Genomic DNA, 114,387 nt, shown 5'->3' on the forward strand with positions numbered 1-114,387 from the left:
CTGCGCACCGCGCTCGCCGTGCGCGGGCTGCCGCTCCAGCGGGTCCAGCACCATCTGGCGCACCGGGGCATCAGGGTCGGCGTGACGAGCCTGAGCTACTGGCAGCAGGGGGCCCGGCGGCCGCAGCGGCCGGAGTCCCTGAAGGCCGTGCGCGCGCTGGAGGAGGTACTCCAGCTGCCCGGGAACTCGCTCCTCCGGCTCCTCTCGGAGAACGCGGCCGGCCGGACCGAGGTGGAGCGCCCGGCGGGCCGCTCGTACCGCTCACTGGTGGAGGCGTCCGGCTCGGTCGAGGAGCTGCTCGCGGAGCTGGAGTCCCCCACGGACGGCGGACTGCACACGGTGGGGCACCACGAGCGGGTACGGATCGGGGCGGCGCGGGAGCTGGTGGGGCGCGAGTCGCAGCACGTCGTGCGGGCGCACCGGGACGGGGTCGACCGCTATCTGGCCATCCACCACGGGGATCCGGGGTGCGATCCGTCCCGGGTGGTGGTGCGGGCCGTGGAGAACTGCCGCACCGGGCGGGTGCGGTGGCATGCCGGGACGGGCGTGGTGGTCGCGGAGCTGCTCTTCGACGCGCGGCTGCGGGCCGGGGACACGCACCTGTTCTCGTACGGGTTCGAGGACGGCACGGCGGGTCCGAGCGGGGAGTACGTGCGGGGGTTCAGCTTCGCCGGCGGGCAGTACGTGCTTCAGGTGCACTTCGACGAGGCGGCGCTTCCGGTGCGGTGCCGGAGGTTCGCCCAGACCTCGGCGGGCGCGCCGCGCGGGGGCCGTGCGGAGCTGACGCTGAGCGGCCGGCACCGCACGGTGCACGTCGTGGAGCAGGGGGTGCGCCCGGGGATCCTGGGGATCGACTGGGACTGGTCGTGAGGGGCGGGAGCCCGAGGCTCAGGCCTCGGGTCCGGCGACCAGTTCGCCGTTCTCGACGCGGACCGGGACCTCGGGGAGCGGCACCGTGGCCGGGCCCTTGAGCGCCTTGCCGGTCGTCACGTCGAAGCGGCTGCCGTGGCACGGGCAGTTGCCCTCGTTGTCCTCGATCTTGTCGAGGACGCAGCCGGCGTGGGTGCACTGGGCGCTGAACGCCTTGTACTGGCCCTTGGCCGGGCAGCTCACCAGGACCCGCTGCTCGCGGTAGAGCTTGGCGCCGCCGACCGGGATCTCGTCCGGGGCCCCGAGGGCGACGGGGGCGGTCGGGGTCGGGACCTCGGCGTGGCCGAGCTTCGACTCGGTGGAGCAGGCGGCGACTCCCAGCCCGGCGGCGCCGGCGAGGGCGGCACTCTTCAGTACGGTGCGGCGGCTGGACTGGCCGGACATGAGCGCTCCACGGTGGGATCGGGGCAAGGCGTGACCGAACCGACGATACCGGCGGGGTTCCGCGGGCCGTCGCCCGGGCCTGCCTGTCGTAGGCGGGGCCCCGGGTGGGGCCCCGCCTCCGCGTCAGGCCTTGCGGGCTCGGGTCGTCGCCTTCTTGGCGGCGGCCTTGGTGGCGGTGACCTTCGTGGCGGCGGCCTTGGTCGCCGTCGCCTTGGTGGCCGTCGCCTTGGTCGCCGTCTTCTTCGCCGGGGCGGCGGACTTCTTGGCGGGGGCCTTCTTGGCCGCCGCCTTCTTCGCCCCGCGCGCCGCCGGGACGGTCCCGCCCGCGTCGCTGATCCGGTCCGCGCCGAGGATCTCGCGGAGGAACTTGCCGGTGTGGCTGGTCGAGACCGAGGCGACCTCCTCGGGCGTGCCCTCGGCGACGACCAGACCGCCGCCGTTGCCGCCCTCGGGACCCATGTCGATGAGCCAGTCCGCGGTCTTGATGACGTCGAGGTTGTGCTCGATGACGATCACCGAGTTCCCCTTGTCGACCAGGCCGGAGAGGACCGTGATCAGCTTCGAGATGTCCTCGAAGTGCAGACCCGTCGTCGGCTCGTCCAGGACGTAGACCGTGCGGCCCGTCGAGCGCTTCTGGAGCTCGGAGGCGAGCTTCACGCGCTGCGCCTCGCCACCCGAGAGCGTCGGCGCCGACTGCCCGAGCCGGACGTACCCGAGGCCGACCTCGTTGAGCGTGCGCAGGTGGCGGGCGATCGTCGGGACGGCCTCGAAGAAGCCGAGGGCCTCCTCGATCGGCATGTTCAGGACTTCGGCGATGGACTTGCCCTTGTAGTGGACCTCCAGGGTCTCCCGGTTGTACCGGTCGCCGTGGCAGACCTCGCACGGGACGTAGACGTCCGGCAGGAAGTTCATCTCGATCTTGATCGTGCCGTCGCCGGAGCAGTTCTCGCAGCGGCCGCCCTTGACGTTGAAGGAGAACCGGCCGGGCAGGTAGCCGCGGACCTTGGCCTCCATCGTCTCGGCGAAGAGCTTGCGGACGTGGTCGAAGACGCCGGTGTAGGTCGCCGGGTTCGACCGCGGGGTGCGGCCGATCGGGGACTGGTCGACGTGCACGACCTTGTCGACGAGGTCGTCGCCGTCCACGCGCGTATGACGCCCGGGCACCGACTTGGCGCCGTTCAGCTCGCGCGCCAGGTGGGTGTAGAGGATGTCGTTGACCAGGGTCGACTTGCCGGAGCCGGAGACGCCCGTGACGGCCGTGAGGACACCCAGCGGGAAGGACACGTCGATGTCCTGCAGGTTGTTCTCACGGGCGCCGTGCACGGTGAGCCGTCGGCCCGGGTCCACGGGGCGGCGGATGTCCGGGGTGGGGATCGCCCTGCGGCCGGACAGGTACTGCCCGGTCATCGACTCCTCGTTGGCGAGGAGCTCCTTCAGGGGACCGGAGTGGACGACTTTGCCGCCGTGCTCGCCGGCACCGGGGCCGATGTCGACGACCCAGTCCGCGACCTTGATGGTGTCCTCGTCGTGCTCGACGACGATGAGCGTGTTCCCCATGTCCCGGAGCCGGACCAGGGTCTCGATGAGCCGGTGGTTGTCGCGCTGGTGCAGGCCGATGGACGGCTCGTCGAGCACGTACAGCACGCCGACGAGGCCTGAGCCGATCTGGGTGGCGAGCCGGATGCGCTGGGCCTCGCCGCCGGAGAGCGTGCCGGCCGCCCGGTTGAGGGAGAGGTAGTCGAGGCCGACGTCGACGAGGAAGCGCAGCCGCTCGTTGACCTCCTTGAGGACCCGCTCGGCGATCTTCTTGTCGCGGTCGTTGAGCGTCAGCCGGGAGAGGAACTCGGCGCAGTCGCTGATGGACATCGCGGAGACCTCGGCGATGGACCGGTCCATGACCGTGACCGCGAGGACGATCGGCTTGAGGCGGGTGCCCTCACAGGTGGGGCAGGGCACCTCGCGCATGTAGCCCTCGAAGCGCTCTCGGCTGGAGTCGCTCTCGGCCTCGCTGTGCCGCCGCTTGACGAAGGAGACGGCGCCCTCGAAGGCCGGGGTGGTGTACGCCCGCTCCCGCCCGTACCGGTTGCGGTAGCGGACCTCGACCTGGGTCTTGTGGCCGTGCATCAGGGCCTTCTTGGCGCGCTGCGGCAGCCCCGCGTACGGGAGGTCCGTGCGGAAGCCGAGGGCCTGGGCGAGACCGCCGATGAGCCGGCCGAAGTACTCCTTGGTGTGACCGTGCGACCAGGGGTGGATGGCCCCCTCGTCGAGCGACTTGTCCTCGTCCGGGACGATCAGCTCGGGGTCGACCTCCATGCGCGTGCCGATGCCGGTGCAGTCGGGGCAGGCGCCGAAGGGCGAGTTGAAGGAGAAAGAGCGAGGCTCCAGCTCCTCGAACGACAGGTCGTCGTACGGGCAGTAGAGGTGCTCCGAGTACATCCGCTCGCGCTCGGGGTCGTCCTCGGGGAGGTCGACGAAGTCGAGCACGACCATGCCGCCGGAGAGTCCGAGCGCGGTCTCGACCGAGTCGGTGAGCCGGCGCTTGGCGCTGTCCTTCACGGTGAGGCGGTCGATGACCACCTCGATCGTGTGCTTCTCCTGCTTCTTCAGCGTCGGCGGCTCGCTCAGCTGAATGGTCGCTCCGTCGACCCGGGCGCGGCTGTAGCCCTTGGTCTGGAGGTCGGCGAAGAGGTCGACGAACTCGCCCTTCCGCTCGCGCACGAGCGGCGAGAGGACCTGGAAGCGGCTGCCCTCGGGGAGCTCCAGGACCTTGTCGACGATGGCTTGCGGCGACTGGCGGGAGATCGGCCGGCGGCACTCGGGACAGTGGGGCTTGCCGATGCGGGCGAAGAGCAGGCGGAGGTAGTCGTAGACCTCCGTGATGGTGCCGACCGTCGAGCGCGGGTTGCGCGAGGTCGACTTCTGGTCGATGGAGACGGCGGGCGACAGACCTTCGATGAAGTCGACGTCCGGCTTGTCCATCTGGCCGAGGAACTGCCGGGCGTAGGAGGAGAGCGACTCGACGTACCGGCGCTGCCCCTCGGCGAAGATCGTGTCGAACGCGAGGGAGGACTTGCCCGATCCCGAGAGCCCGGTGAAGACGATGAGGGAGTCACGCGGGAGGTCGAGCGAGACATTCTTGAGATTGTGCTCGCGAGCGCCACGAACGATGAGACGGTCGGTCACGCCGGTCCGCACCTTTCTTGAGAGAGCGGATGTGCCTGACACACCCAACAACCAAGGATGCCGGATGCTTCCGTCGAGCCTATAGCACGCACATTCGATTTCCGGCCTCACGGAGACCGCTTCACCCGATCGAGTGGCGGCGCTAGGGTCGGCGCCATGATCGACCACGAACGTGATCTCGCCTCCGTCAAAGCAGCGACCGACCGGCTCCTGGACGCCGCCGCCTCCTGGGACAACGCGGCGACGGCCGAGCCGTCACGGCTTCCCGGCTGGACGCGTGGCCATGTCCTGGCCCACATCGCCCGGAACGCCGACGCTCTGGTGAACGTCCTCCAGGGCCGTCCCATGTACGCGGACGCCGCGACCCGCGACGCCGACATCGAGCGCGACGCGGGCCGCCCCCTCGCCGTCCAGCTCGCCGACGTGCGCGAGACCGGCGCCGGATTCCAGGCCGCGGGCGCCGAGCCCGCCGACTGGAGCCGCACCGTCGAGCTCCGCAACGGCGTCACGGACAGCGCCTCCCGGATCCCCTTCCGCCGCTGGGTGGAGGTGGCCCTGCACCACGTCGACCTGGGCGTCGGCTACGAGCTGGAGGACCTGCCCGAGGAGTTCGTCCAGCGGGAGATCGACTTCCTCGCGGAGCGCTTCACGGGCAACGCGACCGTGCCGCCGACCCGGATCGTGGCGACGGCGGGCACCGGCACCTGGACCACCGGTTCCACCGAGGGCGCCGAGGTCACCGTGACCGGCCCTGCCCCCGAGCTCCTCGGCTGGCTCGCCGGCCGCCGCGACGGCTCCGCCCTCAAGACCGAGGGCGGCCCGCTCCCGGCGCTCCCGGCGCTGTAGCCACCGCTGTCGGTGGGCGGAGCTAGGCTGAGCCCATGACGTACAGCGGAAGTGTGAAGGTCGGCGGACCTGCGGACGTGCACGAGCTGACGGACCTGATGATCTCGAAGGTCGCGGTCGGCCCGATGGACAACAACGCGTACCTGCTGCGCTGCCGGGCGACCGGCGAGCAGCTGCTGATCGACGCGGCCAACGACGCCGACACGCTGCTCACGCTGATCGGTGACGACGGCATCAGGGCCGTCGTCACCACCCACCGGCACGGCGACCACTGGCAGGCCCTCGCGGAGGTCGTCGCCGCGACCGGCGCCCGGACCTACGCGGGGGCGTACGACACGGAGGGCATCCCGGTCGCCACCGACGTGCCGGTCGAGGACGGCGACACGGTCCGGGTGGGCCGGGTCGAGCTGACCGCCCGCCGGCTGGTCGGGCACACCCCCGGCTCGATCGCCCTCGTCTACGACGACCCGCACGGCCACCCGCACGTCTTCACCGGCGACTGCCTCTTCCCCGGCGGGGTGGGCAACACCTGGAAGGACCCGGAGGCTTTCGCGAGCCTGATCCACGACGTGGAGACCAAGCTCTTCGCTGCCCTGCCGGACGAGTCCTGGGTCTACCCGGGCCATGGCAAGGACACCACGCTCGGTGACGAGCGCCCGCACCTCGCGGAGTGGCGCGAGCGCGGCTGGTGAACCGCCGTCACACCGTCAGCGCGCGGCTCACCGGCCGCGCGCTTCCGTACGCCCCCGTAACCCGGACGGCCGCGGGGTAGTTGGCGCCACATGCGCCCCAGTCACTCTCCGTCGCCGACCGCTCCCCCGGCTCCGCCCGCTCCTCCTTCGATGGTCCGGCTCGCCACCGCCTCGCTCGTCGGCACCGCCATCGAGTTCTTCGACTTCTTCGTCTACGGGACCGCCGCCGCCCTCGTCCTCGGGCCGCTGTTCTTCCCGACCTTCTCCCCGCTCGCCGGGACGCTGGCCGCCTTCGGCACCTTCGCCATCGGCTTCGTCGCCCGCCCGCTGGGCTCGGTCCTCTTCGGGCACGTCGGCGACCGGTACGGCCGTCGGCCGGTCCTCTTCGCCTCGCTGCTCCTGACCGGTTGCGCGACCGTCGCGGTCGGCTGTGTCCCCACGTACGAGACGCTCGGCATCGCCGCGCCGCTGCTCCTGCTGACCCTCCGGTTCCTCCAGGGCCTGGGTCTCGGCGGCGAGTGGGGCGGGGCCGTCCTGCTGACCGCCGAGCACGCCCCGGCGAACCGGCGCGCGCTGTGGGCGAGCTTCCCGCAGATCGGTCCGGCGGTCGGCTTCCTCCTCGCGAACGGGGTGATGCTGGCGCTCACGGCGGGCCTGAGCGACGCGGACTTCCGCTCCTGGGGCTGGCGGGTGCCGTTCTGGGCGGCGGGGGTCCTCGCGGCGGCCGGGCTGCTGCTGCGGTCCTCGCTCGCGGAGACCCCGCAGTTCGAGGAGCTGTCCGCGTCGGGGCAGCGGGCGAGCGCACCGCTGGCCGAGATCGCGCGCGATCACTGGCGGCTCGTGCTGCTGACGGCCGGGGCGCTCGCCGTCGGGTACGCGGTGTTCTACACGGTCTCCACCTGGGCCCTGGCCTACGGCACGGAGCGGCTCGGGGTGAGCAGCACGGTCATGCTGACGTGCGTGATGGCCGCGGTGGCGGTCAAGGGCGCGGCCACGCCCTTCGTGGCCCTCCTCGCCGACCGCTGGGGCCGCCGCCCGCTGTGTCTCGCGGGGTGTGCGGCCTCCGCGCTCTGGATGTTCCCGATGGTGGCCCTGCTGCACACCGCGGAGCCGATCCTGATGTTCCTCGGTTTCCTGGGCTCGCTGCTGGCCTTCATCACGATGTTCGCGGTGATCGCCGCGTACCTCCCGGAGCTCTACGAGCCCCGCGTCCGCTGCACCGGCGCGGCCGTCGGCTACAACCTCGCGGGCGTCCTCGGCGGCGCCCTCACGCCCATCGTCGCCACCACCCTCTCGGACGGCGGCTCGGGCCCGCCCTGGGGCGTCGCGGCCTATCTGACCGTGGTGGCCCTCATCAGCCTGGGCTGCTTCGCGCTCCTCCCGGAGACCCTTCCGGACCGGTCAGAGGCGGCGGAGGCGGCGCCCGCCTGACGACGCGGGCAGGAACGGCGACGGCCGGCCGGGGGCGGGTGCCCCTGGCCGGCCGTCGCCGTGCGTGACGCGTCAGGCGCCGATGCTGTCCTTCTCGACGCCGTCCGCGTCCTCGACACCCTTGGTGTCGGTGACGCTCTCGGCAGCCTCTCGCTCCGCCTGCTTCTTGGAGGCGATCAGGCTGGTGATCGTGGTGATGACCAGGACGCCGCCGATGACCGCCAGCGAGAACCCGATGGAGATCTCCGGGACGTGCACCCCGGACTCGTGCAGGGCGTGCAGGACGAGCTTCACGCCGATGAAGCCGAGGATCACCGACAGGCCGTAGCTGAGGTGGACCAGCTTCTTGAGCAGGCCGCCGATCAGGAAGTACAGCTGCCGCAGGCCCATGAGGGCGAAGGCGTTGGCGGTGAAGACGATGTACGGGTCCTGGGTCAGGCCGAAGATCGCCGGGATGGAGTCGAGGGCGAAGAGGATGTCCGTGGTGCCGATGGCGATCATGACGACCATCAGCGGGGTCAGGACGCGCTTGCCGTTGACGCGGATGAAGAGCTTGGTGCCGTGGTACTTGTCGGCGACGCCGAACTTCTTCTCGACGGACTTGAGGAGACGGTTCTCCTCCCAGTCGTCCTCTTCCTCGTCGGCACGCGCCTCCTGGATGAGCTTCCAGGCGGTGTAGATCAGGAACGCGCCGAAGATGTAGAAGACCCACGAGAAGTTCGCGATGACCGCGGCGCCCGCGACGATGAAGATCGTGCGGAGGACCAGGGCGATCACCACACCCACGAGCAGCACGCGCTGCTGGAGGTGGGAGGGGACCGAGAACTTCGCCATGATCAGGATGAAGACGAAGAGGTTGTCGACACTGAGCGACTTCTCGGTGACGTAGCCGGCGAAGAACTCCCCGGACGCCTGGCTGTTGCCGAACACGAGCAGGCCGACTCCGAAGAGCACGGCGAGCACGACCCAGACGATCGTCCAGATTCCGGCTTCCTTGACCGAGACGTCATGGGGCTTCCGCCCGATGAAGAAGTCGGCTCCGATGAGGGCGACCAGACCGAGAATGGTCAGTACCCACAGGGTCATTGAAACGTCCACTGCGCCTCCGGCGTCGTACGGCTACTTGATCAGCGTCGTCGCTGCCGGAGGTCTCTTCCACCCGAGCGGCTGACACCGCGGTCGGGCCGACGCCCCGGGATCGGATCGATGAGGATCCGTCCGTATTGACGGGTACGCCGCGCATGGGGAGTACTCCCCTCCGCGCCATGAACAGTACCCGAAAACCCAAGAGAAGGTAAAGCGCAGGGTAAAGAGGCGCCAAGAGGCCAGGTCAGGGCCGCCGTGCCGGGCGGGCGTCCGCGACCTGCGCGAGGACCTGCCGGAGGATCCGGCTGCCCGGCGGGAGGAGCGGGGGCTCGTACGACCACGCGTGACCGACCCACGGATCGGCGAGGTGGTCGTCGGGGACGGGGGTGAGCCGCAGCAGTGAGCGCCAGAGGGGGTCGAGCACGGGTCCGTACGCGGCGGCGTCCGCCCGGTCGGCCACCATCAGCAGATGGACGCCGACCCCGGGGCCCTCGTCGGCCAGGTACCGGAGCCGGGTGACCGCCCGGTCGTCGAAGCCGTGGGGGAAGTCGTGCACGATCAGGAGCTGCCGGGCCCCGTCCAGACCGGGCGGCAGCGCGTCGACGGCGCCGTTCCGCAGGGCCATCTGAAGAAGGTCGACCCGCTCGGTGAGCTGCTCCAGCACCGCGGAGACGCCGGCCGCGCCCCGGGCGGGCGGGGCGGCGAGCACACCGGTGTCCACGAGCGGCGCGAGCGCGGCGGCGCCTGCACCGGCCGCGTCGACGACGTGGACCGCGAACCCGCCGGCCGGGTGGACGGCGAGCAGCCGGGCCGCGTGCGCGACCGCGCTGTCGAGGGCGAGCCGTCTCAGCTCGGTCTCGTCGAGGAGGCCGGCCGCCTCCGAGCGGCCGCGCCCGCTGTCCACCCAGAGCCCGCGCTCCAGCGGGAGCCGGACGAGCATGGGGATCCGCAGCTCGGTGCGCTCGGGGAGGTGGAGGTCGCCCAGGCGCACGGCCATCGGCTCCTCCGCCGGCGGGCGGTAGCCGTGCCAGACCGGGTTGTCCCAGCGGGCGTAGGCGGGCGGCAGGGCCGGTTCGACGACCTCGGACTCGACGGCGAGCTGGGCGAGGTCCCGGTCCAGGGCCCCCTGGGCCCGCTCCACGAGCTCGTCGTGGCGGGCGCGGGCGGCCGACCGGGCGGCATCGTTCGCACCCCCGGCGCGGGCCCGGTAGTCGGAGAGCACCTCGTCGAGCTCCCGGTCGAGCCGGGACTCGGCGAAGTCGCAGGCGCTGCGGTAGGCGGCGGCGGTGCGGGCCAGGTCCTCGAACATCCCCCACACCTGGTTGTACAGGCGCTCGTCCATGGACCAGCCGGCCGCGTCCCCGGCGACGGGGACGGACGGACCCTGCGGTGTCTGCGGGGCCGGGGCCGGTGCGGGCTCCGGGGCGGTGGTCCGGCGCCGGGGGTGCGCGTAGCTGATCGGGCCGCCGGCGGTCGAGGCGGTCTGGTGCACGGCCGGGGCGGGCTCGGGGGCAGGGGTCGGCGCCGGGTTCGAGGCCGGGGCGGTCTCAGGGGCAGGGGTCGGTGCCGGGTTCGAGGCCGGGGCGGGGGCGGGCGGCGGTGTGTGGCGGGCCCGCTCCGATTCCAGGATCGACGCGGCCAGGTCGGCGGCGCGCTCCAGGCCCTGGTCGCCGAGGAGGGCGGCGAGTCCGCCCTCGTACCCCTGGCCCATGGCGCGGACCTTCCAGGCGCCCTGGCGGCGGTACAGCTCCAGGGCGACGACGGCGGACTCGCTGTCGAGCCCCGTGATCGTGTAGCTGGCGATCTCGGTGCCGTCGGGTCCCGTGACGGCGACGAAGGGGGCGGCGGCCCTCCCGAAGGAGGTCGGTCCGCCGACGCCTATGGGCAGCGCCAGGAGGACGGAGACGCGGTGGACGGCGTCCGGGACCGCGGCCAGATCGACGGCGAGTCGCTGGTCGGCCGCGGCCTCCCGGGGGACGTCCACACCGGGGAGCGAGGGGGCGACGGGGTGGGCGATCCACTCCACGCCCGGGACCCTGCCCCGCTCGTCGCCGAGGGCGGCTCCGGCGACGACCGGGTGACCGGCCGACACCCTGATCTCCAGTCGGGTGTCGGGCAGGGGGTGGTTCTGCCCCCGGACCAGCTCGGCCGTCATCGGCTCTGTCCCCTCAGCGGTTCCCGGTACGAATGATGGTGCGGTGGTGTGAAGCGGTGGTGCGGGACAGCTCCCGGCGGCCTGCTGCCTCCGGGAGCTGTGGGTGCTTCCTGCGCGGTCCTGCCTACAGGTGCGGCAGGATCGCGGGCATCAGGTCCTGGAACGTACGGCCGTTGGCCGGGTTGCCCAGGGCGGTCATCTGCCAGCCGGAGCCGGCCCGGTGCACCTTCGCCATGATCTGCGCGGTGTAGTTGCCGCCGCCGTCGAGGGTGTAGCGCGCGAGCTCCTGGCCGTTCGTCTCGTCGACGATCCGGCAGAAGGCGTTCTGCACCTCCTGGAACGTCTGACCGGTGAAGGAGTTCACCGTGAAGACGATCGCGTCGATGTGGACCGGGACCCGCTGGAGGTCGACGAGGATCGCCTCGTCGTCCCCGCCCTGGCCCGCGCCGCCGACGAGGTTGTCCCCGGTGTGCTTGACCGAGCCGTCGTCGCTGACCAGGTGACGGAAGAAGACCACGTCGACCGGCTGCTTGTCCGCGAAGAGGACGGCCGAGGCGTCCAGGTCGATCTCCTGCGTGCGCTTGCCGAAGAGACCGCGGCGCGGTGCCGCCTGCCAGCCGAGCCCCATCCGCACCTGGCTGAGGCTGCCTCCACCCTGCTTCTCCAGGCTGATGGCCTGACCCTTGGTCATGTTGACCGTCACGCGCTTGCCCCTCTCGTTGCGTTCCCCGCGCCCGCTGTCCGGTGCGTGCGGTTGTCCAGCACCCTACGCAGAGGTACTGACACCGCAGAGCCGCGGTCCGGATTTGTGTCGGTCTTGCAACACACCGGACCGTCACCGGTCAGGCGAGACCCGCCTCCTTCATCTGGCGCAACTCCTTCTTCAGCTCTCCCACTTCGTCGCGGAGCCGGGCCGCCACCTCGAACTGCAGCTCGGCGGCGGCGGCGCGCATCCGGTCGGTCATCTCCTCGATGATCGCGGCCAGTTCGGTGGCGGGCCGGTCACCGAGCTCGACAGTGGATCCGGACTTGCCGCCCTTGCCCCGGCTCTTGGGGCCGTGCGCGGCGAGCGAGGGGACGGCCGCCTTGACCTTCCCCTCCTTCCCCTGGCGGTAGCCGCTGCCGAGGAGCTCCTCGGTGTCGACCTCCTCGCGGGCGATGGTCGCCACGATGTCGTTGATCTTCTTGCGCAGCGGCTGCGGGTCGATGCCGTGGGCCGTGTTGTACGCGACCTGCTTCTCGCGGCGCCGGTTGGTCTCGTCGATGGCCTGCTCCATCGCCGGGGTGATCCGGTCCGCGTACATGTGGACCTGGCCCGAGACGTTTCGCGCGGCACGGCCGATGGTCTGGATGAGGGAGGTCCCGGAGCGCAGGAAGCCCTGCTTGTCGGCGTCGAGGATGGCGACGAGGGAGACCTCGGGAAGGTCGAGTCCCTCCCGGAGGAGGTTGATGCCGACGAGGACGTCGTACTCGCCGGCGCGCAGCTCGCGCAGCAGCTCGATGCGGCGCAGGGTGTCGACGTCGCTGTGGAGGTAGCGCACCTGGATGCCGAGCTCCAGGAAGTAGTCGGTGAGGTCCTCGGCCATCTTCTTGGTGAGGGTGGTGACGAGGACCCGCTCGTCCTTCTCGGTGCGCAGCCGGATCTCGTGGACGAGGTCGTCGATCTGGCCCTCGGTCGGCTTGACGACGACCTCGGGGTCGATGAGTCCGGTGGGACGGATGATCTGCTCGACGAAGCCGTCGCCCCGGGAGAGTTCGTACGTGCCCGGGGTCGCCGAGAGGTAGACGGTCTGGCCGATCCGCTTCTGGAACTCCTCCCACTTCAGCGGGCGGTTGTCGAGGGCGGACGGGAGCCGGAAGCCGTGGTCGACGAGGGTCCGCTTGCGGGAGGCGTCGCCCTCGTACATGGCGCCGATCTGCGGCACGGTGACGTGCGACTCGTCGATGACGAGCAGGAAGTCCTCGGGGAAGTAGTCGATGAGGGTGTTCGGCGCGGAGCCGGGGTCGCGGCCGTCGAAGTGCATCGAGTAGTTCTCGATGCCGGAGCAGGAGCCGATCTGCCGCATCATCTCGATGTCGTACGTGGTGCGCATGCGCAGGCGCTGGGACTCCAGGTGCTTGCCCTGCTTGTCGAGCTCCGCGAGGCGGACCTCCAGCTCGCGCTCGATGTCGTTGACCGCGCGCTCCATGCGCTCGGGGCCCGCGACGTAGTGGCTGGCGGGGAAGACGTACAGCTCGCGGTCCTCGCTGATGATCTCGCCGGTGAGCGGGTGGAGGGTGGAGAGCGCCTCGATCTCGTCGCCGAACATCTCGATGCGGACGGCCAGCTCCTCGTACACCGGGAAGATCTCGATGGTGTCGCCGCGGACCCGGAAGGTGCCGCGGGTGAACGCCAGGTCGTTGCGGGTGTACTGGATGTCGACGAAGCGGCGGAGCAGCTGGTCGCGGTCCATCTCCTCGCCGACCTTGAGCGGGACCATCCGGTCCACGTACTCCTGGGGCGTGCCGAGGCCGTAGATGCAGGAGACGGAGGCGACCACGATGACGTCCCTGCGGGTGAGCAGGGAGTTCGTCGCGGAGTGGCGGAGCCGCTCCACCTCCTCGTTGATGGAGGAGTCCTTCTCGATGTACGTGTCCGACTGGGGGACGTACGCCTCGGGCTGGTAGTAGTCGTAGTACGAGACGAAGTACTCGACCGCGTTGTTCGGCAGGAGTTCGCGGAACTCGTTCGCCAGCTGGGCGGCCAGGGTCTTGTTCGGCGCCATCACCAGGGTGGGGCGCTGGAGCTTCTCGATCATCCAGGCGGTGGTGGCCGACTTGCCGGTGCCGGTGGCGCCGAGGAGTACGACGTCCTTCTCGCCCGCGCGGATGCGCCGCTCGAGGTCGGCGATGGCCGTCGGCTGGTCGCCGCTGGGCTGGTAGGAGCTGACGACCTCGAAGGGCGCCACCGAACGTTCGATCTTGGAAACGGGCCGCATGGAACCACCGTACGACCCGGCACTGACACTCGGGCGGTGATCGGCGCACCGCCCTCCCCGAAGGCGTCCCGAAGGCGTCCCCCGTCACCAGTCCTGGGAGCGGTGGCCGCCGCGGGGGACGCTTCTGCGGGCGGCGCGGCCGGCGGGGCGGGCCGTCCAGTTGGCGGGCTCGCCGTAGGACGGCACGTGGCGCGGGGCGGGCACGCCGGGGCGGTGCACGCTCTGCGCGGCGGGCCGCTGCCAGTCCGGGTCGCCCATCACGAGCAGCGGGTCGAACATGACGACCACGGCGGCGAGGATGAGGAAGACCGCCGGGCCGATCAGCATCGGCAGGAGGAGCGAGGTCGCGGTGTCGCCGGTGCCGGCGGGGACGTGGCCGCCCTGGAGGTGGACGCTGACGGCCGCCATGGCGGTGTAGTGCATACCACTGACGGCTCCGCCCATCACCAGGCTCGCACCGAGGCTGGCCAGAAACCCGTGTACGGATACGGCCGCCCAGAGGGCCGCGGTGGCGGCCACGACGGCGATGACGACGGACAGGGCGACGGTGACCGTGTCGTACTCGACGCGGCCGTGGAGGCGCATGCCGGCCATGCCGAGGTAGTGCATCGTGGCGACGCCGAGGCCGGTGATCGTGCCCCCGGTGACGAGCGTGAGGGCGGTCGCGCCGCGGTACCCGACGATGAAGATCCCGATGCCGACCATGAGGACGGCGACGCCCAGGCTGGCGAAGGTGAGGGGGCGGTCGTAGGTGATGGGCGCCTGCCGGACCGAGAAGCCCATCATGGCGATGAAGTGCATCGTCCAGATGCCGGTGCCTATGGAGGTGGCGCCGAGGGCGAGCCATCCGGCCTTGAAGGTGTCGCGGTGGCGGAGCGACCTGGTGGTGCACCTCAGACCGAGGGCGCCGCCGAGGCAGGCCATGATGAAAGCGGCCACCGGAGTGACGAGCCCGTAGCTGAATCCGTCGACCGTGCCCTGCATGAGCGTATGTCCTCCACCCCTGGTGCCACGTCGTCCGAAAACAGTCGGTACCGCTGGGTAGTACTACCGGGGCGAGATTATGGCGCGCCGGGGGCCTCACGACCACGTGACCGGGGAATTTCTGCTCGTGAGACCGGAGCGAGACCGGTCCGTGATCTGGACGGCGGTTCGGCGCCCTCTTCGTGACCGTCGCGGGGCTGTTCCGGTCGGGCTGTCAGTGGCGGGTCGTACCGTGGGCGCCATGGACATCGAAGCGGAGCCGACGGGCGGCGAGCCGGCCGTCGCGGTGGAGTGGACGGTCATGGAGAGCGACATCGGCCCGCTCTTCCTCGCCGCGACCGGGCGGGGTCTGGTGCGGGTCGAGTTCCACGCCGACGCGGCGCGGCGGGTGCAGATGCTCGACCGCTTGGGCGGGCGGTTCGGGGCGGAGCCGGTGGAGAGCGCCTCGGGGCTGCTCGCCGAGGCGATACGCCGGCTCGACGCGTACTTCGCGGGCGACCCGCGCGCCTTCGACCTGCCCCTGGACTGGAGCCTGACGTCGGGCTTCAATCGGCAGGTGCTGCGCGAGCTGGCGACCGGCGTCCCGTACGGCACGGTCGTGGGGTACGGGGAGCTGGCGCGGCGCGTGGGGCAGCCGGGCGCGGCCCAGGCGGTCGGAGCGGCGATGGGCGCCAATCCGCTGCCGGTGGTGGTGCCGTGCCACCGTGTGGTGGAGAGCGACGGCGGGCTCGGGGGGTTCGGGGGCGGACTGGAGACCAAGCGGCAGCTGCTGGCCCTGGAGGGTGTGCTGCCGGCGCCGCTGTTCTGAGGGGGGCGTTCCCATCGGATGGGACGGCTGGCACACTCACGTAAGTGACCAACACCCCCGACGCCCCTGACGTCACCTTGCCCGACGGGATACCCGACCCGGTATCCGACGAGACATCCGTCCCTGTCACCGCCGCCGAACTGCCCGCGCTGCGCCGACGGATTCAGGCCGTCCTCATCGCCACCCAGATCCTCGGCGGCCTCGGCATCGCCATCGGCTTCGCGCTCGCCGCCGTGCTGGCCAAGGACGTCAGCGGTACGGAGGCGTTGTCCGGTCTCGCCTCCACGGCGTCGGTGGCCGGTCCCGCGCTGCTCGCCATGCCGCTGGCCGCGCTGATGGCCTCGCGGGGGCGCCGGGCGGGGCTCGTCCTCGCCTACCTGCTCGGGGCGCTGGGAGCTGTGGTGGTGGTGCTCGGCGCGGCCGTCGAGAGCTTCCCGCTGCTCCTCGTCGGACTCGTCGGCTTCGGCGCCGGCTCCTCGGCCAACCTGGCCGCCCGCTTCGCCGCCGCCGACCTCGCCGAGCCCGACCGCAGGGCCCGGGCCATCTCCACCGTGGTGTGGGCGACCACGATCGGGGCGGTACTCGGACCGAACATCGCCGCACCCGCCGGGGAGAGCGTGTCCGGCCTGGGCATACCCGCCACGGCCGGCCCCTTCGTCTGGGCCGCCGGCGTCTTCGTCGTCTCGGCGGCGGTCGTCGCGCTCCTCCTGCGCCCGGACCCCCTCCTCACCGCCCGCGCGCTCGCGGATCCCGGGGCGGGCGAGCAGCCGGAGGGCCGCTCCCTGCGCGCCGGAATGCGGGCGGTACGGGAGTCGCCGCAGGCCCGGCTCGCCCTGGTCACCGTCGCCGCCTCGCACACCGCGATGGTCTCGATCATGTCGATGACCCCGATCGCGCTGACCCACCACGGCGCGGGCATCCAGCTGATCGGCCTCGTGATCAGCGGGCACATCGCGGGCATGTACGCCTTCTCGCCCCTGATGGGCTGGCTGTCCGACCGGCTGGGCCGGCTGTCGGTGATCGGACTCGCCGTCGGGCTGATCGCCGTGGCGTCGCTCATCGCGGGCACGGCGGGGCCGAGCCACGGCCGGACGGCCCTCGGTCTCTTCGTCCTCGGCCTCGGCTGGTCCGCCGGGCTCGTGTCCGGCTCGGCGCTGCTCACCGACTCGGTGCCGCAGGCCGCGCGGGCGGCCGTCCAGGGTCTCTCCGACTTCGTCATGAACACGGCCGCCGGGGTCGGCGGGCTCGCGGCGGGCCTGATCGTCTCGGAGGCGGGCTACGGACCCCTCAACGCGATCGCCGCGTGTCTGTTGCTGCCGATGGCGGCGCTCGCGGTCCGCGGCGCCCTCCGGAAGCCCGAACCGGGCCTGCGCTGAAACCGCGCCGAACCGGTCCCGCCCTGAGCCTGGCCCGGCGGGTGGGCGTGCCCACCGGCGCGGGCCGGTCAGCGCGGTACGGCGGGTGACGTGGCCCCGCGCGCCAGCTGCCGCGGCGCCCCCGTACCGTCGGCCGGTACGGACCAGACCGCTCCCCCGTATCCGTACGCGAGGGTCTCCGGGTCCGTCCACAGGGCCTGGTCGTCGATGCCGCGCCGCTCGGCGACGGGGTGCTCGCGCCCGGAGCGCAGGTCGTACACGTACAGCCGCCACGGCTCGCGCGGGCCTTCGGAGACCCGCTTCTTGAAGGCGATCCGGGTTCCGTCCGGGGAGAGCGACGGGCATTCGACGTTCTCCCGCAGGGTCCGGGCCGACCAGTTCGCCATGTCGCCCTCGACGAGATGGGTGCGCCCGTCCGTCGAGACGGTGGCGTAGAAGCGGTTGTCGTCCGCGGCGAAGGAGACGCCCCAGTAGTTGACGTCGGGGGCGTGGTACCGGCGTCCGCCGAGGGTCAGCGGAATCAGCTCGATGTTCTTCACGAGGTACCCGGTGCGCAGGTCGAGGATGGACGTGCGGGTGGAGAAGGACGAGCGCGCGTAGGAGTCGCCGGTCGCGAACATCGTCCAGGAGAGCATGCGCCCCGAGGCGGAGACGCGGGCCCGGCTGGGGATGCCGGGGAGCGCGATACGGCGCACTTCGCGCAGCCGGCGGTCGAGGACCAGGGCGTACGAGCGGGCCGGGACGCCCGGTCGGCGCACGAGGCAGAGGGCGGTGGGGCCGGCCGCGTGGAAGCGGTCGCAGGCGGGCCCGTCGGCCACCCGGCCGCCGGCCACGGCCGGGTCCACGCGCGCGACGCGCCCGGTCGCGGTGTCCCTGACGTGGAGCGCGCCGGGGCGGCCCCCGTCGAGGGTGAAGCCGGCCACCGGGGCCGCGGTGGCCCCGGCCTGCCGCCCGGACGCCGCCCGCAGGGTGTAGGCGGTCGCGCCGCCGCCCAGCAGGACGAGGGCGAGGACGAGGATCCACACGCGCGCGTGGCGGGACAGGCGGACATCGGTCACGGCGTGCATGGGTCAGTCCTCTCGGAGGGTCTGGGGTGAGGCGGGCGGGAGAGCCGCGGGCGGGGCGCTCGCGCAGGGCAAGGGACTCGCGGGGGGCGGGGCGCTCGCGGCAGGCAGGACTCGGGCGGCGCAGCACAGGGCCGCGGCAAGGGCCAGGAGCGCCACCACGAGGGCCGCCTCCGGCCCGCTCGCCGTCCAGACGGCGCCGAACGCGACGGCGGCGCCGAGCCGGGCCAGTGCCTGCGCGGTCTGGACGAGCGCGAGGCCGCCCGCCTGGCGCCCCTCGGTGAGGAAGGGGCCGGTCAGGGCCATCAGGACGCCGTCGGTGGCCGCGTAGAAGGTGCCTATCAGCACCAGGACGCCCCCGACGAGGAGGACGTCCGGTACGGGGGCGAGGAGCAGTCCGTACGCGAGGAGCAGGGCCCCGTGCCCGTACAGGAACGGTCGGCGGCGGCCGACGCGGTCGGCGAGGCGGCCCACCGGGACGGCGAGCAGCAGATAGACACCGGCGGCGCCGAGCGGCAGGAACGGGAACCAGGTGGCGTCGAGTTCGAGCCGTCGCTGGAGCAGCAGGTACAGGAAGGCGTCGCCGACGGTGGCGGCGCCGAGCAGGCCGGCACAGAGGAGGATCCGCCGGTACGCGGGCGAGCGCAGCGCGGCGAAGACCCCGCCACGCGCGCGTGGCGCCGCTTCGGCGGCCTGCGCCTTCTCAGGCCGTCGTGCCGCCGAGTCGCGACGCCCCGGGACGAGCAGCACCCACAGCAGGACGCCGAACAGTCCGACGCAGAAGCTGACGGCGAAGACCGCCTCGTACGCCTCGGCCGTGGCCCACAGCAGGGCGAAGGCGGCCAGGGGGCCCAGGAGGGCTCCGGTGGTGTCCATGGCGCGGTGTGCGCCGAAGGCACGGCCCAGCTCGTCCGGCGGGCTGTGCAGGGTGATGAGCGCGTCGCGCGGGGCCGTGCGGACGCCCTTCCCGAGCCGGTCGGCGGCGAGCGCGGCGGCGATCCCGCCGGCCGAGCCGCCCGCGAGGAGGAGGCCGAGCCGGGAGCACGCCGAGAGTGCGTAGCCGAGCCCCCCGACCTGTTTGTGGCGCCCTCCGCGGTCGGCGGTGGCGCCGCCGAGGATCCGTACGAGCGCGGTGGCGCCGGTGGAGAGCCCGTCGAGCAGCCCGAACTGGAGCGGGGAGAGGCCGAGTCCGACGACGAGGTAGAGCGGCAGCACGGCGGTCACCATCTCGGAGGAGATGTCGGTGACCAGGCTGACCGCGCCGAGGGCGAGGACGGTGCCGGGGACGCGCCGCCGGACCCCCGAGGGGGCGGGCGGCGCGTCGCGGCGACCGGTGGTCGCGAGGTACATCAGTGGCAGGTGTAGGTCGGGCCGGAGTCCTTCACCTGGTTGTCGGTGCCGACGTACTGCCAGGTGTAGGTGGTGTCGGTGAGGTCCAGCTTCAGGACGCCGTACGGACCGCTGATCCGCTTCTGGCTGTTCGGCTGGACCGTCTCGATGTCGTAGGGGTCGGCGCCGCCCATGCCCCCGACGATCTCGACGATGCCGTCGGCCGTGGCGCGGCCGTTCGGGTCCTGCGGGGCGAACCGCTCGTAGTGGTGGTCGTGTCCGTTGAGCACGAGGTCGGCCTTGGCCCCGTACAGGATCTCCCAGACCGGCCGGGAGACGGGGTCGTTGCCGTGGCCGCCGGAGGAGTACAGGGGGTGGTGGAAGTAGGCGGCGAGGCAGCCCTTGGTGTTGCGGGCGAGGTCGTCCTTCAGCCACTGGATCTGGGCGGGGTCGTCGAAGGAGTTGGAGTCGAGGGCGACGAAGTGCCAGTTGCCCTGGTCGTAGCTGTAGTAGGGCTTGCCCTGGGGGTAGGCGATCGCGCCGAAGTACGCCTTGTAGCCGGCGAGGGAGCCCGCCGGGTCGTAGGTCTCGTGGTTGCCGGGCACCGGCCGCGTCTTCGCCTTGAAGACGCCCCAGGTCTTGTCGTAGTAGGCGCGGAAGTCGGAGAGCAGGGCGTCGTCGTACTGGTTGTCACCCATCGTCAGGTAGAACGACGGGGCGATCCGCTGCGCCAGCGCGGCGGTCTTGGGGTGGGCGCAGGAGCTGCTGGAGGCTGTGCACTGGGCGGCGATGTCCCCGGCCGCGACGACCGTGAAGGCGCCGGTGGGCGGGGGTGTGGTGCCGGTCGTGCCGTAGGCCTCGACCGCGAAGAGGGAGTAGCCGTACGAGGTGCCGCGGGCCGTCCCGTAGACGCGGAGGTGACGGCCCTTGCCGGTGAGTCCCGTCCAGTCGTCCGTCCCGCCGTTTCCGGCGGTCTCGGTGGCGAGGCGGGTCCAGGTGGTGCCGTCCTCGGAGATCTCGACGCGGTAGGCCTTGGCGTAGGCGGCCTCCCAGACGAGGCGGACGCGGGAGACGGTGGCAGAGGCGCCGAGGTCGACCCGGATCCACTGGGGGTCGGAGCCTTCGGCGCTGGCCCAGCGGGTGGTGGAGACGCCGTCGAAGGCCTTCTCCGGGCCGAACGTGCTGTCCTCGACGGACGAGGAGGTGGCCGGCCGGCCCTGGGAGATCAGCGGATCGGCGGCGGCGCCGGCCCGGTCCGGGTGGGCGAGCAGGAGGCCGCCGACAAGCAGCAGGACGGCGGTGAGGACGAGGGTCAGACGGATGGTGGGGAAGGGGGTGGTGGGGGTGCTGCGCGGTGGTGTGGAGGCGTACAGGCGCATACCTGGGCTCCCTGGCCTGAGGGGTCGGCGAGAGCTGGACACCGGTGCGGAGCACGAGGGCCCTGCCGCGTGGCGATTCGGACGCCGCGCGGCGGGGTGGTGCTCGGCGGCCGGGTCAGAGCTCTCGCTGAGCGCGTCACGCCCGTGGGGACGGGCGCCGCGCCAAGCCGCTGGCCGGGATGCTAGCCGATAGGAAGGTTTCCTACCAGACCTTCAACTCCCCATGCCTCCACACGGACTTCAGGTCTGCCACCGCGGGCATCGGAAAGGCCCCGAAGGGGCTAGGGCGGGCCTTGGCGGGCCTCGGGAGGGCCATGGGAGGCATGAGAAAGGCCTCGCGTAACCTCGCGAAACCTCGGGAGGCCTCAGAGGCTGATGTGGTACGCCTTGCGCAGGGTCTCGTGCACGGTCCAGGTCGTCCGGTCGCCCTCGCGCAGCACGCACGCGTCGCCGGGCCCGATCTCCAGCGTCTCCCCGCCCTCGACGGCGACGGTCGCCCGTCCGCTGACCACCACGAAGAGCTCGTCGGCCTCGGTATCGGTGACGACGCCGGGCGTGATCTGCCAGATGCCGCGCACCTGCTTCCCGTCGGCGGACTCCCACAGCACCTTGCCCGTCACCTCGGGCGTGCCGGAGACGATCTGGGCGGGGTCGAGGGGGTCCGCCTCAAGCTCCGCGTCGGGGATGTGCACGGCGAAGGAAGGCACGTCATGTGTCGTCATGGGCGGTGACTGTAGCGGGGGTCCGGAGCGCTTCGAGGACCGGGATCGGGTGGAACAGATCACTCCGCTTCGTCTCCCATCAGGCGACCTACCCGAATGCGACGACGGCGACGGATTCCGCACCACCCTCCCGGCGAAGCGCGGCGGGGCGCCTCGGCCGTCCGCGACGACGGGACCGGAGACGCCGTCACGGAATCCGCAGGAGCGCCCGGGGATGGCGGGTGTGTGGCAGGAGGTCGCCACCGAGGTTTGCGGGGCCCGTGGTCGCGCCAGGAATGGGACATGTCCACACAGGTGTCCGAAGAGGTACGGGAGGCGCTCCACGAGGGCCGTCCCGTCGTCGCGCTGGAATCGACGATCATCGCCCACGGTCTGCCCCGTCCGCGCAACCTCGCCGTGGCCCTGGAGCTGGAGGAGCTCGTACGGGCCGGGGGCGCCGTCCCCGCCACCGTCGCCGTGGTCGACGGCACCGCCCGGGTGGGCCTGGACCGTGCGGCACTGAACCGGATCGCGGAGGACCCGGCGGTACGGAAGCTGGGTCACCGCGATCTGGCCCCGGCCCTGGCGACCGGGGTGACGGGCGCGACGACGGTCTCGGCGACGGCATGGCTCGCGGACGCGGCGGGCATACGGGTGTTCGCGACCGGCGGCCTCGGCGGCGTACACCGCGAGTGGAGCGAGACGCAGGACGAATCGGCCGACCTTCGGCTGCTCGCCGAGGTCGGGATCACGGTGGTGTGTGCCGGGGTGAAGTCGATCCTCGACGTGCCGGCGACGCTGCAACGCCTGGAGACGCTGGGGGTGACGGTCGTCGGATACGGCACGGAGCATTTCCCCGGGTTCTACCTGTCCTCCTCGGGCGAGCCCGTCGACTGGACCCTGCGGAGCCCGGAGGAGGTGGCGGGGGTCATACGGGCCCAGGACGCGCTCGGCGGGCGACAGGCCTCGCTCGTCGTGGCCAACCCGGTGCCGGAGACGGAGCAGTTGGACCCATCGCTCCACGACCGGGTCCTCGCACAGGGGCTCGCGGCGGCGAGGGAGAAGGCGATCACGGGGCAGGCCGTGACGCCGTTCCTGCTCGAATACCTGACGGTGCACACAGCGGGGGCGTCCCTGGAGGCGAACCTCGCGGCGGTACAGGGCAACGTCCGGCTCGCGGCCAAAATCGCGACGGCGTACGGCTCGGGGACGCCCGGCTCGGGGACGCCCGGCACGGGGGCTGCCGGCGCGGGCGGCCGGTGAGGCGGCCGGGGCGCGCGCTGCTGGTCGTCGGGGACGTGGTGACGGATGTCGTCGCCCGGCACCGGACGCCCCTCGCGCCCGCGACGGACACGGCGGCGGAGATCCGGACTCTCCCGGGCGGCGCCGGGGCCAACGCGGCCTGCTGGGCGGTGCGTTCCGGGTGCGGGGACGTGCGGCTGCTCGGCCGGGTCGGGACGGACGCGGCGGACTGGCACGAACGGGCGCTGATCGGGGCGGGGGTGCGCCCACTGCTCGTCCGGGACGCGGAGGCGGCGACGGCCACCGTGATCGCGCTCGTCGACGCCTCGGCCGAGCGGACCTTCCTCACCGACAGCGGCGCCGCGCTGCGCCTCTCCCCCGCCGACTGGAGCGCCGGCCTGCTCGACGGCGTGGCCGCGCTGCACCTCTCCGGCTACCTGTTCTTCGCCCCGGCGAGCCGCGAGACGGTCCGGCGGGCGCTGCGGGACGCGCGGGAGGCGGGCGTTCCGGTGAGCGTGGACCCGGCCTCCGCGGGTTTCCTCGCGGAGCTGGGGAGGGACGGGTTCCTGACGGCGACGGCGGGCGCCGACGTGCTGCTGCCCAACGCCGACGAGGCCCGGCTGCTGGCCGGAGGCCGTGAACCGGAAGCGGCGGCCGCGGAACTGAGTCGGCGCCATCCGCTCGTCGTGGTCACCCTCGGACCGGCGGGTGCGCTGGTCGCCGAGGGCGGCGCGGTCACGGCACGGGTGGCGGCGACTCCGGTGCCCGCGGCGCTCCGGGTGGATTCGACGGGCGCGGGTGACGCCTTCACCGGCGCGTTCCTGGCCGCCCGGCTCGCGGGCGCGGACCCGGTGAAGGCCGCTGAGGCGGGATGCCGCGCGGGCGCGGAGGCGGTCACCGTCGTGGGAGGCAGACCCCAGGACCCCGCGCCCAGGGCGACCGGTTAGCCCTCCGGCGGATCCGGGCCTGGGCCGTGTCCGGAAAGCAGCACCGGCTCAGGCGGGACTTTCCGGACTCGGCCAAGAGGGTGTCTATCCCCCGGACCGCAGCCCGGTCCAGGCCGGGTGGCGCGGGTCGTCGGCGCGTACGACGGCGTCGGCGGTCGCGGCGGGGTCGACCTCCGCCTCGTAGCGGGCGAAGGCGGGCAGCGTCCAGGACTCCTCGGTGCGCCGGGCGAGGGCGGCGGCCGAGAGCCGCAGGTGCACGGTGAGGTCGAAGGGGAACCAGTGGCCGAGGAGGAACGGCCCGTGGAGCAGGAGCACGCCACCTGGCGGCAGCGTCACGTACGGGCTGCGGGTCGCCCGGTCCGTGGCCTGGTCCCACAGATCGGGCAGCACGCGTCCGGTGCCGCCGGGTTCCAGCGGAGCGAAGACCTCGCGCCACAGGGCCTTGATGTCGGTCCACCCGTCGTAGTACGCGTCGGGGTCGCGCTTCCCGTACTCGTACCGGAGTGAAGCGGGACGCAGGAAGCCGCCGGTCCCGGCCACGTGGACGGCGCGGCCGCGCGCCCGGAGCGCCTCGGCGAGGAGTCCGGCGAGCTCGCCGCCGGGTGCGGCGGGCGGCCCGTCGATGCCGACCTTGAGCCATGGTCCGCCGTCGCCGGGCGTGGCCGCGTCAAGGTGCCCGGCGAGCGTGCCGGCCAGCCGTTCCCAGGTGATCGCCTCGTACCGCATCCCACTCATCCTGCCGCCACTTCCCCCGTCACCGCGCGTTCCCGCTTGACCTTGTCACTGGCGTCACCGTTCGACCATCGGATTCATGGACACCATCACACCCACCAGGGTCGTCGTCGTCACCGGCGCGGGCACCGGCATCGGCCGGGCCACCGCGCGCGCCTTCGCCGGACAGGGGGCGACGGTCGTCGCCGTCGGCCGCCGGAAGGAGCCGCTGCGCGAGGCCGCCGAGGGACACCCCGGGATCCACCCGTTCGTCGCGGACGTGACGGCGGAGGGGGCGGCCGCGGGGATCGTCGAGGCGGCCGTGACCGCGCACGGCCGCCTCGACGTCCTCGTCAACAACGCCGGGATCTCCGCCGGCGGCCCGCTCGGCACCCTCGACCGCTCCGTGATCACCCCGCTCCTGGAGACGAACCTCGTCGCCCCCGTCCTCCTCACCCAGGCCGCGGTCCCCGCGCTCAGGAAGTCCCGGGGCGTGGTGGTGAACGTGTCGACGGCGATCGGGCAGCGCGGCTGGCCCGCCAACTCCGTGTATCCGGCGACCAAGAGCGCACTGGAGACCCTGACCCGGTGCTGGGCGCTGGAGCTCGCGCCCGACGGCGTCCGTGTGGTGGCCGTCGCGCCCGGCGCGATCGAGACCCCGATCGCCGACCACATGGGCCTCTCCCCCGAGCGGTTGAGGGCGCTGCGGGCGTGGCAGCTCGCCCACACGCCACTGGGCCGGATCGGCAGGCCCGAGGAGGTCGCGCGGGTGATCACGTCGCTCGCCTCGCCCGACGCCGGCTTCCTCACGGGCACCGTCCTGCCCGTCGACGGGGGCGCGCTGGTCACGTGATACGACTGCGTGAGGAGGTGGCGCCCTTGCGCATCGGTGAACTGGCCCGGCGGACAGGGGTGTCGCCCCGCGCGCTGCGCCACTACGAGCAGGCGGGACTCATCGCGTCGGCCCGGGCGGACAACGGATACCGCGTGTACGAGGAGGGCGCCGTCGCGCGCGTGGCCAACATCCGGTACCTGCTGGACGCCGGGCTCACGCTCGACGACGTGTCCGCGTTCCGCTCGTGCCTCGACGGGGACGTCGCGTCGGCCGCGCCGTCCGCTCGCGGACTGGAGATCGCCCGCGAGCGGCTGGCCGTCCTCGACGCGCGGATCGCGGCGCAGACGGCGGCCCGGGACCGGCTCGCGGCGTCCCTGGCCCGGTCAGCCCCCGGATCGCCGGCCGAGTACCTGGCGGATGCTCAGCCCTGGGCGCAGGCCGGGGCCGGCTCGTCGATCGAGAGCGGCGCCCCCTTGGGCAGCAGGTAGGTCACGTACAGGACGACCGGCTCGGTGCCGAGGTTGCGGCCGACGTGGACGTGCTTCCCGCCCGATGCCTCGACGAACGCCGCACCCGCCGAGGTCACTTCGACCGAGCAGTCGTCGAGGGTACGGGTGAGCGTACCGGCCTGGACGACGGCGACGAGCTGTCCGGGGTGATGGTGCCAACCCGTGGAGCCGCCGGGGGCGATGGTGATGGTCCGGACGACCACGTCGGTGTCGCCCTTGGGCGGTTTGATCCTCAGCTTGCCGTCCGAAGTGCCCTGGGCGAGCACGGTCCCGCTGACGCCGCTGCCGGGCGTGGCCACCGCCGCGGACGGCACGACCGCCACCGCGGCGACCGTGCCCGCGACGAGAAGACTCCTGAGGCGGCTCGCGACGCGCGCCGCCTCACGTATTCCCAGCCCCATGGAAATGCCCTCCGAGTTCGTGGGGCGGCCGTGCGTTCCACGGCCGCCGAAACGGCCATACGCTACCCGGGAGCGGGAGGTCTCGGACGGGAATTCGATCAAGGAACGCGGGTCAACGGGTCTCCGCGACCGGTGCGAAACGTTCGAGGGCGGCGCGCCCCGACTCGATCGCCCCGGCGAGCGTCAACTCCCCCTCGGCGAGCGCCCGGCAGGTCGCCACGTCGGTCCGCAGCCGGGCATCAGGGGCGTCCGCCGCTCCGTCCCCGTACGCCACACTCCCGTCGCCCCCGACCCGTACGTGGAACTCCCCCTCGTCCAGGGTCACCTGGACGACCCCCGCGCCCAGCTCCGCGAGCGGCCCGAGGAGCGGGATCGCGTACCAGTGCGCGCGGACGGCGTCCGTCGGCCGCGGTTCGCCCAGGTCGGACGCCCCCCACGCGGCGAGCGAGCGCAGGACGGGCAGCAGGTCCCGGCCGCGCGGGGTGAGTTCGTACACGGACGCCGAGGCGGGCGGCGGGAGCCGCCGCCGGGTGACGAGTCCGGCGCCCTCCATGTCCTTGAGGCGGCCGGCGAGCATGTCCGTGCTGACGCCGGGCAGGTCGGCGTGGAGGTCGGTGTAGCGGCGCGGCCCGGCGAGGAGTTCGCGGACGACGAGCAGGGTCCAGCGGTCGCCGACGAGGTCGAGGGCGCGCGCGGCGGCACAGTGCTGGTCGTAGCTGCGGCGTGGCTGACGTGGCATGCGACGCAGTCTAGACATGTTGTTGGACTTTCCAAGCTCGAACTTGGTAAAACCAAGTAACACTGATTCCGGGGACCTGGGGAGGTCGGACATGGAGTTCCGGCAGTCGAGCAAGCTGAGCGAGGTCTGCTACGAGATCCGCGGCCCGGTGATCGAGCACGCCAACGCGCTGGAGGAGGCGGGCCACAGCGTCCTGCGCCTCAACACCGGGAACCCGGCCCTGTTCGGCTTCGAGGCGCCCGAGGAGATCGTCCAGGACATGATCCGGATGCTCCCGAAGGCCCATGGCTACACGGACTCCCGCGGCATCCTCTCGGCGCGCCGCGCCGTCGCCCAGCGCTACCAGGCCATGGGCCTGCCCGAGGTGGACGTCGACGACGTCTTCCTCGGCAACGGCGTGTCGGAACTGGTCTCCATGGCCGTCCAGGCACTCCTGGAGGACGGTGACGAAGTCCTGATCCCCGCCCCCGACTTCCCGCTCTGGACGGCGGTCACCACCCTCGCCGGCGGCAAGGCGGTGCACTACCTCTGCGACGAGTCGGCCGACTGGTACCCGGACCTCGACGACATGGCGTCGAAGATCACCGACCGGACCCGGGCCGTCGTCATCATCAACCCCAACAACCCCACCGGGGCCGTCTATCCGAAGGAGATCGTCGAGGGCATCCTCGCTCTCGCCCGCCGCCACGGTCTGATGGTCTTCGCCGACGAGATCTACGACCAGATCGTCTACGACGAGGCCGTCCACTACCCGGCCGCCTCCCTCGCCCCCGACCTCGTCGTCCTCACCTTCGGCGGGCTCTCCAAGACGTACCGGGTGGCGGGCTTCCGCTCCGGCTGGCTGGTCGTCAGCGGGCCGAAGCAGCAGGCCAGGAGCTATCTGGAGGGCCTCACCATGCTGGCCTCCATGCGGCTCTGCCCCAACGCCCCCGCCCAGTACGCCATCCAGGCCGCGCTCGGCGGCCGCCAGTCGATCCACGAGCTCACCGCCCCCGGCGGCCGGCTGCGCGAACAGCGCGACCGGGCCTGGGAGAAGCTCAACGAGATCCCCGGCGTCTCCTGCGTGAAGCCCAAGGGCGCGCTGTACGCCTTCCCGCGCCTCGACCCCGCCGTGCACAAGATCCACGACGACGAGAAGTTCGTCCTCGACCTGCTGCTGCGGGAGAAGATCCAGGTCGTCCAGGGAACGGGCTTCAACTGGCCGCGCCCGGACCACTTCCGCATCCTGACCCTGCCGTACGCCGACGACCTCGACGCCGCGATCAGCCGCATCGGCCGCTTCCTGAGCAGCTACCGCCAGTGACGTCCCGCCCCCCGGCTGTCATGATCTGAGGGTCCGAAGGATCTTCGGGCGCGGACGAGCGCATCGGCCGAGGACTTCGGCCGAGGAAACGGGGAGGGCCGGCCGGTCATGGATGTGGCGCTGATAGCCGTGATGGGAACGCTGTTGGGTGTGGTCGCCACGCACTGGTTCCAGGGCCGGGCCACGGAGCGGACGGCGGCCCTCGCCCGGAACGAGCAGCTCCGCCAGGAGCGGATCGAGACGTACAGCGCCTTCGCGGGCGCGGTCGTCGACTACCGGCACAGCCAGAACGACCGCTGGTTCCGGGCGGCCATGAAGCCCGGCTCGGAAGAGGCGGAGGAATCCCGTCACGCCTCCTACCGGCAGCGCACCGCCGCCCGGCAGGCCCTCTTCCGCGTCCAGTTGGTCTGCGACGACCCGGAGACCCGGCGGCTCGCCGAGGCGGCCTTCGTGGACTCCCACTGCATGCACGACGCGGTCGACGAGGCGGACCGGGCCCGCCGTTCGGAGAAGGCGAAGGAGGCCCTCGCCACGTTCATCGCCGCCGCCGCGCCCGACGTCCGCTGAGGGGAGGCCGGACGTGGACCTCGTCGCGCCCGTCGTCGTGGAGCCGCTGCGGCGGCGCCGCTGCTCGGAGTGCCACCTGGGGCCCCTGGAACGGATGGTCGTCGAGTACAACGCGCCGGTCTGTCTGGACTGCGCCGACCTCGGCCACCTGGTCTTCCTGCGCCGGGGAGACACGGCGCTCACCCGGCGCGCCAGGGAGGGCAGCGCCCTCTGGGCCGTGGTGGTACGTCACAACAAGCGCCGTACGCGGTACGAGCGTCAGGGCCTGCTCGTCGAAGAGGCGGCACTGGCACGGGCGGAGACGGCCTGCCTGGCGGACGCCGAGGCGCGGGCCAGGCGGCGGACCAGGGGACGCGGCGCGGCGCGCGGCGCTCGACGCCGAGATCACCGCGACCCTGCGGGCCGAGATCCTCCGGTTGTTCCCGTCCTGCCCGGCGGACCGGGCCACGGAGATCTCCGAGCACGCGTCGGCGAAGGGCAGCGGGCGCGTAGGGCGGACGGCCGCGGGCCGATCTCTCGACCGGGGCGCCGTCACCGCCGCCGTACGAGCCTCCGTACGGCATGTCGACACGCCGTACGACAGCCTGCTGATGCAGGGGGTTCCCCGGCACCAGGCCCGGACGAGGGTCGCTCCCGCCATCGAGGCGGTGCTCCGGACCTGGCGCCATGGCGCCGTGGATACGCGCGGCCGGCGACGCGGCTGACGGCTCGGGTGTCAGCGCGCGTCCGCCGGGGTGCGAAGGGAAGACCTCGGGGCCGGTTCCCGGCGCGAGGAGGAGACCGTCAGGCCTGGTCCCCGGTGCGGCGCGCGCGGCGGTACATCAGGGCACCGCCGAGCAGCAGCGCGGCGCTCCCCGCGGCGGCGTAGCCGACGGTGTCCGAACCGGTGGCGGCCAGAGCGACCGACTCGGACTCGGCCTGCGGCGCGTGGGCCGGGGCGGGTACGGGCGCGGGGGCGGGCTTCCCGGTCTCCTCGGCGCGCGGAACCGGCACGTTCCTGACGGGGGTCTGCGGGCGCGGCGTCGGCTTCTCGATCGGCTGGGCGGGCTTGCCGGGGCCGTTGACCGCGGTGTTGCCCACGGCCGGGTTGCCGATGCCCACGACGTTGACCGAGTTCCCGCTGACGTTCACGGGGAGGTCGATCGGCAGCTGGAGGCCGTTGCCGGAGAGGATGCCGGGGGAACCCTCGGTGCGGGTCTCGGCCGTGGCGCCACCGCCGTTGGAGGAACCGCCCCCGTGGGATCCGCCGCCCTGCTCGCCACCGCGCGGGGTGCCGGGCAGGTCCTTGTGCGACCGGCCGCCGCCGTCCTCCTCGCCGTAGCCACCGGGCTCGGGCGCGGCCGACTTGTTGGCACAGCTGTTGCCGGCCGCCGGGTTGAGCAGTCCGATGACGTTGACCGTGTTGCCACAGACATTGACCGGCACGTGGACGGGCAGCTGGACCGTATTGCCGGAGATCACTCCCGGCGAACCGACCGCGGCGCCCTGGGCACCGGCGTCGGCGTGCGCGGCGCCTGCCGAGAGCGCGAGCGCCCCACCCGTGACCATCAGTGTGGCCAGACCACTTCGGCGAATCTGCCTCATGGCTTCCTGCCTTCCGGAGGTGTACACGGGCAAGTGCCCGTACCGGAATCAACGCGACAAACGCGGATGCCGGATCCGGCCGTTGGTGGGATTCACTCCTTCGAGTGGGTGCCGTTCGAGTGTCGGCTCCCCTTCCCGTCACCCTCCCAGCAGGTCGGTGAGCGCGCCGACCGGGTCCGGGTCGGGGTCGCCGCGCGGCCACCAGTCCTCGCGGCCCGCGTCCGACTCGTAGCCGTACCAGAGGCCGTCCCGGCCCAGCCGGAGCTGGAGGGATTCCGTCGAGAGCCGATTGCGCCAGGGCCGGAAGGCGGGGAAGTCGGCGGCGAGCAGGGCGGGTCGGGCCCGGTCGAACGGACCGGCCGGCGGGTCCCAGGGTTCCTCCAGGACGGCGAGTCCGGCGGCGCCGCCCTGCCGCCAGGCGGCGACGGCACGGGCGAGGTCCGTGGGCGTGCGGTCCAGCGCGTACGCCAGATCGCGGTAGAGCGCGCGGGTCGAGGCGGTGAGCCCGGAACCGGGGTGCGCGGCGGCCAGCCGGACCGCGTCCTGCCAGGGGTTGAGCGCGGCGACCGGATCGTGTCCGGTGGCGAGGAAGGCGTGGGCGCGGACGGCCGCCTCGCTCGCGAGGAGGTCGAGGGCGAGCGGGTCGGGGGCTTCGGGATCGGGCGGGAAGACGGCCGGACGGCCCGGCCGGTCGGGGACCGCCAACGGCCGGGGCAGCGGCGGAAGTCCCGCCCCGGCCGCCGCCCCGGCCGCCGTCGCGGCGAGCGCGACGCGGGCGGGGACCGTCGGCATCGGCGGCGCGGCGGCGGACGTCTCGGCGGCGGACCGGGCCGCGTTGCGCCGGGTGAGCTCGGCAAGCAGCTCCTGCTCGCCGCGACCGCGCATCAGGAAGAGGACGAACGGGTCCTCGTCGAGGAGTCTCGCCGCCTGGTAGCAGAGGGCGGCGGCGTGCTTGCAGGGGTAACCGTCGTCCGGGCAGGAGCAGTCGGGGACGAGGTCCCCCGGCGCGGGCAGCAGGCCGGTGACGGCCTCCAGGGCGTGCGGCACGTCCTTGTCGAGGAGGGCGGCGATGTGATCGGGGCGGGCGGTGGCCTCGTCGACGAACCGCTCCCAGCCGTCGTCGCCGAGGGTCCGCATCCTGATCTCGGTGCGGTACGGGCGGGGGCGGCTGCCGTGGACGTAGGCGACGACCCGGCCGGGAGTGACGGTGATCGCGTCGACGTGCCCGCGCCCCGCGTACGCCTTCCCGCGTGCGAGGCGCGCCGGGTCGAGGGCCGTGTCCTCCAGCGCCTCGACCCAGGCATTGCCCCACCAGGTGGCGGCGAACCGCCCGTCGGGCGCCTCGCGGGGCGCGACCTGCGGGAAGCTGCGCCGGCGGTCGTCGTGGCGGGGCAGGGCCCCGCGGGCGGAGCGCGGGTGGTTCACGCGTGCCTCCTCAGGGACACCAGGTCGGCCAGCTCGCGGTCGGTCAGTTCGGTCAGGGCGGCCTCGCCCGAGCCGAGGACGGCGTCGGCAAGGGCCCGCTTGGCCCGCAGCATCTCGGCGATGCGGTCCTCGACCGTGCCCTCGGCCACGAGCCGGTGGACCTGCACCGGCTGGGTCTGTCCGATCCGGTAGGCCCGGTCGGTGGCCTGTTCCTCTACCGCCGGGTTCCACCAACGGTCGTAGTGCACGACGTGGCCGGCCCGGGTGAGATTGAGGCCGGTGCCCGCGGCCTTGAGGGAAAGCAGGAAGACGGGGATCTCGCCGGCCTGGAAGCGGTCGACCATCCGCTCGCGCTCGGCCACCGGGGTGCCGCCGTGGAGCAGTTGGGCCTGGATGCCGCGCGCGGCCAGGTGGTCGGCGAGGAGCCTGGCCATCGACACGTACTGGGTGAAGACGAGCACGGACCCGTCCTCGGCGAGGATCGTGTCGAGGAGCTCGTCGAGCAGGGCGAGCTTGCCGGACCGGCCGGCGAGCCGGGCGGTGCCGCTGCCGCGCGGCGCCTGCTCCTTGAGGTACTGCGCGGGGTGGTTGCAGATCTGCTTGAGGGAGGTCAGCAGCTTCATCACGAGCCCGCGACGGGCGATGCCCTCGGCTGCCTCGATCTGCGCCATGGTCTCGCGGACGACGGCCTCGTAGAGCGTGGCCTGTTCCCGCGTGAGGGAGACGGGGTGGTCGGACTCGGTCTTGGGCGGCAGCTCGGGAACGATCCCGGGGTCGGACTTGCGGCGGCGCAGCAGGAAGGGCCGCACGAGCCGGGCGAGCCGCTCGACGGCCTCCGCGTGCTCGATCTCCTCATTGTTCTCCACGGCCCGTGCGTGGCGGGAGCGGAAGGCCTTGAGCGGTCCGAGGAGACCGGGGGTGGTCCAGTCGAGGAGCGCCCACAGTTCGGAGAGGTTGTTCTCCACGGGGGTGCCGGTGAGGGCGACCCGTGCCGGTGCGGGGATCTCGCGCAGGGCCTTCGCGGTGGCGGAGAACGGGTTCTTGACGTGCTGTGCCTCGTCGGCGACGACCATGCCCCATTCCCGCTCGGCGAGTCGGGCGGTGCTGGTGCGCAGGGTGCCGTAGGTGGTGAGGACGAATCCGCCGTCCACTCCGTCCAGTCCCCGGTCGGCGCCGTGGAAGCGGCACACCGGCGCGCCGGGAGCGAACTTCTCGATCTCCCGCTGCCAGTTGCCGAGGAGGGACGCCGGGCAGACGACGAGGGTGGGGGCGCGGCGGGCGCGGCGCAGGTGGAGGGCGATCAGCGTGACGGTCTTGCCGAGGCCCATGTCGTCGGCGAGGCAGCCGCCGAGGCCGAGCGAGGTCATCAGGTCCAGCCAGGCGAGGCCGCGGAGCTGGTAGTCGCGGAGGGTGGCGGTCAGACCGGGCGGGGCCTGCACGGCCTCGGGGCCGGCCATGAGCCGGTCCCGGAGGGCGGCGAGCGCCCCGACGGGGACGGCGGGGACGGTCTCGCCGTCCACCTCGGCGGTACCGGTGAGGGCGACGGCGAGGGCGTCGACCGGTTCCAGGAGGCCCAGTTCGCGCTTGCGGGCCTTACGGACGAGGTCGGGGTCGATGACGACCCACTGGTCGCGGAGGCGCACGACGGGCCGGTGGGCCTCGGCGAGGAAATCCATCTCGCGCTCGGTGAGCGGATCGCCGTCGAGGGCCAGCTGCCAGTTGAACCGCAGGAGCTCCTCGCTGTCGAAGAAGGCCGTGCCGTCGGTCGCGGAGCCGGGTGCGGAGAGGGCGGGGCGGACGACGGCGGAGGCGCTCAGCGAGCGGGCGAGCTCGCGCGGCCAGTGGACGGCGACCCCGGCGTCGGCGAGCCGGGCCGCCGCCGGGCCGAGCAGCTCGTACAGCTCGTCCTCGGTGACGGCGAGGACGTCGGGCACGTCCCGCTCCAGGAGCCGGGCCAGCGGTGGCCAGACGCGGGCAGCCCGGCGCAGGGCGAGGACCGCGTCGATCCGGGCGCGCGGCCCGAAGTGCTCGCCCTCCCCCGCCCACAGGGCGAGGGCGTCGATGACGAGGGTCGGGTCGGCGAGGCTGTGGATCTGGAGGATCGCGGCGGCCGCCTGACGCTCGGCACCGCTCTCTTCTCCGTCCTCTCCGGCAGCGGGGTCGGCGATGTCGAAGAGTTCGTACCCCGACAGGTCGAGGCGAAGGGAGACCCGTACACCCGCGTCCATCCCGGCGGCGGCCTCCGCGGCCCAGGCACGCGCGCGGGGCAGGTGCTGCGGCGCCCGGGCCGCGAACGGCGCCCCGACGGCGTGGGCGGCGGCCGGGGTACGGGGCAGGGTGTCGGCGACCGCGTCGAGGAAGGCGCGCACGAGCGCCTCGGGCTCGGGCAGCCGCAGCGGACCGGGGCCGGGGACGGGCACGGCGTGCGCCTCGTACGGCATGGCCGCGGCCACGGCCCGCAGGTGGGCGATGTCGTCGGCGTCCAGCGGGCCGGCCCGCCAGGCGTCCAGGTCCTCGGCGGTGAGCCCGGGCAGCAGCCGGCCTCGGGCGACCAGCTGCAGGGCGTGCAGGGCGGCGGCTCCCCAGCAGGCGGCCGCGGGGTGCGCGGCCGGGTGGTGGCGGGCCGCGACGAGATGGGGAAGAGCGGCGGCGACGGGGAGGGTGACGGCGGGCACGGCCCGGGTGCGGGCTCCGCTCCCGTGCCGCCGGACGACGGTCAGCTCGACGCGCTCCGGCCCATCGGGGGTGGCCGGACCGGCTTCGGCGGGCGCCGGCCCGCCGCCGGGCGCGGCGAGATCCGGCAGGGCGCTCCCGTCCGGGGCCCAGAAGGCGACACGGCCCTCGCGCGGCAGGGCGGCCGGGAGGAAGACGGCGGCGCCGGCGGTCCAGATGTGTGTCACGGCTCTGCTCTCCTCCCGCTGCGCGGCGGACTCCGACGGGATCTCCGCCCGGCTCTCCTACTGGAACTCCGACCTTACGGGTGGGGTCTGACAACGGCCCCCAGGGCCGTTCCCCCGGGCGGCCCATCAGCGGATGACACGGGGTCCGGCAGGCGGCATGGTGGCCTGGACCGGGGTGGATCCGGGGTGCTGCCGACCGCCGCCTTCGCACGACAGAAGAGGATTCGCCATGTCCGTTCGCCGGCGTCTCACGACGGCCACCGGAGCCGTCCTGCTCACTCTCGCGGTCGCCGGCTGCTCGGGCCTCGGCCGCACCACGGTGGGCCCGATCTCCTACGAGACGGAACGCAAGGTGGCCGTGGCCGTGACCAGCCCCTCGGTGAACGGCTGCCATCGTCTGGCGCCGTCCGGTGCGACCAAGGTCGCGAACGAGAGCCTGACCGACATCGTGTTGTACCCGACCCGCGACTGCCGGGGTCCGGTCTCCACCTACCTCCCCATCAACACCAGCAACGGAATCGTGCCGGGCGACCTGCCCTGGCGCAGCTACAGCGTCGTCCACTAGACACCCCGGCAGCGCCCCTCTCCCCTTCCCCATCCCCCGCCGCAGGTCCATCCTGGAAGGGACGGGGACCCCCATGGGAGGGGTGACGGTCATGCGTTCCGGGAACGAGCCGGCCACCGCGCGCAGTGCCCTGCGGCTGCGGTTCTGGCTGAGTGTGTGGGGGCTGCTCTGGGCCGTCTTCGGCACGACCGTGTTCTCCCTGATGGGCCGCCCTGGCTGGGCCGCCGCCTGCGGAGTGCTGCTCCTGGTGGTCACCGTCGATCTGGCGATGGTCGTGCGCCACCTCCACCAGGGCCCGCACTGGCAGCCGGGCCGGGACATCCCGCCCTACGAGCCCGACCACGGCGCGGGCCGCTGAACCGCGGCCGTCAGTTCCGTGTGTCGAACCCCGCCGCCTGGAGGTACTCCGGCTTCGGGTCGAGAGCGGCGGCGAGCCGGAAGTGCCGGGTGGCCTGGGCGGACTGCCCGGAGCGCTCGTAGGTGCGGGCCAGCGCGAAGTGGGCGAACGCGTTGTCCGGCTCGCGCTCCAGGACCAGCTCGAACTCCAGCTGGGCCGGTCGGAGCTGGGCGGCGGCGAAGAACGCCCGGGCCCGCAGCAGTCGCGCCGCCGTGTTCTCGGGGTGGGCGGCGATCACCGAGTCCAGCAGTTTCACGGCGCCCTGTGGGTCCCGCGCGGCCAGCAGGTGCTCGGCGGCGCGGAAGTCGATGACGTGGGTTTCCGGGTTCCTGTCGGCCACGATGGCATCCTTCCCTCGATGAGGTGAAGGAACACCGAACCCGGCGGCCGCATTCCGCCCGCCGTTCGCCGGGCGCCCGCGGCGCCCGTGCAGGGCCGCGGAGCGTGTCTCAGGCCGGGGCGGCGGCCCGGCGCTCCAGCTCGTCCCAGACCTTCCGCACCTGCGGTTCCAGTGCGTCCAGCGGACCGTCGTTGTCGATCACGAGGTCGGCGATGGCCAGCCGCTGAGCGCGCGTGGCCTGGGCGGCCATCCGGGCCTCGGCCTCGGCCTCGGCCATGCCCCGGAGGCGTACGAGCCGGTCGAGCTGGGTCTCGGGGCTCGCGTCCACGACCACGACCAGGTCGTACAGCGGCGCGAGCCCGTTCTCGGTGAGCAGGGGGACGTCGTGGACGACGACGTCTCCGGCGGCCGCCCGGCTCTCCAGCTCCGCCGACCGGCCCCCGACCAGGGGATGCACGATGGCGTTCAGAGTGGCCAGCCGGTCGGCGTCGGCGAACACGATGGAGCCGAGCTTCGGCCGGTCGAGCGCTCCGCCCTCGGTCAGGACGCCGTCCCCGAAGGCCTCCACGATGGCCGCGAGCCCGGGTGTCCCGGGTTCGACGACCTCGCGGGCGATCCGGTCCGCGTCGATCAGCACGGCTCCGTACGAGACGAGCAGCCGCGACACTTCGCTCTTGCCGGCGCCGATCCCGCCGGTCAGGCCCACCTTCAGCATGAGCGGCAGCTTAGGGCCTGGCCCGAGAGGGCTACGCGTCGCCCTCCCGCTCCGCGAGGAAGCGCTCGAACTCGCGGCCCAGCTCGTCGGCCGACGGCAGGTCGACCGGCTCGGCGACCAGGCTGCCGCGGGTCTCGGCGCCGGCCACCGCGTCGTACTGGTGCTCAAGGCCCTGCACGAGCGCGACCAGCTCGTCGTCGCCCTCGCCGATCTGGCGGTCGATCTCGGTCTGGGTGCGGCGGGCCTCCGTCCGCAGGGCGTGGGCGACGCCGGGGAGCACGAGGCCGGTGGCGGCCGTGACGGCCTCGAGGACGGTCAGGGCCGCGTCCGGGTAGGGCGAGCGGGCCACGTAGTGCGGGACGTGGGCGGCCACGCCGAGGGTGTCGTGGCCGGCCTCCGAGAGCCGGTACTCGACGAGGGACTCGGCGCTGCCGGGTACCTGGGCCTCGTCGAAGGGGCTGTTGTGCCCGGGCATCAGGTCGGTGCGGGTGCCGTGCGGGGTGAGGCCGACGGGGCGGGTGTGCGGAACGCCCATGGGGATGCCGTGGAAGTTGACCGCGAGGCGCACGCCGAGCCGCTCGACGATCTGCCGGACGGCGGCGGCGAACCGCTCCCACTCGACGTCGGGCTCGGGGCCGGAGAGGACCAGGAAGGGTGCTCCGGTGGCGTCCTGGACGAGGCGGACCTCGATGGTCGGCGTCTCGTACGCGGTCCAGCGGTCCCGCCGGAAGGTCAGCAGGGGGCGGCGGGCGCGGTAGTCCACGAGCCGGTCGTGGTCGAAGCGGGCCACCAGCTGGTGCGGCAGGGTGTCGAGCAGTCGCTCGACGATCTGCTCACCCGTCTCGCCCGCGTCGATGTAGCCCTCGAAGTGGTACAGCATGACCAGCCCGGCCGACTCCTGCGCGAGGGCCAGGTCCACGACGGCCAGGCCCTTCGGGTCCCATTCGTACAAATCCTGGGGATCAAGCACGATTACCGCTCCTCCTCGTGTTCTCTCTGGCAACGCCGTGCGCCGCACCACCATTCCCGTGCGGGCCGATCTTCCGGAGGAGGAGTCCGGTGGCCCGGGCAGAGGCGCGGAAACGACCGAGGCCCGCTCCCCCGAAGGGAAGCGGGCCTCGATTCGCTAGCGGCTAGCGCTCAGCGGAGAGCCTGTTCAGCTCTGGCCGCCGGCGAGCTTCTCGCGGAGGGCGGCGAGCGCCTCGTCCGACGCCAGGGCGCCGGAGTTGTCGTCCGACTCCGAGGAGTACGAACCACCCGAGATGCCCGCACCGGCGTTGCCACCGGCGGCCGGGGCGGCAGCGCCCTCGGCAGCGGCGGCCTCGTCGGCCTCACGGGACTTGATGACCTGAGCCTGGTGCTGCTCGAAGCGAGACTGCGCCTCGGCGTACTGGGTCTCCCAGGCCTCGCGCTGGGTCTCGAAGCCCTCGAGCCAGTCGTTGGTCTCGGGGTCGAAGCCCTCGGGGTAGATGTAGTTGCCCTGGTCGTCGTAGGACGCGGCCATGCCGTACAGGGTCGGGTCGAACTCGACCGAGGCCGGGTCGGCACCGAAGGACTCGTTGGCCTGCTTCAGCGAGAGGCTGATGCGACGACGCTCGAGGTCGATGTCGATGACCTTGACGAAGATCTCGTCGTTGACCTGGACGACCTGCTCCGGGATCTCCACGTGGCGCTCGGCCAGCTCGGAGATGTGGACCAGACCCTCGATGCCCTCGTCCACGCGGACGAACGCACCGAACGGGACCAGCTTCGTGACCTTACCCGGGACGACCTGACCGATCTGGTGCGTACGGGCGAACTGCTGCCACGGGTCCTCCTGCGTCGCCTTCAGCGACAGGGAGACACGCTCGCGGTCCATGTCCACGTCGAGAACCTCGACGGTGACTTCCTGGCCGACCTCGACAACCTCGGACGGGTGGTCGATGTGCTTCCAGGAGAGCTCGGAGACGTGCACGAGGCCGTCGACGCCACCCAGGTCCACGAAGGCACCGAAGTTGACGATCGAGGAGACGACGCCGGAGCGGACCTGACCCTTCTGCAGGGTGGTGAGGAACGTCTGGCGAACCTCGGACTGGGTCTGCTCGAGCCAGGCACGGCGGGACAGGACCACGTTGTTGCGGTTCTTGTCCAGCTCGATGATCTTCGCCTCGAGCTCCTTGCCCACGTAGGGCTGGAGGTCGCGGACGCGACGCATCTCGACGAGGGAGGCCGGCAGGAAGCCGCGGAGGCCGATGTCGAGGATGAGACCACCCTTGACGACCTCGATGACGGTACCGGTGACGATGCCGTCTTCTTCCTTGATCTTCTCGATGGTGCCCCAGGCGCGCTCGTACTGGGCGCGCTTCTTCGAGAGGATCAGGCGGCCTTCCTTGTCCTCCTTCTGGAGAACCAGGGCCTCGATCTCGTCGCCGACCTTGACGACCTCGTTCGGGTCGACATCGTGCTTGATCGAGAGCTCACGGCTCGGGATCACGCCTTCGGTCTTGTAACCGATGTCGAGCAGGACCTCGTCCCGGTCGACCTTCACGATGACGCCGTCGACGATGTCGCCGTCGTTGAAGTACTTGATCGTCTCGTCGATCGCGGCGAGGAATGCTTCCTCGTCACCGATGTCGTTGACCGCAACCTGCGGGGTGGTGGCGGTGGTCTCGGTGCTGCTCGTCATGTGGGTAAGGGCTCCGGTTACGGACAGAAAGTCGTAGGTACTGCTACGCCGAGAGCCCGTATCGCACCAAGAAGCCGGACAGCCATGAGGCCCCTTCCCGCGAACGGAAAAGTGCCTCGAAAACCGAGGGGACATACAACAGGTACGAGCGCGGCCTACTCCGTCTGAGGCGCGCAGGCCCGCAGCGCAACCTTTAGCATACGGGGGCGGCCGGACAGGGTCAATGCGCGAAGCGCGCACCAGGGGCAGAACCGCGCAAACCCGGCACAATTTCCTGTCCGCCGCGCCGGATCCGCGCCGGATCCCCGCCCTTCGGCGGGGTCGGTCCGCGGGGCGGCACTGAGCGCAAACTACATCGGCGGGCGAGATGAACCAAGAGTACGAACAGCACGAGGGCCACGACGAGGCCGAGGACGACGCCGAGGCGACCCGGCGTGACGCGGGGGACGCGGAGAGCAGCCGGGCGAGCCGCGGCTGGTGGGACCGGAACGCGGACGAGTACCAGAGCGAGCACGGGGCGTTCCTCGGCGACGACCGGTTCGTCTGGGGCCCTGAGGGGCTGGACGAGGCCGAGGCGGAGCTGCTCGGGCCGGCCGGTTCGCTGAAGGGGCGCGATGTCCTGGAGATCGGCGCGGGCGCGGCGCAGTGCTCACGCTGGCTGGCGGCGCGGGGGGCGCGGCCGGTGGCCCTCGACCTCTCGCACCGGCAGCTCCAGCACGCGCTGCGGATCGGCGGGGGCGTGCCTCTGGTCGAGGCGGACGCAGGCGCGCTGCCCTTCCGGGACGGCTCCTTCGACCTGGTCTGCTCGGCGTACGGCGCGGTGCCGTTCGTCGCCGATCCGGTACGGGTCTTCCGCGAGGTGCGCCGGGTGCTGCGGCCCGGCGGGCGCTGGGTCTTCTCGGTGACGCACCCGATCCGCTGGGCGTTCCCGGACGAGCCGGGGCCGGAGGGCCTCTCGGTGGCGGCCTCGTACTTCGACCGCACGCCCTACGTCGAGCAGGACGAGCAGGGCCGGGCCGTGTACGTGGAGCACCACAGGACGCTCGGGGACCGGGTGCGGGACGTGGTGGCCGGCGGTTTCCGGCTCGTGGACCTGGTCGAGCCGGAGTGGCCGGCCTGGAACAGCCAGGAGTGGGGCGGCTGGTCTCCGCTCCGGGGGAACCTGATCCCTGGCACGGCGATCTTCGTCTGTGAACGCCAGGATTAGTCCTATTAATAGGTGGGGTCTGTGGACAACCGGACCCACCTCTTCTCCTCGCGTATGAAACTGAGTGCGTGATCCGAAACGACGCACTCGACCTGCTTCCCGTCCGCCATGCCGTCCCCGAGCTGCTGACCGCGCTCGCGGAGCGCGGCACGGCGGTGCTCCACGCGCCGCCCGGCACCGGCAAGACGACGCTGGTGCCGCTCGCGCTCGCGGGGCTTATAGGGGACGGACCGAAGCGGCGGGTGCTGGTGGCAGAGCCGCGCAGGATGGCCGTGCGCGCGGCGGCCCGGCGGATGGCCTGGCTGCTCGGCGAGGAGGTCGGCGGGACGATCGGCTTCTCGGTGCGCGGCGAGCGACGGGTGAGTCCCGCGTCCCGGGTCGAGGTGGTGACCACCGGCCTTCTGCTCCAGCGGCTCCAGCGGGATCCCGAGCTGGCCGGCGTGGACGTGGTGCTGCTCGACGAGTGCCACGAGCGTCACCTGGACGCCGATACGGCCCTGGCCTTCCTGGTGGACGTACGCGCCGCCCTGCGGCCGGAGCTGAAGCTGATCGCGGCCTCGGCGACGAGCGACGCGGAGGCGTGGGCGCGGCTGCTCACCGTCGTGGACGGCAGCGGCCCCGCGCCGATCGTGCGGAGCGAGGGCGAGGGACACGGATACGCGGTCCGGTTCGCCGCTCCTCCGGCGGGGATCAGGCCGGCGCACGGCACCTGGGTGGACCCGGCTCTGCTGCGCCATGTGGCGGCGACGGTCCGGCTGGCGCTGGAGCGGCACGAGGGGGACGTCCTCTGTTTCCTTCCCGGTACGGGGGAGATCGCCCGGACGGCGGGGCTGCTCGCCGGTCTGGAAGCGGAGGTGCTCCAGCTGCACGGTCGGGCGCCGGCGGCGGTGCAGGACGCGGTCCTGCGGGGTTCCGAGCCGGGCGGGCGGCGGCGGGTGGTGTTGTCGACCTCGGTGGCGGAGTCGAGCCTGACGGTGCCGGGGGTCCGGATCGTCGTGGACTCGGGGCTCGCGCGGGAGCCCCGGATGGACCATGCGCGGGGGCTGGGGTCGCTGGCGACGGTGCCGGTGTCGATCGCGGCGGCCACCCAGCGGTCCGGGCGGTCGATGCGCGAGGCCTTCGGCACCGTCTACCGGTGCTGGGCGGAGGCCGAGGACGGGAGCCGGGTGCGGTTCCCCTCGCCCGAGATCCGGATCGCCGATCTGGCGGACTTCGCCCTGCGGGTCGCGTGCTGGGGCGATCCGACGGCGGAGGGGCTCGCTCTGCTCGACGCACCGCCCGCCGGGGCGATGGCGGCGGCCCGTTCCGTGCTGGCGGCGGTCGGTGCCGTGGACGAGGACGGCCGGGCCACCGAGCGCGGAGGGCGGCTGTCCCGGCTCGGGCTCCACCCCCGGCTGGGCCGGGCGCTGCTCGACGGAGCCGCCGAGGTCGGTGTCCGGCGGGCGGCGGAAGTGGTGGCGCTGTTGAGCGAGGAGCCTCCCCGGGCGTACGGGGACGATCTGACGGCGGCCTGGCGGTCGGCCCGCCGGGGCGGGGACGGCTACGCGGCCCGCTGGAAGGCGGAGGCACGGCGCCTGGAGCGTTCGGCCGGCGAGGCCGCCGAACCGGGGCGGGACGCGAAGGCGGGGGCTGGTTCGCGGGCGGGCAGTGAGGACGCCGTGGCCGGCCTGGTGACCGCGCTGGCCTTTCCGGAGCGGGTGGCCAGGGCCCGGGAGCAGGGCGGTTATCTGATGGTGTCGGGCAGCGGGGCCCGGATCGCCGAGGGGTCGGGGCTGCGTTCCACGCCCTGGCTGGCGGTGGCGGTGGCGGACCGCACGGCGCGGGACGCCACGGCGCGGGTACGGCTGGCGGCCGTGGTCGACGAGGGCACCGCCCGGTGGGCGGCGGGTCATCTGCGGGCCACGGGCGAGGAGGTCCACTGGGAGGACGGGGATGTGGTCGCGCGCTCGGTGGACCGGCTGGGCGCGGTCGAGCTGACCGTACGGCCCCTCGGTTCCGAGGCCGAGCCCGCCCTCGTACGGGAGGCGCTGCTCGACGGGCTGCGGCGGGAGGGGATCGGCCTGCTGCGGTGGAGCCGGGACGCCTCGGAGCTGCGCGAGCGGCTCGCCTTCCTGTACGGGGAGCTGGGCGACCCGTGGCCGGACGTGGCGGACGGGGCGCTGGTCGACCGGGCCGAGGAGTGGCTGGAGCCGGAGCTGTCCCGGGCCGCGCGCCGGGCCGATCTGGGGCGGATCGACGCCGGGCAGGCGCTGCGGCGGCTGCTGCCCTGGGCGACGGGCGAGGCGGGCCGACTGGACGAGCTCGCACCGGAGCGGATCGAGGTGCCGAGCGGTTCGCGGATACGGGTCGAGTACGGCGGCGGGCGGCCGGTGCTCGCGGTGAAGCTCCAGGAGATGTTCGGCCTGGCCGAGACGCCCCGGGTGGCGGGGGTGCCGGTGCTGGTCCATCTGCTCTCCCCCGCCGGGCGGCCGGCGGCCGTCACCGCCGACCTGGCGTCGTTCTGGCGGGAGGGATACCGCGCCGTGCGGGCGGAGCTCCGGGGCCGGTATCCGAAGCATCCGTGGCCGGAGGACCCTTCCGCGGCGGAGCCGACCCGGCACACCAGCGCGCGGCTCAGACGGGAGCGGTGACGGGCCGCGACGGCTCCGATGGTGCCGCCGGGCGGCGGGAGCGGGCCTCCAGCCAGAAGGCGAGGGCGAGGAGGGCGAAGGCGAGGACGGTGAGGCTCCAGGGCATGTAGGAGACGAGCATCATGACCATCAGACGGTTGGAGCCGACCATCTCGACGATGCTGTCGACGTAGTCCGCGCGCATCTTCACGTGGCCCTCGAAGACGGTGATGGTGTCCTGGCCCATCAGTGCCTTGGCGTTGCGGAGTTCCTCCCGGTGGATCTCCTCGCCGTTGACGGGGGCGCCGGTGACCGGCTCGACCCAGAACATGCGCTTGGTGGTGTACCAGCGCGTGAGGCCGGATTCGGCGAGGACCTCCGGGGGGATCTTGACCGGCATGGTCTTGGGCATGGGGACCTTGGTCCAGGGGATGGTCTGCTCGAAGTAGTAGACCTCCAGGCCGCGGAAGGTCTGGGTGCCCCTGTAGTGGATGGGGGCCGAGGTGCGGGTCTGGGCGTCGAAGTACTGGTAGTCCCGCTTCTCGGTGAGGAAGGGCCACTTGAACTCGATGCCCTCGCGCCGGACCGGGTCGCCGTCGACCGTCTCGCCGGTGGCGTGGACGGGGTCCTGGGTGTGGGCGTCGAAGATGTACCGCTCGGGGACCTTGGAGACCATCTTGCCGTCGGGGCCCGTGACGTAGGCGAGGGCGTCCCAGACGACGACGTCGCGCCCGGCGTCGCGTTCGATCCGCTGCGACTCCTCCACGTTGCCCTTGAGGGTCTGGATGATCGTGAGCTTCTCGACCTTCTCGGCCTTGAGCGTGGCGTAGTTGAGGAGGGTCGCGGGCCGGGCCTCCAGGACGGTCTCCTGGTACTGGTTCGGCGGGATCTTCGCCAGGCGCGGGAAGGCGTACCACCGCAGGGTCGGCGCCATGGCGGCGAAGCAGACGGCGAATGCGAGCAGGACGAGGCTGGCTCGGCGGCGCACGGTCTCCCCCTACTTCTTCGGGCCGGGATCGGCGGTCAGCAGGGGTTTGGGCGAGGTGGGCCCGTCCGGCGGCAGATCGACCAGGGAGACGAGGAGGACGAAGAGAAGGACTGGGGCGAGTCCGATGGCGACGGCGACAAGGGCGCGCATGGTCGGCCTCCCGCTGATCGATCTGATAGGGCGTCAGGGCGGGGGCACCGTAGCAACGCGACCGCGAGATGAGAACACGTTGCACCCGGGTAACGCCGAACGCCGCCCCCGCGTCCGGTGCGGACGAAGGGGCGGCGCTGGAGGACGCGACGCGGGGAGCGGTCCTTCGGTCAGGCCGAGGGCGAGGAGGAGGGAGAGGAGGAGGCCTCGGGCGAGCCGGTCGTGGAGGGCGTCGGTTCCGGGGTCGACGGCTCAGGGGTGGGCTCGGGCGCCGTGACCGTGAGCTCGACGAAGACGCTGCCGCCGCCGGACGTCGTCAGCTTGAGGAAGAACGTGCCCGCCTTTTCGCCCGCGAGGAGGTCGCCGGGGGCGAGGGTGATCAGACCGTCCGCACCGGTCGTGAAGGTCCTGGTCCGGACCGTCGTGCCCGCCTCGCCCTTGAAGTACGGGCCCTCGGCGCTCGGCGCGGTCGCGGTCTTCGAGGTGACGACGAGGCCGGTGACGAGGACGCCGGGGGCGAGCGCGCCCTTCTCGGTGGCCTTCACCCGGAGCTGCTGGGCGAACCCGGTGCCGGTGGTGGCGGGCAGGGCGGCATCGCCGTCGAGCCGCGTGAGGGTGTCCGCCTGGCGCTCGGTGACCGTCGCGGTGAACTCGGCGGCGACCAGGGGGGTGCGGCCCACGACGACGGCCCGGATCGTGAACGAGCCGAGCTTCTCGCCCGCCCGCAGCGCGGGAGAGGCGGCGATGCCGCTGGCGCCGGTGGTGACGGTGGCCTTGGCCGTCCCCCCGGCGAAGCGGGCGTCGGTGGTTCCGACGATCTCGAAGCTGATGCTCACCCCGACGACCGGTGCACCCGAGGCGTCGAGCGCCGCGACCGTGGGGGGCTTGCCGAAGACGTTCCCGGTGGTGGTCGTCAGCGGACCGGTGGTCACGGTCGCGAGCCGCGTGACCTTGACGGCCGGGGGGACGGTGGGCGGCGTCGTCGGCGGGGTGGTGGGCTTCGTGGGCGGGGTCGTGGGCGGGGTCGTGGGCGGTGTGGTCGGGGTGGTCGGGGGCTTGCTCGGGTCCGTCGTCGGCGGGGTGGTCGGCGGCACGCCCGGCTCGGACGGCTTCGGCGACTTCGGCGGGACCGGCTTCGACGCGGGGGGCGTCGGCGCGGGCGTCGTCGGGAGAGGCGAGAGCGGCGGGGTGGTCGTGGGGCGGTTGCCCCGGCCGCGGTCGTCGCTGCGGTCGACCGGCAGCACTCCCGTGCCGTCCGGGACCTGGTGGGTGCCGCGCTTGTAGTACTCGAACCAGGACAGGACCGTGTTCAGGTACTCCGTCGAGCGGTTGTAACTGAGGACGGCGCGGTCGAGGTCGACCTTGAGCGCGAGGTTCCGGTCGTCGGCGCAGAGGTAGAGACCGGCGGCCTGCGCGGCGTCGTAGATGTTGTTCGGGTCCTTCTTGCCGTCACCGTTGGCGTCCTGACCCCAGGTCGCCCAGGTGGACGGGATGAACTGCATCGGCCCGACGGCTCGGTCGTGTGTCTTGTCGCCGTCGTAGGCGCCGCCGTCGGTGTCCGAGATGTTGGCGAAGCCGACGCCGTTGAGGGCGGGGCCCAGGATCGGCGAGAGAGTGGTGCCGTTGGCATCGACACCGCCGCCGCGCGCCTGGCCGGACTCGACCTTGCCGATGCCGGCGAGCAACTGCCACGGCAGGTTGCAGCCGGGGTCGGTCGAGCGGACCGACGCCTCGGCCCGCTTGTAGGCGGAGAGGACGGACGCGGGTATGCCGGCCTCGGCGGGCCCGGTGATCACCGGCAGGTGGGTGGGCGCCCCGGGCTTGATCGGGGTGTTCAGCGGCGGCAGTTCGGTGTAGTACGGGGAATCGCCGGTCGCGGAACCGTCGGTCGGCGGCGTGGCGGTGTCCCCGGCGCCGATGGCCCGGTCGCCGCCGGCGTTGTCCGCGGGCGGCGGGATCATGTCCGGAGCCTGCGAAGCGGCGAGCGCCGCGACCGCCGCGGCCACCACCGCACCGCTGGTGGCCCCCTTGCGCAGCCGGCGGCCCAATTGCGCTGCCATACCTGTGGTCCCCTCCCCATCGACTGAGTCCCACGCTCCCCGCGTGTGACCTCTGGCGACCCTATGCCAACTCCGGACCGCCGGGCACTGGCGCCTGACCGTGTTTCACGCTTTCGCCACCTCTCGGCCTCCTGGCGATCGGACCCGGACCGGTGGCCTCCTCACGTATACGGACGGACCGGCCCAGGGCGGGAACCGACCCACGTGTCCGGCACCTCTTGCACTGCGGCCGTTCCGCCCCGGCGGCCACCACCGGAACCACCTGGGAGCCCCGTTGCCGTTCACGCTGAGCCATGCCGCCGCCGTCCTGCCCGGGCTGCGCCGTGACGGGACGGCGCGCGGACCGCTGGTCGCCTCCGCTCTCGTCGCGGGTTCCTTCGCGCCCGACATGACCTACTTCGCGGCCACGGCGGTGCCCGGGGCAATGGTCTTCGGCGACGTCACCCACTCCCCCGTCGGGATCGTCTCGGTCGACGTGCTGATCACCGCGGTGCTGGTGGCCCTGTGGCTGACCGTGCGCGAGCCGCTCGTCGCCCTGCTGCCGGCCCGGTGGCGGGGGCGGGTGTACGGGCTCGTACGGGGACGTCCCTGGCGGGACCGGCACACGGCGGTGCTCGCCGGCTGGTTCTTCCTCTCCGCGGTGATCGGTTCGACGACCCACGTGGTGTGGGACTCCTTCACCCACATCGACCGTTGGGGCACGCGGGCGATCCCCTTCCTCGGCGAGATCGTGGCCGGGTTCCCCGTCTATCTCTACGCGCAGTACGGGGGTTCCGCGCTGGCCCTGGGGCTCCTCTGCTGGTTCACGTTCCGGGCGCTGCGCTCCACCGCGCCGGGCACGGAGCTGCCCGCCCGGGTGCCGGTCCCGGGCCGGCGGGGGCGGCTCGTCGCGGTCGGCCTCATCGGCGGCTGCGTCCTCGCCGGGGTGGCCCACCGGGTGCTGCGCTGGGCCGCGTACTGGGGCTGGAACCGGATCGAGACGCCCCTGGACGTCATTCCGACGGCCTGCTTCGGGGCCGGCGCGGGGCTCGCCGTCGGGCTCGTGCTGTACGGGACGGGGGCACGGCTCCTGGGTACGTCCCCCACTCCTGCGGCCGGTGCCCCGGCCACGTCCCGCCCGGCGCCGGAGGGTGAGCCCCCGGTTCGCCGCGCGGAGCGCTCCCGTCCGGGGTCTCGCTGATCCTGTCCCCGGGGGTGAAGCCGCGGGCCGCCGTGCTGCCCGCGAGTCCGCGGTGCACGGCGAGGGCGATCCCCTCCAGGGTGCGCACTCCGTACCGCATGGTGGGGTTGTCGTGGCTCAGGAGGGCCAGCCGGTAGTCGACGGAGGCGCTGCCGGTGGTGGTGCCCGTGCCGCGGACGATGCCGATGCTGTGGACGCGCCACTCGTGGGTGGCGCGGGGCAGCCAGCCGTTCTTGAGGTGCACCTTGACCGTGCGGGGCGCGCCCGCGGTGACGCCCCAGGCCTGGCCGCTGACGACCTGCCCCATCAGGGTGAGCGCCTCGGTGCGGCGGGAGACGGCGGCGAGCAGGGCCAGTTGGTCGCGGGCGGTGGTGCGGGTGAGGCCCCAGTAGCGGTCGTGGCCGAGGACGGTGTCCTGGGCGCCTGCCTCGCGCAGCACCCTGTTCAGCCGGGCGCGCGAGAGCCCCTGCCACAGGTCGGTGGCGGCGGTGTTGTCGGATCGGGTGATCATGGCCTTCATCCGCTGGGTCTCCATGCGGCTGGGCGCGCGGCCCAGCTCCTCGGCCCGCCCGAGGACGGCCTGCATGATGAGGACCTTGGCGATGCTGGCCGAGTCGTAGAGCCGGGCGTCCCCGAGCCGGCAGCGCAGCCCGCGCCGGGGGTCGTGGACGGCGACCGAGACCGTGCCGTCGCGGTCCTTGAGCGCGGCGGCGATGTCCCGGGACATGCGGGTGGCGAGGGCGGGTTCCTGGGACGAGGTGCAGAGGGCGGGTGCCTGGTGTCCCGCCCCGTGCGCCTCGGCGGGCCCGGCGGTGCCCGATGCTCCGAGGAGCGCCCCGAGGAGGGCCCAGGTGCGGAGGCGGGAGCGGCGGCGGCTCGTGATCATGCTCCCCAGTGTTGGGAGCCGGGGTGCGGGGGCGCGCCTTGGAGTGGTCCACCTGGCGCACACCTGCCGGGCCGGGCCCGGAGCGGCACCGCACCCGGGTGCCGGTTCAGGCACGGAAGCCTAGGCCCGGCAAGGGGCGCCGTCCCGTTGTGCCCACCCGTCCCGCCCCAGCGGGACGAATGCCCACAACGGGCGGGGCGGGCCCACATGGGCGGCTCGGGCCCACATGGGCGGGCTCGCGTCCGCACGGGCGGGGGCGGGTCCGCACGGGCGGGGGCGGGTCCGCACGGGCGGGGGCGGGTCCGCATGGGCGGGCTCGGGCCGAAACGGGCGGGCTCGGGTCCGCACGGGCAGGGCGCGGGTCCGCACGGACGGGCTCGGGTCCGCACGGACGGGGGCAGGGCGCGGGCCGACACGGCAGGGCGCGGGCACACACACGGCCGGGCGCGCGCCCCCTGCGTCAGTGCGCCGCCGAGTCCCAGTCGCGGCCCACGCCGACGGAGACGTCGAGCGGGGCGCGGAGGTCCGCCGCGGCGGACATCTGCTCGCGGACCAGCGCCTCGACCTGCTCGCGCTCGCCGGGAGCGAGTTCGAGCACGATTTCGTCGTGGACCTGGAGGAGCATCCGGGAGGCGAGGCCCGCCTCCGTCAGTGCCCGGTCGACATTGAGCATGGCGACCTTGACGATGTCGGCGGCCGTGCCCTGGATGGGTGCGTTGAGCGCCATCCGCTCGGCGGACTCGCGGCGCTGCCGGTTGTCGCTGTTGAGGTCGGGCAGGTAGCGGCGGCGGCCGAGAATCGTCTCCGTGTACCCGGTGGCGCGGGCCTCGTCGACGACCCGGCGCAGGTAGTCCCGGACCCCGCCGAAGCGCTCGAAGTAGGTGTCCCTCAGGCCGGCGGCCTCGCCCGGGTCGATGTTCAGCTGCTGCGCGAGGCCGAAGGCGGAGAGGCCGTAGGCCAGGCCGTACGACATGGCCTTGATCTTGCGGCGCATCTCGGCGTCGACGGCGGTCCGCTCGACGCCGAAGACCTGGGAGGCGACCGTGGTGTGCAGGTCCTCGCCGGAGGCGAAGGCCTCGATGAGGCCCTCGTCCTCGGAGAGGTGGGCCATGACCCGCAGCTCGATCTGGCTGTAGTCGGCGGTCATGAGGGCCTCGTAGCCCTCGCCGACGACGAAGCCGTGCCGGATGGCCCGGCCCTCGTCCGTGCGCACCGGCACGTTCTGCAGGTTCGGGTCGGTGGAGGAGAGGCGTCCGGTGGCGGCGACCGTCTGGCTGAAGGTGGTGTGGATCCGGCCGTCGGCGGCGACGGTCTTGATCAGGCCTTCGACGGTGGAGCGGAGCCGGGCCTGCTCGCGGTGGCGGAGCATGATCACGGGCAGGTCGTGCTCGGTCTGTCCGGCCAGCCAGGCGAGCGCGTCGGCGTCCGTCGTGTACCCGGTCTTGGTCTTCTTGGTCTTCGGCAGGTTCAGCTCGCCGAAGAAGACCTCCTGGAGCTGCTTGGGCGAGCCGAGGTTGAACTCGTGGCCGACGGAGGCGTGCGCCTCCTTCACGGCCTGCTGCACGGCGCCGGCGAACTGCTGCTCCATGGCCTCCAGGTGGTCGCGGTCGGCGGCGATGCCGTGCCGCTCCAGGCGGGCGAGGAGGACGGAGGTGGGCAGCTCGACGTCGTGGAGGAGCTCGCGGGCCCCGACCTCGCCGAGCCGCTCGTCGAAGGCGTCGGCGAGGTCGAGGACGGCCCGCGCCTGGGTCATGAGGGCCTCGGCCTCGGCGGTGTCGTCGGCGCCGAAGGCGAGCTGCCCGTCGGCGGCGGCCGCCGGGGCGAGCTCACGGTGGAGGTACTCGACGGAGAGCGCGTCGAGCGCGAAGGAGCGCCGACCGGGCTTGACGAGGTAGGCGGCGAGCGCGGTGTCCATGGTGACGCCCGCGATGCTCCAGCCGTGCTCGGGGAAGACGCGCATGGCGCCCTTGGCGTTGTGCATGACCTTGGGGCGGGCCGGGTCGGCGATCCACGCGGCCCAGGCCCGCTCGTCGGTCTCGTCGAGGTCGCTGGGCGCGAACCAGGCGGCGGCTCCCCCGGCGGCGGCGAGGGCGACCTCGCTCACGTTCCCCGTGCCGAGGGCCCAGCTGTCGACGGTGGCGATGCCGAGGGGCTCGGCGCCGTGCTCGGCGAGCCAGGGGGCGAGCTCGCCGGAGCCGATGACGGTGCCGTCGAGCTCGACGCCCGCGGCGGGCGCCGGGGCGGCCTCCTCGGTGGCGCCGGGGTCCACGGCGAGGAGCCGCTCGCGCAGCGAGGGGTTGCGGATCTCCAGGGTGTCGAGCACGAGGGCGACGGCCCCGCGGTCGTACGGCTCGCGCGCGAGGTCCGTGACGGCCTTGGGCAGCTCCACGTCCTTGGACATCTCGGTGAGGCGGCGGTTGAGCTTGACGGCCTCCAGGTGGTCCCGGAAGTTCTGCCCGGCCTTGCCCTTGACCTCCTCGGCGCGCTCGACGAGCTCGGCGAAGGAGCCGAACTGGTTGATCCACTTGGCGGCGGTCTTCTCACCGACGCCGGGGATGCCGGGCAGGTTGTCCGACGGGTCGCCGCGCAGGGCCGCGAAGTCGGGGTACTGCGAGGGCGTGAGGCCGTACTTCTCCTGGACCTTCTCCGGAGTGAAGTGGGTGACCTCGGAGACACCCTTGGTGGGGTAGATCACGGTGGTGCGGTCGGAGACCAGCTGGAAGGAGTCCCGGTCGCCGGTGAAGATCCGGACGTCGAAGCCCTCGGCCTCGGCCTGGACGGTGAGGGTCGCGATGACGTCGTCGGCCTCGAAGCCGTCGACGGCGAAACGCGGCACGTTCATCGCGTCGAGGAGCTCGCCGATCAGCTCGACCTGGCCCTTGAACTCGTCGGGTGTCTTCGAGCGGTTCGCCTTGTACTCGGGGAACTCCTCGGACCGCCAGGTCTTGCGGGACACGTCGAACGCCACCGCGAAGTGCGTGGGCGCCTCGTCGCGGAGGGTGTTCGCCAGCATCGAGGCGAAACCATAGATCGCGTTCGTCGGCTGGCCCGTCGCGGTGGTGAAGTTCTCCGCGGGCAGCGCGAAGAACGCGCGGTACGCCAGGGAGTGCCCGTCCATGAGGAGGAGTCGCGGGCGGTCCGCTTCGGTCTTCTCGGTCTTCTTCGATGCTGTCTCGGCCACGGAACGATCCTCCCACGCCCCACTGACATTCCCGGTCGCCGATACCCCGGCCCCGCCCCGTCGCGCTGGCCGGCCCGCCGCTCCGTCAGTGGTCCGTGACAGGATCGGAGACGTACGCCACAGGATTACCGCTCAAGGGAGAGCGCGATGGTCAGCAAGCCGCCGGCCGGTGACCCGGTACAGGACGCACCGCAGGTCACACCGCCGCAGCACGCCGCGGCGGGCCTGCCCGCCATCGGGCACACCCTGCGGATCGCGCAGGAACAGATGGGACTGCGGCGCACCGCGCGCACCCTGCTCAAGGTCAACCAGAAGGACGGCTTCGACTGCCCCGGCTGCGCGTGGCCGGAGGAGGACAAGAGGCACGTCGCCGAGTTCTGCGAGAACGGGGCGAAGGCGGTCGCCGAGGAGGCGACGCTGCGCCGGGTGACCCCGGAGTTCTTCGCCGCGCATCCGGTGGCGGACCTGGCGACCCGCAGCGGCTACTGGCTGGGCCAGCAGGGCCGGATCACCCAGCCCATGCTCCTGCCGGAGGGCGGCGAGCGGTACGAGCCGGTGACCTGGGAGCGGGCCTTCGCGATCATCGCCGAGGAGCTCCGGGCCCTGGGGTCCCCCGACGAGGCGCTGTTCTACACCTCGGGCCGGACCAGCAACGAGGCCGCGTTCCTGCTCCAGCTCTTCGCGCGTGAGTTCGGCACGAACAACCTGCCGGACTGCTCCAACATGTGCCACGAGTCCTCGGGTTCGGCGCTGACCGAGACGATCGGGATCGGCAAGGGCAGCGTCTCCCTGGAGGACCTGCACCGGGCGGACCTGATCGTCGTGGCGGGGCAGAACCCGGGCACGAACCACCCCCGGATGCTCTCCGCCCTGGAGAAGGCGAAGGCCGCGGGCGCGAGGATCATCTCGGTCAATCCGCTGCCCGAGGCCGGTCTGGAGAAGTTCAAGAACCCGCAGACCCCGCTGGGCATGCTCAAGGGCGCCGCGCTCACCGACCTCTTCCTCCAGATCCGGATCGGCGGCGACCAGGCCCTCTTCCGGCTCCTCAACAAGCTGGTCCTGGAGACGCCCGGGGCGGTCGACGAGGAGTTCGTACAGGAGCACACCCACGGGTACGAGGAGTTCACGGCGGCGGCGCGGGCGGCCGACTGGGACGAGACGCTCGCCGCGACCGGTCTCGAGCGCGCCGAGATCGAGCGGGCCCTTGAGATGGTGCTCGCGTCGGAGCGGACGATCGTCTGCTGGGCGATGGGGCTCACGCAGCACAAGCACTCCGTGCCGACCATCCGCGAGGTGGTCAACTTCCTTCTGCTGCGCGGGAACATCGGGCGGCCGGGCGCGGGCGTGTGCCCGGTGCGCGGCCATTCGAACGTGCAGGGCGACCGGACGATGGGGATCTTCGAGCGCCCCGCCCCGGCCTTCCTCGACGCCCTGGACAAGGAGTTCGGGATCGTCTCGCCGCGCCACCACGGTTACGACGTGGTCCGCTCGATCCAGGCGCTGCGCGACGGCGAGGCGAAGGTGTTCTTCGCGATGGGCGGCAACTTCGTGGGGGCGACGCCCGACACGGAGGTGACGGAGGCGGCGATGCGGCAGGCCCGGCTCACCGTCCACGTCTCGACGAAACTGAACCGCTCGCACGCGGTCACGGGCACGCGCGCGCTGATCCTGCCCACGCTCGGGCGCACGGACAAGGACGTGCAGAAGAGCGGCCGGCAGATCGTGACGGTCGAGGACTCGATGAGCCTGGTGCACGCCTCGCGCGGCAATCTGCCGCCGGCGAGCCCGCACCTGCTGTCCGAGCCGGCGATCGTGGCCCGCATGGCGAGGGCCGCCCTCGGGGACGGATCCGCCACGCCCTGGGAGGAGTTCGAGGCCGACTACGCCACGATCCGGGACCGCATCGCGCGCGTGGTCCCCGGCTTCGAGGACTTCAACGCCCGTCTCGCGGCGAACGCGGGCGGCTTCGCGCTGCCGCACGGCCCGCGCGACGAGCGCCGCTTCCCCACGAAGACCGGCAAGGCCAACTTCACGGCCGCGCCCGTCGAGTACCCGAAGGTGCCGGAGGGCCGGCTGCTGCTCCAGACGCTCCGCTCGCACGACCAGTACAACACCACGATCTACGGTCTCGACGACCGGTACCGGGGCATCAAGGGCGGCCGCCGGGTCGTTCTCGTCCACCCCGAGGACGCGGCGGCGCTCGGGCTCGCCGACGGGGCGTACACGGATCTGGTGAGCGAGTGGACGGACGGGACCGAGCGGCGGGCGCCCGGCTTCCGGGTGGTGCACTACCCGACGTCCCGGGGCTGCGCGGCGGCCTACTACCCGGAGACGAACGTCCTGGTGCCGCTGGAGTCCACGGCGGACGTCAGCAACACACCCGCCAGCAAGTCCGTGATCGTCCGTCTGGAACAATCGCACTCCGCCTAAGCGTTTGCTCAGGCGGGTCGGAACGCGACACGCAGCCGTACAAAGACGAACGGAGCCGCTCCATGGGTGAACAGCAGCACGTGAAGTTCCCGCCGGAGGTCATCGACGAGTACGCGGCACTCGGAGTCGACCTGCCCGCGCTCTTCTCCGCCGGGCACCTCGGCAACCGGATGGGCGTGCAGATCCTCGAGGCCTCGGCCGAGCGGGTCGTCGGCACGATGCCGGTGGAGGGCAACACGCAGCCGTACGGTCTGCTGCACGGCGGCGCCTCCGCGGTGCTCGCCGAGACGCTGGGCTCCATCGGCTCGATGCTGCACGGCGGGGTGTCCAGGATCGCGGTCGGCGTCGACCTCAACTGCACCCACCACCGCGGGGTGCGCAGCGGCCTCGTGACCGGCGTGGCGACGCCCGTGCACCGCGGGCGGTCCACCGCCACGTACGAGATCGTGATCAGCGACGAGGACGGCAAGCGGGTCTGCTCGGCGCGGCTGACCTGCCTGCTGCGCGAGGTCACCGCGAAGGACGCGGGGATCGTCGCGGGCGGCTGACGCGCACGGACCGACGATCAAGGGGCGGCACCTGCCAGGGTGCCGCCCCTTCGTCATTCCCTCTTCGATTCCGTCGACTGTCACTCTCCGTGATCTTCGTTCGGGAGGCGAACGGGGAGAATCCGAGAGGAACGGAAGGGCTGATTCGTCCGCTGAGGTTTCTGCCACTGTCCGGTATCCGGAGAGTCCGCTGAGCGGACCGTCAGTACCAAGAATCGCTCAAGCCCCTTAGCGGAACTGCATGTTCTCACTATGTGAACACCGCGATACCAACCCCTATGCCCCGGTATTCCCTGTCGCCGCGCACACTCTTTCCCCGTCGGCATAACAAGACAGTCACATCATGTCCTCGGCGCTCCCCGACCCTCCCCACCTGCGCTTAGAGTCACCGCCAGTCACCGCGCCGCCGGGCGCGTCCTAACGGCACGGCCCTGTACCACCCCAGTACGGCCCGGCGCTCGACAACGGCACCCCTCGCTCCGCAGCTTCACGGCACCGCCTCATCCGAGGGGGCCGCGCCAGGGAAAGGACCCTTCGTGCGAAACCGTTCGTTGCTCATACTCACCACCGCGGTCACCGCGGGTGCACTCACCCTCACCGCCTGCGGATCGCGCGACGACAAGGGCGGCGCCGAAAAGGGCGGCGACGGCGGCAACGTCACCGTGACCATCGGTCTCGACGCGCCCCTCACGGGTGAGCTGTCCGCCCTCGGCCTCGGCATCAAGAACTCGGCCGACCTCGCGGTCAAAACGGCCAACGAGAAGGCCCACGTCAAGGGCGTGACCTTCAAGCTGGAGTCCCTGGACGACCAGGCGCAGCCCTCCGCCGGCCAGCAGAACGCGACCAAGTTCGTCGCCGACAAGGGCGTCCTCGGCGTCGTCGGCCCGCTGAACTCCTCCGTCGCCGAGTCGATGCAGAAGGTCTTCGACGACGCCAAGCTGGTGCAGGTCTCCCCGGCCAACACCAACCCGTCCCTGAGCCAGGGCGCCAACTGGAGCAGCGGCGACAAGAAGCGCGGCTACAAGTCGTACTTCCGCACCGCGACCACCGACGCCATCCAGGGTCCGTTCGCCGCCCAGTACGTCTTCAACGAGGCCAAGAAGACCAAGGCCTTCATCATCGACGACAAGAAGACCTACGGCGCCGGCCTCGCGGGCACCTTCAAGGGCGAGTTCGAGAAGCTCGGCGGCAAGGTCCTCGGCACCGAGCACATCAACCCCGACACCAAGGACTTCTCCGCGGTCGCGACCAAGGTGAAGAGCTCCGGCGCCGACGTCGTCTACTACGGTGGCGAGTACCCGGCCGCCGGCCCGCTGGCCAAGCAGATCAAGGAAGCCGGCGCGAAGGTCACCGTCGTCGGTGGCGACGCGATCTTCAGCCCCGAGTACGTGAAGCTCGCCGGTGCGGCCGCGGCCAACGGCGACATCGCCACCTCGGTCGGCGCGCCGATCGAGAAGCTCGCCTCCGCCAAGGACTTCCTGACCAACTACAAGGCCAAGGGCTACAAGGAGGCCTACGAGGCCTACGGCGGTTACGCCTACGACTCGACCTGGGCCGTCATCGAGGCCGTCAAGAAGGTCGTCGACGGCAACAGCGGCAAGCTCCCGGACGACGCCCGCGCCAAGGTCGTCGAGGCCATGCAGGGTGTCTCCTTCGAGGGTGTGACCGGCAAGGTCTCCTTCGACGAGTTCGGTGACACCACCAACAAGCAGCTGACGGTCTACAAGGTCGAGGGCGGCGCCTTCAAGGACGTCAAGTCCGACACCTTCGGCGGCTGATCCCGCACCCCACTCAGCACCACCTTCATCGCGCGGGGGGCCGCACAAGGCGCCCCGCGCGGTGTCACATCCGTCGAAAGTCTCGGAGGACAATGCGGTGAACGAACTGCCGCAGCAGCTGGTCAACGGCCTGCTACTGGGATCCATGTACGGGCTCGTCGCCGTCGGCTACACGATGGTCTACGGCATCGTCCAGCTCATCAACTTCGCCCATGGCGAGATCTTCATGACCGGCGGCTTCGGGGCCCTGACGGTCTGGCTCATCCTGCCCGGCGGCACCAGCATGTGGGTCGCTCTGCCCCTCATGATCGTCGGCGCCGTACTGATCGCGACCACGATAGCCATCGGGGCGGAACGCTTCGCCTACCGTCCGCTGCGCGGTGGCCCCCGCCTCGCCCCGCTCATCACGGCCATCGGCCTCTCGCTCGCCCTCCAGCAGGCCGTCTGGGCCTGGTACCCGGAGGCGAAGTCCGCCCGGACCTTCCCGCAGATCTCCGGCGGCCCGATCGAGCTCGGCCCGGTCACCATCCAGACCGGCGACGTCTTCCTCCTGATCGCCGCCCCGGTCTGCATGGCCTTCCTCGCCTTCTTCGTCATGCGCACCCGCACCGGTCGCGGCATGCAGGCCACGGCGCAGGACCCGGACACCGCGAAGCTCATGGGTGTCAACACCGACCGGATCATCGTGATCGCGTTCGCCCTCGGCGCCGCGATGGCCGCCGTCGGCGCCGTCGCGTACGGCCTCAAGTACGGCGTCGTCGACTACAAGATGGGCTTCCTCCTCGGGCTCAAGGCCTTCACGGCCGCGGTCCTCGGCGGTATCGGCAACATCTACGGAGCCATGATCGGCGGAGTCGTCCTCGGTATCGCCGAGACCATGGCGACGGCGTACATCAGCCACATCCCCGGTATGGAGCAGCTCGGCGGCCAGTCCTGGGCCGACGTCTGGGCCTTCGTACTCCTCATCGTCGTACTCCTCGCCCGGCCACAAGGCCTTCTCGGCGAGCGCGTCGCGGACAGGGCGTGAGCACCATGACCACCATCTCCGAGAACACGACGGCGGCCACGCCTTCGAAGTCGGCCGCGGCGACCGGTCTCATCGGCTTCCTGCCGGAAAAGACCGCCCGCGCCCTCGTCCTGGGCGGCGGCCTCCTCACGGTGGCCGGCTGCTTCCTCTCCTGGACCTGGACGGCCACCTTCCCGGGTGACCTCACGTACTACGGCTCCCCCGCCGGCCTCCAGCTCCAGGTCCTGGTCCTGGGTCTGCTCACCACCGTCTTCGCCCTCTCGTCGTACGGCGTCAAGGGCACGCGCTGGCTGACCCCGGCCGGCGCCGACGCGGCGGTCAAGCTCGCCGCGCTCGCCGCCTTCTGCACCACCTGGTACACCGTCGCCGCGATCAGCGTCACGCTCGGCGGCCCGGTCAACCTGGAGCCGGGCGGCGCGATCGTCGCGATCGCCTCCCTGGTCGCCCTCATCGGCGCCCTCGCCCTCCCCTTCGAGCGGCCGAAGACGCTGCCCGTGGACCCGGAGGACACCGGCTGGGACCAGTTCAAGCACCGGGCCGGCAACGGCTGGACCGTCTTCAAGGGCGCCTTCGCCACCACGGGCACCGCCCGCAAGCTGCCCCCGATGCACTCCGCCGTCGAGATCCTGATCATCACGGGCGTCCTCGCCGTGGCGCTCGGCGTCTTCACCTACGGTGTCGGCACGGAGTACGACGAGCTGTTCATCGGCTTCCTGATCACGGCCGGTCTCGGCTTCGCCGCGGTCAACAAGTCGGGCCTCATGCAGCAGGCCACGCAGCTCACCGGCAAGCACCAGAACCTCACCATCGCGGGCGCGTTCACCGCCGCGGCGCTGTTCCCCTTCACCCAGACCGACGACCAGTACGCGACGCTCGGCGTCTACATCCTGATCTTCGCCACGGTCGCCCTGGGCCTGAACATCGTCGTCGGCCTCGCCGGTCTCCTCGACCTCGGCTACGTCGCCTTCCTCGGCGTCGGCGCCTACGCGGCCGCCCTCGTCTCGGGCGCTCCGACCTCCCCGTTCGGTGTGGAGTTCCCCTTCTGGGCCGCCATCCTGGTCGGCGCGGGAGCCTCGCTCGTCTTCGGTGTCCTCATCGGCGCCCCGACCCTGCGGCTGCGCGGCGACTACCTCGCCATCGTCACGCTCGGTTTCGGTGAGATCTTCCGCATCGCGGTGATGAACACGGACGGCACCTCCGGTCCCGACATCACCAACGGCTCCAACGGCATCGCGTCCATCCCGAACCTCAACATCTTCGGGTTCGACTTCGGCGCCGAGCACGTGATCGCCGGCTTCACCATCGGCCGCTTCGCGAACTACTTCTTCCTGATGCTGCTGATCATGGCGGTCGTCGTGCTGGTCTTCCGGCGCAGCGGCGACTCCCGCATCGGCCGCGCCTGGGTCGCCATCCGCGAGGACGAGACCGCGGCGCTCGCCATGGGAATCAACGGCTTCCGGGTCAAGCTCATCGCCTTCGCGCTCGGTGCCTCGCTCGCCGGTCTCGCCGGCACGGTGCAGGCCCACGTCACCTACACGGTGACGCCGGAGCAGTACCTCTTCGCCGGTCCCATCCCGCCCAACTCCGCCTTCCTGCTCGCGGCCGTCGTCCTCGGCGGCATGGGCACCATGAGCGGTCCCCTGGTCGGCGCGGCGCTGCTCTTCCTCATCCCCAACAAGCTCCAGTTCATGGGCAGCTACCAGCTCTTCGCCTTCGGTGTCGCGCTGATCCTGCTCATGCGCTTCCGTCCGGAGGGCATGATCGCCAACCGGCGTCAGAAGCTGGAGTTCCACGAGGACGCCGAGTCGCCCGCCACGCTGTCCAAGGCAGGTGCCTGAACCATGACGACCACCACGAACACGGCCGACGCCACCACCGAGCCGGCGGCCCGCGAGACCGTCCTCGACGCGCGCGGTGTCACGATGCGCTTCGGCGGCCTCACCGCCGTGCGCGACGTGAACCTGACCGTGAACGCCGGGGAGATCGTCGGTCTCATCGGCCCCAACGGCGCCGGCAAGACCACCTTCTTCAACTGCCTCACCGGTCTCTACATCCCGACCGAGGGCGAGGTCCGGTACAAGGGCACGGTCCTGCCGCCGAAGTCCTTCAAGGTCACCGCGGCCGGCATCGCCCGTACCTTCCAGAACATCCGCCTCTTCGGCAACATGACGGTTCTGGAGAACGTCCTCGTCGGACGCCACACCCGGACCAAGGAGGGCCTCTGGTCGGCCCTGCTCCGCGGCCCCGGCTTCAAGAGGGCCGAAGCGGCCTCCGAGAAGCGGGCCATGGAGCTCCTGGAGTTCATCGGACTCCAGGACAAGGCCCAGCACCTCTCCAAGAACCTGCCGTACGGAGAGCAGCGCAAGCTGGAGATCGCCCGCGCCCTCGCGAGCGACCCCGGTCTGATCCTGCTCGACGAGCCCACGGCCGGCATGAACCCGCAGGAGACGCGGGCGGCGGAGGAACTCATCTTCGCCATCCGGGACATGGGCATCGCCGTGCTCGTCATCGAGCACGACATGCGGTTCATCTTCAACCTCTGCGACCGGGTCGCCGTGCTCGTCCAGGGACAGAAGCTGATCGAGGGCGACAGCGCGACCGTCCAGGGTGACGAGCGGGTCATCGCCGCGTACCTGGGCGAGCCGGTCGAGGCCGACGCGCCCGTGGCCGCGGACGACGCCCCCGAGGCTCCCGAGGCCCCCGCCTCGGACGAGGCTCCGGAGACCCCGGTGGCCCCGGCCGCCGAGGCCCCGGAGACCGACGAGGCCCCGGAGACCGACGAGGCTCCGAACGCCGAGGACGCCCCGGACACCGAGGACGCCCCGGACGCCGAGGAGACCTCGGAGGACACCCCGCAAGCCCCCGGTTCGGGCAAGGAGAACGACGCATGACCGCACTGCTCGAAGTCGAGGACCTGCGCGTCGCCTACGGGAAGATCGAGGCCGTCAAGGGCATCTCCTTCTCCGTCGACGCCGGTGAGGTCGTCACCCTCATCGGCACCAACGGCGCCGGGAAGACCACCACCCTGCGGACCCTCTCCGGGCTCCTCAAGCCGGTCGGCGGCCAGATCAAGTTCGAGGGCAAGTCCCTCCGCAAGATCCCCGCGCACAAGATCGTCTCTCTGGGTCTGGCCCACTCCCCCGAGGGCCGGCACATCTTCCCCCGCATGACGATCGAGGAGAACCTCCTCCTCGGCGCCTTCCTCCGGAAGGACACCGCGGGCATCGCCAAGGACGTCCAGCGCGCCTACGACCTCTTCCCGATCCTGGGCGAGCGTCGCAAGCAGGCGGCCGGCACGCTCTCCGGCGGTGAGCAGCAGATGCTCGCCATGGGCCGGGCGCTGATGTCCCAGCCGAAGCTGCTCATGCTCGACGAGCCCTCCATGGGTCTCTCCCCGATCATGATGCAGAAGATCATGGCGACGATCTCGGAGCTGAAGGCCCAGGGCACCACCATCCTGCTCGTCGAGCAGAACGCCCAAGCCGCGCTCGCCCTGGCGGACCACGGTCACGTCATGGAGATCGGCAAGGTCGTGCTCTCGGGCACGGGCCAGAACCTGCTCCACGACGAGTCCGTCCGCAAGGCGTACCTCGGCGAGGACTGATCGGCCCGGTCCGCACCACGGACGGAAGGCCCGCCCCACAGTGACGTGGGGCGGGCCTTCCTCCGTACGGAACGGCTCCCGCTACTGGCCCTTGGCCGCCTTCTTCTCCTCGGCGTCCTCGATGACCGCCTCGGCGACCTGCTGCATCGACATGCGGCGGTCCATGGAGGTCTTCTGGATCCAGCGGAACGCGGCCGGCTCCGTCAGACCGTACTGGGTCTGCAGGATCGACTTGGCGCGGTCCACCAGCTTGCGGGTCTCCAGCCGGAGGGAGAGGTCGGCGACCTCCTTCTCCAGGGCGCGCAGCTCGGCGAACCGGGAGACGGCCATCTCGATGGCGGGCACCACGTCGCTCTTGCTGAAGGGCTTCACCAGGTACGCCATGGCGCCGGCGTCCCGGGCCCGCTCGACGAGCTCGCGCTGCGAGAAGGCGGTCAGCATGAGGACCGGGGCGATGGACTCGCCCGCGATCTTCTCGGCGGCCGAGATGCCGTCGAGGACGGGCATCTTGACGTCGAGGATGACGAGGTCGGGGCGGTGCTCGCGGGCGAGCTCGACGGCGGTGGCGCCGTCTCCGGCCTCACCGACGACCGTGTAGCCCTCTTCCTCGAGCATTTCCTTGAGGTCGAGGCGGATGAGCGCCTCGTCTTCGGCGATGACGACGCGGGTCGTCAGCGGCGGGACGTGCGACGGCTCGGCGTCGTCGGCGGGCTGGGGCGACTCGGGGGCGGTCACGCGGGCTCCTCGTTCCATGGCCTCGTTTCGGAGGCGGATACAGCTCCCCATGAGCCTACCCACCTCCTGTAAGGTAGGGACACGGCGGGTGATCACCGACCTTCGTTTTGAAGGATGCCCCGGTAGCCCAGCGGAAGAGGCAGTGGTCTCAAACACCATACAGCGTGGGTTCGAATCCCACCCGGGGCACTTTACCTTTGATTCCAAGGTTCGAGTTGAGCGTCGCACGCTCCGCCGAACGGCCTAGGTCAAGGGCTCGCCGATGTGATGGACCCGGACCAGGTTCGTCGAGCCGGCGACACCCGGCGGGGACCCGGCCGTGATGACCACGATGTCGCCCTTCTTGCAGCGTCCGATCCGCAGCAGCTCCTCGTCCACCTGGGCCACCATCGCGTCCGTGGAGTCCACGTGCGGACCGAGGAAGGTCTCCACGCCCCAGGTGAGGTTGAGCTGCGAGCGCGTCGCCGGGTCCGGCGTGAAGGCGAGCAGCGGGATCGGCGAGCGATAGCGGGAGAGCCGCTTGACCGTGTCGCCGGACTGGGTGAAGGCCACGAGGAACTTGGCCCCGAGGAAGTCGCCCATCTCGGCGGCGGCGCGGGCGACGGCCCCGCCCTGCGTGCGGGGCTTGTTGCGCTCGGTCAGCGGCGGCAGTCCCTGCGCGAGGACGTCCTCCTCCGCGGCCTCGACGATCCGGCTCATGGTGCGGACCGTCTCGATCGGGTAGCGGCCGACGCTCGTCTCACCGGAGAGCATGACGGCGTCGGTGCCGTCGATGACCGCGTTCGCCACGTCGCTCGCCTCGGCGCGCGTGGGGCGGGAGTTGTCGATCATCGAGTCGAGCATCTGGGTGGCGACGATGACCGGCTTGGCGTTGCGCTTCGCCAGCTTGACCGCCCGCTTCTGAACGATCGGCACCTGCTCCAGGGGCATTTCGACGCCCAGGTCGCCGCGGGCGACCATGATGCCGTCGAAGGCGGCGACGATCTCCTCGATGTTCTCGACGGCCTGCGGCTTCTCGATCTTGGCGATGACGGGCAGCCGGCGACCCTCCTCGTCCATGATCCGGTGGACGTCCACGATGTCCCGGGCGCTCCGGACGAAGGAGAGGGCGATGACGTCGGCGCCGATGCGCAGGGCCCAGCGGAGGTCCTCGATGTCCTTCTCGGACAGGGCGGGTACGGAGACGGCGACGCCGGGCAGGTTGAGGCCCTTGTGGTCGGAGACCATGCCGCCCTCGATGACCAGGGTGTTCACCCGGGGTCCTTCGACGGAGGTGACCTCCAGGGTGACGCGGCCGTCGTCGACGAGGATGCGCTCGCCTGCGGTCACGTCCCCGGCGAGGCCGGAGTAGGTCGTCCCGCAGCAGTGGCGGTCGCCTTCCATCGGCTCGACGGTGATGGTGAACTCGTCGCCGCGTTCAAGGAGTACGGGACCTTCACGGAAGCGGCCGAGACGGATCTTCGGGCCTTGAAGGTCGGCGAGGACACCGACGCTGCGGCCGGTCTCGTCGGAGGCTTTGCGTACGCGCTGGTAGCGCTCCTCGTGGTCGGCGTACGTGCCGTGACTGAGGTTGAAGCGGGCCACGTCCATTCCGGCCTCGATCAACGCCTTGATCTGGTCGTATGTTTCGGTGGCGGGCCCAAGGGTACAAACGATTTTCGCTCGGCGCATGGGTCGAGCCTAGGCCTTACCCATCAGTAGGAAATTGGCGCGGCATGACTACTCAACAACCTTTCCGTGAAAGGTTGTTGACAAGTCTTGAATCTGTGCACGGGGGTGCTCCGATGAGCGATTTTCGCGCCCCCGCGCCCCTTGTCTCAGAGTGCGGGCGGCACCATCGTGAAGCGTGCGACGACCTCGGCCGTGACCGTCTGCCGCTGCGGTTCGAGGTCCAGCGGAGGCGCCTCGCCGGCCCGCTCCGCCGCGAAGCCCGCCGGCGCCGCGGCGAAGACCGGGGGCGCCCCCGACAGGCCGGGCCCCGCGAGACCGGCGTCCGCGAGTTCGAGGAGTGAGGAGAGCGAGGTGCCGAGGGCCGACGCGTACGCCCGCGCCCGCTGCACCGCCTCCGTCACGGCGAGACGCCGCGCCTCCGCGTACGCCGGGGAGTCCGGCCTCAGCTCCCACCACGGCCCGTCGACAGCCGTCATCTCCAGATCGGCGAGCCGGGTCACCAGCTCCCCGAGGGCCGTGAAATCGGTCAGCTCGGCCGTCAGCCGGACCCGGCCCACGAAGGCGTGCACCCGCTCGCCGCGCCCGCGCCTGCCGAGCTCCGGCGAGATCGAGAACCGGCCCGTCTCCAGCTTCTGGACCGTGTCCCCCTGCGCCTTGACGAGGTCGAGCACGCCCGCGTTCCGCCGGGTCAGCTCCGCGAGCGTCGCCGAGCGGTCCGTGCCGCGCGCGGAGACCGTCACCCAGATCCGGGCGAACTCGGGGTCGACCTCCAGCCGGCCCTCGCCACGCACCGTCACCTGCGGCGCCCCGGGGGTCGCGTGTTCCTGCGTCACGTCCTGACTCCTCCATGTTCGGCAACGATCGTCCACCGAACACTTTCCCACTCCGTAACCCGAAAGGGCTGTTGCCGACGTGCCGCCTGAGCCAGAATCTACGCGCGTTGTGCGCTTGATCCTGTGTCCGATCGCGCGCCGCGAACAACGCCATCGAACCAAGGAGAAGCACATGCCGTTGAACCGCCGGACGTTCCTGGAGAGCTCCGTGGCCGTCGGGGCCGGAGCCGCCCTCACCGCGGGCGCCGCCGCCCCCGCCGAGGCCCACGGGCGCCGCCCCAAGCCGGCGAAGCGGTACTCGTTCACCGTGATGGGGACGACCGACCTGCACGGCAACGTCTTCAACTGGGACTACTTCACGGACAAGGAGTTCGACGACAAGGCGCACAACGACATCGGTCTCGCCAAGATCTCCACCCTCGTCGACCAGGTCCGCGCGGCGAAGGGCCGCCGCAACACCCTCCTCATCGACGCCGGCGACACCATCCAGGGCACCCAGCTGTCCTACTACTACGCCAAGGTCGACCCCATCACCCAGGCCGGCGGCCCGGTCCACCCGATGGCCCAGGCGATGAACGCCATCGGCTACGACGCCGCCGCGCTCGGCAACCACGAGTTCAACTACGGCATTCCGGTGCTGCGGAAGTTCGAGGAGCAGTGCGACTTCCCGCTGCTCGGCGCCAACGCGCTCGACGCGAAGACCCTGCGCCCGGCCTTCCCCCCGTACAGCATGCACCGGATGCGCACCCCGCACGGCAAGGACGTCAAGGTCGCGATACTCGGCCTGACCAATCCGGGCATCGCCATCTGGGACAAGGCGAACGTCTCCGGGAAGATGGTCTTCCCCGGTCTTGAGGAGCAGGCCGCGAAGTGGGTGCCGAAGCTGCGCTCGATGGGCGCGGACGTGGTCGTCGTCTCGGCGCACTCCGGCTCCAGCGGCACGTCCTCGTACGGTGACCAGCTCCCCCACATCGAGAACGCGGCCGGGCTCGTCGCCGAGCAGGTGCCGGGCATCGACGCGATCCTCGTCGGTCACGCGCACACCGAGATCCCCGAGTACCGGGTGAAGAACAAGGAGACCGGCAAGGACGTCGTCCTGTCCGAGCCGCTCAAGTGGGGCCAGCGCCTCACCCTCATCGACTTCGACCTGGTGTGGGAGAAGGGCCGCTGGGTCGTCGAGAAGGTCGGCGCGCAGGTCCTCAACTCCAACACGGTGGCGGAGGACCCGGAGATCACCGGGCTGCTCGCGGACGAGCACGAGAAGGTCGTCGCGTACGTCAATCAGGTCATCGGCACCTCCACCGCGGCCATGGCCACGACCGACGCGCCGTGGAAGGACGAGCCGATCATCGACCTGATCAACGCGGTCCAGGCGGAGACGGTGAAGGCGGCCCTCGCGGGCGGCGCGCACGCGGCCCTGCCGGTGCTCTCGCAGGCGTCCTGCTTCTCGCGCACGGCCCGGATCCCGGCCGGCCAGGTCACCATCAAGGACGCCGCCGGCCTGTACCCGTTCGAGAACACCCTGGAAGCCCGGCTGATGACGGGCGCCCAGCTGAAGGAGTACCTGGAGTACTCGGCGAGGTACTACGTCCAGACCGCGGCGGGGGCGCCGGTGGACACCGCGCTCCTGACCAACGCGGGCGGGACTCCGGACTACAACTACGACGCCGTGTCGGGTCTGACGTACGAGATCGACATCGCGAAGCCGGCCGGTTCGCGGATCGTGAACCTGTCCTTCGAGGGCAAGCCGCTCGACCCGGCCGCGAAGTTCGTCCTCGCGGTCAACAACTACCGGGCGAGCGGCGGCGGCGCGTTCCCGCACGTCGCGAACGCGCAGCAGCTGTGGGCGAACTCGGACGAGATCCGCAACACCATCATCCAGTGGGTGAAGGCGAAGGGGACGGTCGACCCGGGTCTGTTCGCGTCGGTGGACTGGAAGCTGACCCGGGACGGCGTGCCGGTCTTCTAGGCGTTCTTCTGATCCTTCAGTGCTGTACGAGAGGCGTCAGCTTCCGGTCCTGGGCCGGGATGCTCGGCGCCTCTCGCGTCTCCAGGCCGAAGCTGGTGAAGGCGGTGCGGCGCGGCAGCGGGTAGGGCTCCTTGCCGGTGACCGCGTTGAGGATGGTCGCGCTGCGCCAGGCGGCGAGGCCGAGGTCGGGGGCGCCGACGCCGTGGGTGTGCTTCTCGGCGTTCTGGACGTAGACGGAGCCGGTGACGGAGGGGTCGAGGACCAGCCGGTACCGCTCGTCGATCCGGGCGCGGCCGGCCGCGTCGTGGCGCAGGTACGGGTCGAGTCCGGCGAGCATCCGGTCCACGGGTCGCTCGCGGTAGCCGGTCGCGAGGACGACGGCGTCGGTGGTGAGCCGGGAGCGGGTGCCCTGCTGGAGGTGTTCCAGGTGCAGTTCGACCTGGGTGGTGGCGACGCGGCCCGCGGTGCGGACGCGGACACCGGGGGTGAGGACGGCGTCGGGCCAGCCGCCGTGCAGGGTGCGGCGGTAGAGCTCGTCGTGGATGGCGGCGATGGTGTCGGCGTCGATGCCCTTGTGCAGCTGCCACTGGCGGGGCACGAGTTCGCCGCGTACGGGCTCGGGCAGGGAGTGGAAGTAGCGGGTGTAGTCGGGGGTGAAGTGCTCCAGGCCGAGCTTGGAGTACTCCATGGGGGCGAAGGCCTCGGTGCGGGCCAGCCAGTGGATCTTCTCGGCTCCGGCGGGGCGGGCGCGGAGCAGGTCGAGGAAGATCTCGGCGCCGGACTGGCCGGAGCCGATGACGGTGACGTGACCGGCGGCGAGGAGCGTCTCGCGGTGGGCGAGGTAGTCCGCGGAGTGGATCACGGGGACGCCGGGGGCCTCGGCGAGCGGCCTGAGGGGCTCGGGGACGTACGGCTCGGTGCCGACGCCGAGGACGACGTTCCGGGTGTAGGCGCGGCCGAGGGCCTCGGCCTCGCCGTCCGGGTCGATCTGGGTGAAGTCGACCTCGAAGAGGCGGCGCTCCGGGTTCCAGCGGACGGAGTCGACCTGGTGGCCGAAGTGGAGCCCGGGGAGCCGTTCGCTGACCCAGCGGCAGTACGCGTCGTACTCGGCGCGCTGGATGTGGAACTTCTCGGCGAAGTAGAAGGGGAAGAGGCGCTCGCGGCTCTTCAGGTAGTTGAGGAAGGTCCAGGGGCTGGCGGGGTCCGCGAGGGTCACCAGGTCGGCGAGGAAGGGGACCTGGAGGGTGGCGCCCTCGATGAGGAGGCCGGGGTGCCAGTGGAAGGCGGGCCGCTGCTCGTAGAAGGTGGCGGAGAGGCCGCCGGGGACGCCGTGCGCGAGGGCGGCGAGCGAGAGGTTGAAGGGGCCGATGCCGACACCCACCAGGTCGTGGGGCTGGTCGAGGTCGTCGTCCTTGGGGGTGCTGCCGGTCATCGGTGCGTGCCGCCTTCCACGAGGGTGAGGAGCTGTGCCAGGTCGCCGGGGGTGGCGTGGGGGTTGAGCAGGGTGGCCTTGAGCCAGAGGCGGCCGTCCGCCTCGGCCCGGCCGAGGACCGCGCGGCCCTCGGCGAGGAGGGTGCGGCGGATCGCGGCGACGGTCTCGTCGGTGGCTTCCGACGGCCGGAAGAGGACGGTCGTGAGGGTGGGCCGGGTGCGCAGGTCGAGGCCGGGGGTCTTCTCCACGAGGTCGGCGAGGTCCTGGGCGAGGGCCATGCACGCGTCGACGAGGGCGCCGAGGCCCGAGCGGCCGAGGGCGCGGAGGGTGACGGCCGTCTTGAGGACGTCCGGGCGGCGGGTGGTGCGCAGGGAGCGGCCGAGGAGGTCGGGGAGGCCGGCCTCGGTGTCGTCGTCGGCGTTGAGGTAGTCGGCGGTGTGGCCGAGGACGGCGAGGTCGGCGGCGTCCCGTACGGCGAGGAGTCCGGCGGCGGCCGGCTGCCAGCCGAGCTTGTGCAGGTCGACGGTGACGGTACGGGCCCGGTCGAGGCCGTCGAGGAGCCGGCGGTGGGCGGTGCTGAGGAGGACGGGGCCTCCGTAGGCGGCGTCGACGTGGAGTTCGGCGCCGTGGGCCGCGCACAGGTCGGCGATCTCCGGGAGCGGGTCGATCAGGCCCTCGTCGGTGGTTCCGGCGGTGGCGACGACGAGGACGGGGCCGTGCGTCGTGGTCAGGGCCTCGGCCAGGGCGGCCGGTTCGAGGACGCCGTGCGGGGTGGGGACGGTGACCGGGGCGGGGAGCCCGAGGAGCCAGGCGGCGCGGTGGAAGGAGTGGTGGGCGTTGGCGCCGACGACGGTCCGCACCGCCCCGTGTGCGGCGTGGCGCTCGCGCGCGAGGAGCAGGGCGAGCTGGTTGGACTCCGTACCGCCGGTGGTGACGAGGGCGTCGGGGGCTCCCGCCGCGGGGAAGACCTCGGCGGCGAGGGCGGCGGTGACCAGGGCTTCGAGGGCGGAGGCGGCGGGGGCCTGGTCCCAGGAGTCCATGGACGGGTTGAGCGCGGAGGCGGCGAGGTCGGCGGCGGCGGCGAGCGCGAGGGGCGGGGTGTGGAGGTGGGCGGCGCAGTGCGGGTGGGCGGGGTCGGCGGCTCCGGCGGCGAGGGCCGTGACGAGGGCGCGGAGGGCCTCGTCGGCGCCGGTCCCGGTCTCGGGGAGTAAGGCTCCGAGGGCCGCCACCCTGGCCGCCACGGCGTCGGGTCCGCCCGCCGGAAGGGGCCCGCCCCTCTCCTCCGCGCCGGTACGGAGCGCGTCGAGGACGGTGTCCAGGAGGGGGCGGAGGGCGTCGGCGCCGGGGGCGCCTCCGGCGAGGGGTGGGGGTGCGGCACGCATGGACGACAGCGTGCCGGGGGTTGTCGGGGTATGTCCGGAGAGTCGGACCTTGTGACCCGAACGGGGGACACCGGCCTTGCCTCCGTGCGGGCAATCGTCCCGCTGGGCTGGGGACCCCCGGCCCCAGCGGAACGAACGCCCGCGACGGGGGTCACGCGGTGCGGACCGCCAGTGCCCTGCGGAGGTCGTCGAGTTGGTCGACGACCTTGCGGTGGAGCGCCGGGATCATGGCGCCGTCGGTCAGGTGGGACTCGCCGAGGGCGAGGGACTCGGCGTCGATCGCGTACGCCGGGAAGGCGTACCGGCCCGCGGCCTCGCCCATCGCCGCGCCGCGCCGGTCGCCGAGGGCGGTGGCGTCGGCGTAGAAGCGGGGCACGTACTCCCGTACGAGCTCGGCGTGTTCGGGCTGCCAGAAGCCCCGGGCGGTGGCGGTGAAGAGGTAGTTGGAGAGGTCGTCCGTGTCGAAGAGGGCCGACCAGGCGGCCTCCTTCGCCGCCGGGTCGGGGAGGGCGGCCCGGCAGAGCGCGGCGCCCTCCTGGCCGGTGGCGCTCGGGTCGCGCGCCAGCTCGGCGGCGATCACCGTCTCGTCGGTGGCGCCGAGGACGGCGAGGCGGGCGATGATCCGCCAGCGCAGCTCGGGGTCGAGCTCGGGGCCGCCGTGGACGGTGCCCTCCTCCAGCCAGGAGGCGATCTTCGCGGGCGAGGTGGCGCTGTCGATGTACGTGCGCACGGCGGTGAGGCGCAGGCCCGGGGCCTCGCCGTCCTCGGTGCGGCGGAGCAGCGCGCGGGCGATCTCGCCGATCGTCGCGAGGGCGGCGGGGCGCTCGTCCTCGGTGACGTACCGGTCGGCGATCTGGGTGCGGGCGAAGCTCAGGACGCCCTGGACGAGGGAGAGTTCGGTCTCCTCGGTCAGGTGCGCGACGGCGAACTCCAGGTAGTCGGCGGGGGCGAGGTCGCCGTCCCTGACCATGTCCCGCATCGCGTTCCAGACGACGGCGCGGGTCAGCGCGTCGGGGATGCGGGAGAGGCCGCGGAGGGCGGACTCCTCGGAGACCTCGTCGAAGCGGAGCTTGGCGTAGGTGAGGTCCTCGTCGTTGAGGACGACGAGGGCGGGGCGCGGACCGGTCAGCTCGGTGGGCGCCTCCTGCGGTACGTCGACGGCGCGCCGCTCGCGCAGGACGAGGTCGCCGGAGGCGCCCCGGTCGTACACGCCGACGTCGACGCGGTGCGGGCGGCTGCCCTCGCGGTCGACGGTGAGCCGCCAGCGGTTGCCCTCGCCGTCGAGGCGCGGGGTGAGCGTGTCGACGCCCGTGGTGCGCAGCCACTGCTCGGCCCAGCCGTGGACGTCGCGGTCGGTGGCGGCGGCGAGGTTGTCGATGAAGTCGGCGAGGGTCGCGTTGCCGAACTTGTGCCGCTTGAAGTGGATGTTGATGCCGGCGAGGAAGGCCTTCTCGCCGAGCCAGGCGACGAGCTGGCGGAGGGCGGAGGCGCCCTTGGCGTAGGAGATGCCGTCGAAGTTGAGGAGCGCGGACGCGGTGTCGGGGACGGCTTCGGGGTCCGGGGCGACGGGGTGGGTGGAGGGCCGCTGGTCTGCCTCGTACCCCCAGGCCTTGCGGGTGACGCCGAAGTCGACCCAGGTGTCGGGGAAGAGGTCGGCGCAGGCCTCGTTGACGGTCTGGTAGCCCATGTACTCGGCGAAGGACTCGTTCAGCCAGATGTCGTCCCACCAGCGCAGGGTGACGAGGTCGCCGAACCACATGTGGGCCATCTCGTGGGCGATGACCATGGCGCGGGTCTGGCGCTCGGTGACGGTGACGGCGGAGCGGAAGACGAACTCGTCGCGGAAGGTGACGAGTCCGGGGTTCTCCATGGCGCCGGAGTTGAACTCGGGGACGAAGGCCTGGTCGTACGAGTCGAAGGGGTACGGCTCGTCGAACTTCTCGTGGTACCGGTCGTAGCAGGCCTTGGTGACGGCGAAGATCTCGTCGGCGTCGGCGTCGAGGTGGGGGGCGAGGGAGCGGCGGCAGTGGATGCCGAAGGGGAGCCCGGCGTGCTCGGTGCGGACCGAGTGCCAGGGGCCGGCGGCGACGCAGACGAAGTAGGTGGAGAGCAGCTGGGTGGGGGCGGCCTTCCACCGCCCGTCGGACTGCCGCTCGGTGATGCCGTTGGCGAGGACCGTCCAGCCCTCGGGGGCGGTGACGGTCAGCTCGAAGACGGCCTTCAGGTCGGGCTGGTCGAAGGCGGCGAAGACCCGCTGGACGTCCTCCATGAAGAGCTGCGTGTAGACGTACGACTCGCCGTCGGTGGGGTCCGTGAAGCGGTGCATGCCCTCGCCCGTGCGGGAGTACCGCATGGTCGTGGTGACGATCAGCTCGTGCTCGCCCTCCGTGAGGCTCAGCGGGAGCCGGTTGCCGGTGAGGGCTGCGGTGTCGAGGGCCACTCCGTCGAGGGTCGCTGAGTGGAGGGTCTCGGGCTTGAGCTCGACGAAGGTGTCCCCGGCGGCGCGGGCGGCGAATCGGACGGTGCTGGTGGACCCGAAGGTCTCGGCGCCGGTGGTGAGGTCGAGGTCCACCAGATAGCGGTGGACGTCGAGGAGCTGGGCACGGGTCTGCGCTTCGTCGCGCGTCAGTACGGACATGGGGCCCATGCTGCCTGATGCCTCCGGCCCGTGGCAGGGGGCGGTGGGGGGAACGCGGCTCAGGCGAGTCCGGAGCCGTTCAGGTGGGCGAAGGCGGCCGTGATGCGGGGGCGGTCGTAGCCGGAGGGGCCGGCCACGCCGCTGGAGAGCAGGGCGTGGAGGAGGATCCGGGCCTTGGCGGGGTCGAGGGGGCCGGCGGGGATCAGTCCGTGGTGCAGCAGGTCGTACTCGGAGCCGGGGCCGCGGTAGGTGTGCGAGAGGGTCGTTCCGCCGCCCGTACGGGAGGCGAGGACGACCGGGACGCGGCGGGCGAGCTCGGCGAGCGGCTCGACGAACCAGGCGGGGACGTGGCCGGCGCCGAAGGCGGCGACGACGAGGCCCTGGAAGCGGTGGTCGACGGCTTCGAGGAATTCGCCCCGGTCGCCCTGGGAGAGGGTGAGGAGGGCGACCCTGACCTCGGGGTCGAACGTCAGCGGGCAGAGCGCGGCGCGGGCGGCGGGGCGGAGCAGGATCCGGGGCTCGCCCTCGACGACGGTGCCGATCGGGCCGGCCCCGGGCGAGGCGAAGGTGGCGACCGAGGTCGTGTGGGTCTTGCGGGCGAGGCGGGCGGCGTGGATCTCGTCGGCGAGGACGACGAGGACGCCGAGGTTCCGGCAGGCGGGGTCGGCGGCGACGGCGAGCGCGGCGGCGAGGTTGGCGGGGCCGTCGGCGCCGGGCAGGTCGGGGCGGCGCATGGCGCCGGTGACGGCGATGGGCTGCTCGGTGGTGCAGAGCAGGTCGAGGAGGAAAGCGGTCTCCTCCAGGGTGTCGGTGCCCTGGACGACGACCACGCCGGAGCCGGCGGCGACGGTGGCGCGGACCTCGGCGGCGAGGTCCGCGAGGTCCTCGTGGGTGAGGGAGGAGCTGGGGACGCGCCGGAAGTCGCGGAGGACGGCGCCCTCGGGCGCGCCGAGTCCGGCCAGGACCTCCTGGCCGGTCATGCGGGCCGCGTCACCGCCTCGCGCGGAGATGGTCCCTCCGAGGGTGAAGACCGTGACGCGGGCCATCAGCGTGCTCCGTCCGCAATCGTCTCGTGGTGGCGGATGACCTCGGCGATGATGAAGTTCAGGAGCTTCTCCGCGAAGGCCGGGTCCAGTCTCGCGCTCTCGGCCAGCTCGCGCAGCCGGGCGATCTGGCGGGCCTCACGGGCGGGGTCGGCGGGCGGCAGCTTGTGCTCGGCCTTGAGGACGCCGACCTGCTGGGTGCACTTGAAGCGCTCGGCGAGCATGTACACGACCGCGGCGTCGATGTTGTCGATGCTCTCGCGGAGCCGGGTCAGTTCGGCCCGTACGGAGTCGTCGACCGGGCGGGGCGGGGTGGAGTCACTCATGATCCGCGAGCTTAGACGGATCTCGGCTGGATCGTGGGCGGGTGTTCGGGATCCGGAACGCGGTTGCTCCAGCCGCCGTGGACGGACCGCCCCTGCTGCTCGCGGAAGCGGATGGGCGCGGTGCCGACCCGGCGGGTGAAGAGCCGGGAGAAGTAGGCGGGGTCGTCGTAGCCGACGCGGCGGGCGACGGCCGCGACGGGGAGCTCGGTGGCGGCGAGGAGTTCCTTGGCGCGGCCGAGGCGGACGGTGAGCAGGTAGTCCTTGGGGCTGCAGCCGGCGGCGCGGCGGACGGCGGTGCGCAGTTCGGCGGCGGTCATGCCGTGCCGGGCCGCGTGTTCGGCGACGGAGAGCGGCTGGAAGGCGTCGCGGGCGAGGGCGGCGAGGACGGGGTCGCCGTCGGCGTTGGTGTCGGCGCGGGCGCGGCGCAGGGCGACGAGCAGCTCGTGGACGGCGGCTCCGGTCTCGACCTCCAGGAGGGGGTTGCCGGGGCGGGCGGCGCGGGCTATGCGGCTGATGGCGGCGCGGGCGGGGGCGGCGTCGGAGAGGGGCACGACGGGCCGGTCGGGCTCGATGTAGCCGAGCTCGGTGTACGTGGCGGTGGCGGGTCCCGAGAAGTCGACGAAGGCCTCGTCCCAGCCGGTTCCGGGGTCGGCGGCGTAGTGGTGGGGGGTGCCGGGGGTGAGCCAGATCAGGGCGGGGGCGGTGACGGCGGTGCGGCGTCCGTCGGCGCCCAGGTACCAGCCGCTGCCCGCGGACACGACGACGGCGACGTGGTGGTCGAGGGTGCGGGGTCCGACCGTGGGCAGGGTGCCGTGCTGGAGCCCGACGCCGAGGCAGACGAGGCCGAGGCGGTGGTGGACCGGGCCGGGCGTGAAGTAGCGCATCCAGGTGTGGTACATGCCGGGTGGGCCTCCCTGACGTCCGCTGCGACGTCTCTAACGTCCAAACTGCGACGATCTTTGTCCATGGACCGGTCCGCCGCCAGAGGGCGAGGGTGAGGCCATGAGCACGTTCGCTGTGGGTGACGAGGACTTTCTGCTCGACGGGCGGCCGGTGCGCCTCCTCTCGGGGGCGTTGCACTACTTCCGGGTGCACGAGGCGCACTGGGAGCACCGGCTCGGGATGCTGCGCGCGATGGGCCTCGACTGCGTCGAGACGTACGTCCCCTGGAACCTGTACGCGCCGGAGCCCGGCCGGTACGGGGACGTGGAGGCGCTCGGCCGGTTCCTGGACGCGGTGGAGCGGGCCGGGATGCACGCGATCGTGCGCCCGGGTCCGTACATCTGCGCCGAGTGGGAGAACGGCGGGCTTCCGCACTGGCTGACGGGACCGCTCGGGCGGCGTGTGCGGACCCTCGACCCGGAGTTCCTGGCGGCGGTGGAGGCCTGGTTCCGGCGGCTGCTTCCGCAGGTGGTGGAGCGGCAGGTCGACCGGGGCGGCCCGGTGGTCCTGGTGCAGGTGGAGAACGAGTACGGGAGTTACGGCAGCGACCGGGCGTATCTGGAGTGGGTGGCGGAGCTGTTGCGCGCGTGCGGGGTGAGCGTGCCGCTCTTCACGTCGGACGGTCCTGAGGACCACATGCTGACGGGTGGTTCGGTGCCGGGGGTGCTCGCGACGGCGAACTTCGGCTCGGGGGCGCGGGAGGGCTTCGCGACGCTGCGGCGGCACCAGCCGAAGGGGCCGTTGATGTGCATGGAGTTCTGGTGCGGCTGGTTCGACCACTGGGGCACGGAGCACGCGGTGCGGGACGCGGCGGACGCGGCGGCGGCGCTGCGGGAGATCCTGGAGTGCGGGGCGTCGGTCAACGTGTACATGGCGCACGGCGGGACCAACTTCGGCGGCTGGGCGGGGGCGAACCGGACGGGCGAGCTGCACGACGGGGTGCTGCGGCCGACGGTGACCTCGTACGACTACGACGCGCCGGTGGACGAGGCGGGGCGGCCGACGGAGAAGTTCCGGCGCTTGCGCGAGGTGCTCGCGGAGTTCGCGGAGGGACCGCTGCCCGAGGTGCCCGAACCGCCGGCGCGGCTCGCGGCCCCGGTGCGGGGCGGCCTCGTGGCGTGGGCGCCGCTCGACGAGGTCCTGGAGGTGCTCGGCGACGAGGAGTCGCGGGCGCCGGTGCCGCCGTCCTTCGAGGAGCTGGGCGTGGACCGTGGCCTGGTTCGCTACCGGGTGGCGGTCCCGGGGCCGCGGCAGCCGTACGCGCTGGGGGTGACGGGGCTGCGGGACCGGGCGACGGTGTACGTCGACGGGGTCCTGGCGGGGGTGCTCGACGCCGAGGACGCGACGCTCGTGGAGCCGGTGGCGGGTCCCGCCCTGGTGGACCTGTGGGTGGAGTCGCTGGGCCGGGTCAACTACGGGCCGCGGCTCGCGGAGCCCAAGGGGATCACGGGCGGGGTGCGGCACGAGCGGCAGTACCTGCACGGGTTCCGGGCTCAGGGCCTGCGTCTGGGCGCCTTCGAGGCGGCGGCGGTGGCGAAGGTGCCGTTCCGGCCGGCGGCCGGGGAGACGGGGCCGGGGCTGTACCGGGCCGAGGTGGAGGTGGCCGGGCCCGGAGACGCGACGCTCTCCCTCCCGGACGCGACGCGCGGCTTCGTCTGGGTGAACGGCTTCTGCCTGGGCCGGTACTGGAACGTCGGCCCGCAGGAGTCGCTGTTCGTGCCGGGGCCGGTGCTGCGGGAGGGCGCCAACGAGGTGTGGGTGCTCGAACTGGAGGGCGGGGCGGGGGCGGACGTCGCCCTCGACGTCCTTTCCCACTGAATCAGGGGATCACGCGCGTGAAGGCGCCCCGGAGCCGAGGCCGCTCCGGGGCGCCCGTTCACGGTTCGCCGTTACAGCGTGGCCGCGGCCGACTTGATCGCGGAGGCGAAGGTCGAGACCTCCGTGTAGACGCCGGGGTAGCCGGCCCGGGCGCAGCCCTCGCCCCAGCTCACGATGCCGACCTGGATCCAGGCGCCGGCGTTGTCCTTGCGGAACATCGGGCCGCCGGAGTCACCCTGGCAGGTGTCGACGCCGCCCTGGCTGTATCCGGCGCAGATCTCCTCGCTGGGGACGAGGTCACTGCCGTACGAGGCCTGGCAGGAGGCGTCGGAGACGAACGGGACGTTCGCCTTGAGCATGTAGCGCTGCTGCGATCCGCCCTCGCGAGCGGCGCCCCAGCCGGCCACGGTGAAGGTGCCGCTGTTGTACGCGGTGGTCTCGGCGATCTTCAGGGTGGGCAGCGAGGTGATCGGGCTCGCGAGCTTGATCAGCGCCCAGTCCTTGCCCTTGCCGTTGTAGCCCGGGGCCTGGAGGACCTTGGTGGACCTGACCTTGATCGCGCTGCTGCTCTGCAGGTCCACGACACCGGCGGTGGCGGTGATGCTGGTGTTGTTGCCGGAGCCGCTCACACAGTGGGCCGCGGTGAGGACGACCTGCGGGGTGATCAGCGAACCGCCGCAGCCCATCGAGAGCCTGACCATCCAGGGGAACTCGCCCTGGGCGGCGCGCACGCCGCCGACGACGGGCGCCGGGGCGGCGGAGGCGGTGGTGGGCTGGAGGCTGACGGCGGCGAGGACGACGGCGCCGGCGGCGGCGAGCTTCTGGAGGGCGCCGACCAGTCGGTTCTTCTTCACGCGTGCTCCTTCTTCCATGGGGGGTTGAGCCCGACGGGGATGACATGAGCCCGTCAAGCCATGTCCGGATTATGGACAGCGCTCAACTGCCGCCACAAGAAAGCCTTTTCGGCCAGAACCCGTGGAGGGACCGTACAGTGGAAGGGAGGGGGGATCCGGCATGCCGAACCGTCAGGGGGCCTTTCGTGTCGGCCGCGGCTTCCCGCACCGCGCGGAGGTCCGGGCCTCGCTCACCGCGCTCTACCGGCGCCTCTCCCCCGACGGTGTGCAGCGGTTTCCGGCGAGCGTGCCACCCGCCGACACGGCCATCGGCGACGACGAGGACCTCCATCTGGGCACCCAGCGGGTGGCCCGCGCGCTCGTCCACCACCTCCGGCTCCCCGACGCCCGCATCGTGGCGAGTTTCCGCCCCATGGAGCACGCGGCCACCGTCGAGCTCGCCGCCGGACCCGAGTACTTCGTCGAACTCAACGACCGCTTCCGGACCCGTCGCCGGGACATCGGCGCGGCCCTCGCCCACGAGATCACCCACGTCCTGCTGCACCGGCTCGGACTCGGCTTCCCCGGCACCGCGGAGAACGAGATCCTCACCGACGTCGTGACCACCTACCTGGGCGCGGGCTGGCTGCTCCTCGACGCGTACCGACAGGACGGGGTCGAGAGCCAGAGGCTCGGCTATCTGACCCCGGACGAGTTCGGCTACGTCCTCGCCAAGCGGGCCGAGGTCTTCGGGGAGGACCCCTCGCCGTGGTTCACCAGCGCGGTGGCGTACGAGGCGTGGGTACGGGGCCGGGCCGAGGCGGAGCGGGAGCGGCGGCAGCCGCCGCTCGCCGGGGCGGGCTGGGCGGAGCGGCGGCGGTACGGCAGGGAGCGGCGCCAGGGCCGGGCGGCGGCGGGAGCCCCGTACTCCTTCGACGGCGGGACCCCCGCGACCGGCGTCTCCTTCGCCTGCCCGGTCTGCCTCCAGCGGCTGCGGGTCCCCGCGGGGCGGTCCCTGCGGGCACGGTGCGGGGTCTGCGGCTCGGTCCTGGAGTGCGCCGCCTGACCCGGGTACGGGGCTGCGGGGACGGGCCGTCCGGGGATTCGGCGGCGCGTGCCCCGGCCCCCGTACGGGGAATGGATTTGCGCCATGTGCGGACGGCGCGTCAGGGTCGGCGCATGAGTACGCTGTTCGACGCCATCCGGGCCGGGGACGAGGACGGGGCCGTACGCGCCCTGCGGAGCGGGGCGGACCCCGAAGACCGGGAGGACGGGGAGACCGCGCTGTACCGGGCCGCCGTCGGCAACGAGCCCGGGATCGTCCGGGTGCTGCTCGCCGCCGGGGCCGATCCGGGGCGGCGCAGCGGCGAGGAGGACAGCGACCTGCCCCTGTGCGGGGCGGCCTGCGGCGGGCACGCCGAGGTCGTCCGGGCGCTGCTCGCGGGCGGCGCGCCGGCCGACCAGGAGGAGGAGTTCGGCTTCACCGCGCTCGCCTGGGCGCTCCGGCTCGGCCACGCCGACACGGCGCGGGTGCTCCTGGAGCACGGCGCCGACCCGGGCCGCCCGGGACCCGACGGATTCCTCCCGCTCGTCGCCGCCGCCCGGCGCGGCTCCACCGCCTGCGTACGGGCGCTGCTCGACCACGGGGCTGCCGCCCCGGAGGCCGCGCTGCGGGAGGCACGTCGGTGGATCGGCGCCGACATCGCGGCCGAGCTCCGGCGCGGGCTCGTCGCGGGGAACGACGGCGGGCAGACGTACGAGGCGGTCGTCCGCCGGGTCCGGGAGGACGGCGGGGTGACGGTCGTCGTCGAGCTGCTGCGGGAGGACGGCGCGCCCACGCGCGGCGACGAGCGGCAGACCGGTCACGCGGCGATCGCCACGCTCCTGGAGGCGGCGATCGGGCTGCGCACCCCGCACGAGGAACTCGCGGCGCGGGCGCTGCGCTGCGGGGACCCGGAGCTCGACGCCTGGACGACGGCGGTGGCCGAACTGGCCGGCCGTGCCGACGAGGAGACCTTCGTCGCGGCGGCGGGCTGGTGCGCCTACCGCGATCCGCTGCGGCGGGCGCTCGGCGCGCGGGTGCTCGGCGCGCTGCCGGGCTTCGCGGCGAGCGCGCTGCCGGTGCTGCGCCCGCTCGCCGCCGAGGCCGTGCCCACGGCGCGGGAGCCCCTGCTGTCGGCGGTGCTGGCGCTCGGGGAGTGCGGGGACCCGGCGGCGGTGCCCGAGCTGCTCGCCGCGGCCGGGCATCCCGAGGCGGCGGTGCGGCGGGCGGTCGCGGGGGCGTTGGCCGGGATCGTGCCGGCGGGGCACGCCGAGGCCCTCGGGGTGCTCCTCGCGCTGAGCCGGGACGGCGACGCCCGGGTGCGGGACTGGGCGACGCTCGCCCTCGCCGAGCTGCCCGACGACACCCCTCTCGTCCGGGAGGGGCTCGCCGAGCGGCTCGGCGACGACGATCCGGAGACGGCGGCGGAGGCGGCGCGGGGCCTTGCGATCCGTCAGGATCCCCGGGCCGTGGACGCGTTGGCGACGATCCTCGCGGACGGCGACCCGGACGGCGCGGCGCGCGAGACGGCGCTCGCCGCCCTCGAACACGTCCGGGACGCCCGGGTCAGGACCCGCCTGGAGTGGACGGCCCCGCGCCGCGGCTGACCGGGGCGGGGTCGGCCGGCGGTCGTCTCAGCAGCCGTGGTCGATCAGGTCGAACGAGGCGTAGTGGTCGGCCGTGTAGTAGTCCTCCTGGAACGAGTTCCCGGTCACGATCCGGCGGGCACCGCGGGTGGAGACGCCCGGGGTCTCGACCGTGTACTCGTGGTAGTAGCCCAGCGAGTGGGACGGGAGGATCCCTTCCCGGTTCTGGAAGACGGCGCCGTCCTGGCGGTACGGGTAGGGGCCGCCCGCGTCGATCAGCCGCAGGGTGGTGTGGGCCTGGGAGGGCAGGTCGGAGTAACAGATGTCCCCGACGGCCGCGGTCGCCGCGAGCGAGGACGCGACGGTGGCGGGGGCGGGGGCCGGCGCGGCGGTGGCGGGGGCGCCGAGGAGGAGGGAGGAGAGCAGGGCGGCGGCGACACCGCCGGCGAGGGTGAATCGAGGGGGGATTCGCATGGCTGGATGATGACGCGCGTAGAGCGGCGCCCGGAAGGCCAACCCTCTTCAATTCCCCGGACGTTCACCGCTCGTCACCACTCGTGCGGATGTCGTGCACGACGTTTCGCCCATCGCGAGCACACCTCTCCCGCCCGGCCCCGGCGACTGCTACCTTCCTCCCCAGTCGCCTAACAAACGTTTGGTGGGCCCGTCCGCCCGTCAGCCCGTATGTCCATGAGGGAGTCCGGCCATGCCCCTGTCCCGACGCGCGCTGCTCACCACCACCGGCGCCACCGCCCTGTTCGCGGCCCTGCCGGCGAACGCGCAGGCGCACCCGAAACCGCGAGCACCCCGGAACACGATCCGCCAGATCCCGCTCCAGGGCGCGGTCAACGTCCGCGATCTCGGTGGGTACCGCACCTATGACGGCGGCCGGGTCCGCCAGGGCCTCGCCTACCGGGGCGACCACCTCGGCAAGCTCACCGCCGCCGACCTCACCACCCTCGCCGGGCTCGGCCTCGGCACCGTGGTCGACCTGCGGATCCCGCTGGAGGTGCGGTACGACGGCGCCGACCGGCTGCCGGCCGGTACGGTCCCGGTCGCCCGGCCCGTCACCGACAACGGTCTGTTCGGGCAGCTGACGGCCGCGATCGGCTCCCGCGATCCGGTGCGGCAGGAGGAGATGCTCGGCGGCGGGCGGGCGGCCGCCTTCATGAGCGACGTGTACCGGACCTTCGTCACCGACGCCGCGAACCGGGCCGCGTTCGCCGCGAACCTGCGGGACCTGGCCGACCCCGCCCGGGGGCCGCTGCTCTTCCACTGCACCTCGGGCAAGGACCGCACCGGCTGGACCGGCTATCTCCTGCTCACCCTGCTGGGCGTGCCGACGACGGCGGCCCGCGCCGACTACCTGGCCTCCAACACCCTCCGCGCCGCCTACGACGCCAAGGTGCGCGAGGGACTCAAGCAGGGCGGGTTCATGCAGAACCCGGACCTGATCGTGCCGCTCCAGGAGGTGCGTCCGGAGTATCTCGACACCGCCCTCGACCAGGTCCGGGCCTCATACGGAAGCCTTCTCCGTTACTACTCCGTCGGCCTCGGCCTGGAGTTCCGCGACGTGCTGGCACTGCGGGAACGGCTCGTGCTCGGCGCCTGACGTCCGCCGCGGGCGGCGCCCGCCCCGGCACCGCGCCCGGCACCCGCGCCGGAGCCGGCACCCCGGCCGCCGCCGGAGCCGCGACCCGCACCGGCCGCGGCGCGGCCCGTGCCGCCCGCGGAGCGCCCGGAGCCGCTCGCGGAGCCGGATCCACGGCCCGTGGACGTACCGGAGCCGGAGGCGCGCCCCGAGCCCATCGACGTGGTCGTGGTCGTACCGCTTCCGCCACCGGCGGGCGCGGGACGGCGACGACGGCCTCGGCCGCCACCGGCGCCGCTGCCGCCGGCGCCCGCCGCCTTGCGCGGCGGGGTCGGCTGCGGCGTCTCGATGACGATCGCGACGCCGGAGGGCTCCTTGGCGCCGGTCAGATCGGTCAGGTGCTGGTCGCTGGACTTGATCTGCGCCGTGCGCGGGCTGATCCCGGCGTTCGACATCAGCCGGCCCATGTCCCGCTTCTGCTCGGGCAGGACCAGGGTGAAGACGCTGCCGGACTCACCGGCGCGGGCGGTCCGGCCGCCGCGGTGCAGGTAGTCCTTGTGGTCCATCGGCGGGTCGACGTTCACGACCATGTCGAGGTCGTCGACGTGGATGCCGCGGGCCGCCACGTTCGTCGCGACGAGCGCGGTGACCTGGCCGGTCTTGAACTGGTCCAGGGTCCGGTTCCGCTGCGGCTGCGAGCGGCCGCCGTGCAGGCCCGAGGCCCGTACGCCGTTGGCGAGGAGCCGCTTGACCAGCCGGTCCACCGCCCGCTTGGTGTCGAGGAAGAGGATCGTCCGGCCGTCGCGGGCCGCGATCTTCAGCGTGACGGCCTTCTTGTCGGTCTCGTCCATGACGTACAGGACGTGGTGCTCCATGGTGGTCACCGCACCGGCCGACGGGTCGACCGAGTGCACGACCGGGTCGTCCAGGAACATCTTGACCAGCTTGTCGATGTTCCGGTCGAGCGTGGCCGAGAAGAGCAGCCGCTGGCCGCCCGGCTCGACCTGCTTGAGCAGCTTGGTGACCTGCGGCAGGAAGCCCATGTCGGCCATCTGGTCGGCCTCGTCGAGGACGGTGACGGCGACCCGGTCGAGACGGCAGTCGCCGCGCTCGATGAGGTCCATGAGCCGGCCGGGCGTGGCGATGAGGACCTCGGCGCCGCGCCGCAGCGCGGAGGACTGCCGGGAGATCGACATGCCGCCGACGACCGTGGTGATCCGCAGGCGCAGGGCGCCGGCGTACGGGGTGAGGGCGTCGGTGACCTGCTGGGCGAGCTCGCGGGTGGGCACCAGGACCAGCGCGAGGGGCGCGGTGGGCTCGGCACGGCGGCCGGCGGTGCGGGCGAGCAGCGCGAGGCCGAAGGCGAGGGTCTTGCCGGAGCCGGTGCGCCCCCGGCCGAGGACGTCGCGCCCGGCGAGGGAGTTCGGCAGGGTCGCGGCCTGGATCGGGAACGGCTCCGTCACACCTTGCTCGCCCAGAATCCGCAGGAGGCCCTCGGGCATGTCCAGGTCGGCGAAGGAGGCCACCGCGGGGAGCGCGGGCGTCACCGTCTCCGGCGGGGTGAACTCGCTCGGCGGCGGGGGCGCGGTGGGACGACGGCCACCGCGGGCGGCCTTCGGCTGTGACGTGGACTTCGGGGCGGTGCGGGGGCTGCGCTTGAAGGGGCGTTCGGAGCGGGTCATGCGTGCCTTCCTGGCCGGTGCTCGCGGCACAGCCGGGGCCCGCACCTGCACGATGCGGGCCCCGGCTGTTCTACCCGGAACACGCGAACGGGCCCCGGCTGTGTCTCCCGGAGCACGTGAACGAACCCCGGCTGCTTCTCCCGGAACACGCGATACGCACTCCGGATGTCTCTACAGGAACAATAGTGCGCCTCAGGACCTTCCCGCCCCGCCCGACCGATGCCCGGACGGATCAGACCAGGCCCGGGCGCCGCGACGTGGGCGACTTCACAGCCGTTCCGTGATCGTCGGAGGTGACCGGCCTGTCGGTCACCCGCGTACGGCGACTCCGTCCAGGACCATCGACAGGTACTGGCGGGCGATCTCCTCCGGGCTGTGCTGTCCACCGGGCCGGTACCAGGACGCGGCGACCCAGACGGTGTCGCGCACGAACCGGTAGGTCAGCCGGACGTCCAGGTCGGCGCGGAACACCCCGGCCGCGACGCCGCGCTCCAGCGTGCCCAGCCACGCCTTCTCGAACCGCTCCTGCGAGTCCACGAGGTAGTGGAAGCGGGGCAGGTCGGTGAGGTGCCGGGACTCCTTCTGGTAGATGGCGACGGCCGCGCGATGCCGGTCGATCTCCCGGAAGGACTCGGTGACCAGCGCCTCGATGGTCTCGCGGGGCCCGAGTCCGGCGCCGAGGACGGCGTCGTACCCCTCCCACAGCTCGTTCAGGAAGCTGGAGAGGATCTCGTCGAGCATCGACTCCTTGGAGTCGAAGTGGTAGTAGAGGCTGCCGGCGAGCATGCCGGCGGCGTCCGCGATCTTGCGGACGGTGGTGGCGTTGTACCCCTGGGCGGCGAACACCTCGGCCGCCGTGTCGAGGAGCTCACGACGCCGCTCGGGCCCGGCGCTCACCTGGGTCTTCTTCTTGCTGGCAGTGTTCGGCACCCGCCCATTCTCGCCCCGGCCCGCGGCTCAGGACTCCTCTCGCGGCGGGCTGTCGTCGTTGCCGCGCCGGATCGTCCGCACGGGACGCCCGGGGGCCCAGGTCCGCAGGACCATCTCGTCGCCTTCCACCCGGATCCGTACGACCTCGGTGGGTTCCACCCGGAAGAGGTGGAAGGGCAGCGGCGCGCCCACGTCGGCCGCGTACCGCTCGACGGTCCCGGGGTCGGTGATCTCGACCGCCCGGCCTGAGACGCGGACGTCCCCGCCGCCCATGCCGGTGCCGGAGCCGGGGTTGGCGAGCAGCGCGAAGCGCGGGTCGCGGCGCAGGTCGAGCGCCTTGCGGGAGTGCGGCATCATGCCGAGCCAGAGCTCGCCGAAGCGGAAGTCCGCCTCGATGCCGCTGAGCCGGGGCGAGCCGTCCTTCCGCACGGTGGCGAGCGCGTGGTGCGTGTACTGCCCGAAGCGCTCGCGCACGGCCGCGGCGAGCTCGGGTTCGGCGGCCGCGAAGGCCGACCAGGTGTCTGCGGTGTCTGCGGTGTCTGCGGTGTCTGCGGTGGGTCCCTTGTCTCCCATGGCTCCAGCAAACACCGGATACCCGACATCCTCTGTCCGGATTACTCCGAACGTTTCCGAGGAGGCTCGGCGTGCCTCATGAGGTCGCGGCGCGCTCCTGTGCGCTGCGCTCGACGCAGAACTCGTTGCCCTCCGGGTCGCCGAGGGTCGCCCAGCCGGTGCCGTCGGCGTTCCGCCGGTCGTCGAGCAGGGTGGCGCCGAGGGCGAGCAGCCGCTCGATCTCCTCGTCGCGGGTGCGGTCCTGCGGCTGGAGGTCGAGGTGGACGCGGTTCTTCACCGACTTCGCCTCGGGGACCTGGATGAAGAGGAGGCTCACGCCGGGCGACTCGACGGTGGCCTCGGGGTCGCCGGGAAAGTCGTCGACGGCGAGCTTCGCGTCCAGCGCCGCCGCCCAGAAACCTGCCAGGGCGTAGGCGTCGACGCAGTCGATGGTCACGTGTCGTACGAGAGAGGTCATGGCGTCATGATCCCCCGGACGTCGCGGAGTCGGCCACCGGAATACCCATCGCCCGTTCGGCGGCGGCGAGTTGCCTGTTCTCGGTGACCGCGACAAGCGCCGCGAGGGAGGAACGGGTGTCCTGGAGGCCGTGGATCTCCTCGTCGATGGCGTCGAGCCGGGCGACGAGCATCGGGCTGAGGCAGGGCTCGATCTCCGTCTCGCTGCCGCACACGCAGTCCAGGACCTCGGCGATGACCCTCGTCGGCAGCCCGGCGCCGAGGAGGGCCCGGATGCGGCGGACGACGGCGGGGGCGTCGGAGCCGTACACCCGCTGCCCGCCCGGGGTCCGCTCCGAGGCGAGGAGACCCTGCTCCTCGTAGTAGCGGAGCAGCCGGACGCCGACGCCGGTCTCGCGCGACAGCTCACCGATCTTCACTGTGACCCCCCTCACATCGGCCCGTTCCCGCTTGAACCTCACACCGGTGTGAGCTCCTACGGTTCCGGACATGACGAACAACACGATCGACACGAACACCACGAACACCCACGCCCGTACCGGCGAGGCGTCCGGCGTCGACCCGACGATATTCCAGCTCGGGGGCGACCTCCCGGTCCGGCGCATCGGATACGGCACGATGCGCCTCGCCGACGGCCCCGGCGACCCGACGGGCCCCGAGGCCCGCATCTGGTCGGCCCCTGCCGACCGGGCGGCCGCGCTGGCCCTGCTGCGGACGGCCGCCGATGCGGGGGTCACCCTCTTCGACACGGCCGACGCGTACGCGCTGGGAGCGGGCGAGGAGCTCCTCGCCGAGGCGCTCCGCCCCTACGGCGACACCGTCGCGGTGGCCACCAAGGTCGGTGTGGTCAGGCCCTCCGCCACCGAGTGGGTACCGCTCGGCCACCCCGCCTATCTGCGCCAGCAGGCCGAACTGAGCCTGCGTCGGCTGCGTACGGAGCGGATCGACCTGCTGTACCTGCACCGTCTCGACGAGAACTACCCGGTCGCCGAGCAGGTGGGGGCGTTGCGCCGGCTCCAGGAGGAGGGCAAGGTCCGGCACGTCGGACTGTCGGAGGTCACGGTCGCCCAGCTGGAGGAGGCCGAGTCGGTCACCCCGATCGCGGCGGTGCAGAACCTCTACAACCTGGCGGCCCGCGACCACGAGGCCGTGGTCGAGCACACGGCGGGGCGCGGCATCGCCTTCGTCCCCTTCTTCCCGATCGCCATGGGCGGGCACGCGGGGCCGGACGGGCCGGTGGCCCGCGTCGCCCGCGAGGTCGGCGCCACCCCGTCCCAGACGGCCCTGGCCTGGCTCCTGCACCGGGCCCCGCACATCGTCCCCATCCCCGGTACGTCCTCGGCGGCGCACCTCCTGGAGAACCTGGGCGCACTCGACCTCGCGCTCACCGAGGAGCAGTTCGCGCGGCTGGAGGAGGAAGGCTGAGGCCGACGGACCCGGCCGGGCGAAGGCAGGGGCGGGGGCAGGGGCGAGGGCGAGGGCGGGGGCGGGGGCGGGGGCGGTTCAGGAGCGGACGATGCCCTGAGCGCGGGCCGCGGCGAGCCAGGCGGGGAAGTCGGCGACGAGCCGGTCGTACAGCTCCGCGTCGGGGACCCGGTTCGGATCCTGGCCCGCGTGGAAGAAGCCGGCGTTGTCGATCGGCCGCTTGGCCGGTACGTCCAGCTCGTCCAGCTTGCGCAGGAACTCGAACTGCCGGCTGCCGGGGTCGCCGAAGCCGATGAACTGCCAGAAGATCGGCAGCCGGGCCGCCTTGCACACGTACCGCTCGGCGGCCGGCTTGTTGATCGGCCCTCCGTCGGTCTGGAAGACGACCAGCGCGGGGGCGGTGGAGCCGCTGTCCAGGTAGTGGTCGATGACGGCGTCCATGGCCAGGTGGTAGCTGGTCTTGCCCATGTGGCCGAGTCCGGCGACGATCCGTTCGATGCTGCCGGCGTGGTCGTCGAGCCGGATCTCGGTCTCGGCGTCGATGTCGGTGGAGAAGAAGACGACCGGTACGCGGCCGTCGTCGTCGAAGTGCGCGGAGAGCCCCAACACCCGGTCGGCGAGCGCCTGGACGCTGCCGTCGGCGTAGTACGGCTTCATCGACCCCGAGTAGTCGACGACCAGGTAGACGGCGACCCGCTGCCCGCCCATGCCGTGCCGCCGGAGCGACTCCCCCGCCGACGTGTAGAGGCCGGCCAGCGCGGGCGCCGTCTCCTCGACCTTCCGCAGGCTCATGGCCATGGGCTCTCCTCCTCCTCGTTCGCCTTCTCCAGCCGCTCGATGTCCGCGAGCATGGCGTCGGCCAGGTCGCGCTCGGCCGCGTAGTACCGCTCGGCCCAGGTGAGGGTGAGCCGGGGGTACGCCCACGCCTCGTCGGCCCCCGCGTCCGCGACGTCGGCCTCGGCGCGCAGCCGCATGCCCTCGGCGTACTCCCGGTGTCCGGCCAGGATCTCGCGCGTCCGGTCGGGTTCGAGGAGATGGCCCAGCCAGAGCCGCAGCATCGGCCCGTGCTTGAGGACGGGCGGGTCGAGGGGGGCCGTGCGGGCCCAGGTGCGGACGGCGGCGAGGCCTTCGTCGGTGATCCGGTAGACGCGCTTGTCACGCGTACCGGTCTCCGGTGCGACCAGGCGCGAGGTGGCGTAGCCGGTCTTCTCCAGCCGTTTGAGCTCGCTGTAGATCTGACTGAACGACGGGCTCCAGTAGAAGAGGCGCAGGGACCGGTCGGACCACTTCTTGAGGTCGTAGCCGGACAACTCCCGCCCGAAGGAGAGCAGTCCGAGCACGGCCCAGCCGGTCGCCGGAAGCCCGGGCAGTGCCTCCGGGGCCCCCTCCGTCGTCTCGTCCACGGACGGAAGTGTACGGCGCTTCCCTCCTCCACCTATGCCTGCTAGAAGTATTTCGATTAGGCATAGGCGCCGCAGCACAGGTTCGGGAGGAGCTCACCGTGAAGTTCTCCATGATCTTCGAAGCACAGCTCGTCGACCCCACCCCCGCACGCGAGCGCGCGGTCATCCACGACTGCGTCGAACAGGCCGTCCTCGCCGAGGAGATGGGATTCGACCGCGTCTGGGCGGTCGAGCACCACTCCCTCACCCAGTACGCCCACATGAGCGCGTCCGAGATCTTCCTGACCTGGGTCGCCGCCCGCACGCGGACCATCCGCGTCGGGCACGGGGTGGTCACCATGCCCTTCGGGTACCAGCACCCCGTCCGGGTCGCCGAACGCGCCGCCATGCTCGACGTGCTCTCCGGCGGCCGACTCGACGTCGGCGCCGGCCGGGGCGCGACCCGCCAGGAGATGCGGATGTTCGGGGTCGACCCCGAGGACACCCGGCCGCAGACGGAGGAGGCCCTGCGGATCTTCGCCGCGGCGTGGCGCGAGCCGGAGTTCGAGTGGCACGGCTCCCTCGACATCGGCCCCGGCGCGGTCCTGCCGCGCCCCGTGCAGCACCCGCACCCGCCCCTCTTCATGGCCTGCTCGCAGCACGACTCGCTCCGGCAGGCGGCCGAACTCGGCATCGGCGCCCTGGTGATGGGGTTCGCGGGCGCCGACGACGTCCGCGCGATGCGCACGGTGTACGACGAGGCCATCGCCGTACGGGACGGGTCTCGGTTCGTCTCCACCGAGGTCAACGACCACTTCTCCGCCCTCTGCCCGACGATCGTCCTGGACGACGCCGACCGCGCCCTGCGGCTCGGCACGCGCGGTCAGCGATTCTTCGCCGAGTCGATCGCCCACTGGTACGGCGGCGCCCCGGCGCCCACCGGCTACGCGGAGGACGAGGACCACGCGGGCGCCCTCGAAGAGGAGCGGCGGAAGCTGGTGGCCCGGCTGCACGAGGCGAGCATCCCGGCCCGGCCGGTCGACACCGGCACGTACAACACCGACCACGCGTACGGGGACTCCGCGACCGCGATCGCCTACGTGGAGCGGCTGCGGGAGATCGGCGTGGACGAGGTGATGTGCCTGATCCAGATGGGCACGGTGCCGCAGGAGGTCTGCCTGGAGACGATCCGCCAGTGGGGCACGAAGGTCATCCCGCACTTCCGCGCGCCGACGACGCCCGGCTGACGGATTCACCGGAGCCACCCCGGACCACGAACACGGGGTAGCGCCCACCGGCGGGCACAGAACCACGACGAGCAGCCGGACGCGCCGCCGAGCCCACGACCTCGCCCACGACGGACAGCCGAGGACGTGTAACGGGAGCACCGCGGCGCCCACCCAGTCGTCCGGTCGGGGACATTCGGGGGGCGCCGCGCTCAGTTCCGTACGTCGTTGTACGGGACGTTCAGGGGGTGATCCGGCGGGATCAGACCGTCAGCGAACGGTCCGTCGGGCGGATCGGGGCCGGCAGCGAGCTGGCTCCGGTCAGGTAGCGGTCCACGCCACGGGCGGCGGAGCGGCCCTCGGCGATGGCCCACACGATGAGGGACTGGCCGCGACCCGCGTCACCGGCGACGTACACGCCATCGACGTTGGTGGCGAAGTCCGCGTCACGGGCGATGTTACCCCGCTCATCCAGGTCCAGACCAAACTGCGCGACCAGACCGTTCTCCACGTCCGTGCCGGTGAAGCCCATCGCGAGCGTGACCAGCTGGGCGGGGATCTTGCGCTCCGTGCCCGGCTTCTGGGTCAGCTTGCCCGCGACGAACTCGACCTCGACGAGGTGGAGGAACTGGACGTTGCCGTCCTCGTCGCCCTCGAAGTGGGTGGTGGAAACGGAGTAGACCCGCTCGCCGCCCTCCTCGTGCGCCGAGGTGACCTTGTACAGCATGGGGAAGGTCGGCCAGGGCTGGCCGGCGTTCCGGTCCTCGCCCGGCCTGGGCATGATCTCCAGCTGCGTGACCGAGGCCGCGCCCTGGCGGTGCGCCGTACCGACGCAGTCCGCGCCGGTGTCGCCGCCGCCGATGACGACGACGTGCTTGCCCTCGGCGGTGATCGGCGGGGCCACGAAGTCGCCCTCGACGACCTTGTTGGCCAGCGGCAGGTACTCCATGGCCTGGTGGATGCCGTTGAGCTCGCGGCCCGGGACGGGCAGGTCACGCGCGGTGGTGGCACCCGCGGCGATGACGACCGCGTCGAACCGCTTGCGCAGGTCCGTCGACGTCAGGTCGCGGCCGATCTCGATGCCGGTGCGGAACTTGGTGCCCTCCGCGCGCATCTGTTCGATGCGGCGGTTGATGTGCCGCTTCTCCATCTTGAACTCGGGGATGCCGTAGCGCAGCAGGCCGCCGATGCGGTCGGCGCGCTCGTACACGACCACGGTGTGGCCGGCCCGGGTCAGTTGCTGGGCGGCGGCGAGACCCGCCGGGCCCGAGCCGATGACGGCGGCCGTCTTGCCGGACAGGCGCTCGGGCACCTGCGGCTTGACGTCGTTGGCGTCCCAGGCGTTGTCGATGATGGAGACTTCGACGTTCTTGATGGTGACGGCCGGCTGGTTGATGCCGAGCACGCACGCCGACTCGCACGGAGCCGGGCACAGGCGGCCGGTGAACTCCGGGAAGTTGTTGGTGGCGTGCAGACGCTCCTGCGCCGCCGACCAGTCCTCGCGGTAGGCGAAGTCGTTCCACTCGGGGATCAGGTTCCCGAGGGGGCAGCCGTTGTGGCAGAACGGGATGCCGCAGTCCATGCAGCGGCCGGCCTGCTTGCTGATGATCGGCAGCAGGGAGCCGGGAACGTAGACCTCGTTCCAGTCTCTGACTCGCTCGCCCACCGGCCGGGTCTTGGCGACCTCGCGCCCGGTGGTCAGGAAGCCCTTGGGGTCAGCCATTGGTCGCCGCCTCCATCATCTTCTCGGTGGTCTCGGTCTCGGAGAGACCGGCGAGCTCAGCGGCGTCCTTGGCGGCGAGCACTGCCTTGTACGTGGTGGGGATGATCTTGCTGAACCGGGCCGCCGCGGCGTCCCAGTCGGCGAGGAGCTTCTCCGCGACCGTCGAGCCGGTCTCCTCCTGGTGGCGGCGCACGACGTCGTGCAGCCACGCCTTGTCGGAGTCCGACGGGGTCTCGACCGCTCCCAGGTTGCCGGAGTTGACGTTGTCCGGGTCGAGGTCGATGACGTAGGCGACACCGCCCGACATGCCCGCCGCGAAGTTGCGGCCGGTCTCGCCGAGGACGACCGCCGTACCGCCGGTCATGTACTCGCAGCCGTGGTCGCCCACGCCCTCCGAGACGACCAGCGCGCCGGAGTTGCGGACGCAGAAGCGCTCGCCGGTGCGGCCGCGCAGGAACAGCTCGCCGCCGGTCGCGCCGTAGCCGATGGTGTTGCCCGCGATGGTCGAGTACTCGGCCAGGTGGTCGGCGCCCCGGTCCGGGCGGACGACGACGCGGCCGCCGGAGAGGCCCTTGCCGACGTAGTCGTTCGCGTCGCCCTCCAGGCGGAGGGTGACACCGCTCGGCAGGAAGGCGCCGAAGGACTGGCCGGCGGAGCCGGTGAAGGTGATGTCGATGGTGTCGGCCGGGAGGCCGGCGCCACCGAACTTCTTCGTCACCTGGTGGCCCAGCATCGTGCCCACGGTCCGGTTGATGTTGCGGATCGCGACCTGGGCGCGGACCGGCTGCGCCTCCTCGGCGGAGGCGGCGTTGAGGGCCTCGGCGGCGAGCTGGATCAGCTCGTTGTCGAGGGCCTTCTCCAGACCGTGGTCCTGCTCGATCAGGGCGTGGCGGACCGCGCCCTCGGGCAGCTCGGGCACGTAGAAGAGCGGCTCCAGGTCGAGACCCTGCGCCTTCCAGTGCGTGACGGCACGGCTGGTGTCGAGCAGCTCGGCGTGGCCGACGGCCTCTTCGATGGTGCGGAAGCCCAGCTCGGCGAGGATCTCGCGGACCTCCTCGGCGATGAACTCGAAGAAGTTCACGACGTACTCGGCCTTGCCGGAGAACCGGTCGCGCAGCGCCGGGTTCTGGGTGGCGATGCCCACCGGGCAGGTGTCGAGGTGGCAGACGCGCATCATGACGCAGCCGGAGACGACGAGCGGCGCGGTCGCGAAACCGAACTCCTCGGCGCCGAGCAGCGCGGCGATGACGACGTCACGGCCGGTCTTGAGCTGACCGTCGGTCTGGACGACGATGCGGTCGCGCAGGCCGTTGAGCAGCAGGGTCTGCTGGGTCTCGGCGAGGCCGAGCTCCCAGGGGCCGCCCGCGTGCTTCAGGGAGGTCAGCGGGGAGGCGCCCGTTCCGCCGTCGTGGCCGGAGATGAGGACGACGTCCGCGTGGGCCTTGGAGACACCGGCGGCGACCGTGCCGACGCCGACCTCGGAGACCAGCTTCACGTGGATGCGGGCGACCGGGTTGGCGTTCTTGAGGTCGTGGATCAGCTGGGCCAGGTCCTCGATGGAGTAGATGTCGTGGTGCGGCGGCGGCGAGATCAGGCCGACGCCGGGCGTCGAGTGACGCGTCTTGGCGACCCACGGGTAGACCTTGTGGCCGGGCAGCTGGCCGCCCTCGCCGGGCTTGGCGCCCTGGGCCATCTTGATCTGGATGTCGTCGGCGTTGACCAGGTACTCGCTGGTGACGCCGAAGCGGCCGGAGGCGACCTGCTTGATGGAGGAGCGACGCTCCGGGTCGTACAGGCGGTCCGGGTCCTCGCCGCCCTCACCGGTGTTGGACTTGGCGCCCAGCTGGTTCATGGCGATGGCGAGGGTCTCGTGCGCCTCGCGGGAGATGGAGCCGTACGACATGGCACCCGTCGAGAACCGCTTGACGATCTCGCTGACCGGCTCGACCTCGTCGACGGAGATCGACGGGCGGTCGGCGGTGATGCCGAAGAGGCCGCGGAGCGTCATGAGGCGCTCGGACTGCTCGTTCACCCGCTCCGTGTACTGCTTGAAGATGTCGTACCGCTTGTTGCGCGTGGCGTGCTGGAGGCGGAAGACGGTCTCCGGGTCGAACAGGTGCGGCTCGCCCTCACGGCGCCACTGGTACTCGCCGCCGATCTCCAGGGCGCGGTGCGCCGAGGGGACGCCGGAGACGGGGTACGCCTTGACGTGGCGGGCGGCGACCTCCTTGGCGACGACGTCGAGGCCGGCGCCGCCGATCTTGGTGGCCGTGCCGTTGAAGTACGTGGCGACGAAGCCGGCGTCGAGGCCGACGGCCTCGAAGACCTGGGCGCCGCGGTAGGAGGCGACGGTCGAGATGCCCATCTTCGACATGACCTTGAGGACGCCCTTGCCGAGGGCGTAGATCAGGTTCCGGATGGCCTGCTCGGGCTCCATGTCCTCGATGAAGGTGCCGGCGCGGACCAGGTCCTCGACGGACTCCATGGCGAGGTACGGGTTGACCGCCGCGGCGCCGTAGCCGATGAGCAGGGCGACGTGGTGGACCTCGCGGACGTCACCGGCCTCGACGAGCAGGCCCACCTTGGTGCGCTGCTTGGTGCGGATGAGGTGGTGGTGGACGGCCGAGGTGAGCAGCAGCGACGGGATCGGCGCGTGCTCGGCGTCGGAGTGCCGGTCGGAGAGCACGATCAGGCGGGCGCCGCCCTCGATCGCGGTGTCGGCCTCGGCGCAGATCGCCTCGATGCGGGCCGCGAGGGCCTCGCCGCCGCCGGAGACCCGGTAGAGACCGGAGAGGGTCACGGCCTTCATGCCGGGCATGTCGCCGTCGGCGTTGATGTGGATGAGCTTGGCCAGCTCGTCGTTGTCGATCACCGGGAAGGGCAGGGTGACGCTGCGACACGCCACGGGGGTCGGGTCGAGCAGGTTGCCCTGGGGGCCGAGCGAGGAGCGGAGGCTCGTCACGAGCTCCTCGCGGATGGCGTCGAGGGGAGGGTTGGTGACCTGCGCGAAGAGCTGGGTGAAGTAGTCGAAGAGCAGCCGCGGGCGGGCGGACAGGGCCGCGATCGGCGAGTCCGTGCCCATGGAGCCGAGGGGCTCGCCGGCGGTGCGGGCCATCGGGGCGAGGATGACGCGGAGCTCTTCCTCGGTGTAACCGAAGGTCTGCTGGCGGCGGGTGACCGAGGCGTGGGTGTGCACGATGTGCTCGCGCTCGGGGAGGTCGGAGAGCTCGATCTCGCCGGTCTCCAGCCACTCCGCGTACGGGTGCTCGGCGGCGAGACCGGCCTTGATCTCGTCGTCCTCGATGATCCGGTGCTCGGCGGTGTCGACGAGGAACATCTTGCCGGGCTGGAGGCGGCCCTTGCGGACGACCTTGGCGGGGTCGATGTCGAGGACGCCGACCTCGGAGGAGAGGACGACGAGGCCCTCGTCGGTGACCCAGTAGCGGCCGGGGCGCAGACCGTTGCGGTCGAGGACCGCGCCGACCTGGACGCCGTCGGTGAAGGTGACGCAGGCCGGTCCGTCCCAGGGCTCCATCATCGTGGAGTGGTACTGGTAGAAGGCGCGGCGGGCCGGGTCCATGGAGTCGTGGTTCTCCCACGCCTCGGGGACCATCATCAGGACCGCGTGCGGCAGGGAACGGCCGCCGAGGTGGAGCAGCTCCAGGACCTCGTCGAAGGAGGCCGAGTCGGAGGCGTCCGGGGTGCAGATCGGGAAGATCCGGTCCAGCGAGCCCTCTCCGAGGATGTCGGAGTCGAGCTGCGCCTCGCGGGCGGTCATCCAGTTCCGGTTGCCCTTGACGGTGTTGATCTCACCGTTGTGGGCGACGAAGCGGTACGGGTGGGCCAGCGGCCAGCTCGGGAAGGTGTTGGTGGAGAACCGGGAGTGGACCAGGGCCACGGCGGAGGCGCAGCGGCGGTCCGACAGGTCCGGGAAGAAGGGCTCCAGCTGGCCGGTGGTCAGCATGCCCTTGTAGACGATCGTGCGGGCGGAGAGCGACGGGAAGTAGGTCCCGGCCTCACGCTCGGCGCGCTTGCGCAGCACGAACGCCTTGCGGTCCAGCGCGATGCCCGTGCTCTCCCCGTCGGCCACGAAGACCTGGCGGAAGACCGGCATGGTGGAGCGGGCGGAGGCGCCGAGCAGCTCGGGGGCGACGGGGACCTCGCGCCAGCCGAGGACGGTGAGGCCCTCTTCGGCGGCGATCGTCTCGATCTTCGAGACGATCTCGTCCGTGCCGTCCTCGGGGAGGAAGGCGATGCCGACGGCGTACGCGCCGGCCTCGGGGAGCTCGAATCCGGTGACCTCACGGAGGAAGGCGTCCGGGACCTGGAAAAGGATGCCGGCACCGTCGCCGGAGTCGGGCTCGGAGCCGGTGGCGCCGCGGTGCTCGAGGTTGCGCAGTACGGTCAGCGCCTGCTCGACCAGCGCGTGGCTGGCTACACCGGTGAGGGTGGCCACGAACCCGACACCACAGGCGTCGTGTTCGTTACGGGGGTCGTACATCCCCTGCGGAGCGGGGCGACCGTCCATGGGCGACCAGGCGTCGGAACGCATCGGCTCTCCCGTCGTCGTATTGGCATATGCAGATGCCGAGGGACGACGTTGGCCCTCCGCGAAATTTCGTGCAGGTTACATGATGGCTGGCTTCTCGCGAAGTGGATAGCTCATTCCAGCATGCGGACACCACCGACACGCGGTGATGGTGCGTTCTCACCTATGGGATGCGGAAACAGGGGGCGTTCCCGCAGGGGACGGACCGGGGGGAGCCGGAGGATCTCCGGGCTTCCGGCGGTCCGTCACTGAGTGGGCCTCATTGCCCAACGACGCTCATGCCTCATTCCCGTTGGTCACAGGTTCGAAACCGCCGAGTAACCGGCTACTTATGTGGCGTCGTGCATAGTGTCTCATCGCGACGGCGGATCGAGCCAGGGATATACGTCACAGCCGATACGGGCCGTACGCCCCGAAAAGGTGCCCCGATATGCCGGAAAGGCCCCTTGCGGGGCCCTCCGGGTCTTCTCTACGGCTACGGAATCCGTTCCGATATCCGGAGCTACAACGCCGCTCCGAAGAGCATCCCGAGCCCGTACGTGACGGCGGCCGCGGCCCCGCCCAGGACGAGCTGGCGCATCCCGCTGAAGAGCCAGCCGCGGGCGGTCACCCGGGCCACCAGCGCGCCGCAGGCGAAGAGCCCGAGGAGCGCGAGCAGCACGGCGGGCCAGAGCGCGGTCGCCCCGAGCAGGAACGGCAGGACGGGCAGCAGGGCGCCGAGCGCGAAGGAGCCGAAGGACGACACGGCGGCGACCATCGGCGACGGCAGGTCGTCCGGGTCGATGCCGAGCTCCTCGCGGGCGTGGATCTCCAGGGCCTGCTCGGGATCCCGGGAGAGCTGCATGGCGACCTCGCGGGCGAGCGCGGGCTCGACACCCCGGGACACGTACAGCGCGGCGAGCTCCTCCATCTCGTCGACGGGGTGCTTGCGCAACTGGCGGCGCTCGACATCCAGTTCCGCCTGGACGAGCTCGCGCTGCGAGGCCACGGAGGTGTACTCGCCGGCCGCCATGGAGAAGGCGCCGGCGGCGAGTCCCGCGACACCGGTGATGACGACGGTCTGCGTGGACACCGCGCCGCCGGCGACTCCGGTCATCAGGGCGAGGTTGGAGACCAGGCCGTCCATCGCACCGAACACCGCGGGCCGCAGCCAACCGCCGTTCACGTCACGGTGCGTGTGGTTGTCGCGGTGGGCCTCGTGCAGTGGCGCCTGAGCTTCGATGATGGACATGGCTCTCCCCTCGTTCCGGCGGGCCGGGTTGCACCCGCCGCCCCCAACACCTCGAAAATACGCGCGATGTAAGGGGTCCGCTAGCAAGGCAGGCCGTACTTACTAAGGCTCACCTGAGAAGTTGCGTGCCGGGTGAACCTGGTTCTGGCGAGGTGTCAGCCGGGTGACAGAGACGTTTCTTCGGCGAGTTCACGGCCCGCGGTGGCACAGATCCAGGCATCGGGGCGCCGAACTGCGCGCCCCCACCGAGGAAGGGGCCGCGAGAATGACGACCACGGCATGCGACACGCGTGAACGGGCGAGAGGGGCGCTCCTCGGCCTCGCCGTCGGCGACGCCCTCGGAGCCCCCGCGGAGAACATGCGCCCTTCGGAGATCCGCCGCCGATGGGGCCGCATCGAGGGTTTCGTGACGGACCGCCCGGCGGGCACCGACGACACCGAGTACGCGATCTTCTCGGCCCTGCTCCTCGCCCGACACGGCTCGGCGCTCACCGTCCACCACGTCGAACGTGCCTGGCACCACTGGATCGCCGACCTCGACGAAGGCCCCTTCCGCGGCGCGGGCTTCTCGGAGCGCGGCACGCTGGAGAACCTTCGCCGGGGCCTCGCCGCGCCCATCTCCGCCCAGCACCGCCACGCCTGGAGCGACGGGCTCGCGATGCGCGCCGCGCCGTTCGGGGTCTTCGCCGCCGGACGCCCGGCGGAGGCGGCGCGCCTCGTCGCGATCGACGGCAGCGTCAGCCACGAGGGAGAGGGCATCTACGGAGGCCAGGCCGTCGCGGCGGGCGTCGCGGCGGCGATGGCGGGCGCGGGGGTGACCTCGATCATCGCGGCGGCCCTCTCCGTCGTCCCGATGGACTCCTGGACGGCCCGCTCCCTGCGCCGCGCGGTCGTCGCCGCCCAGCGCGTCCAGCCGGACCCGCTCACCCGCGAGCGCCAGGTCCGCTCGGCGGTCGTCATCGGCGGCTACCCGTGGACGGACCTGGCGCCGGAGGCGGTGGGCCTGGCCTTCGGCGCCTTCGCGGCGGCCCGCGGGGACTTCCGTACGGCGGTCCTGACCGCGGTCAACATGGGCCGCGACGCCGACACGACGGCAGCGGTCGCCGGCGCCCTGGCCGGAGCGATGTCGGGCGCCCCGGCGATCCCGGAGGAATGGGCGACGGCCATCGCCCCGGTCACCGGCAGCTGCCTGCCCTCCATGCGCGGCTACCACGTCCTGGACGTCGCGGACCTTCTGACCCCGGAGGAAACCCTGTCATGAGCGCCGACATCACGAGGGAACCCGTGGCCACGATCACTGCCACGACCGCCACGACCGCCGGGGGCGCTCCCGCCACGGCCACCTCCGCCGCCACCGCTGTGGGCACCGCCGCCACCCCCGCCACAGCTGTGGGCGCCACCGCCACCCCCGCCACAGCTGTGGGCGCCACCGCCACCCCCGCCACGGCTGTGGGCGCCACCGCCACCGCCACCGCCACCCCCACCGCCGACACAGCTGTGGGCCATCGTCCCGCCGGGCTGGGGGAACCTCCCGTGCCAAGCTCTGGGGGAGGGTGGGCGCAGCCCCCGATGCCGGGTTCCGGCTCCCTGCTCGTTGACCCGCAGGACCCCGCCCCGGTACGGGGCACCGGTTCATGGGGCGGCACCCAGGAGGCCCCCCGGCCCGAGGCCCTGCCCAGGGCCGGCCGCGACGCCGTAGAGGGCCTCCTCCTCGGGCTCGCGGCGGGCGACGCCGCCGGCTGGCCCGCCGCCCGCCACCGCGCCGCCCGCATGCCGGAGTGGACCCGCCGCCTCACCCGCGAGCTCGACACCTTCGCCGAGCAGAACGCGACGACCACCCTCCCCGTCCCCATCGCCCTCAACCAGCCCCCCGAGCCGCTCCGCCTCGGCCCCTCCGACGACGCCGAGTGGGCGGCCTTCACCGCCGAGGCGGTCCTCGCCGCCGCCGGCCCCGTCTTCGCCGGCCTCCCCCCGGAGCGCCGGCTCCGCGCCGCCGTCGACCTCGCCTGGAACGCCCTCGCCGACCAGGTCGCCGCCGCCGCCGACCGCGCCCCCGAGGTCGAGTCCGCCATCCTCCCGCTCCGCGCCCGGATCTCCGTACGCGCCGGGCTCGGCAACCTCGCCACCGGCCTGCGCCCGCCCGCGACCGGCCATGACAACCCGCACTACTTCGACGACGCCGCCTGCGTCCGCGCCGTCGTCCTCGCCGTCGTCCACCCCGGCGACCCGCGCGCCGCCGCCGAACTCGCCGAGTTCGACGCCCGGTACACCCAGGACGGCGACGGCGTCCACGGCGCCCGCGCGATGGCGGCGGCCATCGCCGCGGCCCTCGGCGGGGCGACGGTCGACGAGGCGGTCGAGGCGGCGCTCGCCGAACTCCCGCCCGTCACCGAGATCGGCCGCAACGCCCGGTACGCGGTGAAGCTGGCCCTGACGGCCGGTTCGGCCTTCGAACTGGTCCCGCTCCTGGAGCACCAGATCGTGGACCACGTCTACAGCTACGGGATCGCCGCGGCCGAGACCGTCCCGGTCGCCCTCGCCCTCGCCACCGCCGCCCGGGGCGAGATGACGGCCGCGGTACCGGCCGCCGTCTGCCTCTCCCGGGTCGCGGACTCCGCCCCCGCGCTCGCGGGCGCGCTCACCGGCGCGCTGGGCGGCGGCCGTTCGGTGCCGGCGACCTGGCGCGAGGCCTGCCGGACGCTCGCGGGGTGCGCGCTGCCGCGGTTCGCGGGGACGGATCTGGTCGAACTCGCCGGGCTCCTGGGAGCCACGGAACCGGCCTCCCCAGGTGGACAATTCCGACATGACACCCACACTGGATGTGCCCACCCTGGATGACCGGATCACCGGCAGTCTCCTCGGGGCCGCCGTCGGCGACGCGCTGGGCGGCCCCGTCGAGGGCTACACCCCCCAGCAGATCCTGGAGCGTCACGGCGGCCGCGTGACCGGCATCGTCGGCCCCTGGAACGGCGACGCCTGGCGCACCGCCCGCCCCATCGCGCCGTACCACAAGGGCGACGGGCACGTCACCGACGACACCTTGATGACCCACGCCCTGGTCCGGGTGTACGAGAAGGTCCGCGGCCACCTCGACGCGTACGCGGTCGCGGACTTCCTCGTCCCCGAACTGATGGGCGCCCCCTTCTGGATCCCGGAGCTGGAGGCCGAGGCGCTCCCCCTCCAGCGGATCTTCCTCGCCGAGAAGTGGCTCGTGGCGCGGCTCCACTACGGCCACGTGGACCCGCGCGAGGCCGGCGACGGCAACATCGTCAACTGCGGCGCCGCGATGTACATGGCGCCGGTCGGACTCGTCAACGCCGCCCATCCGGCGGCCGCCTACGCCGAGGCCCTCGACGTCGCGGGCGCGCACCAGTCCTCGTACGGCCGGGAGGCGGCGGGCGTGTTCGCGGCGGCGGTGGCGGCGGCCTGCGTGCCGGGCGCGACGCCCTCCTCGATCGTCGACACCACCCTCACCCTCGCGAAGGACGGCACCAGGTCGGCGATCGAAGCGGTCGCCGAAGCAGCTTCCCGGCACACGGACTTCGAGTCCGCCCTCGCCCCCCTCCGCGCGGCGGTGGCGCCCTTCGACACCGTCGGCCCCGACTACCGCTCCCCCTCCCTCGGCGCCCGCCGCCCGTCCCGCCTGCACGCGATCGAGGAACTCCCCATCGCCCTCGGCATGCTCCTCGTCGGCGAGGGCGATTACCGCCGTACCGTCCTGGGCTCGGTCAACTACGGCCGCGACTGCGACTCGATCGCCACGATGGCGGGCGCGATCGTGGGCGCCCTGCACGGCGAGTCCGCCGTCCCCGCCGACTGGGCGAAGCGCGTCGCGGAGGCGAGCCGGCTCGACCTGCACGCTCCGGCGGCGGCACTGGCCCGGGTGACGCGCGAGGTCTTCGCCCAGGACGAGGAGGCGCGCCGGGCGCACGAGTCGGCCTTCACGACACTGACGAGCGCGGACCGGTGAACCTCCGGCTGACCTGGGTGCAGCCGGAGGACCTGGTGGGCCACGAGCTCCGCCAGGCAGGGGAGGACGGCCGCGACGCGCACGCCCTCGCGGCCCGCTGGGCGGCGGCGGGCGGCCCCCCGGCCCCGGAGACGGCCGGCGCCTCCGACACACCCCGCCCGGACCTCCGCGACCTGGCGGAGGAACTCCTGGACGCCCTGGAGTCCCTCCCCACCCCCTTCTCGACCCACGAACCGACGTCACTACCCAGCATCCAGGCACTGACCACCCCCCTCACCACCGATGGCTCCACCCCCGAACCGTCCACCCCCACCACCCCCGGTCCTGCCCCCGACGAAGCCAGGGGCAGGACCGCAAGGGCACACACCCCCGCACCGGGCACCCCCCACCACCCCCCGCGCGAAGCGCCGGGGTCCCCGGAGTCCGGGGGCGAAGCCCCCCGGCACCACCCGCGCGAAGCGCCGGGACCCCGGGGGGTCGGGGGCGGAGCCCCCCGGCTCCCCCTGCGCGAAGCGCCAGGATCCCCAGGCTCCGGAAACGGATCCCCCCCACTCCACCCGCGCGAAGCGCCGGGACCCCGGGGGCCCGGGGGCGAAGCCCCCCACCGCCTGCGAGCAGAGCCGGGAATCCCGCCGGACGAAGATCGCGCACACCCGCACCGCCTGCGCGAAGCGCCAGGGTCCCCGGAGTCCGGGGGCGAAGCCCTCCGGATCCCCCCGCGCGAAGCGCCGGTACCCCGGGGGGTCGGGGGCGGAGCCCCCGGTCTCGTCAGGGTTTCGGGGAGGGGCGGGGTGGGGGAAGGCAACGGACTGCGCGACCGGCTGCACGCCGCCTGGCTCGGGCGGGCCGCCGGGTGTCTGCTCGGCAAGCCCGTCGAGAAGCTGCCCCTCCCCGCCATCCGCGCACTCGCCCGCGCCGCCGGCAACTGGCCCCTCTCCACCTGGTTCACCGCCCGCGGCGTACCGCCGGAGCTGCTCGCCGCCCACCCCTGGAACCGGCGTTCCGCCACCACCTCCCTCGCCGAGAACATCGACGGGATGCCCGAGGACGACGACCTCAACTACCCCCTCCTCAACCTGCTGCTCCTCCAGCGGTACGGCCGTGACTTCACCACCGCCGACGTCGCCCGCCTCTGGCTCGACGAACTCCCCGCCGGCCGCACCTTCACGGCCGAGCGCGTCGCCTACCGCAACCTCCTCGACGGCGTCGAGCCCCCGCTCACCGCCGTCCGCCGCAACCCCTTCCGCGAGTGGATCGGCGCCCAGATCCGGGCGGACGTCCACGGCTGGACCCACCCGGGCGACCCGGTCGCCGCCGCCGCGCAGGCGTACCGGGACGCGGCGCTCACCCACACCGCGAACGGCGTCTACGGCGCCATGTTCGTCGCCGCCACCCTCGCCACCGCCGCGACCGGCACCGCCGACGTCCACCGGTCGCTCGCCGCGGGACTCGGGGTGGTTCCGCCCCGCTCCCGCCTCGCCGAGGCCGTCCGCCTGGGCATCGCGGCCGCCCGCGACGAGAGCGACTTCGACACCGTCGTCGACCGTCTGCACGCCGAGCTCGGCGGGTACCACTGGGTCCATGCCGTCCCCAACGCCGCCCTCCTCGCGGCCGCCCTCACCCACGGCGACGGTGACTTCTCCCGCTCCGTCTGCGCGGCGGTGTCGGGCGGCTGGGACACCGACTCCAACGGCGCCACCGCCGGTTCGGTCGCCGGGCTGCTCGCCGGTCACCCCGACCGGCTGCCCGCACACTGGACCACCCCTCTCAAGAACCGTCTCGCGACCTCGGTCCCGTCCTTCGACGGCATCGGCTTCGACACCCTGGCCGAACTGACACATCTGGAGGCAGTACGCCCATGACCAGCATCGTCGTACTCGGCAGCACGAACATGGACCTCGTCGCCTACGTACCGAGGGCCCCGGCCCGCGGCGAGACGGTCACCGGCCGCGCGTTCCGCACGGTCCCCGGCGGCAAGGGCGCCAACCAGGCCGTGGCCGCCGCCCGCGCCGGCGCCGAGGTGTCGATGATCGGCGCGGTCGGCGCGGACGACTTCGGCGCACGCCTCCGGGCCAACCTGGAGCACTGCGCGGTCGACACCGATCTCCTGCGGACCGCCGAGGGCCCCTCCGGCACCGCCCACATCGTCGTCGACGACGATGGCGGCAACGCGATCGTCGTCGTCCCCGGCGCCAACGCCGCCGTCACCTCCCTCAGCCACGGCGACGAAGCCCTCATCGGCACCGCCGACACCCTGCTCCTCCAGCTCGAACTCCCCCTCTCCGTCGTCACCGAGGGCGCCGCGACCGCCCGCCGCCTCGGCGTCCGCACCGTCCTCACACCCGCCCCCGCCCAGCCGCTCCCTCCCGGACTCCTCGCCGTCACCGACCTGCTGGTCCCCAACGAGCACGAGGCCGCCGCGCTCACCGGACTCACCGACCCGCGCGCCGCCGCCCAGGCCCTGCTGCGGGACGTCCCCGAGGTGGTCGTCACGCTGGGCGCGGCCGGCAGCCTGTACGCGGCACGCGGCGCCGAGCCGGTCACCGTGCCCGCCCCCCGCGTCAGGGCCGTGGACACCACCGCCGCCGGCGACACCTTCGTCGGCGCCCTCGCGGTCGCCCTCGGCGAGGGCCGACCCGTCCCGGAGGCGCTCGCCTGGGCGCAGACCGCCGCCGCGCTGTCCGTCCAGCGCGAGGGCGCGTCGACCTCGATGCCGTACCGGACCGAGATCGAGGCGGCCTTCGGCTCCCTCGACGACCTGGAGGCCGACCCCGTATGACGACCACTCCGCACACCGCCCCGCACACCACCCCGCACCCCGCCGCTCCCCCCGCGCCTCCCCTCCACGGACTGCGCGTCCTCGACCTGGCGACCCTCTTCGCCGGCCCGATCGCCGCCACGATGCTCGGCGACTTCGGCGCCGACGTCGTCAAGGTCGAGCACCCCCGCAAGCCCGATCCGTCCCGCGGCCACGGACCCGCCAAGAACGGCGTCGGCCTGTGGTGGAAGGTCCTCGGCCGGAACAAGCGGACGATGACCCTCGATCTCTCCACGCCGGGCGGCCGCGACACCCTCCTCGGACTCGCCGCCGAAACCGACGTGATCGTGGAGAACTTCCGCCCCGGCACCCTGGAACGCTGGGGCCTGGGCTGGGAGGAGCTCTCCACCGTCAACCCGCGTCTCGTCCTCGCCCGCGTCACCGGCTTCGGCCAGTTCGGCCCGTACGCCCACCGCCCCGGCTTCGGCACCCTCGCCGAGGCGATGAGCGGTTTCGCCGCCATCACCGGCGAGCCCGACGGCCCGCCCACCCTGCCCCCCTTCGGCCTGGCCGACTCGATCGCCGCCCTCGCCACCGCGTACGCGGTGATGACCGCGCTCACCGCCAGGAACACGACCGGCCGCGGCCAGGTCGTCGACATGGCGATCATCGAACCGATGCTCTCCGTCATCGGACCCCACCCCCTCTGGTACGACCAGCTCGGCTACGTCCAGCCCCGCACCGGCAACCGCTCCCGCAACAACGCCCCGCGCAACACCTACCGGACCGCCGACGGCTCCTGGGTGGCCGTCTCCACCTCGGCCCAGTCGATCGCCGAGCGCGTCCTGCGTCTCGTCGGGCGTCCGGAGCTCATCGACGAGCCGTGGTTCGCCGACGGCTCGGGCCGCGCCGAGCACGCGGACGTCCTGGACGAGGCGGTCGGCACCTGGATCGCGCGCCACACCCGCGACGAGGCCATGGCCTGCTTCGAGAAGGCCGAGGCCGCCATCGCCCCGGTCTACGACATCCGGGACGTCCTCGACGATCCGCAGTACCAGGCGCTCGGCACCGTCACCGAGGTGCAGGACCCGGAGCTCGGCCCGATCCGGATGCAGAACGTGCTCTTCCGGCTCTCCGAGACCCCCGGGGCGATCCGCTGGCCCGGCCGCCCCCACGGCGCCGACACCGACGGCGTCCTCACCGAACTCGGCCTCACCCCCGCCGAGATCGACGTCCTCCGCGCCCAGGGAGCGGTATGAACGATATGGAGCGCCTGCGCACCCCCCTCACCTGGCTGTACGTCCCCGGCGACCGCCCCGAGGTCGTGCGCAAGGCCCTGTCCTCCGGCGCCGACGTCGTCATCGTCGACCTGGAGGACGCGGTCGCCCCGCACCGCAAGGCGTACGCCCTCGACGCCACGGTCGATCTGCTCGCCGACGCCCACCCCGTCCCGGTGCACGTCCGCGTCCACTCCCCGCACGACATCCCCACCCTGGCCCCCCTCCCCGGCCTCTGCGGTCTCCGTGTACCCAAGGTGACACACGCCACTGACATCCACCGGATCGCCGGCCTCGCCCCCGGCCTCCCCCTCTACCCGCTCCTGGAGAACGCCCTCGCCGTGGAGCACGCGTACGCCATCGCCACCGCCCACCCCGCCGTGCGCGGCATCGCGCTCGGCGAGGCCGACCTCCGTGCCGACCTCGGGGTACGGGACGACCGCGGGCTCGACTGGCCGCGCAGCCGCGTGGTGGTCGCGGCCCGCGCGGCCGCCCTGCCGCCGCCTGCCCAGTCGGTCCACCCCGACATCGGCGACCTGGACGCCCTGGCCGCCGGCTGCGCCCGGGGCCGGGCGATGGGCTTCCTCGGCCGGGCCGCGATCCATCCCCGTCAGCTCCCCGTCATCGAGCGGGCCTACCTCCCCACCCCGGAGGAGGTCGACGCGGCGCGGGAGGTCGTCGCGGCGGCCGAGACCGACCGGGGCGCTCTGGCCCTCCCCGACGGCCGCTTCGTCGACGCGGCGGTCGTGGAGGGCGCCCACCGGGTCCTCGCCCTCGCCTCCCGCACGGCCTGACCCCCGGCATGCGAAAGGGCCGCCGGAACCTCTCGGTCCCGACGGCCCTTCGACGAAGGAGGATCAGCCCTTGGCGGCCGACCCGGCGCCGTTGTCGGCACCGTGTTCCACGTCCGTATCCGTATCCGTATCTGCATCCGCGTCCGGAGCGGCGTCCGCCGGCTCACCGTCCGCGACCTCGTCGTCGTCGGCCTTCTCGGCCCCGTCGTCGTCCCTGTCGTCGATCCCGGCCTTCTCGGCCTTGGGCTCGACGATCTCCTCGCGGCCCGGCCGGATCCGCGCCGAGATCACGATGTAGGTCACCGCGAGCACGAAGACGATGATCGCCGTCCACACGTTCAGCCGCAGGCCGAGGATGTGGTGCGCCTCGTCGACGCGCATGTACTCGATCCAGGCGCGGCCCGCGCAGTACGCGGCGACGTAGAGCGCGAAGGCGCGCCCGTGGCCGAGCTTGAAGCGGCGGTCGGCCCAGACGACCAGGACGGCGACGCCGACGCACCAGAGCGACTCGTACAGGAAGGTCGGGTGGTAAAGCCCGGCTTCGCGGTTCGCGCTCTCGGTGATCTTCAGGGCCCAGGGGAGATCGGTCGGCTTGCCGTAGAGCTCCTGGTTGAACCAGTTGCCCCAGCGGCCGATGGCCTGGGCGAGGGCGATACCGGGCGCGATCGCGTCCGCGTACGCCGGAAGCGGGATACCCCGTCGACGGCAGCCGATCCAGGCACCCACCGCGCCGAGCGCGATGGCGCCCCAGATACCGAGGCCGCCCTCCCAGATCTTGAAGGCGTCGACCCAGTTCTCACCCTCGCTGAAGTACAGCTGGTAGTCGGTGATCACGTGGTAAAGGCGTCCGCCGACGAGGCCGAAGGGCACCGCCCAGACGGCGATGTCGGCCACGGTGCCGGCGGTGCCGCCCCGGGCGATCCAGCGCTTGTTGCCGTACCAGACGGCGACGAAGACACCGATGATGATGCAGAAGGCATAGCCGCGCAGCGGGATCGGTCCGAGGTTGATCACGCCGGTCGACGGGCTGGGAATATAGGCAAGGTCCATGGCAGGACCGACGCTACCTTGCCGGGCGGGCGCGACGGCAGCCCACCCGGCAACGTATGGGTAACTAACCCGCCGGACTCACCCGCCGGACTATCCCGCCGAGGGAGCCGACGGAGAAGCCGGAGCCGACGGAGAAGCCGGAGCCGACGGAGAGGCCGTCCCGGGCTTCTTGCCCTTGTTGGCCTCGGCGACCCACTTCTTCAGGTTCTCCGGGGAGATCTGCTCGTTCCCCTTCGTCGGGAAGATCGACTCGCCGTTGAGGAGGACGGACGGGGTGCCGCGGAAGCCGCCGTTCTGGAAGGCCTCGTTCGACTTCGCCACCCAGCTGTCGTGCGTGCCGTCCTCGACACAGCTGCGGAAGGCGGGCGTGTCGAGCCCGGGCACCTTCGCCGCCAGTTCGAACAGCTTGGCGTTGTTCCCGAAGGCGTCGTCCGTCTCCGGCGGCTGGTTGATGTAGAGCGTGTCGTGGTACGCGGTGAACTTCCCCGCGTCCTGGGCGCACGCGGCCGCGTTCGCCGCGCGCAGCGAGCCGCTGCCGCCCATGTTCCCGTCGATGAGGGTGGCGAGGTGGTACTCCGTCTTGAGCGCCCCGGAGGCCTCCAGCTCGTGGATGGCGTCCCGCATGACGTTCTCGAACTGGGCGCACGCCGGGCAGCGGAAGTCCTCCCAGATCGCGAGCGTCGACGGGGCGTCCGCCTTGCCCGTGGGGATGGCGGGCTTGTCGCCCTCGACGGACCCCGTCGGCGCCACCACCGGGCCCGCCTTGTCCGATCCGCCGTCGTCGCCGCTGTTCGCCGCGATCACCCCGACGACCGCGGCCAGGCCGAGGACGCCGACCACCGCCGCCGACACGATGAGGACGCGCCGCTGCTTCTCGCGGGCCTTGTCGCGCTCGCGCTGCTGCTGGAGGCGCTCCCGCGCGCTCCGGTTACCGTCACCACGGTTCTTCTCGCTCACGCCCACAGCAACGAACCGGGGAGGCACGTACGTGCCTCCCCGGTCTCAGATCCACCCAAATGGGTTACGAAACGCGACGCACGCCGGCCGCGAGTTCGCCCGCCAGTTCCCTTACGGCGGCGAGCCCGGCGGCCTCGTCGCCGTCGGCGTCGAGGATCCGCTGCACGAAGGCGGAGCCGACGATGACGCCGTCGGCGAAGACGGCGACCTCCTTCGCCTGGGTGGCGTTGGAGACGCCGAGCCCGACGCACACCGGCAGTTCGGAGGTGGCGCGGGTGCGGCGGACGAGGTCGGCGGCCTGCTCACCGACCGACTCGCGGGTGCCCGTGACGCCCATGAGCGAGGCGGCGTAGACGAAGCCGGAGCCGGCCGCGGTGATGGTGGCGAGGCGCGCGTCCTTGCTGCTGGGCGCGACGACGAAGACGGTGGCGAGACCGTGCTTGTCGGCGTTCTCGCGCCAGACGGCGGACTCCTGGACCGGCAGGTCGGGCAGGATGCAGCCCGCGCCGCCGGCCGCGGCGAGCTCCTCGGTGAAGCGCTCGATGCCGTACCGGTCGATCGGATTCCAGTACGTCATGACGAGGACGGGCTTGCCGGTGGCCGCGTGGGCCTCCTTGACCGTCCGCATGACGTCGGCGATCTTGACGCCGCCGCGCAGGGCGATGTCGTCGGCCGTCTGGATGACCGGGCCGTCGAGGACCGGGTCGCTGTGGGGCAGACCGACCTCGACGACGTCCGCGCCGCCGTCGAAGACGGCCTTGATCGCCGCGATGCCGCCGTCGACGGTCGGAAAGCCGGCCGGCAGGTAGGCGATGAGCGCCGCCCGGTTCTCGGCCTTGGCCTTGGCGAGGGTCTCGCTCAGCAGCTGGATGTTCCCGGTCGTCACTTGGAGCCCTCCCCGTCGTACAGGCCGAAGTAGCGCGCGGCCGTGTCCATGTCCTTGTCGCCGCGCCCGGAGAGGTTGACGAGGAGCAGCGCGTCCTTGCCGAGCTCCTTGCCCACCTCCAGGGCCCCGGCGAGGGCGTGCGCCGACTCGATGGCCGGGATGATGCCCTCCGTGCGGGAGAGCAGCCGCAGCGCCTGCATGGCCGCGTCGTCGGTGACGGCGCGGTACTCGCCGCGCCCGCTGTCCTTGAGGTACGCGTGCTCGGGGCCGATGCCCGGGTAGTCGAGGCCGGCCGAGATCGAGTACGGCTCGGTGATCTGGCCCTCCTCGTCCTGGAGGACGTACGAGCGCGAACCGTGCAGGATGCCGGGCTCGCCGGCGGTCAGGGTGGCCGCGTGCTCACCGGTCTCGACGCCGTGGCCGGCCGGCTCGCAGCCGATCAGGCGGACGCCCGCGTCCGGGACGAAGGCGTGGAAGAGGCCGATGGCGTTGGAGCCACCGCCGACGCAGGCGATCGCCGCGTCGGGGAGGCGTCCGGCGCGCTCCAGGATCTGGCGGCGGGCCTCGACGCCGATGACCCGGTGGAAGTCGCGGACCATGGCGGGGAAGGGGTGCGGGCCGGCGACGGTGCCGAACAGGTAGTGCGTCCTGTCGACGTTGGCGACCCAGTCGCGGAAGGCCTCGTTGATGGCGTCCTTGAGGGTGCGGCTGCCGGACTTCACGGCGATGACCTCGGCGCCGAGCATCCGCATCCGGGCCACGTTGAGGGCCTGGCGCTGGGTGTCGATCTCGCCCATGTAGATGGTGCAGTCGAGGCCGAAGAGGGCGCAGGCGGTGGCGGTGGCCACGCCGTGCTGGCCGGCGCCGGTCTCGGCGATGACCCGCGTCTTGCCCATGCGCTTGGTCAGCAGGGCCTGACCGAGCACGTTGTTGATCTTGTGGGAGCCGGTGTGGTTGAGGTCCTCGCGCTTGAGGAAGATCCGGGCACCGCCGGCGTGCTCGGCGAACCGGCGGACCTCGGTGAGGGCGCTCGGGCGGCCGGTGTAGTCGACCATCAGGTCGTTGAGCTCGCGGGCGAACTCGGGGTCGGCCTTGGCCTTGTCGTACTCGACGGCGACCTCGTCCACGGCGGCGACGAGGGCCTCCGGGATGAACTTGCCGCCGTAGGCACCGAAGTACCCCTCGGCGGTGGGGACCTGGCCTTCCAGGTCCGGAATGAAGAACTCGCTGGACATGCGGATGCTCCTCGCGGGGCGGGGCGCCCCGGGTGACGTGCTGACGGTGGTCACGATATGCGCGCGACCTCCTCACGAACGGCGACACCGCGGCCGGTCAGGACCGCGCCCGATTCCCATGTGAGGGCGCCCCCGCCACAACGGGGTGGCAGAGGGAGGGGCCGGCCTTGTCAGGCGGGGGTGGTGTTCGTGGTGGTGCGCGCGGGGCGCGCGCGCCATCGCATGCCGTTGACCTGGCCGGGCTCGTCGCCGATCACGTACCGGACCCGGCGGCCGTGGACACGGCGGGCGGGTGCGCGGCAGCCGCGCGGTCGGCAGCCCCTGGCCAGCGGGGCGTGCGGTGCCGGTACGAACGCGGCGGCGGTTCGCAGCCTGCCGCCGCGTCCGGTGACCGCCGACGACACGCCGACGATCCCCCGGGCGGTGCCCGGAGGGGTCGGCGTGGCGTGGACGACGGTCATGACGGGGTCAGCTCCGGCCGTGGCGGAGGGCCGGGTGGGCGCCGGCGGCGACCAGATCGGCGACAGCGGCCTTCGGGTCGCGGCCGGTGACGAGGGACTCGCCGACCAGGACCGCGTCGGCGCCGGCGTTGGCGTACGCGATGAGGTCGTGCGGGCCGCGGACGCCGGACTCGGCGATCTTGACGATGTGCGCCGGGATCTCGGGGGCGACGCGCTCGAAGGTGGTGCGGTCGACCTTGAGGGTCTTGAGGTCGCGTGCGTTGACGCCGATGATCCGGGCGCCCGCGTCGACGGCGCGCTCGACCTCCTCCTCGTCGTGGACCTCGACCAGCGGGGTCAGCCCGATGGACTCGGCACGCTCGATGAGGGAGACCAGCGCCTCCTGCTCCAGGGCGGAGACGATGAGGAGCGCGAGATCCGCTCCGTACGCCCGGGCTTCCCAGAGCTGGTACGCGGTGACGATGAAGTCCTTGCGCAGGACGGGGATGTCGACCCGGGCGCGCACGGCCTCCAGGTCGGCGAGGGAGCCGCCGAAGCGGCGTTCTTCCGTGAGGACGGAGATGACGGCCGCGCCGCCCGCTTCGTAGTCCGCGGCGAGTGCGGCGGGGTCGGCGATAGCGGCGAGCGCACCCTTGGACGGGCTGGAGCGCTTGACCTCGCAGATCACCTTGACGCCGTCGCCGCGCAGTGCGGCGACGCCGTCCTTGGCCTGCGGCGCCTTGGCGGCGCGCTCCTTGAGCTCGTCGAGGGTGACCCGCGCCTGCCGCTCTGCGAGGTCGGCGCGTACGCCTTCGATGATCTCGTCGAGCACACTCACGCGAGGGGCCCCCTTCCGGGACGGTGATGGTGATGAGGAACCAGGTTCAGCCACATCGATCCTATCCGCAGGACGGCCCCGGACCCGCATCGGCCGGAGTGGCGTCCCACCTGCTGGGACTCCCGTAGGGGTTTGCCCGGGAGCGCGCGGACCCTCACGGGGCCAGCGCGGAGCCGAAGGGGAGGTTCCGGACCAGGGTGAAGACGGCGACGACGGCCCCGATCCCCCACCACCAGGCCGGGGAGATCACGAGGCGCATCGGCACCTCGCGCACGGCGCGAACCAGCCATAGGGCCATGACGACGGCGAAGAGTCCGTAGCCGAGGACGGCGAGGGCGTTCGCGCCCAGGGCGGCCGGGAGGTCGCCGTGGGCGAAGGCGTGGGCGCTGCGGAGTCCGCCGCACCCGGGGCAGAGGATGCCGGTGAAGCGGAGCAGGGGGCAGACGGGGTAGTGCCCGGGTTCGTTGGGGTCGACGGTCCCGACGTAGGCGAAGGCGGCGACGGCCCCGGCGAGGGTCGCGACCGGCGCGAGCAGCCGCCGGGCGAGCGGTCGCGGCCCCGGTGGGACGGGGTGTACGCCGGTGAACACCCCGGGTCCCGCGGGTGCGGCCGGGCCCGGAGCATCCGCCCGGGCGGATTCACCCGGTCGGGCGAGGGGTGCTGGGTCGGTCTTGGCTTCGGCTTCGGCTTCGGCCGTCGGCTGCGGGTCCACCCGGTGATTCTCGCCCCTGACGCGCGAAGGCGCAGCCCGGCACGGCCGGACTGCGCCTTCGGGTGCGTCGTGTCGCGTCAGGAACGGGCCTGCGCGGTCGCGGTCGCGGCCTCGCGGGCGGCGGTGACGGCCGCCGACTCCTTCGGCATGCCGAGGCCTGCGGCCTTCATCGCGCCGCCGACGATGCCGCCGAGGACGATGACACCCATGCCCGCCCAGAATCCGGGCTGGTTGGCGGCCACCATGAAGACGCCGGCGATGCAGAAGCCGATGAAGGAGATGATGACACCGGTCCAGGCGGCCGGGGTGTGTCCGTGGGCGCTGCCCGCCATGAGTTGCTCCTCGTTGCTGTTGCTCGGTGGTGAGGTCTCGCGTGCGCGGACACTCCGTGCTCATTGTCCCGCACGCGGGCGCGCGAGGATGAATCGGGGGTGCCCGGACGATCACGCGTCGCGGTGAGCCCTCCGCGTCGCCTTCGCCGGTTCACTCGCCGCGGGTGGGGTCCTCGCCGCGGTCCAGGGCCTTCCAGAGGTCCTCGGGCCGGTCCGGGTCGACCGCGGGGGCGGTGCGCACGGTGCGCGGGGTCCCGGACCGCTCGTAGCGGCCGCCCATCGCCGGCCAGGTCGTGCCGAAGCGCAGCGCGAGGAGGCCGGCGAGCAGGATGAGGGCGGCGCCGGCGGCCGTGACGTACGGCCAGGCGGTGTGGGTCAGGCCGCTCACGACGGCGGCGGTGTCGCCGCTGATCCGGGCGGCCTCCGCGTTGAGGGCGGAGCTGTCGGAGGCGCCGAGGACCGCGGCGAGCGCGGCGCCCGCGCCGCTCAGCGCGAGGAGCGCGGCGACGAGGGTGCGGCCGGTGCGGCGCACGGCGAAGACGGCGAAGAGCGCGGCGAGTCCGACGATCGCGAGGGCGGTCGGCACACCGGTGACGGCGCCGCCGTCGGCTTCGACGGGAACGGTGCCGCCGCCGACGGACGCGACGCCCTCCGCCCAGATCTGGCCGGCCGAGAGCAGGACGACGGTGGCACCGAGGGCGCCGAGGAAGAGGGCCGCGGCCAGGCTGCGGCGGCCTCCGCCGGTGGGGACGGCCACGCGGGCTGCCCGGGGCTGGGGTACGGGTACGGCACTCACGTACCCCACTATCCCCTACGTCCTCAGGAGCCGTTCATCCGGTTGGCGGTGTGCACGGCGCGGAGCACGGCCGCGGCCTTGTTGCGGCACTCGTTGTCCTCGGCGACCGGATCGGAATCGGCGACGACACCCGCTCCGGCCTGCACGTACGCGGTGCCGTCGCGCAGCAGGGCGGTGCGGATGGCGATGGCCGTGTCCGCGTCGCCGGCGAAATCGAGATAACCGACACATCCGCCGTACAGGCCGCGCCGGGAGGGTTCGAGCTCCTCGATGATCTGCATGGCGCGGGGCTTGGGCGCGCCGGAGAGCGTGCCGGCCGGGAAGCAGGCGGTGAGGACGTCGAAGGCGGTCCGTCCCTCGGCGACCTTGCCGGTCACGGTGGAGACGATGTGCATGACGTGCGAGTAGCGCTCGACGGACATGAAGTCGACGACCTCCACCGAGCCGGGCGCGCACACCCGGCCGAGGTCGTTGCGGCCGAGGTCGACGAGCATGAGGTGCTCGGCGCGCTCCTTGGGGTCGGCGAGCAGTTCCTCGGCGAGGTCGTGGTCCTCCTGCGGGGTGGCGCCGCGGTGCCGGGTGCCGGCGATGGGGTGGAGCAGCGCGTGGCCGTCCTCGACCTTGACGAGGGCCTCGGGGCTGGATCCGACGACGTCGAAGCCGTTCTCGAAGCGGAAGAGGTACATGTACGGGGACGGGTTGGTGGCCCGCAGGACCCGGTAGACGTCGAGCGCGGAGGCGGCGCACGGGGTCTCGAAGCGCTGGGAGGGGACGACCTGGAAGGCCTCACCGGCGCGGATGCGCTCCTTGATGTCCTCGACGGCGTCCTGGTAGGCCGGGCCGCCCCAGAGGGCCGAGAACTCCGGCAGCTCGGAGGGCGGGAGCGCGGCGGGGACGGTGGCGACCGGGCGGGCCAGGTCGGCCTCCATGGCGTCGAGGCGGGCGACGGCGTGCGCGTACGCCTCGTCGACGCCGGTCTCCAGGTCGTTGTGGTTGATCGCGTTGGCGATCAGCAGGACCGTGCCGTCCCAGTGGTCGAGGACCGCGAGGTCACTGGTGAGGAGCATGGTGAGCTCGGGGAGCTTCAGGTCGTCGCGGGTGGAGTCCCCGATCTTCTCCAGGCGGCGGACGATGTCGTAACCGAGGTAGCCGACCATGCCGCCGGTGAACGGGGGCATCCCGGGCTCGGGGCTCCGGGGGGTGTGGAGGGTCTCGACCGTGGCGCGCAGGGCCTGGAGGGGGTCGCCGTCCGTGGGGACGCCGACGGGCGGGGTGCCGAGCCAGTGGGCCTCGCCGTCCCGGACGGTGAGGGTGGCGTCGCTGCGGACTCCGACGAAGGAGTAGCGGGACCAGCTGCGGCCGTTCTCCGCGGATTCGAGGAGGAAGGTGCCGGCGCGTTCGGCGGCTAGCTTGCGGTAGAGCCCGACCGGGGTGTCGCCGTCCGCGAGGAGCCTGCGGCTGACGGGGATGACGCGGCGGTCGGCCGCCAGCTTGCGGAAGGTCTCGAGATCCATGGCGCCAGACCTTACTGGGAGAGCGGGAGCACGTCGGCGTCGAAGCAGGTGCGGTCGCCGGTGTGGCAGGCGGCTCCGACCTGGTCGACCTTGACGAGGACGGTGTCGGCGTCGCAGTCGAGGGCGACGGACTTGACGTGCTGGACGTGCCCGGAGGTGTCGCCCTTGACCCAGTACTCGCGACGGCTGCGGGACCAGTAGGTGCAGCGGCCGGTGGTGAGGGTGCGGTGGAGGGCTTCGTCGTCCATCCAGCCCAGCATCAGCACCTCGCCGGTGTCGTACTGCTGGGCGATGGCGGGCACGAGCCCGTCGGGGCCGCGCTTGAGGCGGGCGGCGATGGCCGGGTCGAGATTGCTGCTCATGGCGCCATTGTGCCGCGCTCGGGCGGGGTGTCCGGCGGGACGTCCACTGGGCGGACCGGCGGCCCCGGTCGTACGCTGGCGGGCATGTCGACTCATGCGAAACGTGAACGGCTTCTGCTCGCCGATCTGTTGGAGGCGGCAGGCCCGGACGCCCCGACGCTCTGCGAGGGCTGGCGGACCCGGGACCTCGCGGCCCATGTGGTGGTCCGCGAGCGGCGCCCGGACGCCGCGGTGGGCTCGCTCGTGCCGGCGCTGAAGGAGCGGCAGGACCGGGTGCAGGCGGAATTCGCCGACAAGCCGTACGAGGAACTGATCCAGCTCATCCGTACGGGGCCGCCGCGGTTCTCCCCGTTCACCATCAAGCAGGTGGACGAGGGGGCGAACGTCGTCGAGTTCTACGTCCACGCGGAGGACGTGCGGCGGGCCCAGCCGGACTGGTCGGCGCGCGAGCTCGATCCGGTCTTCGCGGACGTCCTCTGGTCCCGTCTGGAGCGCATGGCCCGGCTTCTCGGCCGGAAGGCCCCGGTGGGCCTGGTGCTGCGCCGTCCGAACGGCCAGACGGCGGTGGCGCACCGCGGCACCCCGGTGGTGACGGCCTCCGGGGAGCCTGGCGAGCTCGTGATGTACCT

Annotated in this window: 96 protein-coding genes, 1 tRNA gene and 2 pseudogenes (2 of these 99 cut by a window edge); 41 read left to right on the plus strand and 58 right to left on the minus strand. The window is 72.5% G+C overall.

Annotated elements, in window-relative coordinates; translation table 11 throughout:
* Positions 1-870, plus strand: the 3' portion of a protein-coding gene (locus ACFWWU_RS13015; RefSeq protein ID WP_384143322.1) for a hypothetical protein. The gene continues 60 nt to the left of window position 1, outside the view; 870 of the gene's 930 nt are visible here — the last part of the coding sequence; the start codon falls outside the window, past its left edge; it ends in the stop codon at positions 868-870.
* Between the two features lie 18 nt (positions 871-888).
* Here ACFWWU_RS13015 and ACFWWU_RS13020 read toward each other — a convergent pair whose 3' ends face one another.
* Both ACFWWU_RS13020 and uvrA read right to left on the minus strand, forming a co-directional pair.
* A complete protein-coding gene (locus ACFWWU_RS13020; RefSeq protein WP_384143325.1) occupies positions 889-1,314 on the minus strand; it encodes a Rieske (2Fe-2S) protein in 426 nt (141 codons plus the stop codon).
* Between the two features lie 123 nt (positions 1,315-1,437).
* Entirely contained in the window at positions 1,438-4,497 is a 3,060-nt protein-coding gene (gene uvrA / locus ACFWWU_RS13025; protein ID WP_384143328.1) for an excinuclease ABC subunit UvrA, read from the minus strand.
* 156 nt (positions 4,498-4,653) lie between these two features.
* Between uvrA and ACFWWU_RS13030 the strand changes: the two genes are divergently transcribed.
* From ACFWWU_RS13030 to ACFWWU_RS13040, 3 genes are all read left to right on the plus strand, one after another.
* Positions 4,654-5,343: a maleylpyruvate isomerase family mycothiol-dependent enzyme gene (locus tag ACFWWU_RS13030; RefSeq protein ID WP_384143331.1), complete on the plus strand. Its 690-nt coding sequence runs from the start codon at positions 4,654-4,656 to the stop codon at positions 5,341-5,343.
* Positions 5,344-5,378: 35 nt separating this feature from the next.
* Entirely contained in the window at positions 5,379-6,035 is a 657-nt protein-coding gene (locus tag ACFWWU_RS13035) for an MBL fold metallo-hydrolase (protein WP_384143334.1), read from the plus strand.
* A 150-nt stretch (positions 6,036-6,185) separates the two neighbouring features.
* Positions 6,186-7,466: an MFS transporter gene (locus ACFWWU_RS13040; RefSeq protein ID WP_384143337.1), complete on the plus strand. Its 1,281-nt coding sequence runs from the start codon at positions 6,186-6,188 to the stop codon at positions 7,464-7,466.
* A gap of 72 nt (positions 7,467-7,538) precedes the next feature.
* Here ACFWWU_RS13040 and ACFWWU_RS13045 read toward each other — a convergent pair whose 3' ends face one another.
* From ACFWWU_RS13045 to ACFWWU_RS13065, 5 genes are all read right to left on the minus strand, one after another.
* Positions 7,539-8,564, minus strand: coding sequence for a TerC family protein (locus ACFWWU_RS13045; protein WP_384143340.1), 1,026 nt, complete (start codon positions 8,562-8,564; stop codon positions 7,539-7,541).
* 232 nt (positions 8,565-8,796) lie between these two features.
* Entirely contained in the window at positions 8,797-10,707 is a 1,911-nt protein-coding gene (locus tag ACFWWU_RS13050; protein WP_384143343.1) for a TerD family protein, read from the minus strand.
* Positions 10,708-10,831: 124 nt separating this feature from the next.
* Positions 10,832-11,410, minus strand: coding sequence for a TerD family protein (locus ACFWWU_RS13055; protein ID WP_384143349.1), 579 nt, complete (start codon positions 11,408-11,410; stop codon positions 10,832-10,834).
* 139 nt (positions 11,411-11,549) lie between these two features.
* Entirely contained in the window at positions 11,550-13,685 is a 2,136-nt protein-coding gene (uvrB, locus tag ACFWWU_RS13060) for an excinuclease ABC subunit UvrB (RefSeq protein ID WP_384143352.1), read from the minus strand.
* An 84-nt stretch (positions 13,686-13,769) separates the two neighbouring features.
* Positions 13,770-14,669 carry an MHYT domain-containing protein gene (locus ACFWWU_RS13065; RefSeq protein ID WP_384143355.1) on the minus strand — a complete coding sequence of 300 codons (900 nt, stop codon included), beginning with the start codon at positions 14,667-14,669 and terminating at the stop codon, positions 13,770-13,772.
* A 241-nt stretch (positions 14,670-14,910) separates the two neighbouring features.
* On the opposite strand from ACFWWU_RS13065, the gene ACFWWU_RS13070 reads away from it, so the two are divergent.
* Positions 14,911-15,477 carry a methylated-DNA--[protein]-cysteine S-methyltransferase gene (locus ACFWWU_RS13070; RefSeq protein ID WP_384143358.1) on the plus strand — a complete coding sequence of 189 codons (567 nt, stop codon included), beginning with the start codon at positions 14,911-14,913 and terminating at the stop codon, positions 15,475-15,477.
* Positions 15,478-15,521: 44 nt separating this feature from the next.
* Positions 15,522-16,853 carry an MFS transporter gene (locus ACFWWU_RS13075; protein ID WP_384143361.1) on the plus strand — a complete coding sequence of 444 codons (1,332 nt, stop codon included), beginning with the start codon at positions 15,522-15,524 and terminating at the stop codon, positions 16,851-16,853.
* A 68-nt stretch (positions 16,854-16,921) separates the two neighbouring features.
* On the opposite strand, the gene ACFWWU_RS13080 is transcribed toward ACFWWU_RS13075, so the two are convergent.
* The 4 genes from ACFWWU_RS13080 to ACFWWU_RS13095 all read right to left on the minus strand — a co-directional run bounded on the left by ACFWWU_RS13080 (position 16,922) and on the right by ACFWWU_RS13095 (position 21,347).
* Complete coding sequence (locus ACFWWU_RS13080; protein ID WP_384143364.1) at positions 16,922-17,920, minus strand: TolB family protein; 999 nt, start codon at positions 17,918-17,920, stop codon at positions 16,922-16,924.
* A 3-nt stretch (positions 17,921-17,923) separates the two neighbouring features.
* Positions 17,924-19,267, minus strand: coding sequence for an MFS transporter (locus ACFWWU_RS13085; protein ID WP_384143367.1), 1,344 nt, complete (start codon positions 19,265-19,267; stop codon positions 17,924-17,926).
* The gene (locus tag ACFWWU_RS13090) at positions 19,267-20,625 is read right to left on the minus strand and encodes a discoidin domain-containing protein (RefSeq protein ID WP_384143370.1); all 1,359 of its coding nucleotides are present in this window, start codon (positions 20,623-20,625) and stop codon (positions 19,267-19,269) included. The genes ACFWWU_RS13085 and ACFWWU_RS13090 overlap by 1 nt, the downstream gene beginning before the upstream one ends.
* A gap of 365 nt (positions 20,626-20,990) precedes the next feature.
* Complete coding sequence (locus tag ACFWWU_RS13095) at positions 20,991-21,347, minus strand: cupin domain-containing protein (protein WP_384143373.1); 357 nt, start codon at positions 21,345-21,347, stop codon at positions 20,991-20,993.
* Between the two features lie 282 nt (positions 21,348-21,629).
* Between ACFWWU_RS13095 and ACFWWU_RS13100 the strand changes: the two genes are divergently transcribed.
* Complete coding sequence (locus ACFWWU_RS13100) at positions 21,630-22,589, plus strand: pseudouridine-5'-phosphate glycosidase (protein ID WP_384143376.1); 960 nt, start codon at positions 21,630-21,632, stop codon at positions 22,587-22,589.
* Positions 22,586-23,515 (plus strand): carbohydrate kinase family protein, encoded by a 930-nt coding sequence (locus ACFWWU_RS13105; RefSeq protein WP_384143379.1) that lies wholly within the window; start codon positions 22,586-22,588, stop codon positions 23,513-23,515. Before ACFWWU_RS13100 ends, ACFWWU_RS13105 begins: the two co-directional genes overlap by 4 nt.
* 84 nt (positions 23,516-23,599) lie before the next feature.
* Here the strand turns inward: ACFWWU_RS13105 and ACFWWU_RS13110 are convergent, their stop codons facing one another.
* A complete protein-coding gene (locus tag ACFWWU_RS13110) occupies positions 23,600-24,241 on the minus strand; it encodes a uridine kinase (protein ID WP_384143382.1) in 642 nt (213 codons plus the stop codon).
* 85 nt (positions 24,242-24,326) lie between these two features.
* Here ACFWWU_RS13110 and ACFWWU_RS13115 point away from each other — a divergent pair, with 85 nt between their 5' ends.
* Entirely contained in the window at positions 24,327-25,079 is a 753-nt protein-coding gene (locus tag ACFWWU_RS13115) for an SDR family NAD(P)-dependent oxidoreductase (protein ID WP_384143385.1), read from the plus strand.
* Between the two features lie 26 nt (positions 25,080-25,105).
* Positions 25,106-25,549, plus strand: coding sequence for a MerR family transcriptional regulator (locus tag ACFWWU_RS13120; protein ID WP_384143388.1), 444 nt, complete (start codon positions 25,106-25,108; stop codon positions 25,547-25,549).
* On the opposite strand, the gene ACFWWU_RS13125 is transcribed toward ACFWWU_RS13120, so the two are convergent.
* Positions 25,483-25,971, minus strand: coding sequence for a cupin domain-containing protein (locus ACFWWU_RS13125; protein WP_384143391.1), 489 nt, complete (start codon positions 25,969-25,971; stop codon positions 25,483-25,485). The two genes, ACFWWU_RS13120 and ACFWWU_RS13125, sit on opposite strands and share 67 nt — an antisense overlap.
* A gap of 112 nt (positions 25,972-26,083) precedes the next feature.
* Positions 26,084-26,710 carry a winged helix-turn-helix transcriptional regulator gene (locus ACFWWU_RS13130; RefSeq protein WP_384143394.1) on the minus strand — a complete coding sequence of 209 codons (627 nt, stop codon included), beginning with the start codon at positions 26,708-26,710 and terminating at the stop codon, positions 26,084-26,086.
* Positions 26,711-26,801: 91 nt separating this feature from the next.
* Between ACFWWU_RS13130 and ACFWWU_RS13135 the strand changes: the two genes are divergently transcribed.
* The 3 genes and pseudogenes from ACFWWU_RS13135 (at position 26,802) to ACFWWU_RS13145 (ending at position 29,284) form a co-directional block, all read left to right on the plus strand.
* Positions 26,802-28,013 carry a pyridoxal phosphate-dependent aminotransferase gene (locus ACFWWU_RS13135; RefSeq protein WP_384143397.1) on the plus strand — a complete coding sequence of 404 codons (1,212 nt, stop codon included), beginning with the start codon at positions 26,802-26,804 and terminating at the stop codon, positions 28,011-28,013.
* 108 nt (positions 28,014-28,121) lie between these two features.
* Positions 28,122-28,580 (plus strand): hypothetical protein, encoded by a 459-nt coding sequence (locus ACFWWU_RS13140; protein WP_384143400.1) that lies wholly within the window; start codon positions 28,122-28,124, stop codon positions 28,578-28,580.
* A gap of 13 nt (positions 28,581-28,593) precedes the next feature.
* Positions 28,594-29,284 (plus strand): annotated as a pseudogene (locus tag ACFWWU_RS13145) (DUF2293 domain-containing protein).
* A 79-nt stretch (positions 29,285-29,363) separates the two neighbouring features.
* Here ACFWWU_RS13145 and ACFWWU_RS13150 read toward each other — a convergent pair.
* From ACFWWU_RS13150 to ACFWWU_RS13160, 3 genes are all read right to left on the minus strand, one after another.
* On the minus strand, positions 29,364-30,164 hold the full coding sequence (locus ACFWWU_RS13150; RefSeq protein ID WP_384143403.1) for a chaplin: 801 nt from the start codon (positions 30,162-30,164) through the stop codon (positions 29,364-29,366).
* Between the two features lie 138 nt (positions 30,165-30,302).
* On the minus strand, positions 30,303-31,589 hold the full coding sequence (locus tag ACFWWU_RS13155; RefSeq protein ID WP_384143406.1) for an SWIM zinc finger family protein: 1,287 nt from the start codon (positions 31,587-31,589) through the stop codon (positions 30,303-30,305).
* Positions 31,586-34,489 carry a DEAD/DEAH box helicase gene (locus tag ACFWWU_RS13160; RefSeq protein WP_384143409.1) on the minus strand — a complete coding sequence of 968 codons (2,904 nt, stop codon included), beginning with the start codon at positions 34,487-34,489 and terminating at the stop codon, positions 31,586-31,588. The genes ACFWWU_RS13155 and ACFWWU_RS13160 overlap by 4 nt, the downstream gene beginning before the upstream one ends.
* 229 nt (positions 34,490-34,718) lie before the next feature.
* Here ACFWWU_RS13160 and ACFWWU_RS13165 point away from each other — a divergent pair, with 229 nt between their 5' ends.
* Together ACFWWU_RS13165 and ACFWWU_RS13170 are read left to right on the plus strand one after the other, a co-directional pair.
* The gene (locus ACFWWU_RS13165; RefSeq protein WP_384143413.1) at positions 34,719-35,054 is read left to right on the plus strand and encodes a hypothetical protein; all 336 of its coding nucleotides are present in this window, start codon (positions 34,719-34,721) and stop codon (positions 35,052-35,054) included.
* Positions 35,055-35,145: 91 nt separating this feature from the next.
* The gene (locus tag ACFWWU_RS13170; RefSeq protein WP_384143416.1) at positions 35,146-35,412 is read left to right on the plus strand and encodes a DUF6343 family protein; all 267 of its coding nucleotides are present in this window, start codon (positions 35,146-35,148) and stop codon (positions 35,410-35,412) included.
* A 10-nt stretch (positions 35,413-35,422) separates the two neighbouring features.
* Here ACFWWU_RS13170 and ACFWWU_RS13175 read toward each other — a convergent pair whose 3' ends face one another.
* The 4 genes from ACFWWU_RS13175 to rpsA form a co-directional block, all read right to left on the minus strand.
* Positions 35,423-35,791: a tetratricopeptide repeat protein gene (locus tag ACFWWU_RS13175; protein WP_384143419.1), complete on the minus strand. Its 369-nt coding sequence runs from the start codon at positions 35,789-35,791 to the stop codon at positions 35,423-35,425.
* 109 nt (positions 35,792-35,900) lie between these two features.
* Complete coding sequence (coaE, locus tag ACFWWU_RS13180; protein ID WP_384143422.1) at positions 35,901-36,506, minus strand: dephospho-CoA kinase; 606 nt, start codon at positions 36,504-36,506, stop codon at positions 35,901-35,903.
* Between the two features lie 31 nt (positions 36,507-36,537).
* Positions 36,538-37,476 (minus strand): PAC2 family protein, encoded by a 939-nt coding sequence (locus tag ACFWWU_RS13185; RefSeq protein WP_329624076.1) that lies wholly within the window; start codon positions 37,474-37,476, stop codon positions 36,538-36,540.
* Between the two features lie 186 nt (positions 37,477-37,662).
* On the minus strand, positions 37,663-39,171 hold the full coding sequence (gene rpsA / locus ACFWWU_RS13190) for a 30S ribosomal protein S1 (RefSeq protein ID WP_024757309.1): 1,509 nt from the start codon (positions 39,169-39,171) through the stop codon (positions 37,663-37,665).
* Positions 39,172-39,538: 367 nt separating this feature from the next.
* Between rpsA and ACFWWU_RS13195 the strand changes: the two genes are divergently transcribed.
* Entirely contained in the window at positions 39,539-40,378 is an 840-nt protein-coding gene (locus tag ACFWWU_RS13195) for a class I SAM-dependent methyltransferase (RefSeq protein WP_384143425.1), read from the plus strand.
* Between the two features lie 68 nt (positions 40,379-40,446).
* Positions 40,447-43,008, plus strand: a complete 2,562-nt coding sequence (gene hrpB / locus ACFWWU_RS13200) for an ATP-dependent helicase HrpB (protein WP_384143428.1) — start codon at positions 40,447-40,449, stop codon at positions 43,006-43,008.
* Here hrpB and ACFWWU_RS13205 read toward each other — a convergent pair.
* The 3 genes from ACFWWU_RS13205 to ACFWWU_RS13215 all read right to left on the minus strand — a co-directional run bounded on the left by ACFWWU_RS13205 (position 42,992) and on the right by ACFWWU_RS13215 (position 46,185).
* The gene (locus ACFWWU_RS13205; protein WP_384143431.1) at positions 42,992-43,975 is read right to left on the minus strand and encodes a DUF3068 domain-containing protein; all 984 of its coding nucleotides are present in this window, start codon (positions 43,973-43,975) and stop codon (positions 42,992-42,994) included. The genes hrpB and ACFWWU_RS13205 overlap by 17 nt on opposite strands.
* 9 nt (positions 43,976-43,984) lie before the next feature.
* Positions 43,985-44,125 (minus strand): SPW_0924 family protein, encoded by a 141-nt coding sequence (locus ACFWWU_RS13210; RefSeq protein ID WP_107105423.1) that lies wholly within the window; start codon positions 44,123-44,125, stop codon positions 43,985-43,987.
* 170 nt (positions 44,126-44,295) lie between these two features.
* Entirely contained in the window at positions 44,296-46,185 is a 1,890-nt protein-coding gene (locus ACFWWU_RS13215; protein WP_384143434.1) for a lytic transglycosylase domain-containing protein, read from the minus strand.
* A gap of 274 nt (positions 46,186-46,459) precedes the next feature.
* On the opposite strand from ACFWWU_RS13215, the gene ACFWWU_RS13220 reads away from it, so the two are divergent.
* Positions 46,460-47,365: a DUF4184 family protein gene (locus ACFWWU_RS13220; protein WP_384143437.1), complete on the plus strand. Its 906-nt coding sequence runs from the start codon at positions 46,460-46,462 to the stop codon at positions 47,363-47,365.
* A 214-nt stretch (positions 47,366-47,579) separates the two neighbouring features.
* On the opposite strand, the pseudogene ACFWWU_RS13225 reads toward ACFWWU_RS13220, so the two are convergent.
* Positions 47,580-48,251, minus strand: a pseudogene (locus tag ACFWWU_RS13225) (serine hydrolase); the annotation flags it as partial.
* A gap of 460 nt (positions 48,252-48,711) precedes the next feature.
* The gene (polA, locus tag ACFWWU_RS13230; protein WP_384143440.1) at positions 48,712-51,432 is read right to left on the minus strand and encodes a DNA polymerase I; all 2,721 of its coding nucleotides are present in this window, start codon (positions 51,430-51,432) and stop codon (positions 48,712-48,714) included.
* Positions 51,433-51,579: 147 nt separating this feature from the next.
* Here polA and ACFWWU_RS13235 point away from each other — a divergent pair, with 147 nt between their 5' ends.
* The 7 genes from ACFWWU_RS13235 (at position 51,580) to ACFWWU_RS13265 (ending at position 60,819) form a co-directional block, all read left to right on the plus strand.
* Positions 51,580-53,862 carry an FdhF/YdeP family oxidoreductase gene (locus ACFWWU_RS13235; protein WP_384143443.1) on the plus strand — a complete coding sequence of 761 codons (2,283 nt, stop codon included), beginning with the start codon at positions 51,580-51,582 and terminating at the stop codon, positions 53,860-53,862.
* Positions 53,863-53,924: 62 nt separating this feature from the next.
* Positions 53,925-54,410 carry a PaaI family thioesterase gene (locus ACFWWU_RS13240; RefSeq protein WP_384143446.1) on the plus strand — a complete coding sequence of 162 codons (486 nt, stop codon included), beginning with the start codon at positions 53,925-53,927 and terminating at the stop codon, positions 54,408-54,410.
* 536 nt (positions 54,411-54,946) lie between these two features.
* A complete protein-coding gene (locus ACFWWU_RS13245) occupies positions 54,947-56,188 on the plus strand; it encodes a branched-chain amino acid ABC transporter substrate-binding protein (RefSeq protein ID WP_384143449.1) in 1,242 nt (413 codons plus the stop codon).
* A 97-nt stretch (positions 56,189-56,285) separates the two neighbouring features.
* Entirely contained in the window at positions 56,286-57,215 is a 930-nt protein-coding gene (locus tag ACFWWU_RS13250; protein WP_384143452.1) for a branched-chain amino acid ABC transporter permease, read from the plus strand.
* A gap of 5 nt (positions 57,216-57,220) precedes the next feature.
* Positions 57,221-59,053 (plus strand): branched-chain amino acid ABC transporter permease, encoded by a 1,833-nt coding sequence (locus ACFWWU_RS13255; RefSeq protein WP_384143454.1) that lies wholly within the window; start codon positions 57,221-57,223, stop codon positions 59,051-59,053.
* Between the two features lie 3 nt (positions 59,054-59,056).
* The gene (locus ACFWWU_RS13260; protein WP_384143457.1) at positions 59,057-60,106 is read left to right on the plus strand and encodes an ATP-binding cassette domain-containing protein; all 1,050 of its coding nucleotides are present in this window, start codon (positions 59,057-59,059) and stop codon (positions 60,104-60,106) included.
* The gene (locus tag ACFWWU_RS13265) at positions 60,103-60,819 is read left to right on the plus strand and encodes an ABC transporter ATP-binding protein (protein ID WP_384143460.1); all 717 of its coding nucleotides are present in this window, start codon (positions 60,103-60,105) and stop codon (positions 60,817-60,819) included. The genes ACFWWU_RS13260 and ACFWWU_RS13265 overlap by 4 nt, the downstream gene beginning before the upstream one ends.
* A gap of 81 nt (positions 60,820-60,900) precedes the next feature.
* Here ACFWWU_RS13265 and ACFWWU_RS13270 read toward each other — a convergent pair whose 3' ends face one another.
* Positions 60,901-61,554, minus strand: a complete 654-nt coding sequence (locus tag ACFWWU_RS13270) for an ANTAR domain-containing response regulator (protein ID WP_056645833.1) — start codon at positions 61,552-61,554, stop codon at positions 60,901-60,903.
* A 116-nt stretch (positions 61,555-61,670) separates the two neighbouring features.
* Here ACFWWU_RS13270 and ACFWWU_RS13275 point away from each other — a divergent pair.
* Positions 61,671-61,743: transfer RNA gene (locus tag ACFWWU_RS13275), tRNA-Leu, on the plus strand.
* Between the two features lie 54 nt (positions 61,744-61,797).
* On the opposite strand, the gene pyk is transcribed toward ACFWWU_RS13275, so the two are convergent.
* A complete protein-coding gene (pyk, locus tag ACFWWU_RS13280) occupies positions 61,798-63,225 on the minus strand; it encodes a pyruvate kinase (RefSeq protein ID WP_384143463.1) in 1,428 nt (475 codons plus the stop codon).
* 146 nt (positions 63,226-63,371) lie between these two features.
* A complete protein-coding gene (locus tag ACFWWU_RS13285) occupies positions 63,372-64,058 on the minus strand; it encodes an SIMPL domain-containing protein (protein WP_384143465.1) in 687 nt (228 codons plus the stop codon).
* A 172-nt stretch (positions 64,059-64,230) separates the two neighbouring features.
* Between ACFWWU_RS13285 and ACFWWU_RS13290 the strand changes: the two genes are divergently transcribed.
* A complete protein-coding gene (locus tag ACFWWU_RS13290) occupies positions 64,231-66,027 on the plus strand; it encodes a bifunctional metallophosphatase/5'-nucleotidase (RefSeq protein WP_384143468.1) in 1,797 nt (598 codons plus the stop codon).
* Between the two features lie 16 nt (positions 66,028-66,043).
* Here the strand turns inward: ACFWWU_RS13290 and ACFWWU_RS13295 are convergent, their stop codons facing one another.
* The 6 genes from ACFWWU_RS13295 to ACFWWU_RS13320 all read right to left on the minus strand — a co-directional run bounded on the left by ACFWWU_RS13295 (position 66,044) and on the right by ACFWWU_RS13320 (position 73,747).
* Complete coding sequence (locus ACFWWU_RS13295) at positions 66,044-67,459, minus strand: lysine N(6)-hydroxylase/L-ornithine N(5)-oxygenase family protein (RefSeq protein ID WP_384143471.1); 1,416 nt, start codon at positions 67,457-67,459, stop codon at positions 66,044-66,046.
* The gene (locus ACFWWU_RS13300) at positions 67,456-68,841 is read right to left on the minus strand and encodes a pyridoxal phosphate-dependent decarboxylase family protein (protein ID WP_384143474.1); all 1,386 of its coding nucleotides are present in this window, start codon (positions 68,839-68,841) and stop codon (positions 67,456-67,458) included. Before ACFWWU_RS13300 ends, ACFWWU_RS13295 begins: the two co-directional genes overlap by 4 nt.
* Positions 68,842-68,992: 151 nt before the next feature.
* Positions 68,993-71,479, minus strand: coding sequence for an aminopeptidase N (pepN, locus tag ACFWWU_RS13305; RefSeq protein WP_384143477.1), 2,487 nt, complete (start codon positions 71,477-71,479; stop codon positions 68,993-68,995).
* Positions 71,480-71,538: 59 nt separating this feature from the next.
* Positions 71,539-72,525 (minus strand): asparaginase, encoded by a 987-nt coding sequence (locus ACFWWU_RS13310; protein WP_384143480.1) that lies wholly within the window; start codon positions 72,523-72,525, stop codon positions 71,539-71,541.
* Positions 72,525-72,848, minus strand: coding sequence for a chorismate mutase (locus ACFWWU_RS13315; protein WP_384143483.1), 324 nt, complete (start codon positions 72,846-72,848; stop codon positions 72,525-72,527). The genes ACFWWU_RS13310 and ACFWWU_RS13315 overlap by 1 nt, the downstream gene beginning before the upstream one ends.
* A gap of 11 nt (positions 72,849-72,859) precedes the next feature.
* Positions 72,860-73,747 (minus strand): AraC family transcriptional regulator, encoded by an 888-nt coding sequence (locus ACFWWU_RS13320; protein WP_384143486.1) that lies wholly within the window; start codon positions 73,745-73,747, stop codon positions 72,860-72,862.
* 103 nt (positions 73,748-73,850) lie between these two features.
* Between ACFWWU_RS13320 and ACFWWU_RS13325 the strand changes: the two genes are divergently transcribed.
* On the plus strand, positions 73,851-75,608 hold the full coding sequence (locus tag ACFWWU_RS13325) for a beta-galactosidase family protein (RefSeq protein WP_384143489.1): 1,758 nt from the start codon (positions 73,851-73,853) through the stop codon (positions 75,606-75,608).
* A 71-nt stretch (positions 75,609-75,679) separates the two neighbouring features.
* Here ACFWWU_RS13325 and ACFWWU_RS13330 read toward each other — a convergent pair whose 3' ends face one another.
* Positions 75,680-76,480 carry a S1 family peptidase gene (locus ACFWWU_RS13330; RefSeq protein ID WP_384143492.1) on the minus strand — a complete coding sequence of 267 codons (801 nt, stop codon included), beginning with the start codon at positions 76,478-76,480 and terminating at the stop codon, positions 75,680-75,682.
* Positions 76,481-76,622: 142 nt separating this feature from the next.
* Here ACFWWU_RS13330 and ACFWWU_RS13335 point away from each other — a divergent pair, with 142 nt between their 5' ends.
* Together ACFWWU_RS13335 and ACFWWU_RS13340 are read left to right on the plus strand one after the other, a co-directional pair.
* Complete coding sequence (locus ACFWWU_RS13335; RefSeq protein ID WP_384143495.1) at positions 76,623-77,507, plus strand: hypothetical protein; 885 nt, start codon at positions 76,623-76,625, stop codon at positions 77,505-77,507.
* 113 nt (positions 77,508-77,620) lie between these two features.
* A complete protein-coding gene (locus tag ACFWWU_RS13340; protein WP_384143497.1) occupies positions 77,621-79,090 on the plus strand; it encodes an ankyrin repeat domain-containing protein in 1,470 nt (489 codons plus the stop codon).
* Positions 79,091-79,117: 27 nt separating this feature from the next.
* Here ACFWWU_RS13340 and ACFWWU_RS13345 read toward each other — a convergent pair whose 3' ends face one another.
* Complete coding sequence (locus ACFWWU_RS13345) at positions 79,118-79,543, minus strand: ribonuclease domain-containing protein (protein WP_384143500.1); 426 nt, start codon at positions 79,541-79,543, stop codon at positions 79,118-79,120.
* A gap of 232 nt (positions 79,544-79,775) precedes the next feature.
* Between ACFWWU_RS13345 and ACFWWU_RS13350 the strand changes: the two genes are divergently transcribed.
* On the plus strand, positions 79,776-80,681 hold the full coding sequence (locus ACFWWU_RS13350; protein ID WP_384143503.1) for a tyrosine-protein phosphatase: 906 nt from the start codon (positions 79,776-79,778) through the stop codon (positions 80,679-80,681).
* Here ACFWWU_RS13350 and ACFWWU_RS13355 read toward each other — a convergent pair.
* From ACFWWU_RS13355 to ACFWWU_RS13375, 5 genes are all read right to left on the minus strand, one after another.
* The gene (locus tag ACFWWU_RS13355; protein ID WP_384143506.1) at positions 80,609-82,342 is read right to left on the minus strand and encodes a DEAD/DEAH box helicase; all 1,734 of its coding nucleotides are present in this window, start codon (positions 82,340-82,342) and stop codon (positions 80,609-80,611) included. The genes ACFWWU_RS13350 and ACFWWU_RS13355 overlap by 73 nt on opposite strands.
* A gap of 309 nt (positions 82,343-82,651) precedes the next feature.
* Positions 82,652-83,272 (minus strand): TetR/AcrR family transcriptional regulator, encoded by a 621-nt coding sequence (locus ACFWWU_RS13360; RefSeq protein WP_384143509.1) that lies wholly within the window; start codon positions 83,270-83,272, stop codon positions 82,652-82,654.
* Positions 83,273-83,299: 27 nt separating this feature from the next.
* Complete coding sequence (locus ACFWWU_RS13365; protein WP_384143512.1) at positions 83,300-83,845, minus strand: pyridoxamine 5'-phosphate oxidase family protein; 546 nt, start codon at positions 83,843-83,845, stop codon at positions 83,300-83,302.
* 76 nt (positions 83,846-83,921) lie between these two features.
* Entirely contained in the window at positions 83,922-84,302 is a 381-nt protein-coding gene (locus ACFWWU_RS13370) for a VOC family protein (RefSeq protein ID WP_384143515.1), read from the minus strand.
* Positions 84,303-84,306: 4 nt separating this feature from the next.
* The gene (locus ACFWWU_RS13375; RefSeq protein WP_384143518.1) at positions 84,307-84,720 is read right to left on the minus strand and encodes a MerR family transcriptional regulator; all 414 of its coding nucleotides are present in this window, start codon (positions 84,718-84,720) and stop codon (positions 84,307-84,309) included.
* Between the two features lie 70 nt (positions 84,721-84,790).
* Between ACFWWU_RS13375 and ACFWWU_RS13380 the strand changes: the two genes are divergently transcribed.
* Positions 84,791-85,726 carry an aldo/keto reductase gene (locus ACFWWU_RS13380; protein WP_384143521.1) on the plus strand — a complete coding sequence of 312 codons (936 nt, stop codon included), beginning with the start codon at positions 84,791-84,793 and terminating at the stop codon, positions 85,724-85,726.
* Between the two features lie 78 nt (positions 85,727-85,804).
* Here ACFWWU_RS13380 and ACFWWU_RS13385 read toward each other — a convergent pair whose 3' ends face one another.
* Both ACFWWU_RS13385 and ACFWWU_RS13390 read right to left on the minus strand, forming a co-directional pair.
* Complete coding sequence (locus ACFWWU_RS13385; protein ID WP_384143523.1) at positions 85,805-86,524, minus strand: VWA domain-containing protein; 720 nt, start codon at positions 86,522-86,524, stop codon at positions 85,805-85,807.
* Positions 86,515-87,129, minus strand: a complete 615-nt coding sequence (locus ACFWWU_RS13390; RefSeq protein WP_384143526.1) for a PadR family transcriptional regulator — start codon at positions 87,127-87,129, stop codon at positions 86,515-86,517. Before ACFWWU_RS13390 ends, ACFWWU_RS13385 begins: the two co-directional genes overlap by 10 nt.
* A gap of 98 nt (positions 87,130-87,227) precedes the next feature.
* Here ACFWWU_RS13390 and ACFWWU_RS13395 point away from each other — a divergent pair, with 98 nt between their 5' ends.
* Complete coding sequence (locus ACFWWU_RS13395; protein WP_384143528.1) at positions 87,228-88,355, plus strand: LLM class flavin-dependent oxidoreductase; 1,128 nt, start codon at positions 87,228-87,230, stop codon at positions 88,353-88,355.
* 241 nt (positions 88,356-88,596) lie between these two features.
* On the opposite strand, the gene ACFWWU_RS13400 is transcribed toward ACFWWU_RS13395, so the two are convergent.
* From ACFWWU_RS13400 to ACFWWU_RS13410, 3 genes are all read right to left on the minus strand, one after another.
* Positions 88,597-90,057, minus strand: coding sequence for a glutamate synthase subunit beta (locus tag ACFWWU_RS13400; RefSeq protein ID WP_384143531.1), 1,461 nt, complete (start codon positions 90,055-90,057; stop codon positions 88,597-88,599).
* Positions 90,050-94,609, minus strand: a complete 4,560-nt coding sequence (gltB, locus tag ACFWWU_RS13405) for a glutamate synthase large subunit (RefSeq protein WP_384143534.1) — start codon at positions 94,607-94,609, stop codon at positions 90,050-90,052. Before gltB ends, ACFWWU_RS13400 begins: the two co-directional genes overlap by 8 nt.
* Positions 94,610-95,108: 499 nt before the next feature.
* Positions 95,109-95,837 (minus strand): VIT1/CCC1 transporter family protein, encoded by a 729-nt coding sequence (locus ACFWWU_RS13410; RefSeq protein WP_384143537.1) that lies wholly within the window; start codon positions 95,835-95,837, stop codon positions 95,109-95,111.
* 265 nt (positions 95,838-96,102) lie between these two features.
* Between ACFWWU_RS13410 and ACFWWU_RS13415 the strand changes: the two genes are divergently transcribed.
* From ACFWWU_RS13415 to ACFWWU_RS13445, 7 genes are all read left to right on the plus strand, one after another.
* Positions 96,103-97,098 carry an ADP-ribosylglycohydrolase family protein gene (locus ACFWWU_RS13415; protein ID WP_024759535.1) on the plus strand — a complete coding sequence of 332 codons (996 nt, stop codon included), beginning with the start codon at positions 96,103-96,105 and terminating at the stop codon, positions 97,096-97,098.
* A gap of 308 nt (positions 97,099-97,406) precedes the next feature.
* A complete protein-coding gene (locus ACFWWU_RS13420) occupies positions 97,407-98,675 on the plus strand; it encodes an ADP-ribosylglycohydrolase family protein (RefSeq protein ID WP_384143935.1) in 1,269 nt (422 codons plus the stop codon).
* Positions 98,641-99,807, plus strand: a complete 1,167-nt coding sequence (locus ACFWWU_RS13425; protein ID WP_384143540.1) for an ADP-ribosylglycohydrolase family protein — start codon at positions 98,641-98,643, stop codon at positions 99,805-99,807. Before ACFWWU_RS13420 ends, ACFWWU_RS13425 begins: the two co-directional genes overlap by 35 nt.
* A gap of 503 nt (positions 99,808-100,310) precedes the next feature.
* Positions 100,311-101,669 (plus strand): ADP-ribosylglycohydrolase family protein, encoded by a 1,359-nt coding sequence (locus ACFWWU_RS13430; RefSeq protein ID WP_384143938.1) that lies wholly within the window; start codon positions 100,311-100,313, stop codon positions 101,667-101,669.
* Positions 101,666-102,586: a ribokinase gene (rbsK, locus tag ACFWWU_RS13435; protein ID WP_384143543.1), complete on the plus strand. Its 921-nt coding sequence runs from the start codon at positions 101,666-101,668 to the stop codon at positions 102,584-102,586. The genes ACFWWU_RS13430 and rbsK overlap by 4 nt, the downstream gene beginning before the upstream one ends.
* Entirely contained in the window at positions 102,583-103,824 is a 1,242-nt protein-coding gene (locus tag ACFWWU_RS13440; RefSeq protein ID WP_384143546.1) for a CaiB/BaiF CoA transferase family protein, read from the plus strand. The genes rbsK and ACFWWU_RS13440 overlap by 4 nt, the downstream gene beginning before the upstream one ends.
* On the plus strand, positions 103,821-104,636 hold the full coding sequence (locus tag ACFWWU_RS13445) for an HpcH/HpaI aldolase/citrate lyase family protein (RefSeq protein WP_384143549.1): 816 nt from the start codon (positions 103,821-103,823) through the stop codon (positions 104,634-104,636). The genes ACFWWU_RS13440 and ACFWWU_RS13445 overlap by 4 nt, the downstream gene beginning before the upstream one ends.
* Positions 104,637-104,699: 63 nt before the next feature.
* Here the strand turns inward: ACFWWU_RS13445 and lgt are convergent, their stop codons facing one another.
* The 11 genes from lgt to hisI form a co-directional block, all read right to left on the minus strand.
* Positions 104,700-105,686: a prolipoprotein diacylglyceryl transferase gene (gene lgt / locus ACFWWU_RS13450; RefSeq protein ID WP_384143552.1), complete on the minus strand. Its 987-nt coding sequence runs from the start codon at positions 105,684-105,686 to the stop codon at positions 104,700-104,702.
* Positions 105,687-105,776: 90 nt separating this feature from the next.
* Positions 105,777-106,643 (minus strand): DsbA family protein, encoded by an 867-nt coding sequence (locus tag ACFWWU_RS13455; RefSeq protein WP_384143555.1) that lies wholly within the window; start codon positions 106,641-106,643, stop codon positions 105,777-105,779.
* 64 nt (positions 106,644-106,707) lie between these two features.
* Positions 106,708-107,529 (minus strand): tryptophan synthase subunit alpha, encoded by an 822-nt coding sequence (gene trpA / locus ACFWWU_RS13460; protein WP_384143558.1) that lies wholly within the window; start codon positions 107,527-107,529, stop codon positions 106,708-106,710.
* The gene (trpB, locus tag ACFWWU_RS13465; protein ID WP_384143561.1) at positions 107,526-108,764 is read right to left on the minus strand and encodes a tryptophan synthase subunit beta; all 1,239 of its coding nucleotides are present in this window, start codon (positions 108,762-108,764) and stop codon (positions 107,526-107,528) included. Before trpB ends, trpA begins: the two co-directional genes overlap by 4 nt.
* Positions 108,765-108,934: 170 nt before the next feature.
* Positions 108,935-109,225 carry a tryptophan biosynthesis modulator TrpM gene (trpM, locus tag ACFWWU_RS13470; protein ID WP_384143564.1) on the minus strand — a complete coding sequence of 97 codons (291 nt, stop codon included), beginning with the start codon at positions 109,223-109,225 and terminating at the stop codon, positions 108,935-108,937.
* 7 nt (positions 109,226-109,232) lie between these two features.
* Entirely contained in the window at positions 109,233-110,042 is an 810-nt protein-coding gene (gene trpC / locus ACFWWU_RS13475) for an indole-3-glycerol phosphate synthase TrpC (protein WP_384143567.1), read from the minus strand.
* 154 nt (positions 110,043-110,196) lie between these two features.
* Complete coding sequence (locus tag ACFWWU_RS13480; protein WP_384143570.1) at positions 110,197-110,754, minus strand: DUF2752 domain-containing protein; 558 nt, start codon at positions 110,752-110,754, stop codon at positions 110,197-110,199.
* A gap of 77 nt (positions 110,755-110,831) precedes the next feature.
* A complete protein-coding gene (locus ACFWWU_RS13485) occupies positions 110,832-111,086 on the minus strand; it encodes an HGxxPAAW family protein (RefSeq protein ID WP_384143573.1) in 255 nt (84 codons plus the stop codon).
* Positions 111,087-111,237: 151 nt separating this feature from the next.
* Positions 111,238-111,891 carry a TIGR02234 family membrane protein gene (locus ACFWWU_RS13490; protein WP_384143576.1) on the minus strand — a complete coding sequence of 218 codons (654 nt, stop codon included), beginning with the start codon at positions 111,889-111,891 and terminating at the stop codon, positions 111,238-111,240.
* A 14-nt stretch (positions 111,892-111,905) separates the two neighbouring features.
* Complete coding sequence (locus tag ACFWWU_RS13495) at positions 111,906-113,396, minus strand: anthranilate synthase component I (RefSeq protein WP_384143579.1); 1,491 nt, start codon at positions 113,394-113,396, stop codon at positions 111,906-111,908.
* 11 nt (positions 113,397-113,407) lie between these two features.
* Positions 113,408-113,758, minus strand: coding sequence for a phosphoribosyl-AMP cyclohydrolase (gene hisI, locus ACFWWU_RS13500; RefSeq protein ID WP_384143582.1), 351 nt, complete (start codon positions 113,756-113,758; stop codon positions 113,408-113,410).
* A gap of 84 nt (positions 113,759-113,842) precedes the next feature.
* Between hisI and ACFWWU_RS13505 the strand changes: the two genes are divergently transcribed.
* Positions 113,843-114,387, plus strand: partial view of a TIGR03085 family metal-binding protein gene (locus tag ACFWWU_RS13505; protein WP_384143585.1) — the 5' portion only. 91 nt of this gene lie beyond the right edge of the window; the window shows 545 of its 636 coding nt (coding positions 1-545); its start codon is at positions 113,843-113,845; the stop codon falls past the right edge of the window.

This window comes from Streptomyces sp. NPDC058650, assembly GCF_042717315.1.
Taxonomy (GTDB): domain Bacteria; phylum Actinomycetota; class Actinomycetes; order Streptomycetales; family Streptomycetaceae; genus Streptomyces.

Coding starts and splice junctions, on each gene's coding strand:
- ACFWWU_RS13020 (WP_384143325.1), bottom strand. CDS start 1,314: ATGTCCGGCCAGTCCAGCCGCCGCACCGTACTGAAGAGTGCCGCCCTC.
- ACFWWU_RS13030 (WP_384143331.1), top strand. CDS start 4,654: ATGATCGACCACGAACGTGATCTCGCCTCCGTCAAAGCAGCGACCGAC.
- ACFWWU_RS13035 (WP_384143334.1), top strand. CDS start 5,379: ATGACGTACAGCGGAAGTGTGAAGGTCGGCGGACCTGCGGACGTGCAC.
- ACFWWU_RS13040 (WP_384143337.1), top strand. CDS start 6,186: ATGGTCCGGCTCGCCACCGCCTCGCTCGTCGGCACCGCCATCGAGTTC.
- ACFWWU_RS13050 (WP_384143343.1), bottom strand. CDS start 10,707: ATGACGGCCGAGCTGGTCCGGGGGCAGAACCACCCCCTGCCCGACACC.
- uvrB (WP_384143352.1), bottom strand. CDS start 13,685: ATGCGGCCCGTTTCCAAGATCGAACGTTCGGTGGCGCCCTTCGAGGTC.
- ACFWWU_RS13065 (WP_384143355.1), bottom strand. CDS start 14,669: ATGCAGGGCACGGTCGACGGATTCAGCTACGGGCTCGTCACTCCGGTG.
- ACFWWU_RS13070 (WP_384143358.1), top strand. CDS start 14,911: ATGGACATCGAAGCGGAGCCGACGGGCGGCGAGCCGGCCGTCGCGGTG.
- ACFWWU_RS13080 (WP_384143364.1), bottom strand. CDS start 17,920: ATGCACGCCGTGACCGATGTCCGCCTGTCCCGCCACGCGCGCGTGTGG.
- ACFWWU_RS13085 (WP_384143367.1), bottom strand. CDS start 19,267: ATGTACCTCGCGACCACCGGTCGCCGCGACGCGCCGCCCGCCCCCTCG.
- ACFWWU_RS13090 (WP_384143370.1), bottom strand. CDS start 20,625: ATGCGCCTGTACGCCTCCACACCACCGCGCAGCACCCCCACCACCCCC.
- ACFWWU_RS13095 (WP_384143373.1), bottom strand. CDS start 21,347: ATGACGACACATGACGTGCCTTCCTTCGCCGTGCACATCCCCGACGCG.
- ACFWWU_RS13100 (WP_384143376.1), top strand. CDS start 21,630: ATGTCCACACAGGTGTCCGAAGAGGTACGGGAGGCGCTCCACGAGGGC.
- ACFWWU_RS13110 (WP_384143382.1), bottom strand. CDS start 24,241: ATGCGGTACGAGGCGATCACCTGGGAACGGCTGGCCGGCACGCTCGCC.
- ACFWWU_RS13115 (WP_384143385.1), top strand. CDS start 24,327: ATGGACACCATCACACCCACCAGGGTCGTCGTCGTCACCGGCGCGGGC.
- ACFWWU_RS13125 (WP_384143391.1), bottom strand. CDS start 25,971: ATGGGGCTGGGAATACGTGAGGCGGCGCGCGTCGCGAGCCGCCTCAGG.
- ACFWWU_RS13130 (WP_384143394.1), bottom strand. CDS start 26,710: ATGCCACGTCAGCCACGCCGCAGCTACGACCAGCACTGTGCCGCCGCG.
- ACFWWU_RS13135 (WP_384143397.1), top strand. CDS start 26,802: ATGGAGTTCCGGCAGTCGAGCAAGCTGAGCGAGGTCTGCTACGAGATC.
- ACFWWU_RS13140 (WP_384143400.1), top strand. CDS start 28,122: ATGGATGTGGCGCTGATAGCCGTGATGGGAACGCTGTTGGGTGTGGTC.
- ACFWWU_RS13150 (WP_384143403.1), bottom strand. CDS start 30,164: ATGAGGCAGATTCGCCGAAGTGGTCTGGCCACACTGATGGTCACGGGT.
- ACFWWU_RS13165 (WP_384143413.1), top strand. CDS start 34,719: ATGTCCGTTCGCCGGCGTCTCACGACGGCCACCGGAGCCGTCCTGCTC.
- ACFWWU_RS13170 (WP_384143416.1), top strand. CDS start 35,146: ATGCGTTCCGGGAACGAGCCGGCCACCGCGCGCAGTGCCCTGCGGCTG.
- coaE (WP_384143422.1), bottom strand. CDS start 36,506: ATGCTGAAGGTGGGCCTGACCGGCGGGATCGGCGCCGGCAAGAGCGAA.
- rpsA (WP_024757309.1), bottom strand. CDS start 39,171: ATGACGAGCAGCACCGAGACCACCGCCACCACCCCGCAGGTTGCGGTC.
- ACFWWU_RS13195 (WP_384143425.1), top strand. CDS start 39,539: ATGAACCAAGAGTACGAACAGCACGAGGGCCACGACGAGGCCGAGGAC.
- ACFWWU_RS13210 (WP_107105423.1), bottom strand. CDS start 44,125: ATGCGCGCCCTTGTCGCCGTCGCCATCGGACTCGCCCCAGTCCTTCTC.
- ACFWWU_RS13215 (WP_384143434.1), bottom strand. CDS start 46,185: ATGGCAGCGCAATTGGGCCGCCGGCTGCGCAAGGGGGCCACCAGCGGT.
- ACFWWU_RS13235 (WP_384143443.1), top strand. CDS start 51,580: ATGGTCAGCAAGCCGCCGGCCGGTGACCCGGTACAGGACGCACCGCAG.
- ACFWWU_RS13240 (WP_384143446.1), top strand. CDS start 53,925: ATGGGTGAACAGCAGCACGTGAAGTTCCCGCCGGAGGTCATCGACGAG.
- ACFWWU_RS13255 (WP_384143454.1), top strand. CDS start 57,221: ATGACCACCATCTCCGAGAACACGACGGCGGCCACGCCTTCGAAGTCG.
- ACFWWU_RS13260 (WP_384143457.1), top strand. CDS start 59,057: ATGACGACCACCACGAACACGGCCGACGCCACCACCGAGCCGGCGGCC.
- ACFWWU_RS13265 (WP_384143460.1), top strand. CDS start 60,103: ATGACCGCACTGCTCGAAGTCGAGGACCTGCGCGTCGCCTACGGGAAG.
- pyk (WP_384143463.1), bottom strand. CDS start 63,225: ATGCGCCGAGCGAAAATCGTTTGTACCCTTGGGCCCGCCACCGAAACA.
- ACFWWU_RS13290 (WP_384143468.1), top strand. CDS start 64,231: ATGCCGTTGAACCGCCGGACGTTCCTGGAGAGCTCCGTGGCCGTCGGG.
- ACFWWU_RS13295 (WP_384143471.1), bottom strand. CDS start 67,459: ATGACCGGCAGCACCCCCAAGGACGACGACCTCGACCAGCCCCACGAC.
- ACFWWU_RS13300 (WP_384143474.1), bottom strand. CDS start 68,841: ATGCGTGCCGCACCCCCACCCCTCGCCGGAGGCGCCCCCGGCGCCGAC.
- pepN (WP_384143477.1), bottom strand. CDS start 71,479: ATGTCCGTACTGACGCGCGACGAAGCGCAGACCCGTGCCCAGCTCCTC.
- ACFWWU_RS13310 (WP_384143480.1), bottom strand. CDS start 72,525: ATGGCCCGCGTCACGGTCTTCACCCTCGGAGGGACCATCTCCGCGCGA.
- ACFWWU_RS13315 (WP_384143483.1), bottom strand. CDS start 72,848: ATGAGTGACTCCACCCCGCCCCGCCCGGTCGACGACTCCGTACGGGCC.
- ACFWWU_RS13320 (WP_384143486.1), bottom strand. CDS start 73,747: ATGTACCACACCTGGATGCGCTACTTCACGCCCGGCCCGGTCCACCAC.
- ACFWWU_RS13325 (WP_384143489.1), top strand. CDS start 73,851: ATGAGCACGTTCGCTGTGGGTGACGAGGACTTTCTGCTCGACGGGCGG.
- ACFWWU_RS13330 (WP_384143492.1), bottom strand. CDS start 76,480: ATGGAAGAAGGAGCACGCGTGAAGAAGAACCGACTGGTCGGCGCCCTC.
- ACFWWU_RS13335 (WP_384143495.1), top strand. CDS start 76,623: ATGCCGAACCGTCAGGGGGCCTTTCGTGTCGGCCGCGGCTTCCCGCAC.
- ACFWWU_RS13340 (WP_384143497.1), top strand. CDS start 77,621: ATGAGTACGCTGTTCGACGCCATCCGGGCCGGGGACGAGGACGGGGCC.
- ACFWWU_RS13345 (WP_384143500.1), bottom strand. CDS start 79,543: ATGCGAATCCCCCCTCGATTCACCCTCGCCGGCGGTGTCGCCGCCGCC.
- ACFWWU_RS13350 (WP_384143503.1), top strand. CDS start 79,776: ATGCCCCTGTCCCGACGCGCGCTGCTCACCACCACCGGCGCCACCGCC.
- ACFWWU_RS13355 (WP_384143506.1), bottom strand. CDS start 82,342: ATGACCCGCTCCGAACGCCCCTTCAAGCGCAGCCCCCGCACCGCCCCG.
- ACFWWU_RS13365 (WP_384143512.1), bottom strand. CDS start 83,845: ATGGGAGACAAGGGACCCACCGCAGACACCGCAGACACCGCAGACACC.
- ACFWWU_RS13370 (WP_384143515.1), bottom strand. CDS start 84,302: ATGACCTCTCTCGTACGACACGTGACCATCGACTGCGTCGACGCCTAC.
- ACFWWU_RS13380 (WP_384143521.1), top strand. CDS start 84,791: ATGACGAACAACACGATCGACACGAACACCACGAACACCCACGCCCGT.
- ACFWWU_RS13385 (WP_384143523.1), bottom strand. CDS start 86,524: ATGGCCATGAGCCTGCGGAAGGTCGAGGAGACGGCGCCCGCGCTGGCC.
- ACFWWU_RS13400 (WP_384143531.1), bottom strand. CDS start 90,057: ATGGCTGACCCCAAGGGCTTCCTGACCACCGGGCGCGAGGTCGCCAAG.
- gltB (WP_384143534.1), bottom strand. CDS start 94,609: ATGCGTTCCGACGCCTGGTCGCCCATGGACGGTCGCCCCGCTCCGCAG.
- ACFWWU_RS13410 (WP_384143537.1), bottom strand. CDS start 95,837: ATGTCCATCATCGAAGCTCAGGCGCCACTGCACGAGGCCCACCGCGAC.
- ACFWWU_RS13415 (WP_024759535.1), top strand. CDS start 96,103: ATGACGACCACGGCATGCGACACGCGTGAACGGGCGAGAGGGGCGCTC.
- ACFWWU_RS13420 (WP_384143935.1), top strand. CDS start 97,407: ATGCCGGGTTCCGGCTCCCTGCTCGTTGACCCGCAGGACCCCGCCCCG.
- ACFWWU_RS13425 (WP_384143540.1), top strand. CDS start 98,641: ATGACACCCACACTGGATGTGCCCACCCTGGATGACCGGATCACCGGC.
- rbsK (WP_384143543.1), top strand. CDS start 101,666: ATGACCAGCATCGTCGTACTCGGCAGCACGAACATGGACCTCGTCGCC.
- ACFWWU_RS13440 (WP_384143546.1), top strand. CDS start 102,583: ATGACGACCACTCCGCACACCGCCCCGCACACCACCCCGCACCCCGCC.
- ACFWWU_RS13445 (WP_384143549.1), top strand. CDS start 103,821: ATGAACGATATGGAGCGCCTGCGCACCCCCCTCACCTGGCTGTACGTC.
- lgt (WP_384143552.1), bottom strand. CDS start 105,686: ATGGACCTTGCCTATATTCCCAGCCCGTCGACCGGCGTGATCAACCTC.
- trpB (WP_384143561.1), bottom strand. CDS start 108,764: ATGTCCAGCGAGTTCTTCATTCCGGACCTGGAAGGCCAGGTCCCCACC.
- trpM (WP_384143564.1), bottom strand. CDS start 109,225: ATGACCGTCGTCCACGCCACGCCGACCCCTCCGGGCACCGCCCGGGGG.
- ACFWWU_RS13485 (WP_384143573.1), bottom strand. CDS start 111,086: ATGGCGGGCAGCGCCCACGGACACACCCCGGCCGCCTGGACCGGTGTC.
- ACFWWU_RS13495 (WP_384143579.1), bottom strand. CDS start 113,396: ATGGATCTCGAGACCTTCCGCAAGCTGGCGGCCGACCGCCGCGTCATC.
- hisI (WP_384143582.1), bottom strand. CDS start 113,758: ATGAGCAGCAATCTCGACCCGGCCATCGCCGCCCGCCTCAAGCGCGGC.